The organism is Halobacillus sp. KGW1 (genome assembly GCF_001592845.1).
In the GTDB taxonomy this organism is placed as follows: Bacteria; Bacillota; Bacilli; order Bacillales; family Halobacillaceae; genus Halobacillus.
In genome coordinates this window covers 816920-931026 of the sequence record NZ_LSOC01000003.1, presented here as the reverse complement: position 1 = coordinate 931026, position 114107 = coordinate 816920, and the positions used below count along the sequence as shown (strand labels likewise).

The following is a 114107-nucleotide window of genomic DNA, read 5'->3' as shown; positions in this document are numbered from 1 at the left end:
TGTGCCAAGTATAAGGACAGCGAGTATGGTTTGGAGAACGTTCGTATTCATTTTCTGTCCTGACTTCGCTCCCAACGGCGCAGCGATCAAGCTTGCCAGGATAAGAATAAAAGCAGGCAGATAATCGAATTGTCCCGTTGTCACTTTCCCGATGGTTGCACCGATCGATGAGATCAAAGTGATCGCAAGAGAGGAGGCGATGGTCATCCTTGTCGGTATTTTCAAGACGACGAGCATTATCGGTACGAGCAGGAAAGCTCCTCCGGCTCCTACAATACCAGCTCCAATACCAACGAGGAAGGCAAGCAGGGAAGCGGCAGGCTTGTGGAACGTCACAAGATTCACGGGTGTTTCATCGGTCCTTTTCTTAGGGATGAACATCATGATGGTTGCAATAAGGGCAAGAATTCCGTAAACGATGTTGATGCCGTTCTCCGGCATGAATTGAGAGCCGTATCCGCCGATAAAACTACCAATTAATACACTGCCCCCCATGTATAAGATCAGTGGTTTATTAAGATGCCCGCCTTTTCGATAGGCCCACACACCACCGATCGTTGCGAAGAAGACCTGGATCGCACTGATTCCTGATACTTCGTATGCCGTAAACGAACCGACGCCGATGAAGGCCGGTATATAGAGCAGCATCGGGTAGTTGATAATCGCGCCGCCGATCCCGAGCATCCCGGAGATGTAGGAACCCACAAATCCGATAGCAAATATAGTAAGAATAAATCCAAATTCCATGTGTCTTGTACCTCCTTAAAAAAGGGAACCGAATGGACGGTTCCCTTTTGCTGTTGTTATGCTTTTTGAATCCAAAATTTGAAGGCACCGTCGTTTTCCTGATGGTCGAGAAGGGTGTGTCCTCCGGATTTAGCCCATGCAGTCAAATCGCTCTCTGCGCCTTTATCTGTTGCATGGATTTCCAGTATTTCTCCTGATTCTATATCGTTCATCGCTTTCTTCGTTTTGACAATCGGCATTGGGCATGCCAGGCCTTTAGCATCTAATACTTTGGTTACGTTCATGATTTCATACCTCCAGTAGTTTTATTGGGTCGTCTGATGGTTACCTTACTGCACAGCGGTTCGGTCCCACTTCCATTTCGCGCTGTTCCTCCTTATCCGGGCGGATTTTACCCATGTTCGTTTCCCGGATCTGCTGATAAGCATTCGGCTGTGGTGGAAGGTTCTCTGTGACAAGTTTACGGAATTCACTAACGTCTTCGATGTTTAAACCATGATTCTCCTGGAATAGTGCTCCCAGTTTTCGAGCAATCGTATGATCTTCATTCCACTCATCCATCGTCATGAAGTGGGCAGGCAGAACAAGCAGCTCGGCAGATAGTTCCTTATAGCGTGTATAAAGTGTCTCTCTAAGGTCCGCTACCCAGTCTTCTGCTTTTCCGGCAAGGTCCGGTCTTCCAATCGAATCGATGAATAAAATATCTCCCGTCATCAAGTAACGATCATCGACAACGAAGGACGTGGAGCCTTTCGTATGACCAGGGGAATAGAGCGCATGCACATCGATCTTTGCATTTCCGGCCTGAATCTTCGTTTGGTCCTGGAGCGCGTTGTATTCAAATGTTACTTCGGCAGCATCTTCGGGTGGAAGCCAGTAGGAAGCGCCTGTTTCTTCAGCAAGTTGTCTGCCGCCGGATATATGATCGGCATGCAGGTGAGTGTCCAGGATATGTGTGATCTTCCAATTGTTTTCTTCTGCAAAGTCTTTGTACACGTCGGTCATTCTTGTCGCGTCGATGACAACGGCTTCGCCTTTAGAAACGACCATATAAGACAGGCAGCCTTTACCGATGCGTATGAATTGATAGACAGATCCTCCATCACTCAATTCACCGACTTTTACCGGCTCCAGGTGCTCACTCCACTCTTTCATTCCACCCTCGACGGAATATACGTTTTCATATCCTGCCTCACTAATCAGTTCTGCCACCATTTCAGAGGAGCCGCCTTTGGCACAAACGACGGCAATCTCTTTATCATTCGGTAACTGATCGGTAATAGACTCGACGCCATCGAGCAGATCAAAGTAAGGCACGTTCATATAAGTGAAGCTGTCACTTTCGATTTTCCAATCATGGAATGCGTCCTCTGTCCGTACATCCAGTAGGAACAGCTCTTCATTATTCAGCACTTTCTTGACGATATCTGCAATCGGCATAGTTTTTACTGACATCCTATTTACCCCCTAAGGTATATTGGTTTGCAAAAAAATTTAATTATGAATGGAGGAAGTTTCTCCGTTCCATTCCCTCATCCCAGGTACGACATTGTACACGTTCTCCAAGCCTTTGTCTGCCAGCTTCTGTGCAGCCAAGTCACTGCGGCTTCCTGTGCGGCAGATGACGTAAACAGGTTTGGTGCTGTCGATCTCATTCATGCGTGCATCCAGCTCTCCTAGTGGAATGGATAACGCTCCCGGGATGTGCGTGAATGCAAATTCTGCCTGTTCACGAACATCCAGTATGGTTACTTCCTGTGAGCGTACTTCCTGAAGTGTTTCATTGTCCACGATGTGTGGATGTTTCTTCTCCTGGGCTTCTTCGCCGCTTGTTTTCCGGAGATAGTGTTTCAGGACATCCCCGTCTTCGATAATACCGAGATAGTCGTGTCCGGAGCTTTTCGCCCATGCCTGCAGGTCGGCTTTGGAACCTTTATCTGTTGCAAGCACTTCTAAGACATCGCCTGCAGCAAGGTCTTTGAATGCTTTCTTCGTCTTCACAATCGGCATTGGGCAGGCCAAGCCTTTGGCATCAAGCGTCTGATTCGTTTTAATTGTCATCTGTGATTCCTCCTTACCCATATAGGTATGTCATTTATTCTGTCGGGCCTTCCCAGGCGAGCATGCCGCCCTCCATGTTCGTTACGTCAAACCCTTTACTCATGAGTATTTCTGAAGCACGGCCGCTGCGTCCGCCGGAGCGACAAACCATGATATAAGGTTTATCTTTATCCAATTCAACCGCCCGCTTTTCAATAAATCCCAGAGGGATGTGTGCAGCACCGGGTATTTTACCTTCTGCCACTTCTTCGTCTTCTCTGACATCAATGATGTTCAGAGCCTCACTCAGCTGCTGTTCTACTTCTTTAGCTGTCATTGTTTTCATATGGTTTCAACCTCCTGATTAGATAAATAGGTTAACGTTTCCTTCTTCTGCATCTGCCAAATAAGCAGCTACACCAGCGTACTGGATGTCATCCAACAGTTCTTCCTTTTGGAGACCGAGGAGATCCATCGTCATTGTACAGGCAACAAGGTTGATTTCCTGTTCCTGAGCCATGTCAATCAAGTCCGGCAACGGCACAGCATTGTGCTTCTTCATAACGTCTTTGATCATTTTAGGGCCGAATCCTGCGAAATTCATTTTAGAAATGCCCATTTTATCCGCGCCCCGTGGCATCATTTTCCCGAACATTTTCTCCATGAAGCCTTTCTTCACTTTAATTGGTTCGTCTTTCCTCAGAGCATTCAGTCCCCAGAAAGTATGGAAGATGGTAACTTCATGATCATAGGCTGCTGCCCCGTTGGCGATGATATAAGCGGCCATCGCCTTATCGTAATCTCCGCTGAATAAAATGATGTTCGTTTTCTTCGTCTCTGACATTTTACTGCCTCCTTATTGGATTATACTAATACGTGTAGGGGTATATTGTAAAGTGAAAAAATTATCTGCTTTTGACTAGCAATTGAACAGCTTCGTTAATGGACGCTTCTGTTGTTTGGTCGTCATCGGACCCTTGAATGCACTCTGCAAGGTTGGAGCTGACGACAAGACCGATGGCACGATCGATCGCGCTTCTGGATGCAGAAAGCTGTGTGATGACATCTTTACAGTCTTTATTCTCCTCCATCATTTTGAGTACGCCTCTCAATTGCCCTTCTAATCGTTTCACTCTGTTTTTCATAGCTGTGTTATATTCCACTGCGTCGGCCTCCCTTAAGCAGTTATTTTTGTTCGCTTTGAACAGTACATGACTAATAATATACCCCTAGTGGTATTTTTGTCAACAAGAAAAGATTCGGATAAGAATACCGATAGAACACCAAGCTAAGGAAGAGGTGACATGATGGAACTTTGGATGGATACCTGGAAGGTACTGCTTAGAATCGTCACAATCCTGCCATTGCTTTTGGCCGTAGGTCTCTTTATGGGGAAGCGGTCGATCGGTGAACTACCTGTCTTTGACTTCGTTGTTGTCCTGGTTCTCGGCTCCGTGGTGGGAGCGGATATTGCTGACCCGAATATCAACCACATCCATACGGTGACAGCTATTATAGCGATCGCGCTCTTACAAAAAGTCATTGTATGGATGAAGCTGAGGAGTCCTTGGTTCGGTAAGTTATTGACCTTCGAACCAACTGTTGTCGTTTTCGAAGGGAAGATGATTGGTGAAAACGTTAAGCGAATTCGCTATTCCATTGATAATATAATACAAATGCTTCGGGAAAAAGATGTATTCCGGATTGAGGACGTATACACGGCAATCATAGAACCGGACGGGAGATTGACGGTGCAATTGAAGCAGGGAAAAGAGCCTGTTACTAGAGAAGACATAGGTATGTGGAATAGGGGTGGGGGTTATGACATCCCCTTGATTATGGACGGTATTTTACAAAAGGATATGATAGCGCGTATGGAAAAGACAGAAGCGTGGGTAGAGAAACAGATCACTCCCCATGCGGTTTCGGATATCTTCTACGGAGCGGTAACCAACCGGGGGTCTTTTCACTACTCGTTGAAAGGTACGGATCCGAAAATTCCGCCTATCGAGCATTAAATGGAGATCCCTGGTAGAGTGCGGATGGGTGAACCCTGACCAGGGATCTAATTTCACACGCTTTTGCTTATACAGTGAATCAACCGTTCCTCGATATCGGAGGCGAGTGATTGAACGGCAGCATCACCAATGGGACTTACGAGAGCAGTCGGCTTCGGCATTCCGATCTTTGTTGTGCCCTGCTCATCATATACGACCATTTTACAAGGGAGAAAATAACCGGCAAGGGTATTCTCGGATAGGATGCTTTCTGCTTCTTTCGGATTACACACTTCAAGAATACGAAATTCCTGATGGAATTCCAATCCTTTTTCCGTCAGCTTATCTTTGACATTGAACTTCCATAAGACCCCGAACTGCTCCAGACTCAGCTGTTGTTCCAGGCTTTCCACTGCATCCTTGACACTCTTCTTCGTTTCAACTGTATAATGAAACATAGAATCCTCCTTTTTAATTTCCTGATTTATGGGTATACATACCCTTTAAGGTATCTATGGAATCTGAATTTCTCCATTTTTCTGAGAAAAGTTACAAATGGAATTGACAAGGTGGATGAGGCTGTATTATCATTTTCACCAGTGACATAATTGAATAACGAATTGAATCGATCTTCTTATCTAGAGAGGTGGAGGGACTGGCCCTTTGAAACCTCGGCAGCGGATCTGAACGGATGTCTCCGTCAGAAACTGTGCCAACTCCAGCACGCCTGTGGGCGTGACAGATGAGGAGAGACGGATCTCATATACATATGTGTGAGCCTCTCTTCTTGTTTTATAAGAAGAGAGGCTCTTTTTGTTTAGGAAAGCATAGGAGGGATTCGATGATCCAGTTTGAAAACGTATCGAAAGTGTATCAGCACGAAGGGAAAGAACTGCGTGCCGTCGACCGTGTCGATTTGACGATACATAAAGGGGAAATCTTCGGAGTCATCGGTTTCAGCGGCGCTGGAAAAAGTACGCTCGTCCGTCTTGTTAATTTATTGGAACGGCCGACAGAAGGAAGGGTCGTCGTCAATGGAGAGGATTTGACGAAGCTGTCCAAACCGGATTTAAGGACAGTCCGGAAGCGCATCGGAATGATCTTTCAGCATTTTAATCTGCTGGAGTCCAAAACCGTCCACCATAACGTGGCATTTCCATTATCTCTTGTCGGTACGCCGAAGAAAGAGATAGATCAAAGGGTGAAGGAAATTCTAGCCTTCGTCGGTCTGTCTGAAAAGGCAAATCATTACCCGGACCAGCTGTCCGGCGGGCAGAAACAGCGGGTCGGTATCGCCCGAGCTTTGGCGACCTCCCCTGATATTCTATTATGTGACGAAGCAACGTCCGCTCTCGATCCGGAGACAACCAAGTCAATCCTGGAACTTCTGAAGAAGGTGAGAGACGAGTACGGCATTACGATTCTGATGATCACTCACGAAATGAATGTCGTCCGTGAGGTGTGTGACAGGATAGCAGTGATGGAAAACGGACGTGTCATGGAGAGTGGATCCATTTTCGACCTTTTCTCCAATCCGCAGCATCCGACAACCAAGAATTTCGTAAGGACGGTGATGGAGAATGATATACCCGCGTCTATTCTAGACGGCATCGAAAAGCGCCATGCCTCCGGGAATATCTACCGGATCACCTTTGTGGAGGAAAGCGCAGGACAGCCGGTCCTCTCACAGGTGGCGAAACGTTTTGATGTGGAAGTAAATGTACTGTTCGGACAGATTACGGAACTGCAGGGTATTCCATTCGGTCATTTAGTCGTGGAGTTCCAAGGGGATGCGAAAGAAATTCTTAAAGCGATCCACCATATCCAACAAACCGTAACGGTACAGGAGGTGACTGCACATGCAGGTTAATTTGATGGATTTTTGGCCGAAAATATGGGAAGCGACATACCAGACCCTTGTCATGGTCGGTATATCCCTCCTGGCAGCAGCGCTTATCGGCCTGCCGCTTGGAATACTTCTCGTTGTTACGAGACAGGGAGGGCTGCTTCAAAATAAACCGTTCTTTAACGGATTAAGTGCGGTTGTGAACTTCTTCCGTTCCATTCCGTTCATCATATTGCTCGTAGCGATCCTGCCGTTTACACGTCTGCTTGTCGGTTCATCGATCGGGACAGCAGCAGCTGTCGTTCCTCTCGTCATCTTCTCTGCTCCGTACATAGCGAGGCTTGTGGAAAGCAGCTTGCTTGAAGTGAAACCAGGAGTCATCGAAGCAGCAGAAGCGATGGGAGCGACACCCTGGCAGATCATACGTCGTGTTTATATACCAGAAGCATTGAGTTCTATTATTCTTAACTTGACGATTGCAACGATCGGTCTCGTCGGTGCTTCCGCCATGGCGGGCTTTGTTGGAGGCGGAGGTTTGGGAGATTTGGCCATCTCTTACGGCTATCAACGCTTTGAAACAGATATTATGATTGCAACGGTCCTATTGCTCGTACTGATTGTGCAGCTTACGCAGACGGTTGGAAACTTTATATCAAGAAAAATACGTAGACAATAACAGGGGGATATTATTATGAAAAAGTGGGGATTTATTTTAAGTTTCATCGCAATCATCAGTTTTGTATTAGCAGGGTGCTCCAGTGAAGGCGACGCAGCCTCTGGTGAGAAGACGAAAGTGAAGGTAGGCCTGAATGGTTCCGGCGTCCCGATTTGGGAGAAAGTCCAGGAGAAAGCAGAGAAAGAGAATATTGACATTGAACTGGTTGAATTCGCGGACTACGTGCGCCCGAACATGGCACTTGCTGATGGAGATATCGATTTGAACGCTTTCCAGACGGTGTCGTATTTTGATTCCTTCATAGAAGAGCACGATTTAGACTTGAAGCCGATCGGTACGACGATCATTGCTCCGATGGGTGTCTATTCCGAAAAATATAAAGATGTAAAGGACATTCCTGATGGAAGTTCCATCGCTGTCCCGAAAGAAGCAACGAACATGGGACGCGCTCTGCTTCTCCTTGAGCAGGCGGGTCTGATCGGTCTACCGGAAGATTTCGACGGAAATGGATCGCTCGATATCATTGAAGATAATCCGAAGAACTTGAAATTTGAACCGATTGTTGCTGCCCAGACACCACGTGTCCTTCCCGATGTCGCTGCATCCGTCATTAATAATGGAGTCGCGGTTGAAGCAGGATTTGTACCGGTGGAAGATGCTGTCTATATTGAGGATGAAACCGCTCAACCTTATATCAACATCATTGCGGCTCGTGCCGATGAAGCAGATAAAGAAGTCTACCAGAAAATCGTTGAGCTTTATCAAGAAGAGGACGTAGCGGATCACATTAAGAAAACATATAACGATTCCCTTATTCCGACATTTGTCCCATTGGAAGATATCGGCTGGTAAAGGAGTGGAGGAAATGACTGCAGACACAGCAACTTCTCTCTCCACCCTTCTTGAGCAAAAGATAGAAGGGAAGCGGGGGGAATACGTATCCATCAGTCACAGCATTCATGAACACCCGGAAATAGGCAACGAGGAGTATTTCGCTGCAGATACGCTGACCACTCTTTTAGAAAAGGAAGGGTTTGTCGTTGATCGGAATATCCCAGAACATGAAACGGCCTTCCGTGCGGTGAAAAGCTCTGGTGTTCCCGGGCCTAAAATCGGGTTTTTGGCAGAATATGATGCCCTGCCGGGTCTTGGTCATGCATGCGGACACAACATTATCGGCACAGCCTCTTGTGCGGCTGCCATTGCATTAGGGGAATTGATCAGTCAAACCGGAGGAGATGTCGTCGTACTCGGCACACCGGCAGAAGAAGGCGGACCGAACGGCAGTGCGAAAGGAACATTCGTCCGCCACGGACTCGTCCAGGATTTAGATGTCTGTATGATGGTTCATCCGATGGGGAGGACGTCGGGATCGGCGCCTACGCTGGCCGTCGATCCTGTCGATTTTGAATTCTTCGGAAAAAGTGCACATGCGGCAAGCAACCCGCACGACGGCATCAACGCCTTGGATGGAGTCATTCAACTGTACAACGGGATCAATGCCCTGCGTCAGCATGTTCCGGATGACGTGCGGATCCATGGAGTCATCTTGGATGGCGGTCAGGCACCTAATATCGTTCCGGATTATGCCCGGGCGAGGTTTTATTTACGAGCAGCAACGCGTGAAGCATGTGATGAAGTAACACGCAGGGTTGAAGAAATCGCTGCAGGTGCGGCGAGAATCACAGGCGCGGATTACAAAATGACGCGCATTCAAAACGGAGTAGATAATTTTAAAGTAACCCCAACGTTTGATGAAGTGTTCCGGCAGAAGATCGAGGCACTCGGCGAAGTGTATCATGCCGAGCGTAAAGGTCTCGGTTCATCCGATGCAGGCAATGTCAGCCAAGTCATTCCTACCCTTCATCCATATATCAAAATAGGCCCGGACTCGCTTGTTGCTCATACGGACGAGTTTCGGGAAGCTGCCCGCTCGAAAGCGGGAGACGAAGCGCTCATGAAAGGAGCCAAGGCGTTAAGTCAGACAGGATTGACCCTGCTGCTGGACCAAGTCCTGCTTCAGGAAATAAAGAAGGAGCACCAAGCTCTATAAAGGCACCCCGTGTAAAGATCCGTCTTTACATGGGGTCTCTCTATTGCCGGGCTTACGGATTTATTGTACCGGGGGCATGGATGTATTAGAATGGATACAGTAATAGAGAGGACGTGGGAGAAATGAAGGAAGATATCAAACTGATCGCCTTGGATTTGGACGGGACCCTCGTAAGTCATGAAGGCACCGTTTCTGAGGCTAACGAAAAAGCTGTAAAAGAAGCAAAAGAACAAGGAATTCATGTCGTACTAAGTACAGGCAGATCGCTGTCCCGGTGCAGGGATATTGCGGAATCTTTAGGACGCTCTTCCTACATCGTCACGATCAATGGCGGGGAAATCTATGATCACCAATTCGAACTGGTAGAGCAGAATAAGCTCCACCATACACATGTCGAGAGGCTGTGGGAACTGAAAAAAGAACACGGCCTGTATTTCTGGTCTACAACCGTACAAGGTCTCTATAATAGTCAAGATCCGTTTGAGAATGAGGTCCATCAGTACGACTGGTTGAAATTCGGATTCGACATAGAAGACGATGAGGTGCGTGAAGTCATCTTGGAAGAATTGAATAACAATGAAGAGCTGGAAGTGACTAATTCCAGTCCAACGAACATTGAAATCAACCCTGTTGGTGTGAATAAAGCAGCTGCTTTGAAAAAAGTCTGCAAGTGGTTGGATTTGGATATGAGTCAAGTGATGGCCGTAGGTGACAGTTTGAATGATATGGCGATGATCAAAGAAGCGGGACTTGGTGTCGCTATGGGGAATGCTCAGGAAGATGTTAAGAAAGCAGCGGCTTTCACGACTGCTACAAACGCAGAAGATGGAGTAGCGCGCGCTATTGAAAAAGTTCTGAAATAAAAGGATACAGATAACCTTGCAGGTTTTTGCTGCAAGGTTTTTTTTATTTCTGAGAACATAGGCGCGTGGGGGATCGTGAAGTTTTTCGTCATTCTGGTCTGTCGAAATCCTTCTAATTTCATATTTTTGTAATCAATTTAAATATCAGGAAGGAATATATTCAGCAAAGAGAGAAATACAGCAACGTAGTTAGAGAGCCATGGATTTGGAGCGCCGACGTTTCCTGCTCCCAGCACCCGCATCTGCGGGTGGCAGGAAGGGGTCTGGCGGGGAGGTTTTGGAATGAGAGAAGTAGTGATCGTTGACGCAGTAAGAACACCGGTCGGAAGGAGAGGAGGCATGTTCCGTGAAGTCAGGCCCGACCTTCTGTTAGCGGAATTGCTGAAAGAATTGATGCGAAGGTCGGGAGTGGATCCTTCTCAGGTGGAGGATGTGATTGCCGGGTGTGTAACGCAAGTTGGTGAGCAGGCAGGAGATATTGCCCGCATTGCTGCCCTTACCGCGGGTTTTCCTGTTCAAGTCCCTGGTGTTACATTGGATCGCCAGTGTGGATCGAGCCAGCAGGCGGTTCATTTTGCGGCACAGGCAATCGCAAGCGGGGATATGGACGCTGTCATTGCCTGCGGAGTCGAAAGTATGTCACGGGTTCCGATGTTTTCGAATCGGCAGGGAGTGAAGGATAACGAACGCCTGACGGATGCATATGAATTGATTCATCAAGGTCTCTCAGCTGAACGTATTGCAGATCGCTGGGACATATCGAAAGAAGCGCTTGATTTATATGCGGTCGAGAGCCACAGGCGGGCGATACAAGCGGTAAAAGAAGGGCGGTTTGATAAAGAGATTCATCCAATTACGACAGCAGACGGGGAAGTGTGCAGCCGGGATGAAGGACCAAGAACGGATACATCCATGGAAGCATTGGCACAATTAAAGCCGCCGTTTAAAGAAGGAGGGAAAATCACAGCGGGTAATGCCAGTCAAATCAGTGATGGAGCGGCCGCTCTACTGCTTATGTCAAAGGAGAAGGCGGAAGCAGAAGGAATCAAAGGAAGATGCCGTATCGCCTCCCGCTCCGTCATCGGCTCTGATCCGACACTCATGCTGACAGGACCGCTTCCTGCGACCTACAAAGCATTGGAAAAAGCCGGATTGGCTCTTGAGGATATCGATCTTTTTGAAGTGAACGAGGCTTTTGCCTCTGTGCCGCTATTTTGGATGAAAGAAACGGGGGTACCGCATGAGAAGGTGAATGTGAACGGAGGAGCGATTGCGCTTGGTCATCCACTTGGCGCGACAGGAGTGAAGCTGATGACAACATTAGTTCACGAACTGGAAAGGAGAAACGCGCGTTACGGATTGCAGGCTGTCTGTGAAGGGTTAGGAATGGCGAATGCGACTATTATTGAAAGAATCAAATGACTGCATGGAGAACGTCAGGTGAGGCAGGTCCGTTTTTAGACTAACCAAAAACAAAGGAGTCGATAAACGATGGCACAAACACTTAAAGGGATGTTCGAACAAACGGTAGCGAAGCATGGGGATAAGGAAGGCTTGGTGGATTTACGACTTGGAATCCGGTGGACTTATGCAGAGTGGGACATTGAAGTGAATAGAGCTGCCAATGCTTTACGGGCATCCGGAGTGGAGAAGGGAGACAGGGTATCGACTGTCCTCTTCAATACATCCGAATTTGCTACGACGCTGTTTGCCTGTATGAAGATCGGTGCCGTCTTCCAACCGGTCAACTTCCGACTGTCAGAACGGGAGATCCGCTATATTCTGACCGACGCCTCCCCTAAGGTCGTATTGTTTGAGAGGGCTACGGCGTCACAAGTCGCTCCGATAGCTGCAGATATGCCTGCCATCGAATTTTGGAGCATTGATGAAGTCGAGCAGGAGCACGCCGTAAACTATCACGATCGACTGGCGAGTGTTACAGCAGATCGACCGTTGTGTCAACTCGATGAAAACGATCCATATGCCATCATGTACACGTCAGGGACGACCGGGTCACCGAAAGGCGTCATCCACTCCCACCGTGACATGATCGATCAATCGCTGATTATGACAGCTTGTCTGCGTCTCACGAAAGAGGATCGCGGATTAACGGTTGCCCCGATCTTTCACTGTGCGGAACTGCACTGCGCCTTCTTCCCGCGCGTTATGATAGGGGCAGCAAATGTGATTATGCACCACTTCGAAGCGGAAGAACTGATTGAAACCGTCAAGCAGGAGCAGATCACCTGCTTGTTTGCAGCACCGACGATGTGGAACATGGTGCTGGAAGAAGAATTCAGTGCAGAGGATTTCCAGACGCTCCGACAGGGATTATACGGTGGAGCTCCCATGGCTCCATCCCTCACGAAGCGTCTGCACGACGCCCTTGGGGTAGAACTGCTCCAGGCTTATGGCATGACGGAGATGGGCCCTGCCATTACAGCATTGATGGACGAGGAGCAAATAAGAAAAGCAGGATCGGCAGGAAGACCGCTGCTTAATCATGACGTCAGGGTCGTGCGAACGAATGAGCATGGACCGGCGGAACCCAATGAAATCTGCAAACCGTTCGAACTGGGGGAAATTATCGTCCGCGGGCCGAGTATGATGACGGCCTATTACAACAGGCCGGAAGAAACGGAAGAAGTCTTATACAAAGGGTGGTATCACACCGGTGATATCGGCTCCTTTGATGAAGAAGGATATCTGTGGGTAAGGGACAGAGTGAAAGATATGATTCTATCCGGTGGAGAGAACATCTACTCGAGAGAAGTAGAGGATGTGCTCTTTGATCATCCTGGTGTGCTCGATGCGGCGGTTGTTGGGGAGCCGGATGAGATGTGGGGAGAGCGGGTGGTCGCCTTCATTGTCCGTAAGGGGGACCCGGTGTCCTCCGAAGAGTTGGATGCTTTCTGCACCTCAGGCGGAAGGCTGGCCCGCTTTAAGCGGCCGAGACGATATGTATTTATGGAAGAATTGCCGAGGAACGCCAGTGGTAAACTGCAGAAATTTAAATTAAGAGAAGAACGGACAGCTATGTTGGAATAAGGGAAAGCGGTGCTCTCATGCGCAGGGAGCACCGCTTTTTTGTTGTCATTTCCCGGGGAATGTTTCGACAAAATCATAAGAGTCGCTTCAACTGTTTGACCGGCTGCCGCTTCCGTGCCTCTTCATATTGGAGAAACGGACAGCCTTTCTCTTCGAGTCGGGCCAGGACGTTCTTAATCGTGAAGGATTCCGGTCGCAGTCCTTCTTTTACCTCTTCCCAAAATAACGGACAGGCAACCGTGGCTTCATCGGTACGGCGAGCGGAATAGGGGGCAACGATTGTTTTCCCTTCTGCATGCTGGACATAATCCAGATACAGCTTCTCTCCTCGTTTTTTCTTCAGGCGTTCGACTGTGAACAGGTCCGGGCATTTTTGTACGAGTGTTTCCGCCACAGCTTCGGTAAGGTTCCGCGTTTCCTCATAGCTGAAGTCGCCTGCTTGAATAGGAATATGAATCTGCATCCCTTTGTTACCAGACGTTTTGATGAAGCTGATGACTCCGATTTCATCCAGCATCTGCTTCATCCACTGTGCAGCGGTAATCGCAAGTGAAAAGTGTTCCCGGCTTGGGGGATCCAGGTCGAAGACAATTTCATCGGGTAAGGATGCATCTGTTTTGTCAAAAGGGATATGGAACTCCACTGCTCCTTGATTGGCAAGCCAAAGGAGCGAGGGGAGATTATTGCAAAGGATCCGGCTTCCGTCTTTTTCTTCCCATGTGTCTAAATAGTCCGGAGCATGATCCGGGGCTTGCTTTTGATAGAAGGACTCAGCAGTAATCCCGTCCGGACAGCGGATTACTGTCAATTTCTTCTCCGCTAAGAATGGCAGCATGTAAGGTGCGATATGACGGATATATTGAAAGTATTGTTTCTTACTGACGTTCTTCCACAGCTGTTTATCCGAGTTCGTGACAGGTACTTCTTCAGGATAGAGGGAAAGGTCCCACTCCATCTTCTCTTTTGTGCAGTTCTCCGGTGTCAGATCAAAGCGGAATCGGTGAAAAACAGGTTCGCGCATTTCCCCATCCGCTGCATCAAGGCAATGGATATCCGCGCAGACGCTTGGAGTTACATGCCATTTCCCGGCCTGATTTTCTCCGTTACTTTTAAAAAACATCTGAAGTGTTTCTGCTTCTTCGACAGACAGCCCATTTTTGAACTTTCCCAACGTCTCCTCCTTGAGAGTGACGTCATAGTAGCCGTTGGCCGGATCATAGGCTGTCAGACAGCCGGAAACGCTGCGGAAGTTCTTCCATTTCAACCATTGCTTGGACCGCTCCCCTTCGCTGTAAAAGCTCTTCTTGTGTTTTGCGACAATCCCTTCCGCCCTGTGAAGCAATACTAATGCTTTTATCTTTTCTAGGCTGGTGTGTACTTCTGAAAGCACGATGTGAGGATGCTGGATGGTTTGAACGAGAGCGTACAGGCTTCGCTTTCGTTCTTCCAATCTCTGTTTCCCCCCCGTCAAATGATCAAATGCGACAAATGTACACGGCCTTTCCCGGGCGGCCCTGGCTATTACAGCTTCCTTCTTTAACCGTCCTCTCGTCTGCAAGCGAGAGAAGTTTGTCTGCCACCGTGTGTTACGGATGACGAGTTCCCCGTCAATCGTGAAGGGGAGCGAGTCGGCTGGGGGAACAAGTCCGCATATCTCCGGGAAGCGGCCACTCAAGTCCTTGCCGTTTCTACTCCATAGCTTTATCCCGTCCTCCGAAGCATGGAGGAGACAGCGGAAGCCGTCATACTTCACTTCATAAATCCAATCCGGTCCGGTCGGCAAATCTTCTGCAGCAGTCAATAGCATCGGTTTCAAAGACACCCGCTCCTTTTTTATATGCTGCTTAGTTTACCCACAGCCGGCGAACATATTTTACCGACCTGTCGTGAATGCTAGGAGAAAAAGGAGTCGAGAACTATGCATACGATGTGGAAAGGAACCATCAGCTTCGGTCTCGTCAATATTCCGATCAAGCTTCATGCAGCGACGGAGAACAAGGATATTAAGCTAAGGCAGCTTCACAAAGAATGTAAGACACCGGTGGAATACAAAAAACGCTGTCCGGTATGTGAAGAGGAAATCAGCCAGGAAGAAATTGTGAAAGCCTATGAATATGCCAAGAACAAATTCGTGGTGTTGGATGAAGAGGATTTGGAACAGCTGAAGAAGGAGCAGGAGGATAAGGCGGTCGAAATCCTCGACTTCGTCAAGTTGGAGGAAATCGATCCGATTTATTTTGAACGAAGCTATTTTATATCGCCCAATGAAGGGGGATCGAAAGCTTACGGGTTGTTACGCCAAGCTCTGTCCGATACGGGGAAAATAGGTGTAGCAAAAATTATTATTCGATCCAAGGAACAGCTGGCGGTTGTTCGTGTTTATGAAAATACATTGCTCATGGAAACGATCCATTTCCCGGACGAAGTAAGAAACGTACAGGATGTCCCGAATGTGCCGGCAGAGGCGGATTTAGGAAAGAAAGAGCTTAGTACCGCAGTGACATTGATCGATCAATTGACCGAAACATTTGATCCGGGAAAATATACGGACGAATACCGAACCGCGTTGATGGACTTGATTGAGGCGAAGAAGAACAACGAAGAGGTTACGACGGCAGCAGACAAACAAAAACCGGACAATGTCACCGATTTGATGGAAGCTCTGGAGAAATCGTTGGAGCGGACCAAAGGCGCGAAGAAGAAAAAAACAACGAAACGAAAAACGACTGCCTCCACTAAGAAGAAGACGTCATAATCCCTTATGTGACAAGGGTTTGTCGAACGTTTTGACTGTATTATTAAGAGGCGTTGTAGTATAATATATAGTAGATACATGTGGTTCGGAGGGGAAAGAATGAGTGTTCGGACAGAAGAACAGGCAGAGCATTTGATGCGTTCTGCGAAAGCGTCTATGGCTATTGAAGGGTTCAGCTTGAATAAGAAGCAGGAATCATTAGTTAAGAAGTGTCTTACAGGAGCCATATCCCATAAAGAATTCGTCAAGCGGGCTTTGGAATTGTCCCGCCATGCCTAGTTCCAGGTATGGGGGTGAATCCTCCCGCTATTGTTATGCAGGGACTGATGTGCTGATTAATCACTATGACCTTATGGACGACAAGCAGCTGGAGTATATGGAGGCGATCCTTGCCACCCAGCGTTTGTCGGAACTGCAGGAAAAGCCTGTGGAAGGGGACTTCGACCTCAGACATTTGCAACGTATTCACGCCCGTTTATTTTCCGACCTTTATCCTTTTGCGGGCAATATCAGGACAGAGAATATCACGAAGGACGGGTTTTCTTTTGCGCAGGCCCGCTTCATTCAGGAAGCTTCTGTCCCGATCTTTGATTCTCTAATGAAGGAAGAGTGGGCAGGGATGGACAAAGAGGACTTAGCACGGAAACTGGCTCACTATATGGCGGAGTTGAACGTCCTTCATCCGTTTCGGGAAGGAAATGGTCGGAGCTTGCGTGAGTTCATCCGCACAATCGCCTTGGAAGCCGGCTACCATCTGGATTGGTCCTGTGTACCGAAAGAGGAGGTCTTTCAAGCGAGCATCGATTCAGTCAAGGATATCAGCAGTCTTTATTCGGTTATCCAAGCGTCGCTTGTTCCACTTGCCAAATGAGCAAAAGCCGGGGGAATCCCCGGCTTTTTATTCATCTTCTACAAGCACTTCCTTCTCCGGTCCTTCGTTTTCCTTAAGAACAATCTGCCACTGGTCATCGTCTTCATCAAATAGAATTTCCGCCACGGCGACAATTTTGTCATCTTCTACATCGGTTAGAGCGGAAGCCAAGGCTTCGGAGGTCGTCAATCGGGCCCCTTCTACTTCACTCATCTCCACTTCGGAAACCTTATCGGCAGGTGCCTGTTCTGGAAAACTTTCTTTAATGGGGCCGTCTGTCCAAACATCTACATATTTACCTGTCCATTCGTTGTCCGGAGCTTCAGACACCCACATCGCCCGCCCTTTTTCTTCTGACTCTGTAGTCGGAGTGACGACAAGGATACTGGATCCTTCCTGTTCCATCACATATCCGCTGATTTCTGCTTGCTCCGGAGGCGCCTCTGCTTCCGTTTCCTCATAATCCGAGCCGGCTGGTGCAGAACTGCACCCCGCCAAAAGAATCAAACAAGCGGCCCCCATCATTGTCCAGATGTTTCTCATTGTCATTCTCCTCTCGAATACAGATATTATTCAGAATATTGCACATGACAGAAGATACGAACTTTGTTATCATAAGACTCAACCAAGCAAATAGTACGATTCAACTACTAGGGGGGCCTTGTTACAGGCTGAGAGGAAAGCGTAAAGCTTTTCGACTCTTATGAACCTGATCTGGTTAATACCAGCGGAGGGAAGTAGTCAGACGAACGAATAGTTATTCATCGACTGTCTATGATCCAAGTCAGGTCCTCTCCAGGACCTGGCTTTTTTATTTTCTTATGGAAGGGGGGAATGTATTGAACCGTACACGTTTATTGACTATTATGGCACTGTTTGTTGCCATTGGAACATTCGGAGCACAGCTGCTCTGGTTCCCGGCAGGCATCGCGAAGGCATATCCTGTCCAACATGCGGTAAATGTCATGGCTGCTGTGATGCTTGGACCGCTGCCTGCTGCTGCCATTGCTTTCTGCATCGGCCTGCTGCGATTTCTTTTAGGGCTAGGAACACTGTTGGCTTTTCCTGGTGGAATGGTCGGAGCATTATTTGCTGGTTTGTTTTATCGGATATACAAACGGAAAGGGGCAGCTGTAGTCGGCGAGGTGATTGGAACTGGAATCATTGGAGCATTACTCGCCGTTCCGCTGGCTGGATTCATCATGGGCAGTGCGGCCGGAGCGTTTGCCTTTGTTCCTTCTTTCTTCATCAGCAGTCTGTCAGGAGCTGCCATCGGCTGGTTTGTGCTGTCACGTATCAAAGCAGAACAACTTCTATTACAACCATAATACACGGAAACTGCTAGGGGCGCGAATTATCGCTGAGATAAGGATTATCCTTTGTCCCTCAACACCTGATCTGGTTCGTACCAGCGTAGGGAAGTAGTCTGGACCTCTGCAATCCTCTAGTAGCTTCCGAATAACTCAGGGAGGCACCACTATGTCATTCTCCACTCAATTAAGAAAAGAAAATCAGGACGTGTTTGAAGCTATTTTTCACCATCCATTTGTTGAAGGTCTCGGAAAAGGAGAACTTCCGAAAGAAGCTGTCGCTCATTATGTGAAAGCGGACTTTGAATATTTGAATGCATTTATGCATGTGTACGGCATTGCTGTTTCCAAATCACCAAAAAGAGAAGATATTGAGCTCTTCAATGACCAGATCAACTTTGTGCTCCACAGTGAAGTGCATCCCCATAACAACCTGTGCCGATATATCGGTAAAGAATATGAGGAACTGCAGGGTTACCCGCTGCCACCGACAGCGGACCACTATATTAAACATATGCTCTACCATGCGCATATGGGCAGTATTGGAGAAATTATTGCCGCCTTACTTCCATGCCCCTGGACATATCTCGAAATCGGTAAAGAACTAACGAAAGCCTATCAACCGGACGAAAATCATCCGTTCTTTGATTGGATCGATTTCTATGCAGAGGAAGAAATAGGCGGATTGACAGGACAGCTTTGCGAGAAGCTTGATGCCTATGCAGAGCAAGCTTCAGACGAGGAGAAGAATAAGATGCGTGAAGCTTTCCGAAAGAGCTGCCAGCTGGAATTATCCTTCTGGGAAATGGCCTATACCGTCGAGGAATGGCCCGTAGCTGAGGGGGTTTACCGATGAACCGAGTGAAGTGTGCTCTTACCATTGCCGGAACGGATCCAAGCGGCGGTGCGGGTATCCAGGCGGATTTAAAGACGTTTCAAGAGCTTCAAAGTTATGGGATGAGCGTCGTCACTTCGGTAGTCGCTCAGAATACGACCGGCGTATCTGCGGTTCATCATCTTCCGGTCACGATGCTGAAGCAGCAGCTCTATGCAGTATCAGACGATATGCCGATCGATGCACTGAAAACAGGTATGGTGGCAACTATCGATATGATGGAGGTCCTTAAACAATGGCTGAAGGAAACAGAGGCTGCATACGTCATGGACCCTGTGATGGTAGCAACGAGCGGCGATCCTTTAATTGAGGAAAAGGCGAGGGATTATCTCAGGAAAGAGCTTGTTCCTTTAACAACGCTCGTAACACCGAACATACCGGAAGCGGAGTATTTGACCGGTAAGGTGATAGAGACGGAAGAAGCTATGAAAAAGGCAGCGGAAGAACTTGTCGAGGTTTATGGAGCTGGTGCAGCACTTGTCAAAGGAGGTCATCTGAGAGGTCATGCGGTCGATTATTTATATGATGGAAACGAGATGACCGTTTTGGAAGCAGAGCGAATCGATACGAATAACACCCATGGCACCGGTTGTACGTATTCGGCTGCGATCACGGCATACTTAAGCCGGGGCGATACGTTGAAAGAAGCCGTCCGTAAAAGTAAGTACTTTGTTACCGAAGCCATTCGTTACTCCTTTGACCTGGGAGCAGGAAGCGGACCCACCAATCATTTTGCCACCAGGAAGGAGACGATGAAAGGATGAACACCATCATAGAAAAAGTAAGAGAAAAGCGGCCGCTGATTCATCACATCACGAACCAAGTGGTCGTCCATTTCACAGCGAACGGTGCGCTTGCTTTCGGGTCTTCGCCAATCATGGCAGCCGCCCATCAGGAAGCGGCGGACGTAGCGATGTTGGCAGACGGGGTGTTGTTGAATATCGGAACATTGAATGATTACCAGGTGGAATCCATGATCTTGGCAGGAAGAGCCGCTAATGAGAAAGGTATTCCTGTCGTTCTCGATCCCGTCGGGGTAGGGGCGACCAAGTATCGTTATGAAGCATTTCAACGCATCGTAAAGGAGGTTCAACCGACGGTCATCAAAGGAAATGCAGGAGAGCTGGCTCGGCTGGTTGATATAGAAGTGGAGACGAAGGGAGTCGATTCTGTCGGGGAAGGGAATACCGGGGAAATTGTTCAAGCGGTTGCTGAAGCATTCCGAACAGCGGTCGTCTGCACAGGTGCCGTTGACCGCTTTTGTGCCGATGGAAAAAGCGGTCGGAACGAGAGCGGTCATCCGCTGCTTGGCCGCGTCACCGGTTCCGGCTGTCTCCTGGGTTCCATTCTCGCCGCTGTTCTTAGCGTCGATGGCGGAGTGTACGAGAAACTGGAAACGGCGTTGAAGCATTACGGTCGTGCAGCGGAGCAGGCCGCTTCTCTCCCATCTGTTCAGGGCCCTGGAACATTCCTGCCGCATTTCCTTGATGCACTCAGCCGGGATCTGGAGGAAGGCATATGACACTTTCTCATCGTCTGCGGAAGTATTTAGTCATGGGTAGCCAAGACTGTGTAAAAGATCCTTTGGAAACGCTGTCTGAAGCTGTTTCCGGCGGAATCACGGCTTTTCAATTCCGGGAAAAGGGGGATGGTTCTATGGAGTGGAAAGATAAAGTCGAACTCGGGCGTGCTTTGAAGCGGGTATGTGATGCAAACAACGTCTTATTTGTCGTCAATGATGACATCCGACTGTTCGAAGTTTTAGATGCCGAGGCCATTCATGTGGGGCAGGAAGATGTTCATGTAGAGAGTATCCGGGCGGCATACCCTGACGCTGCGATCGGCCTATCTTTGTCCGATAGGAATCACCTGGAACAAAGCCCTCTTCATCTAGTCGATTATGTTGGTGCCGGGCCGATTTTTCCTACTTCCACGAAGCGTGATGCTAATCCAGTTACGGGTCCGGAGTTTATTCGTGATATACGGATGACTCATCCCGAATTACCAGTCGTCGGTATCGGGGGTATTGATGAGCATAATGCGCATCTTGTCATGGAGGCAGGGGCGGCCGGCGTCGCTGTCGTATCGGCCGTGACGAAAGCCGCGGACATTGAACGAGCGGTTCAGTCATTATAAAAACAAAAGAAGTTCCGGCAAACATTGCCGGAACTCCTTTTTTAAAAAGTCTGTGTAACACTTAAAGCCGTTAACACATCCATTACGGGACGTCATGCCCCATTGAACTTTGCAGGATATCAAACCACTGATCGCGGTTTAATTGGTAATCGAGCGCGCGGACAGCTTGGAGAACCCGCTCCTTCTTGCCGGAACCGATAATCGGCATAATCGAGGCCGGGTGTGCCAGCAGCCAGGCATAAAGCACTTGATCGATACCATCCGCTCCGATTTCATCCTTCACCCTATGTAAGCTGTCGCGCAGGCGCACGGCTTTCTCGTCATTGGAGTGGAAAATATCTCCACCGCCCAAAGGAGACCACGCCATTGGTGCCGTACGTTTCTCCTGGCATGCATTCAGCGTACCATCTTCGAAATTTTCAAGCTGTATGGCGGAGAGTTCCAGTTGGTTGGTCACTAATGGGAAATCCAAATAGGATTGAAGCATAGTCCATTGGTGATTTTTAAAATTGGACACACCAAAATGCCGGACTTTGCCTTCCTTTTTCAATTGAGTGAAAGCGGCCGCCACTTCCTCCCCGTCCATGAAAGGATCCGGGCGGTGAATAAGCAAAGTGTCGATATAATCGGTTTGGAGGTTGGTCAACGAATGATCCACAGAGGTGAGTATATGCTCCCGGCTTGTATTGTAATGGTGTGATTTATGCTCAGGCCGGTTTTTGGAAGGAAGGACGATGCCGCATTTCGTCACGATCTCCATTTTTTCTCGTAAGGATGGTTTTAGAGCCAAAGCATCTCCGAATAAAGCCTCACACGTGTAACTTCCGTAAATATCTGCATGATCGAAAGTTGTGATGCCGAGATCAAGGTTATATTCCATTAACTCCAATGTTTCTTCCTTCGTCTGCTTCCAGTCTGCCAGCCTCCAAAGGCCGTGGATGAGTCTTGAGTAAGACATGTCTTCCGTAATAGATACGCGTTGCATAGTTGTTCCGCCTTTCGTTATGGTTTTGGTTCTATGCTATATCCTACCATGAAGCATTTAAAACAGTGTGGATAACGCTTCCTTTCCGGTTTCAATTCATCTTGTCCGGGTACAAAGAGGCTAAGGAGGAGATATTAGTGGCTCAATATTTTGCGAATCAGAATCAGCAGGCAGACGGCGGACATGAGGTGCATGTCGAAGGTTGTAATTTCATGCCTTTCGAGAAGAACCTGCTTGCTTTAGGCGGACATAGCGAGTGCAGCAGTGCACTCGAGGAAGCGCGAAATACATTTGATAAGGTCAATGGCTGTCAACATTGTTGTCCGGATTGTCATATGTAAGGGAAAAGGGAGCGGAATTCCGCTCTTTTTTTATTTGGGATGGAACATCTTCTCATGGATAAGTTTTGATTGGGCGTACATAGTAAAACTGATGAAATTCCTGAGGAGGATAAAGAAACATGCCTAAACATTTATGGTACACAGCATTTGCCGTCATGATGCTCATCATGCTTGCGGCTTGTAATACAACAGACCAATCTGCACGGGAAAGACAGCAGAATAATTTAAATGAGGTCAGTTTTGATCCTGCAGACCGTGGGACGCAGGATCGCGGAAATTATGGGCAGTATGGGAACGGACAGAATCGTTTTGACGCGAACATTCCTTTCGAAGGGATGAACCCGAATGGTACAGCGCAGGATCCATACTTATTTGAGCAAAAAGACGGTCAGGATCAGTCTGCCGCACCAGAAGGGGATTTTCAACAGAAGGTCTTGGATCTTACAAATGAAGCTAGAGAAAAACAAGGACTTCAGCCTTTGAAGAATAGTAATGAGGTGGAAGAGGTAGCCCAGGATAAATCCGAAGATATGGCAGAAAACAATTACTTCTCTCATACATCACCGAAGTATGGAAGTCCGTTTGAAATGTTGAAAGAGTATGGGGTCGATTATAGAAAGGCCTCTGAAAACATAGCGGCAGGACAAAGCACACCGGATGAGGTTGTCAAAGGATGGTTGAACAGTCCCGGACACCGCAAGAACATAATGGATAAGAACATGACCCATGTAGGAGTCGGATTTTCCGAAGACGGAAACCAATGGGTACAGATGTTTATTCGGAAATAGTCAGACGGGTGCCTTAGCGGGCGCCCTGTCTTACATAATTCAAGAACAGGGGATGTATAAGGTGAAAGTTATATCGATATTGACTGCTCTGTTTCTCGTCTTGTCCTTTCCGCTTACCGCCGGAGCTTTTCAAGATAAAAGAATGGTCGCGATAGGAGACTCCATTCCGTTTGGATACAACCTGGTAGAAGGGAACTTAAATCCTCCTAAGCAATCGTTCCCATCCCTTATTGGTACGGAGCGTGATATGGAGGTCATCAACTTAAGCATCCCTGGTCTTACATCGGAAGAACTGCTTCAGGCCGTCCGTTCTAATGATATATTTCGTGAAGCGCTTCATGACGCCGACTATGTCGTCCTCTATATTGGAGGGAATGACCTGCTGAATATTCTTAAGAAAAATGGTGGCTTGAAGGGTTTGAAGATGGAGGAAGCGGCGCCGATTATCAGAGACCTTATCTACAATGTTTATTCAACTATATTAGAAATCGATCAACTGACTGACGGGAAGGTTCTCGTCTACAATATCTATAACCCTTATCCGGCAGCAGGGGAGAAACTTTCGACACCATTATCCTATATCAATCAGCAGTATGCATCTGTCATTAAACTGCTCCAGCATTTCGCTTCTGTGAAGTTGATCGATGCCCATAAGGCTTTTGAGGGAAAGCCGAAGCTGATCATCGAAGGAGACGTCCACCCGACGACAGAAGGCCAGGAAATCCTTGCTGAAATTGGTCTGAAGCACATCGACTGAAATTTCCATCAGGTAGGTCTTTTCATTGGTGTGTTGTATAATAGTGCTACATTAACGAATGGGGTGTTAGGAATGATCAGGTTCGCAGTGATCGGAACAAATACGATTACAGAGAAGTGGATAGAGGCGGCCCGTCAGCATAAAGAGGTAGAACTGACAGCAGTCTATTCCAGGACGGAAAGCCGTGCCAAAGCATTTGCGGAGAATTATGGAGTTTCCCAAACGTACACAAACATCCATGCACTGGCTGAAAGTGATAAAGTGGATGCTGTATATATTGCCAGTCCAAACGCCTTTCATGCCCGACAGGCTGTTGAGCTTATGAAGGCTGGGAAGCATGTTCTGTGTGAGAAGCCGATGGCGTCCAATCAACAGGAGATCGCATCGATGATTCAAGTGGCAAAGGAGAATGGTGTCGTCCTTATGGAAGCTGTCAAATCCACGGTGATGCCCGGTTTTCTTGCTGTTCAGGAGAATTTACATAAGATTGGAAAGGTCAGAAGGTACGTAGGTGTTTTCTGCAAATATTCTTCCCGTTATGATGCTTACAGAGAAGGGGAAGTATTAAATGCTTTCCAACCTTCTCTATCCAACGGGTCTCTGATGGATCTCGGTATTTATGGGATTTATCCGATGGTCACCCTGTTCGGGGCTCCGGAGGAAGTAAAGGCAAACGGGGTGATGCTTGAATCCGGCGTGGATGGAGAAGGTACCGTCTTAGCCCGATATAAGGATATGGAAGGTGTCGTCATGCATTCGAAAATCATCAATGCGTATGCACCGTCGGAAATTCAGGGAGAAGAAGGTACCATAGTCATTCCTAATATTTCAGAACCGAAGGACATACAGATTAGATACAGAGATGGAAGCGTGGAGGAGTTGGAAGTGGAAGAAAAGGAGTTTCTTCCTATGTACTATGAGACCGAAGCATTCGTTTCTCTTGTTAAAGGTGAGAAAAATCATGCTGGAAATAATTCATTGACACATACTTTGATCGCAGCGAAGGTAATGGAAGAAGCCCGTAGACAAATCGGCCTTACTTATCCGGCAGATCGTTCGTTTTGATCCATTCCGAAGAGGCCTCTTCACTCGTTCAAGGGCCTCTTCTTCTTTCAGCAGCTGTTATCCTTCTTATGTTGTATTTCACCGGTAATGTCCTTATCTGACAGACTTATTTGATTATGTATAAGTCCCCAGCGGTTCATACTTTCCAAAAACGTGGATGTCGTTTTCCCATAAGGAGTGATGCGGTATTCCACTTTGGGAGGGACGGTTCCATAATCGATTCGCTCGATTAAACCGTCATCAATCAGCATCTTTAATTCCCTGGTAAGGATTCGGGAGGAGATGTTCCCCTCTATAGAGCGGCGTAACTCGTTGAATCGGATTGAATCAATATGCAGCAGCTGCCAAAGGATCAGTCCTTTCCATTTGCCGCAGACAATATCAAGGGTGACATCGATCCCGGTGGTTTTCCCTGTCACTCCATCCACCTCGTTCTTTTATTTTTTTGTTTTTTGTTTCTCCATCGCTTTTTCATAACCTTCCATGATGCCTTGAGCATAAACCTTGTTCAGAACAGCCATGGTTTGAGGAATGACCTGGTCTTCGTTGTCCGTAGAGACCTGATTGAGCAAATCGACGAGTTCGAGGAGCTCTTCCGTCACTGGAAAAATCGGTTTTATATTGTCCATCAAGCATCACCTTCCTCCGTCGTACTTAAAGCATTATTAATATAATTCTATTTTGTTTGTGCAATTCCCACAAGTACTTACATATATGTTAGCGATACATTCCCATTATGCCGGATTTTTGCTTATTAAACAACGACTAAGTCCGGGTTTTTGGATAGGGGTAAGGCCCCGTATACTGTCGTAAGGGTTGTACAAAAGTTATACTGAAATATTTAAAAAAGAGAATGTCTGTATAACCCTGGCTGAAGTAGGTTTCAAGAAACCTGTAAGGAGAGGGGGAGGTTCCTTCATGCGTTACGTGTTGGCTTATACAAAGACTTATAAAAGCTCGGCATCCATAGCGTTAATCTTGATGCTGTTGGAACTGGTTGTGGAGTTAGTCCAGCCTCTTTTAATGGCTAAGATCATTGATGATGGAATTCTTCAGGAACAATATTCTGTTGTAGCTCTTTGGGGAGGGATCTTGTTGTTGTTGTCTTTAACCGCGTTTGCAGCCGGAATTACGAACTCTTTTTATGCATCCCGTTTTAGTCAGGGGGTAGGGTATGATCTCCGCAGGGACCTCTTCCGGCAGGTACAGGCGTTCACGGATGAAAACTTCCAGCGTATTCCTACGCCGAGTCTGGTAACAAGGGTCACAAACGATGTCATCCAGATTCAGAACTTTTTGTTCATGTTTGTTCGTATCGGTCTCCGGGCGCCATTATTCATAGTTTTCGCATTAATAATGGCCTTTACAATTGATGTCCGTCTGGCTGTAATCATGCTCGGCAGTGTTCCGTTTCTGCTCGTTTTTTTGTATTTTGTTCTGACTAAAGGAGTCCGGCTTTTTAGAAACGTCCAAACTAAGCTGGATGCCCTGAATACCGTCATCCGTGAGAATTTAACAGGCATCCGTCTCATTAAGGGATTCCATAGACAAGCACATGAGAAGGACCGGTTCAGCAAAAGAAACGATGACCTTGTAAAGCAGAATAAGCGCGCACTATGGCTCGTGGAAACGGCGATGCCGGTCGTTATGCTCGGTATGAACGTCGTGATTCTTTTCCTGCTCTTCTTCGGCGGGGAGTGGCTGCGTGCTGGAGATTTGCAGGCAGGAGAAGTGGTCGCAATCATCAATTACGCAACAAGGATTTTGTTTACTTTTTCTGTTTTTACGTTTCTTATCATGGTGTTCTCAAGAGCTTACGCATCAGCGGTCCGCCTGGAAGAAGTCGGACGGGAGGATACGGACATCGCAGAACCGTCTTCTCCTGTAACGAAAGAGCTGCAAGGATCTGTAACCTTTCAGGATGTTTCTTTTGAGCGATCCGGCGAATGTGTACTTCAGGAAATTTCCTTTCAGATCGAAGCTGGTCAAACCGTAGGAATTCTTGGAGAAACAGGTTCAGGAAAAACGTCCTTGTTACATTTAATACCCCGCCTGTATGAAAAAAACTCCGGGCAATTGGCTTTGGATGGGGAAGAATTGGAGAACTTCGCCCTCCTGCCATTACGGAAACAAATAAGCCTGGTTCCACAGGACGTCCATCTCTTCTCGGGTTCCGTACGAGAGAACATCGCTTGGGGGAAAGAGGATGCGACGGAAGAGGAAGTAAAGGAAGCCGCTGATAAGGCTCAAATTCACTCCTTCATTTCAAGCCTTCCTGACGGCTATGATACGGAAATCGGTCAAAAGGGTGTCGTCTTTTCCGGTGGCCAGAAACAAAGACTCTCCATAGCGAGAGCGCTCGTCCGAAAGCCTAAAATCCTTTTGCTTGATGACAGTACAAGTGCGCTCGATGCACATACGGAACAACGGTTGTTTCAAGCATTAAATGAACTGCGCTGCACTGTCTTCATCGTTGCACAGAAAATCAGCTCCGTGGAAAATGCGGACACCATTCTGCTGCTTCAGAACGGCAGGCTGATCGCGAACGGAACCCATGAAGAATTACTGGACTCAAACGATTTTTATCGGGAAGTTCATGCAACCCAGCAGGAAGGGGTGATTTCATGAGCAGGCGTCATCAAGGATTAGGCACAAGTCCGCCGAAGGTTGACCGTGTGTGGGAGACGCTGCAGAGGATATGGGGATATATGGCGAGCCAAAAGCAGCGGTTTATTATGGTGATAACGGCTATTCTGGTCAGTTCTTCCTTGTCACTATTAGGTCCGTATTTACTTGGCAAAACCGTGGACTTAGTGATCGAAGTTCCTTCCCGTGACACACTTGTCGGTATGCTTGTCCTGCTGCTCATACTCTATGTATGTCAATCTGTCTTCCTGTGGCTGCAAAACTACTGGATGATCGATATCGCGCAAGGATCGGTTCGCAGAATGCGGGATCACTTATTCTCCCATGTACAAAAACTTCCGGTTCTGTATTTTCAACGGATGCAGCAAGGAGAGCTGATGAGCCGGTTGACCAATGATATCGAGAATGTGAGCCGAACCATGAACACAGCGGTCGTCCAGTTCATTACCAGTGTTCTTACTTTGACCGGCACTATTGTGCTTATGTTATGGCTGAGTCCTTTGCTGACATTGCTGACTTTGACTATCGTTCCTGTCATGTATTTCGGAATGAAATGGATTACGAAACGGACAGGACCTTTCTTTAAGCAGCAGCAGACAGATCTGGGGGAAGTGAACGGGTATGTGGAAGAGATGTTTACCGGCCAGCCGGTCGTCCGTATGTTTTCCAAGGAGCAGCGGGTAATAGAGCGTTTTGAAAAGAAGAATGAAGCACTCAGGGAATCCGGTTATTATGCACAGGTTTACACAGGATTCATCCCGAAATTAATGAACATGCTGAATAATGTAAGCTTTGCCATTATTATCGGTGCCGGTGGTATCCTTGCGTTGAATGGCAGTATTTCCATTGGTGTGATCGTTGCTTTCACCACTTATTCCCGTCAATTTACCCGTCCACTCAATGACCTTGCTAATCAGTTCAATATGATTTTATCGGCAGTAGCTGGAGCGCAGCGTGTATTTCAAGTGTTGGATGAGGAAGTAGAGGGTGAGGTCAAAGAAGAGCCGCTTGAAAGTATATCTGGTGACATCCGTTTTGATTCTGTGTCCTTCGCTTATGAGGAGGGGCAGCCGACGCTTGTGGATATCAACTTTGTTGCAGAACCTGGAGAGACAATTGCACTTGTCGGTCCGACGGGTGCAGGGAAGACAACGATTCTTTCGCTTCTTTCCAGGTTTTACGACCCGGATGCAGGCGCGATTTATTTGGACGGGGTGGATCTTCAGAGAGTACCCAGAAGTTGGCTGAGGAGCAGAATGGGAGTGGTTCTTCAAGATGCGACCATGTTTCATTTGTCTATCAGGGAAAACATCCGCTACGGCCGTTTGGAGGCTACGGATGAAGAAGTCGAGGCTGCAGCAAAGGCCGCGCGTGCCCATGAGTTCATCGTAAACCTTCCTGAAGGATATGAGACGGTTCTGGATTCCGATGGAAAAGGGGTGAGTCACGGTCAACGTCAGCTTCTTTCCATCGCGAGGGCGATGATTGCTGATCCCTCCCTGCTCATTTTGGATGAAGCGACAAGTAGTATCGACAGCTTGACCGAAAGTAAAATTAATACGGCGCTACAGCGGCTGATGGCGGGTCGCACAAGCTTTGTCATAGCTCACAGACTTCATACCATCCGTTCGGCCGACAAAATACTCGTTATGCAGCACGGAAAAATTATAGAGCAGGGTAGTCACCGCCGGCTGATGAATCAGGGTGGGTTCTACGCGGATTTGATCAAAGCGCAATCTCCTGTAACGGAAGGTCATCACCAGTGACATATTAATGGAACACTCCTTTTGTCTCTACATATGGTAAGGATAAAAGGAGGGGAATGCCATGTCTCGTCACTATCCGAGCTGGACCGAAATACCTTATGCAGGGACGAAGGTGCCGCCTGTTGTAGAACGGGGAGTGGAGTTTGAAGCAGGCGAGTGGAAAACATATTTCATTCAGCATAGTCGAAGGCACGGTTTTAAGAAAATGGATGGGCGTCCCATTCGTCTTGCCATTAAAGATCCGGATACGATCGATTGGTATGAGGAATTAGAAATCGTTAAAGGAACCCTTGCAAACTTGACGCAAGAACAAATTACCATTGCCAAGTACTGGGGAGCTGGTCCGCCTTCCAAACAGTGGATTCCGATCATTGATCGACTCATTGATACGTATGGAGTGGAAGCCCCTCGGGCAGCAAGAATCCTTGGAGCTTTGTTCAGCGGCATGAATGATGCCTTCGTGGTGTGCTGGTCTCTGAAATATAAATGGCTCGTACCCCGGCCGAACCAGTTGGACCGCCATTTAGCTACGGTCGTCTGTACGCCGAAGCATCCGTCGTATCCATCCGGTCACGCTACTGTTTCCGGAGCGGCAGAGATAATTCTCGGCTATTTTTTCCCTGCTGAAAGAAGGAAGCTTAATCAGGTTGCTGAAGAAGATGCACGCTCGCGCCTTTATGCGGGTGTACATTACCAGGCAGACAATGACCAGGGGCTCCGGTTGGGCAGACAAATTGGTCGGATCGTTGTCGATGAGTTGAAGAAGGACAGAGTAAATGGGCGTCCCCTCGATCGGCCGTTTACGGAATATAAGGATGCAGATTTTCTCCCGCACGATTATGTGCAGGCTATTCCTTTTGAATACTCCCAATCCTGTGACTCGCTTTTGATGAATGGGGACGATGAATCTTCGTCCGGCTACACGGAGTGGATCGATCCGAAATTATTTATGTAGGAGCTGCCTTTGGCAGTTCTTTTTTTGTTATCTGGACAAGTTATCCACATTCTTGCATATATATGTACTATCAAGAGGGAGAGGGGGATGTGGATGAATGCGTGGATCGTAAATGCGCGGAAGATCGGCTGGATTGCGGGTGCTGTTGTCATTGCCTTCGCTGCATATTTTTTGGGGAGCTATTTCTGGAAAGGAGCCGTAGCTACTTCCACTGCACCGACCAATGAAGAACCCAGGGTCATTCAATTAGTTACCGGTGAATTTAAAACGACGACCGCAGACGGCAGAGAGGTGGAGGCTTACCGTTGGGATCCCGGCACAATTGTCGTCGAGAAGGATGAACCCTTCCAATTGAGTATGTACGGGGTGAATGGGGAGGAACATCCATTCTATATAGAAGGTACGGATATTAAAGGGGTTGTAGAGAAAGGGAAGGAAACAGTCGTCGATTTAAAGTTCAAGAAAGAAGGCGTGTATCGTTTGATCTGCACGACACATGCAGACAAGGCAGCCAGCGGTCCGATGATCGCTTATATTGTTGTGGATTAATTGGACAAGACGAACGCTCCTCTCTTAATGAGCAGGAGCGTTTTTATTGTTATTTTAATCAAGCAGCGATTTTCGGAATACCACCATATCGATGCCGCGGATGCCGTTCTCATAAAACGGCTGAGGGTAACGAAGGAAGTAATCGGGAAGGATATGATCGAAACGGAAGCCCGCCTTTTGATAAAAGGACAAGTTCTCGATGCTGGAGTTTGATGTGCCCACTATCATACTTGTGTACCCTTTTTCCTTATATTGTTGAGCGGCTTTTGTAATCACGCGTTTTCCAATGCCTTTTCCTCTGTAAGCTTCTGATATGGCGATATTTTTAATTTCGACCGATTCTTCATCTGGAAAAACGAACAGGCATACACCGACTACAGCGGAGTCCAATCGGATGGCTGTCAGCTCTCCTTCATGAAGATAAGCGTCAACCATATCCACTTCTTCATCTGCCAGTAAGAGAAGCGGCTTATATTCTTCCCGGTTATCCACAGGCAGCAATTCTATGTCCATATTCTTTTCCCCTTTAATCATCAGTTATCGTTTGTTTATGGTTATGATAACATAGAAGCAATACATCGATTTCTGAAATGAAGGTATTTTCAGATAAAAAAGGGGTAGTGACTATGGAACAACAAGAACCTATATATGATTTGATCGGAATCGGAACAGGACCTTTCAACTTGAGCCTTGCCGCTCTTTTGGATGATATAGAGGAAGTGGATGCATTATTCTTTGAACAGAAATCTGCCTTCGAATGGCATCCGGGTATGTTGATCGAGGGAACGAAGATGCAGGTTCCGTTTCTTGCGGATCTGGTTACAATGGCCGACCCGACGAACCCGTACAGCTTCCTGAACTATATCAGCAAGCACGATCGGATGTATCAGTTCTATTTCCTGCAGCGTCTGGACATTCCGCGCAGAGAATATAATGATTACTGCCGATGGGTCGCCGATCAGTTGTCATCCTGCCGGTTTGGTAAGCGCGTCACGGGGATCCGTCATGTCAAAGATAACGGGGACACCTTCGAAGTCGATGTTCTCGATATCGAAACAGGTAATTCTACGCTGTATCGAACCAGGAATCTCGTTATGGGAACAGGCAGCGTTCCATCCATGCCGCAATCTTTCCAAGGACTACCGGAAACGGATGTTTTTCATACGGCAGACTTCCTTATAAACAAAGATGCATGCCTGAATAAGAAATCGATCACAGTGGTCGGATCCGGACAGAGTGCTGCCGAAACGTTCCGCGATCTCCTGCAGGAACAGCGCCGGTACGGCTTCCAGCTGGACTGGATTACGAGATCGCCCGGCTTCTCTTCCATGGAAGAGTCGAAATTGAGTCTGGAACACTTTTCTCCGGACTATGTAAACTACTTTTACAGCCTTCCCCAGGAGCAGAAAGATGAAATTTTTGCTACGCAGGGGTTATACTACAAGGGGATCAGTAATCATACAGTGAATGATATCTATAATTTGCTTTACGAATACTCCGTTGGTGGAGAAGAGCTTCCAGTCGGCCTTCAGGTACTTACCGAAGTCCGGGATGTCCATGCAAAAGCAGACGGCGGCTATGAACTAGACTGCTACCATTATCAAAAAAGGAAGAAGTACACGCATGAAACAGATGTCATTATCGCCGCGACCGGGTATAAGCCTTATGTTCCGGATTTCGTTCATTACATGGAGGACTTCCTTGTTTGGGATGATCAAGGCCGTTATGAAGTGACAGAAGATTACAGATTGAAGAAAAATGCAGACACGCCGAATGAAATATTCGTCCACAGCGGTATTTCCCATACGCATGGTGTCGGTTCGACAAACTTGGGGCTGTCCATTTACCGCAATAAGTTAATTATTAATCAGCTGACCGGCCGCGAAGTCTTTCCGCTCAGTGAGAAGAACATTTTCCAATCCTTTTCTGTTCAATAAATGTGAAGCACATGAAAGGTGACAACTCTTTCATGTGCGTTTTTTGGTTCTGTTGATAATGTGTATAAAATTGTGTATATGTGAATGGAAATCAAAGAGGTGGCACAGTCTTTCTGGGTTATCCACATGTGTATAAATCTACCCATCCTTTCCTAAGGATGCGATTGGGGATAATGTTGATAAAACAAGGGTTCAGCGAATCTGGGAAAATATTAATATGTAAAAAAATCAATTAGTCTCATCTGGCTATTGACATATTAGGGCTAAGGGTTAATAATATTGTAAATATACAGAGGAAATTATAAATATACATAGAGGTGGTTTTAGTTTGAAAGCAGGAATTGTCGGAGCTACAGGATACGGCGGCATCGAGCTGTTCCGGATTTTACAGGCTCATCCAAATATACAAACAATCACATTGTATTCCTCCTCACAGGCAGGGGAGTATTTTGAAGATATATATCCACAAATGAACAGTGGTACGAAGCACGAATTGAAAGATGTCGAGCCGGAGAAGATGAAGCAAGAACAGGATGTCATCTTTTTAGCGACGCCCGCCGGGGTTTCCAGTAAACTCACTCCCCAGCTTGCCGGCAGCCGTGCGAAAATTATCGATTTATCGGGAGACCTGCGGCTGAAGGATGCGGAAAGCTACTCCCGGTGGTATAAAAAAGAACCTGCTGCCTCAAACGTGCTGCAAACCGCTGTCTATGGCCTGCCGGAATGGAATAAAGAGGCGATTCGCGGGGCGGATGTCATCGCAAACCCTGGATGTTATCCGACAGCCACACTTCTTGGTCTTGGGCCGCTGGTCAAAGAAGGCCTTGCCGTTCCTTCTTCCATCATTATTGATGCGAAGTCCGGCGTATCAGGGGCAGGGAAGAACCCGAACCCTGTGGCTCATTTTGCACATGCACAGGAAAACTTTCAAATATATAAAGTGAATCAGCACCAACACATTCCCGAAATTGAACAGCAGCTTGCTGAGTGGGAAGAAGATACGGAGCCTGTTACGTTCTCTACACATCTCGTTCCAATGACGAAGGGGATTATGTCGACGATCTATATGACTCTCAAACAAGAGGTTACGGAAGAACAACTGCGCTCCATCTACCGTTCCTATTACGCACAGGAGCCGTTCGTGCGTGTCAGGGAAGATGGTACGTTCCCTTGTACGAAGGACGTGTACGGAACGAATTATTGTGATATCGGTATGACGATCGATCCGAGGACGAAGCGGGTAACCATCGTCAGCGTCATCGATAATTTGATGAAAGGCGCAGCAAGCCAGGCGGTACAAAATATGAATCTAATATTCAATAAGGACGAAAGTGCAGGATTACCAGAATTTCCTGTCTATCCTTAAGAAGAGGAGGAGAAACGTTGATAGAAGCGAAGAACGTACATCAAATTGAAAAACTAGAAAAAGGGTCAATCGTGACGCCGAAAGGCTTTACAGCGGGAGGGGTGCATTGCGGCCTCCGATATCGCAGGAAGGATTTCGGTTTGCTGATGAGTGAGACTCCAGCCTCCATCGCGGCTGTTTATACGCAGAGTCACTTTCAGGCTCCACCTCTGAAGGTCACACAGGAGAGTATCGCTAAGGGCGGAAAGATTCAAGCCATTGCAATCAACAGTGCTATTGCCAACGCTTGTACTGGAGAAGAGGGTATGGCCAACGCCTACGAGATGCGTGACCTCATCGCTTCTAGATTCGAGATCCCTAATGAATACGTGGCGGTCGCTTCTACGGGTGTCATCGGGGAACAGCTTCCGATGGATAAGATTGCGGAAGGTAGCCGGACTGTAGAACTCAGCGAGCAAGGCAGCGGGGATTTCCAGGAGGCTATCCTCACTACAGATACATGTCAAAAGCATACATGTTATCAAGTGCAGATCGACGGAGTCACAGTCACGATCGCCGGTGCAGCAAAAGGTTCCGGTATGATCCATCCGAATATGGCTACTATGCTGGGCTTCATAACAACAGACGCTGTCATTGATACGGCCGATATGCAGGCTGCCCTGAGCCATACGATTGATAAGTCATTCAACCAGATCACCGTAGACGGCGAGACGTCTACGAATGACATGGTGCTTGCGCTTGCAAACGGAAAGGCAGGCCACGAACCGTTAAATACAGATCATCCGGACTGGGAAGCATTTCAAGCAGCCCTTCAGCTCGTCTGTGAAGACTTGGCTAAGCAGATCGCCCGGGACGGAGAGGGTGCCACGAAGCTGATTGAAGTAAATGTTACCGGTGCTAAATCCGACCATGAAGCTCGAATTATCGCCAAGAAAGTCGTCGGTTCCAGTCTTGTCAAAACGGCTGTTTACGGTAGGGATGCCAACTGGGGCCGTATTGTAAGTGCAATTGGTCACAGTGAAGCAACGCTTGATCCGAATGAATGCGATATTCATATGGAAGACCAACTCGTATTCAGTAAAGGTACGGCATGTGCCTTCTCTGAAGAGAAAGCAGCAGAAGACCTGGAGAATGAAAAGGTGACAATCGGCATCAAGCTTGGCGTAGGGGAAGGTACCGGCACAGCTTGGGGGTGTGACTTGACTTATGACTACATCAAAATCAATGCAAGCTACAGAACATAAACCGGTGATTGTCGTCAAGCTTGGCGGCAGTATGACAGACCAGCTTACGGACGAATTCTATCAAAGCTTCCGGTCAGTGCTAGCACACTATCACTGCATTATCGTCCACGGCGGCGGCCCGGCTATCAACAGAATGTTGGAACAGTTGAAAATAGAAGGTGAATTCTACAATGGTCTGCGTAAAACGACCGCTCCGACGATGGCTGTCGTCGAGATGGTGCTGGGTGGTCAGGTGAGTGCACAGATTACAGGAAGCTTAGCCGCACAGGGTATATCTGCAATCGGAGTCAAAGGATCAGAAGCGGATTTATTAACCTGCAGCTTCGTAGATGAAAAAAACCTCGGCTACGTTGGTCAGGTAGAAGCAGTAGAACCAGGAGTACTGAACCATATTCTCGAAGGAGGGTATCTTCCTGTTGTAGCCCCATTCGGTAAAACATCGGATGGAGTGACGGTAAATGTCAATGCTGACATGGCGGCAGGAGCAATTGCACGTGCAGTCGGAGCGAAGAAGCTGCTGTATGTGACGGATGTTCCCGGTATTCTTATTAATGGCTCTCTATTGGACGCAACGACGCCGGAAGAGATAGAAAGTATGATCGAAGACGGTTCCATTTATGGTGGTATGATTCCTAAAGTGAAATCCGCTGTCGAAGCACTGTCCGACGATTTGGAAGAGGTTTTGATCGTTAGTGGAGAGACAGCACTGATGGAACATGGAACGATAAAAGGGACGTCGATTTCAGAGAAACGAAAGGAGAAAGTCAAATGAGCTTATTTCCTACCTACAATCGGTTTCCGTTGACGATCGTCTCCGGAAAGGGAACGAAAGTAATGGATGATCAAGGGAAGGAATACCTCGATTTCGTTTCCGGAATCGCCGTATGTAATCTTGGTCACCGGCCGGACAAAGTGGAATCTGCAGTGAAAGAACAAATGGAGCAGGTTTGGCATGTCTCAAACCTTTATCAGATCCCTGTGCAGGAGCGGGCAGCGGAGCTTTTAGTTTCAAAGACCGATCTGGATCATGTCTTCTTTTGTAATAGTGGAGCAGAAGCGAATGAAGCGGCCATTAAGTTGGCACGTAAACACACTGGAAGAGAAAAGATCATTACATTTAAGCAGTCCTTCCACGGAAGGACATTTGCAACGATGAGTGCAACGGGGCAGGCGAAAATCCACGACGGGTTTGGTTCCTTGCTGCCTACCTTTAACTACTATCCATACAATGATGTGGAGGCTATTGAAGAGGTTCATGACGGCCATGTTGCTGCGATCATGGTCGAAGTCATCCAAGGGGAAGGCGGCGTCGTCCCGGGTACGAAGGAGTTCCTGAAAGCTGTCGAAGAGAAGTGTGACGAGCTCGGTGCTTTGCTGATCATTGATGAAGTGCAGACGGGAATCGGCAGGACAGGTCGACCGTTCGCGTATCAGCATTATGATCTGAATCCCGATATCGTTACTTCTGCAAAAGGTCTCGGCAGTGGTTTTCCTGTAGGAGCCATGCTTGGAAAGGCAGAGCTCGTGGAAACATTCACAGCTGGTGTCCATGGTTCGACTTTTGGTGGGAACCCGTTGGCTTCTGCCGCAGTGAAAGCGACGCTCGAAACGATTTTCAATGATTCCTTCCTCGAAGATGTGACAGAGAAAGGGCGCTTATTCAAGCAAAAGCTTGTGTCTGAGCTATCTTCTGTCGATTACGTGAAGGAAGTGAGGGGCGAAGGATTGATGCTTGGGATTGCACTGGATACGGAAGCAATCCAGCTCGTACATGCTTTAAGGGAGAGTGGATTATTGACAGTCCTTGCTGGTCCTAATGTTCTTCGGCTTTTACCGCCTCTGACAGTTTCGGAAGAGGAGATCGATCAGGCGGTTGCGCTTTTGGGCGAAGTATTAAAGAAACATGAGCAGGAACTTCAAAAAGCTTAATATAAGCATTGGTGGACCTCGCATTTCGGGGCCACCTTTTCTGGAAATTAAATGTATAAAAATTCATTAAAAATAATATTTATTCAATTTATGAGGTGAACGTATGAAAGGTTACTTAAGCTTACAAGATGGAAAAACGTTCGAAGGAAAAGTCTCGGGATATTATCAACAACCTGTTCAGGGAGAGGTCGTTTTCTTTACCGGTATGACAGGTTATCAGGAAGTTTTGACGGATCCGTCCTATAAAGGGCAGATTGTTGTTTTCACGTATCCACTAATCGGCAATTACGGCATCAACGCCGATGATGGGGAGAGTAAGGAGATACAGGTAAGCGGCGTCGTCATGTTTCAGTGCGCAGACATGGTGACCCATTACAAAGCGACACATTCTCTTGGTGAGTACTTGGAGGAGAATAACGTCCCGTATCTGACTGGTGTCGATACAAGAGAGTTGACTAAGGCCATTCGGTCTGGAGGAACGAGACAAGCGATTTTGGCAGATGAACCTGTCCGTGACTTCGAACCATTGGAAACAAACCAAATGTATGAGGTGCATGGGGAGGAAATAGAAACGCACGGCGATGGACCGCTGCATATAGGAATGATCGACTTCGGATGGAAAAAGTCCATTTTGAAATCCCTGCTTAAATGGAACGTCCGTGTGAGCGTTATTCCTTTTACTCAGGTGGAGAAAGTGAACGATCTTCACCTTGATGGACTTGTCCTATCTAATGGTCCGGGGGATCCGAAAGACGTTCTGCCTCATCTTCCGGCTTTAAAAGAGGCGTTGGATACCCACCCAAGTTTCGGAATTTGTATGGGACACCAAGTCATCGCTCTCGCCTATGGAGCCAATACCAAGAAACTGCCTTTCGGGCACCGTGGGGCCAATCACCCGGTTAAAGACCAGCTGACAGGAAAGGTGTTCCTGTCTTCTCAAAACCACAGTTATGTGGTGGACGAAGCCAGTCTAGATGTTACACCACTTACAAAACGATTCTATAACGTAAACGATGGGTCTGTCGAAGGATTAATGCATAAAGAAAAACCGGTAATGTCTGTGCAGTTCCACCCGGAAGCGAATCCGGGACCTGCGGATGCACAATGGTTATTTAATGACTTTGTAAAGGTAGTGGAAAAAGGAGTGAACGTTCATGTCTAAGAAAGTATTAGTCATCGGTTCTGGTCCGATCGTGATCGGCCAGGCGGCGGAATTCGATTATTCAGGCACACAAGGGTGTCTTGCACTTAAAGAGGAGGGGCATGAAGTCGTATTGGTCAACAATAACCCGGCGACGATTATGACCGATCATGAAATAGCGGACGTCGTCTACTGTGAACCGCTGACGGTCGAGAGCATTGCTGCCATCATCGAGAAAGAGAAGCCGGATTCCGTTCTTGCGGGACTTGGCGGGCAGACGGCACTAAACCTTGCTGTTGAGATGGAAAAAGAAGGAGTGCTGGAAAAATACGGAGTAGAACTTCTTGGAACAAGCGTGGATTCTATCAAACAAGGGGAGGACCGGGAGTTGTTCCGTGCTTTGATGAACGAGCTGGATCAGCCGGTTCCTGAGAGTGAAGTAATTACGACGCTGGAACAGGCGAAAGCATTTGCCGAGCGTGTCGGATACCCGATTATCAGCCGCCCTGCCTACACACTTGGCGGCCGAGGCGGTGGAATCGTAGACGAAGAATCAGGATTGGAAGAGTTGATCCTGACTGGTCTGAAAGCGAGTCCGATTCATCAGGTCATTGTTGAAAAGAGCATTGCCGGTTTTAAAGAAGTCGAATACGAAATTATGCGGGACCATAATGGAACATGTATTTCGGTCTGTAACATGGAGAACTTCGATCCGGTTGGCGTTCATACAGGTGATTCCATTGTTGTAGCACCTTCCCAGACATTAACGGATGAAGAATACCAAATGTTGAGAAGTGCTTCCCTTAAAATCGTGTCGGCTTTGGAGGTTATCGGAGGCTGCAATGTTCAACTCGCCCTCGATCCACACAGCAAAAACTATTATGTCATCGAAGTTAATCCGCGTGTAAGCCGTTCTTCTGCATTAGCATCAAAAGCGACCGGTTATCCAATCGCCAAGATGGCGACAAAAGTGGCTCTCGGTTATTCGTTGGATGAATTGTTGAACCCATTGACAGGCCATACGTATGCAAGCTTCGAACCTGCTTTGGATTATGTCGTTGTGAAATTCCCGCGCTGGCCGTTTGATAAGTTTCCCGAAGCGGAAAGAAGCCTTGGCACGAAAATGAGAGCAACGGGAGAGGTCATGTCGATCGATCGAACGCTCGAAGGGGCTTTTCAGAAGGCCGTCCAATCGCTCGATACAAGCATTCCTGTCATTACAGATAAGTGGACACAATTGACGAAACCGACGGACCTCCGCTACTTCGCCATTTTAGAGCTTCTGAGAGAAGGCGTGACGATCGAGAAGATTCATGAAGTGACTAAAATTGACCTGTTCTTCCTGAACGTCCTTAAGAACATCGTCCATACAGAAAAGCAGCTGGAATCCAGTCCTGTCACCGAAGAGCTTCTTCAGCAGGCGAAGGTCTATGGATTCTCTGACCCGACCATTGCCGTGCACACAGGTGCGTCGGTACAGGAAGTTAAGAGTTGGAGAAAGGATTTCGATTTACAGCCGAAGTTCAAAGTCGTCGATACATGTGCGGCTGAGTTTGAAGCAGCTACCAACTATGTGTACAGCACGTATGCCGGCAACAATGAAATAGCACCGTTGGCGGGGGAGAAGAAAGCATTGATCCTCGGATCCGGACCTATTCGGATCGGTCAGGGTGTCGAATTCGATTATAGTGCCGTTAAAGCGATCGAAAGTCTCCAAAAGCTGGGCTGGACGACGGTCATGATCAACAATAACCCGGAAACGGTAAGTACCGATTACGCAACTGCTGATCGTTTGTATTTCGAACCGATTCATACAGAAATTGTGGAAGCCATTGTCGAACAGGAAGGAATCGATCTCGTATTCACACAATTCGGTGGTCAGACAGCCATCAACCTGGCCGAGGAGCTTTCAAAAGCAGGTCTCCCGCTGGCTGGTGTATCAACAGACGTTCTGGATGAGCTGGAGGACCGTGACAAATTCTATGAAGCATTGAAGAAATTAGATATTCCGCATGTTTCCGGAACGACATGTCATACGAAGGAGGAAGCTTGGTCTGCGGCGGCAACTTATAATTTCCCGATTCTCTGTCGTCCTTCCTACGTTATCGGCGGACAGGGAATGGTGAAGATCGAGAACGAAACAGAATTGAAGCAGGCGCTCGACGAAACGGAAGACCGTCACTATCCGATCGTTCTTGACTCCTTCATGCAGGGCATGGAAGTGGAAGTCGACCTGGTCGGGGATGGTGAAACCATCTTCCTTCCGGATGTCATGGAGCACATTGAACCGGCAGGCGTTCATTCCGGTGACAGTATGGCGATCTTCCCTTCGGCTCTGTCGGAAGAAATCAAATCCACAGTACGCCGCTATAGTGAGCAGATCGTCCAGCACTTCCAATACAAAGGTATCATGAATATTCAATTCCTCTGTGTCGATGGACGCGTGTACGTACTGGAAGTGAATCCGCGCGCAAGTCGTACGGTGCCGATCATCAGTAAAGTTGCTGCCGTTCCTTTGGTCGATTACGCGGTACAAGTGCTCGTCGATGCTCCTGGGTTCGCACTCGCTGAGAAGCAGGTTCCGAACATCACCGTAACAGCTGTTAAATATCCGGTCTTTTCTTCTTATGCCATGACGGAACTGGACCACAAGCTTGGACCGAACATGAAGTCCACTGGAGAAGGGATGTGTCTCGGTAATACGGTAGAGGAAGCCTTGCAGAAAGTATTCGCTCATCTTCCTGATATCCGGGAGGACAAGGACATTTGTTACGTCGATGTGGAGGGATATTCTCACATTCCGTCATCTGAACTCGACTTTGAAGAGTGGCTGACGACCGCATCTGCCGTCCTTTATGTCAATGACCAGGAAACGGAGCTGGCGCGAAGCAGAAGAATTCAGGCAACGAAGAACGGTGTGCAGGTGTTTAGCGAAACAACAACGTTTGAAGCGTTTTGGCAGGGGCTTCAAGTAGAGAAGAACGAACCTACCCCATTGCCGGAGATGATCCTGGAAGGAGTGCATACGTAATGAATTTAATGGAGCAGATGTATTCAACGAACAGTTCTATGCAGGGCAAACATATTCTGACTTGGCTGGATTACAGCCAGTCGGAAGTCTGCCAACTGCTGGCACAAGCGCAATATATTAAGGAAAATCCCTACAATCAGTCATTAAAAGGAAAAAATCTAGCGATGATTTTTGAGAAATCATCCACCAGAACCCGTGTTTCTTTTGAAGTCGGGATGGGGCATATGGGAGGGCACGCTCTTTATCTCAACACGAAAGACATTCAGGTCGGGCGTGGAGAAACGATTGCCGATACCGCCCGCGTCCTATCCGGCTATGTAGACGCCATCATGTTCCGTACGACTTCCAACGAGCGCTTAACGGAGCTCGCCGAGCATGCGACAGTCCCGGTTATCAATGGATTGTGTGATATCTATCACCCGTGTCAGGCGCTTGCGGATGTGTTTACCATCCTTGAACTGAAAGGCCAATTGTGCGGCATCAAGCTGGTTTACATCGGAGACGGTAACAACGTCGCTCATTCTCTAATGATCCTTGCAGCGATGATGGGGATGGAAGTGGTGGTATCTGCTCCGGAAGGATATGAGCCGGATGAAGAGATTACCGCTAAATCAAAAGCTCTGGCGGAAGAATATAACGGTTCTGTCACCATCGAACCGGACCCTGTCCAAGCGGTGAAAGATGCAGACGTTGTCTATACGGATGTGTGGACCAGCATGGGACAGGAGGAGGAAGCGGAGCAGCGCTTAAAAGACTTCCAAGGCTATCAGGTAAATAAAGAGCTTCTTTCTCATGCCAAACCGGACGCCTCTTTCCTGCATTGTCTTCCAGCTCACAGAGAAGAAGAGGTGACAGCAGAGATCATCGACGGTCCGCAATCCGCCGTTTTCCAACAGGCGGAAAACCGTATGCACGTACAGAAGGCAATTTTACAGGCGATTATCGGCTGGCGGTAAAAAAACAAGCATATTTTTATAGAACCGAACCGTATGATATGGAATGAGGAACTTCATTAATGGACGATTCACTAATATGGTCGAATTACTACGAATAACATCGAACAACCTTTTTTATAAAGGGAATTTTGATTGAATGTGGAAGTAGTTAGGGAAAGCGATCAAATCTTAAAGGAGTGGCCATTGAATGAGTGAACAAATGACAACGGCTGTGGAACCTAAAGTCATGAAGAAGTCCCATTTCAAAGTGGTCGGTGTCTCTTGCCAAACGATGATGGATGAAAGGGAAGTGAAGGTTCCGCAACTAATGGAACAATTCCATACGATGAAGCTTCCGAAGGTAAAAAATCGTATTAATGCTCCCTGTTCTCTCGGTATGTTCGTCGATCCTCCCAATTGGAATGAGATGACGGATGCCTTTTACTGGATCGCCGGTGTCGAGGTAGACAGTTTCGAGAAGATTCCACAAGATATGATTACAAAAACAATTCCTGCTTATACGTATGCGGTGTTGGAGTATGATCCGTCCCTTCATGAGTTCAATCCTTACCTTTATCTCCACGATTGGATCAAGGAAAAGGGTTATGAACAGGTGGAAGGATTCGGTTTCGAAGAATACCAGCCTTACACGGGATCCCAAACCAGCTATCGGCTATATCTTCCCATCAAATAAGTGCAATAAAAAATCCGAACGCTCCTGGAATGCTCTGATCAGCATTCCGGGAATCGTTCGGATTTTTTTAGAGGAGAAAAGATAAACCAAAGTACAAAACAGCTGCAATGGCAGCGGCGATCAAGGCTGGCTTTAACTTGAATTTGGCATATTTAATTGGATTCAAGTTGAGGATTCCGGCTGTCGTATTCGTATCATCACTTAAAGGTGAAGCGAATGCACCGAAGGTCCCGCTCGCGAAGACAGCGCCGATCACCATCGGGAGAGAACTGCCGGCGACTGTGGCAATGGATATTCCGACGGGCATCAGTATTCCCCACGTGCCCCAGGAAGATCCGATGAAATAGGACAGCCCGCAGCCGACGATGAACAGCACAACAGCTACGAATCCGGAGGGAATCCAGCCGAAGGAGGAAGATATCGTGCCGGCGAAATCCAGTGTTTCGGAGCCGCGACTCAGGCCCCAGACGAGAGCGAGCAGCATAATAACGCCCATCATTTCATTGCCGCCTTCTGTAATAACTGTCATCATCTTTTTCAGTGATTCCGAACGAACCTTCAGGAACAGGACGAGTGCAATTAACGTGATGAGAACGGCGAGTACCATTGCATCCAGCACGTTATCGTTGATCAATGCATCAAATCCGCTTTTGCCATCACGGACTCCCGACATATACATAAGCAGGAAGGTGAGCCCGATTACGGCGAAAAGTGGGATAATCAAACGCCAGGGTTTTGCGGGCAGCTCCTTCGTCACGGCAGGGTGACAGTCTTCCCACTGGTCATCATCTTCCCGCGGCTCCTGATCCATATTCTCCGCATCTGTGGCAGCTTTTTTATTCCTGTGGAAGAAACTTAAATAAAGGCCTACAAGGAGCATAGAGAAGGCGAAGAAGTTGAATGGAATGCTCTGGATGTATAAGCTGTAAGCATCTCCTGTCGTATTCGCCTGCTCCAGAGAAAGGGCGATGACCGAGGTCATATAGCCGACGAAAGCAGTTGCTACCGGAATCAGCACGACGAGTGGGGAAGCGGTTGTTTCAATGACGAAGCCCAGCTCCTGTTTGGACATAGGAATGTTCTTCCTCATTGCTTTCATCACCGGCCCGATCGTCACAATACGAAAACTGGGTGCGGAGAAGGTGCCAAGGGATGACAGCCACGTCAGCAGGAAGGCTCCTCGTTTGGTTTCGATTCTTTCGGTAGCTTCTTTTACGAAGCCTTTGATGCCTCCGGCCATTTTTATCAGACCGATTAAGGCAGCGAACACATAAAGAAAAAGGATGATTTTCAAATTGCTGTCATCAGAAAGCCCTTCGATAATGAACCCAAGGGCTGCCATCATGCCACCCAGCAGATGGAAGTCGGATATGTATCCTGCGACGACGACGGCGAAAAGCAGGCTTGGAATGACTTGTTTAGTCCAGACGGCAGCGATGATGACCACAATGAAAGGGACGACGGATAACCAGTCCATGACAATGTACCTCTCTTCCTTGCTATATCTTCTTCTAGCATGCGTGAGTTGACGCTTGGATATTCTTTTTATTGAAAAAGGACTTTTATCACTATCACACGAATAGGTGGAAGAACTGACTTTTGACAGGAGGGCTTTCCTATGACATTTATGAAGCAGTCTGTAATAATACAAAAACCGTTGGAAGAAGTATTTGCTGCCGCCATCGATTTCTCTAATAGTCTGGAAGTGATGGACGCCGTTGTTGATGTGGAGCTGTTGAGTGAGGGGCCTGTGCGTGAGGGGTATCGTTTCAAGGAGACGAGGTTGATCAGAGGAAGGAAAATCCCGGCGGTTATAGAAGTAACGGACTTCGTAAGGAATGAAAGTTATTCTGTCCGAAGTGTCCAGAACGGTCTTGATTTGCGTTATCACTATGTGTTCACGGAGCGGGAAGCGGGGAGTACGGAAGTGACATTCCGAGGAGAAATGAAGACGGAGGGAATCCGTAACACCATGATGAAGCCCTTGATCCAGCGGATTATCAAAAAGGAAGATGAGGACCATCTGCCTCGTTTGAAGAAGTTTATCGAAAACAGGCCGTAATGGTGGTATAATGGAATTAAGCTATGGATCATGTATGAAAGGTCTCTCCGCCATCCAATATGGGAAGAGGCCTATTTTTTTATAGACAGCTCCCGGAAGCATTGACGGAGCCTTATGGAATGAGGAAAGGAAAGATATAGATTATGACTCAACAAGAACAGCCTTGGTTTGCTGAACTATCCCCTTCGCTTAAGGAGGCGTGGAAGAATTCTGGTTTCCACACTTTCACGAATGTACAGGAGCAGGCCATCCCATTTATTTTAAATAAAGAAGACGTCCTTGCGGAGGCGCCGACCGGAAGTGGTAAAACCCTTGCTTATTTACTGCCTTTAATCCAGCAGGTGGACGCGGAGAAGAAGCAGACGCAGGTTTTGGTCATGGCTTCGTCTCATGAACTGGTGATGCAGATTCATCAGGAAATACAGGTATGGACAAAAGACAGCGGTATGACAAGCACTACTTTGATCGGCGGAGCGAACGTGAAGCGTCAGATCGATAAGCTGAAGAAGAAACCTCATATTGTGGTCGGGACACCGGGAAGGGTGTACGAGCTTATTCAGAAGAAGAAGCTGAAAGCACATGAAATGCATGCGGTCGTGATGGATGAAGCGGACCAATTGCTTGTCCCTGAGCATATTCAGACGGTTGAGAATGTGTTGAAAAGCACAAGGAAGGATACGCAGATCCTGCTATTTTCTGCTACTTTGCCGGATACGGTCATTGATGTAGCTCAAAGCTTTATGAAGGAAGACGCTGAGGTAATCCGGGTGCAGGAAGAGGCTCAGAAGCCGGCAGTCACCCACACCTATATTGCTTGCTCCGACCGTGATAAAGTGGAGCTCGTTCGTAAACTGTCCTACACAGATGGTTTCTTCGGCCTGGCCTTCCTTCAAGACATCGCCAAGCTGAATATTATGGCAGAGAAGCTGACTTACCATAAGCTGGACATTGGTCTCCTGCATAGTGATGCAAAAAAAGAACATCGGGCGAAGGCGATCCGGGAATTCCGCCAGGGTCAGTACCCATTGTTGTTAGCGACAGATGTAGCGGCCAGGGGGTTGGATATCCAGGAAATCAACTGCATCATTAACTTGGACATGCCTAAGGACAGAACTTCCTACATTCATAGAGCAGGTCGTACAGGAAGGATTGGATCGGAGGAGGGCACGGTTGTGTCACTCGTCAATCCGGTCGAAGAGAAGCGGTTGAAGAAGTATGCCCGTGACTTGGACATTGACTTGAAGAAAGTAGAAATATATAAGGGACGTCTGCAGGAAGCGCGTCGCTAGCTAGCAGACGCCGTGACACGGAAGTTGACTATACTATTTAAACGAGGAGACAACCACCATGAGAAAGTTACTATTGTTTCTGATTGCTTTACTTGTCATCATCGTCGTTGCAACCCCTGTCTCTGCTCAAGATATATGGAAATGGAAAGATAACCCGAAAGAATCGTATGAGAAGGTGACCCGTCATATTCAGGGCCTGGTCGAAGGTACGGATGTGAAACAGGAAGTTCAAACATTCGGGGAGGATCTACGCTCTTTCTTTGACGGAATCGAATGGAAATACGTAGAGGACTCTGAATTGGAGCAGCCGCAGGCGGAAAATAATGGTGTGGAAACACAGGCAGAGCCGGCAGCTGAGGAAGGGTCCATCGACGATTATCAACCGAATGAGTTCGAGAAGGAAGTTGTAGCGCTTGTCAATGAAGAACGGGAGCAGCGCGGCCTTGCCCCGTTAAAAATAGATAATCGGTTAAGCGGTATGGCCAAGGTTAAATCGCAGGATTTATCGGATAAAGACTACTTCAGCCACGAATCGCCGACTTACGGTTCGCCTTTTGATATGATGAACCAGTTTGATTTCGACTATAGGGCAGCTGGTGAGAATATTGCTGCAGGTCAAAGGACGCCTGAACAGGTAGTGGAAGGTTGGATGAACAGTGACGGCCACCGTGCCAACATTCTTCACGAAGATTTTACGCATATCGGTGTCGGTTATGTGAAGGGTGATGGAAGGTACACAACGTATTGGACGCAGCTTTTCATGACACCAAAATAAACAGAGAGCAGGGCACGAAATCGAGGTGCTCTGCTTTTTTTGTTATATATATCTGATTGTTTAGAAAATTGGGTAAAATATGCAGGTCACAATAGTTTTTATTCGTTATAAAGTGCTATAATTCTATAGCGACTATTTATTATTACTAATTGAAGATAAAGAAAGAAGGGTAACTGCATGGACAACCTCCCCGGTCTGTTTAAAAACGAGAGATGGATGAAAAGCCTTTTTCAACAATTGGAAGACGGTATAGCGATTGTGAAGAAGGAGGAGGACTGTTTTCTGTTCCTTTATGTGAACCCCAGTTTGCTGGAGAGCTACCCCGGGATGGAAGGGAACATCCTGAAGAAAACGGACCACGCAGCAATGTATAATCATCTGTGTCGTGTGTGTGAAGCGGCAGATCGAAAGAACGGACAGGTGGTACCTATAGCCGAAGAACCTTCTTCCCCATTTCAGGAGCCTTATCAATTATATTGCATGAAACCGGAGGCCGTCTATTGCATTTCCATAGATGGGAAAGCGAGGAGAGGTGCCGGCAGAATAGAGATGTGGATGGAGGATGCGTACCGCTATCGTTCTCTCGTAGAGACGTCGCCGGATGCAGTGTTCGTTCACGATCAGGATGATAGAATTGTCTATATTAATCAGACGGCCGTTCATATGATCGGGGTGAATAAACCGGAAGACGTGTATGGACAGGATATAAAAAGATATTTCTCAGGGGAAAACGAGGAGAAAATAAGGGACCGTCTCAGGCGTCTGTTTGCCGGTTTGGAGGTTAAGGGACCGATTGAACGTCAACTAGTCAAAGTGGACGGCACATGCATGGAAGTGGAAGTACACGGGGGACTTGTACACTATTCCGGAGAAAAGGCGGTACAAACCGTGTGCCGGGATATTTCCGAGCGAAGGATGCAGCAGGAAAAACTGAAGACGATGGCCTATTATGACCAACTTACCAATGTAGCAAATAGAAGGTACTTTTTTGATAAGTTGAACAGCGAACTCGAACAGGCGGAAGAAGATCAGTCTATGCTTGCTCTCCTTTTCATTGATTTAGATAACTTTAAACAAATCAATGATAGGTATGGACATCAGATCGGAGATGAAATACTTGTCATCTTCACCAAACGTGTGAAACAGAAGCTGCGTGATTCTGATACACTTTCAAGGCTCGGCGGTGATGAGTTCGTCATCCTGCTTACCAGTATAACATCGGGTGATCAGCCGAATAAAGTGGCCGATCGGATCATGAACAGTATCACGAAACCTATCTTCAAAGAGGGCCGCGCTATCCATATCAGTGCTTCTATAGGGATTTCTATTTACCCAGATCACGGACGGGACAGGAATGATTTGATGACGAGGGCGGACAGAGCCCTTTATGACGCTAAAGAACGAGGAAGAAGCAGAATTTCTGTCTCTACGGAAGAAGACAGGTGATAACTGGAAGGCGTGAACCAGCAAGGAGGAATACATATGGATTACATCCGTTATTTACGCTCTATGGTCGGACAGCAGCGGGTAATTATGACAGTGAGCGGGGTCTTCGTTCTTGACGAACAGGATAGAATCCTGCTGCAGCTCCGTTCGGATACAAACAGTTGGGGGATCCCGGGGGGCTTTATGGAAATGGACGAAACTGTGGAAGATGCAGCGAGGAGGGAAACGAGAGAAGAAACGGGACTGGATCTCGGGAAAATGGAATTGTTCGGTGTTTACTCAGGAACCTCCTTACATAAGACATTCCCAAATGGAGACAAGGCTGCCCTCGTACAAATTCTTTTTACCTGCAGAGATTTTGAAGGGGAATTGAATGAAGGGGACAGCGAGACGGTGGATGTAGGATTCTTTCCTCTGCACGATCTGCCTGAGAAAATGTTTGAAAAGCATAGGTTGTTCATTGAGGATTTTTTACAAAAACAGCCTCCGGTGATCGGATAAAAAATCATTCCTATTCTTTTAAAAAGAACCCTTAAGGGTTCTTTTTTTAGTTGTCTGTTCACTATAATGAAAGGGTTTTGTCGATAAATTAAGAAAAAAGTAGATATATTGAGAAAATAAGGCATAAACACGCATTTTATGTTCGTTATAGAGGATTTATGGGAGAATTTTAGCTTTGACACTTTCATAAAATATCTTATAATCAAAGTAACATTCGTTAAAACGAACAGAGGAGGCGGTCTTCCACCCATCGTTTTGGACGTGTCATTGTTGGACTCCGTCATGAAAAATCAGGAGGTTAAGATATGGAAAATGTAGTGACTATTCCTAATGTAAACGAACAATCCCCCTCATTGAATATTTCTGGTGTAAGACATACGTACATGAAGCCTCGTATCACTGCCTTCATTCCTGCACATAACGAAGAAAAGTCGATTCGTGACTGCCTCGAAGGACTCGGGGACCAGACCCTGCCGAAAGATGTGGAATTGGACGTCATCGTCATTGCTGATAACTGTACTGACAGAACAGAAGAAATCGCACTCCTTGCCGGTGAAGAGTTCAACCTCAACTTGAAAGTGTTGACAACGGAGAATAATAAACAACGCAAAGTTGGAGCATTGAATTCTGCCTGGAAGAGTATTTATGGCGATCCGCTGGACTTGTATAACAAAAAACCGACGATCTATGAAGAATATTATAAGAGTTCGGTAAAAGCCATCCTCGGTATGGATGCGGACAGTCGTCTTGCTCCGGATGCTCTTGCAGAACTCTGGGAAGGATTGATGAGTGCTCGTAATATCGGTGGAGTTATGGCCAAGTACACGATGAGAATGCCTAAGAAGAAGAGCCTGCTTTCGAAAGATGACGTTCGTTATGAAGAACTTCTGGCGAGCGGTCAGTATGGAGGTCCTGTGACCAGATGGTGGACGCACCAGCAGAAGCAGGACATGGCGAGCTGGCTGCTCGATCTACAATACAGGGGAGGAAGCACATACGTTCTTGGAGGTCAGGCGACCCTGTTCCGTCCGGAAGCGCTGCAGGATATCGTAGACGAGAACAAACTCGACGGTCCATGGCAGGATGAAAGTGATGTAGAGGATATGCTGCTTACATGGCAGATACAGAAACGCTGGAAGACATTGATCAGTCCCAAAGCCCGCTGCTTCGTTGATGCTATGAGGTCCTATCATACGTTTCGTCAGCAGCGTAATAAGTGGCAGGGAGGAACGGTCGAATTACTTACGAATAACGATATCGGGGTGAAATCAAAGCACAGGGCGAAAATCTGGCGGTCACAAATCAAGACGATGATTGATCTATCCATCCGTCTTATCTTCTTTACCCTTCTGCTCGTATCTATTACGACCGATCAATTTTACTGGGCGTGGATATGGTTGACGCCTGTTGCGCTTGCTTCGATCCTTAATACGATTCTTGCTCTGAAGACGCCGATGCACAGGCCGGTTGATGTGATTCTGGCGGCGCTGCTTATCAGCCCCGAGATTTATTTATGGGTAAACTTCATCACCTTCTCCAACGTTTGGCTTGGTAAGTTGTCTGCCCATAAGAAGGATGGATGGGCAGTCCAGTATAATGCAGAGCGCGGGCAGACGAAGAGTAAGATTGTAGAAGGGATGCTCGCAGTCATTGTCTTGATCGGTGCACTCGTTTATGTAGCCGTTACACACAGGGATTTCTTTACCAGTGAGAAGGTTCAAACGGCTGTTTATCCATACTTGGATGCAGGCTGGACAATTTTGACCTTCCTTACCGTGTACACGTCATTACTGATGCTTTATCAGATTTGGACATTAAGAGGAAGACATACGGCTTGATCCCATAAACCAGGAGGTAGAACGATGAACATTAAAAAAGCGATCATTCCTGCTGCTGGATTCGGAACAAGGTTCCTTCCTGCTACAAAAGCCCAGCCGAAAGAAATGCTGCCGATTGTCGATAAGCCGACCATTCAGTATATCGTAGAAGAAGCAATAGCTGCCGGCATTGAGGAAATCATCATCGTGACCGGGAAAGGAAAACGCTCGATTGAAGACCACTTCGATCACGCCTTCGAGCTGGAAGCCAATTTAAAGAAGAAAGGCAAGTGGGAGCTCCTGGAGGAAGTGCAATACTGCTCAGGGCTTGCTGATATTCACTACATCCGTCAGAAAGAGCCGAAAGGACTGGGGCACGCCATCTGGTGTGCAAGGAAGTTCATTGGTGAAGAGCCGTTTGCGGTTTTGTTGGGAGACGATATTGTGAGGTCCGATTACCCGGGTATCCGGCAGTTGATGGACGTTTACGATGAAACGGGAGCATCTGTAATCGCTGTCCAGGAGGTTGCCCCCGAAGAAACCCACCGATATGGGGTAATTGCCCCGACAGCCAACACGGGCAGGAAGTTTGAGGTCGGTGGTTTTGTAGAAAAACCGGTGCAGGGGACGGCTCCATCCAATTTCGCAATCATCGGCCGTTATGTACTTACTCCGGAAATATTTGCTTATTTGGATAAACAAGAGATTGGGGCAGGGGGAGAGGTGCAGCTGACGGATGCGATTGATCGGTTAAACCGTAACAATCCCGTGTATGCCTGGAATATGGAAGGTCGCCGGTATGACGTTGGGGAGAAGGTCGGTTTCGTCCAAACGACCATCGATTTCGCTCTGGAGCGCGAAGAGCTGAAGGATGAACTGCTTGCCTACCTGCGGGACGTCGTCGCCCTTCATGAAGAACAGAAGCTGCGCGTCTTATAAATTATAGAGAAGCTGCGGATAATGGATCGCCTCTTGGAAAGCGTTCCATTATCCGCAGCCCTATCCTATAAAAATTGCTGGAAGCAGCCCCGGTATGGGGCTGCTTCTTTATTAGTAATCATCGTCTTATTTTTTGAAGGAGTCTTAGAATTTCAATGTAGAGCCATACGAGCGTTACGATCAAACCGAAGGCTCCGTACCATTCCATGTGCTTCGGCGCACCACGGTTGACTCCCTGCTCTATGAAATCGAAGTCGAGAACAAGGTTCAGTGCGGCAATCGCTACGATGAACAAACTGATTCCGATACCTACAGGTCCGCTGGAATGAAGATAGGGGACCGAGGCACCGAAGAAATTCATGATGAAATTGATCAAATAAACAATTAGGATTCCGAACGTCGCGGAAACGACCATCAGTCGGAAGTTGCGTGTCACTTTGATTATTCTTGTGGCATAAAGGAACAACAGAGCTGCCATAACGGCGAAGGTGAGACTAACGGCTTGGATGACAATCCCCGAGTATGCTCCCTCGGCAAAGGCTGAAATACCGCCGATGAAGAAACCTTCCAATGCCGCATAGATCGGCCCTGTTACGGGTGCCGCTTTAGGAAAGAATGCTGTTATGATGGCGAACACCAATCCGCCGATCACTCCGATCATCATCATCATCGTTACGTCGACGCCTTGAGTATATTGGTACCATGTATAGAAAGCTGTTCCTAATAAGAAAAGGAATAAGAGTGCGATTTTCGCTACTGTACCCCCTAGGGTCATCGTCGCGCCCATCTCACCCCGGCGTTGAAACGTATCGTTCTTTAAAATGGGATTTCCACTGCGCATGTTCTTCCTCCTTTATACGATATATGAGATCGTTCCCTGCATCAATGAGCGTACCACTGATACAATTTCTTTGGTCTGCCGATCTTTTGATGACTGACGACCTGCTTGACCTTTCCTTCTTCCAGAAGGTGCATGAGATAACGATAAACCGTCGGATAGGCCAATCCGATCTCTTTGGAAATATAGTCGACCGGATACGGTTCTTTGTTTTTCTTGAGAAAATCGGAAATCGACTGCAGCGTACCGCGGCTGATACCTTTCGCGGTAAAGACATCCTCTTCGTCCTCTTGTACGAGCTTCATGTTGGCAATCTGGGCATGAAGCTTGATTCGTGAAATCAAATCAGGTGCTTTTACCGGTTTTAAGGCAAAATCCGTCGCTCCCTCTTCCAGGAATTTGTCTGCGATCTCCTGCCGTTCATCCACCGTCAATACAAGAATGGGTACCACCGAATTGTGTTTGCGGATCTCCCGTACGGTTTGAAGTCCGTCCATCTCCGGCATATGATAGTCTACCAGAATGACGTCATAGGAATTTTCCAGGAATTTAGCCACTCCCTGACGGCCGTTCTCTGCAGTATCCGATTCCCACTGGGCATGCCTGCAAAACTCTGTCAGCATATACCGCAGTGATTCATCATTATCCATGATCAATATTTTCATCTCGTACTCTCTCCTTCGGTAAATGAATCCAAAATGCTGTTCCTTCCCCTTGCTGGCTTTCAATAGAAAGGTCAGCGCCATGTTCCTGAACGACATTCTTCACAAAGGTCAGTCCGACGCCTGGGTGTGATTTGGTGCTGTATCCGGCATTCCATATTTTATTAATATTTGCCTGGCTGATCCCGTGCCCATTGTCTTTGACACCGATCTGGATGTTACTACCGGATACCTTAGTGGCGATAATGACTTTGGCGTCCTGCTTCCCGGCGACGGCATCGCTTGCGTTATCTATCAAGTTCACCAGCGCTCGCGTCATTCGTATCTTGTTAATGTAAATTTCAATCGTTTCTTTCGCTTCTAATTCAAATTGATAGATCGGTTCATCCGATAATTTATTGGCTCGGACGTATTCGATGAACGTCTTCAAAGAGCACCAATTCTTCTTCTCATGATAGAGGATTTCCGAGACCATATCACTGGTAGATTGAATGGAGGCGGAAATCTTCTGTGTGTACTGCCGAATGTCCTCATCCTGCGTTTTCATCTGGATGAGAGAATTTAAGCCTTCCATTAAGGATAAAGGTGTTTTCAAGTCATGCACTAGGTGCAGAGCTTCCCGTCCTGATCTTGATTCCACCATGTCGAGGCGGGCGATATCGAGATCCTGCCTCATTTTTGTCCGCTGTTCTGAGACGATCAAATAAACGCCCAGAACCGTCGCATTGGTAACAAAAACAAGGAAGAAAACGAGGCTGTAGAAATTAAGTGTCGTTCCGAACCCGAGTGCTTCCGCTGCTGCCTTCACCTGAAGGGAAATCTCCCCGCCGCCGAATCCGAAAGCGGTCAGGAACAGAACCATATCAAGCCACTGGGCTCCGAACAGCAGTTGAATGAACAAAATCGATTTGAACAGCGGCCGCAGCCTTCCTTTTCCAAGAAAGTGGAGTATGGAAATGGAGACAAGTAGAAAAAGAGCCGGTCCGCCAAAATAATAGTTTATGGAATTATACCCGTTGATGACAGCATAGACAAGAGGAATGATAAGAAGCGGGATGACTACTTTCAGCCACGGGCGCTGTAACTTATCCCCGAGCTCATCTCCAAGCAGTAAGGCTCCAAGGTAATGAGGAAGAGCCCTGATGGTATTTAATAAGACGAGTCCGAAGGCGGCGAGCATTAAGGTACTTCCGGAAGGCGTCTCATCCAAATCCTCAAGGACGGATGCGAGCCCGGATCGTTCGACCGTGAGCCAGAGCGGCATCGTTGCACCGATGAGGATGAGAGCGACCTGCAGCCAGATGCTCTTCGAGTGTATGACTTCTTTGAACATGATATCCCCCTAATCATCGTATATCTTTCTCTACATTTTAATACAGGTTACTGCTTTTTACGATCTTTTTTCCAATAAAGGGCAGAAGGGAAGAGATTTTGAAGATCGGTCCTACCAATCTTCTGCAGGCATAGTATAATGGATTCAAAAAAAGAGGATGAAAGGTGAACGACACTTATGATTGTGATCATCGACAACTATGATTCTTTTACTTATAATTTAGCCCAATATTTTCAAACAATGGAGGAGGATGTCCGCGTCTTCCGCAATGATGAAGTGACAGCGGAAGAGGTACAGCAACTGGACCCTACACTAATTGTGCTGGCGCCAGGTCCTGGAAATCCGGGAGAAACAGGTGTAGCCAAGGAAGTTCTTACCCTTTGCAGCAGAACCATTCCCATTCTCGGCATCTGCCTTGGGCATCAGCTGATTGTGGAGCATTTTGGAGGGGTGATTGAAAAGGGAGAGCAGCCCGTACACGGGAAAGTGACGGAAATGACACATGACGGGCGCACGATTTTCCGTGATCTTCCGGAGCGGATCAAGGTGACCCGCTACCACTCCCTGAAAGCATCCACGAGCAGGCTGCCGCAAGTCTTTGAAATTAGTGCGGTCTCAGAGGATGAAGTAGTTATGGCTGTCCGGCACTGTGAACTGCCTGTTGAAGGGATCCAGTTCCATCCGGAATCGATTCTGACGGAGTTTGGGATGGAGATGCTTGAGCGTGCGTATCGTCAGGCGGTTGTTTTTAAACGTGCGTCCTTGGAAGTGGCCGGCATATGATCGAAGAAGGCTCCCTGTTGTTTGAGTTTGCGGACAAGGAAGGAAAGGTCACACCTCAATGGTTCCGGCATCCTCTTGAAGTTTTGACCGCAGCGAGTGTGGAAGAAGTCCAGCAGATCTTTGCACGAGTAGACGAGCTGCTTAATCAGGGGTACTACGTCGCTGGGTATGTTGCTTATGAGGCAGCTCCGGCCTTTGACGAGTCCTTTACTGTTCACACGGAGACAGATTGGCCCTTAGTCTGGTTCGGCGTCTATGATGGTCCTGTGGAAGACAGTGGCGATCAAGACAGGTGCGGTTCTTTCTCTGTCTCTGATTGGCAGCCGATCGGTGATTATGAGACATATAAAGAAGGGATAGGGAAGATCAAGGAAGGAATTGAGCGTGGAGATACCTATCAGGTGAACTATACGACCAGATTAAGAGCGGCGATTAAAGGGGAGGACTATGCTTTTTACCGTCAGCTAGTTGAAAATCAGCGCGCTAAATACAGTGCTTATCTGCATATGGGAGAACGACGCGTCCTGTCTGCGTCTCCGGAACTGTTCTTCCGGATTGACGGTTCGACTATCACGACAAAACCGATGAAGGGTACGGCTCCGAGGGGGAGAACTTATGAAGAGGATGAACAGAGGAAGAGGCAGTTGGTGGAATCAGAAAAGGAACGGTCGGAAAACTTGATGATCGTTGACCTGCTCCGGAACGACGTCGGCCGTATTGCCCGTCCTGGTTCGGTACGAGTGCCAAGATTGTTTGATGTGGAGACATATCCCACCGTTCATCAGATGACATCAACGATAGAAGCGGAGCTTCCTGACATCTGCCGCATGGGTGACATCTTTCAAGCGTTGTTCCCATGCGGGTCGATCACTGGTGCTCCTAAGGTTCGTACGATGGAGTATATTTCCCGGCTGGAATTGTCCCCGCGAGGCGTTTATTGTGGTGCGATCGGATATATGACACCAAAGAAAGAGGCTGTCTTTAACGTACCGATCCGAACGGTCATGTTGGAAGGGGATAAGGCCGTGTATGGTACAGGCGGCGGAGTGACGTGGGATTCAACGTCGGAGGGAGAGTATGAAGAACTTCATACGAAAGCGAGACTGCTGAAGGAAAATCGTCCTGAATTCCGGCTTTTGGAAACGATGCGCCTGGAGGATGGAAGGATGGATCTGCTTTCTTACCACCTTCAAAGATTGAGCCACTCAGCAGATTATTTTGATTTTCGTCTGGATGAATCTTCGGTGAAGAGCAAGCTGGAAGAGCAGATGCGCCTTCATCCGCATGGAGCATTTAAAGTCCGTTTACTAGTGGATAGAAACGGGGAGAGTACTGTAGAAGTACATTCTATTGACCCGCCTCATGGGCCTGTCGTCTGCGGTGTTGCCGATCAGGCGGTGGATGAGGATGATCCGTTTCTTTATCATAAGACGACTCACAGGACTGTTTACGAACAGCATCAGAAACCGGGGATGTTCGCCACTTTACTATGGAATTCCAGAGAGGAATTGACGGAATTTACGTTCGCTAATCTCGTTGTCAAGGATAAGGGGAAGTATTATACGCCTCCAGTCTCCAGTGGATTGCTTGCCGGGACATTCAGAGCAAAGCTGCTACATGAAGGAGTGATCAAGGAGAAAGTGCTGGAGAAACCATCCCTCTCCGGTTTTGAAGAAGTTTGGATGGTCAACAGCGTGCGTGGGTGGATTCGGGTGGATTTTGAATAGGATGATCATAGGTTAACAAAGGAGTTTGGGGTCATGAAACATATTGTTTTTTATGATGCACAGTGTCCATTCTGTTTCTATGTGAAGAAGACTTTCCGAGCATTCGATTGGCAGAATCGTATTAAATGGGTATCTGTTCAGGAAACGGAGAAAACAGACAGGTATCCTTATCTGGAAGGAAGACCTGTTCTGGAAGAGATTCATATGTTGACGAAAGAAGGAGAAATCGTTCAGGGGTTCCATACAATCCGCAAACTGCTGCTGGCCCTTCCGCTGTTCTCTGTTTTCGGTATACTGTTATCTCTACCCGGGATGAGCACCATCGGTTCCCCGCTCTACCGGTTCGTTTCCGATCATCGCCACCAATGGTTCGGACGCTATGATATCCCTAGATATGAATAAGCAGGTAAGGGAGCATCTTTCAAGGAGAATTCCATTCTTGAAAGATGCTTTTTTTTGTTCATAAAGTTTATTTTTCTTCTCTTAAAGGGATTAAAAGGGAGGTAATCTATGTTACATTTGTTATATCAAAATAATAACCGCGCGAGGAGTATGCATGATGAATACGGAGTACATGTATATCGGTGAGAAATTAATAAACGACCATGTCATGCTCTCAGACAAGGTGGAAGAGATTGGGAGATCGGAATTTCCGAGAGGGTATAACAAAACAGCTGCCTGGGAGAAACTGTTCGTTTATCTCGGAGAAGCGCTTCTGAATGGGAGCGGACAAGTAGACGACAAAGTGTTTCGTTGGGCGGAAGAGGCGGCGGAGAGGAAAGTGGAAGCCGGTATCTCGCTGGATCAATCACTTCAGACGATCGGATTTGTCCGCCGGGCCCTTTGGGAAGTTTTCGAAACCCAGATCGAAGGCAATCGGTTCTCCCCGAGTTCGATTCTTCAAGTATGTAAAGTTGTCAATCCGTTGATCGACAAGGTCGCCTTATACTTCAGTCAGGTATATTTAGAGAATATCCGGATAGAGACAGAAAAGAAAGAGACGCGTCTGGAAGAGTTATCTGTGCCGGTCGTACCGATTACAGAAGGAGTGGCTGTACTGCCATTAATCGGGGAAGTCGATACGATACGAGCGCAGTGGATGATGGAACACACACTTGATAAAAGTACCGTACTGGATTTGGATTTTCTTTTTATCGATGTGTCAGGAGTGCCGGTCATCGATACAGTGGTTGCTCATTATATCTATCAGGTCGTACATGCTCTCGAGCTTGTCGGCGTCCACGCAACATTGACAGGTCTGCGTCCGGAAACGGCAAAAGCGCTGGTGGATATGGGGATTGACTTTGCTCACGTCCATACTAAGGCTGGGCTGCACCAGGCTTTGGAGGAAATCGGAATGTACAGACATGTCTAGCAGTCTGCAACACCCTTAAATTGGAAAAGGGTGAAAGTTGTTTTATAATGAAAGGGCCGTTGGAACTGTTCCAACGGCCCTTGTCTTATCTTTTATTTAGAAGATGGTTCAGAAACTTTCACCAGTTGTTTACCAAGGTTTTTCCCTTCGAACAATCCGAAGAATGCATCAGGAAGATTCTCGAAACCGTCCACAATCGTCTCCTCATAGGTGAGCTTTCCTTCTTTCACCCATTTGGACAAGTATTCGAATCCTTCAGAGAAACGATCTGCATAGTCGCCTACAGTAAAGCCTTTAAGAAGCGCGCTGGATTTGATCAGGTGCATCTGGATGCGCGGACCTTGGTCGTTCGGTACGTTATAAGAAGCGATGGCACCACATTGAGAAATGCGGGCAAACTTATTAAGCAACGGATAAACCGCATCAGAAATGTCGGCACCTACGTTATCAAAGTAGATGTCTACACCGTTCGGGCATGCTTTCTCTAATGCTTCCGCAACGTTTTCTTTCTTATAATTGATAACTTCATCTGCGCCGAGCGTGTCTTTCACGTAGGCGAGTTTCTCATCAGATCCGGCGATTCCGACAACGTGGAGTCCTTGGATCTTACCAATTTGGACGACTGCGGAACCAACGGCACCGGCAGCTCCGGATACGACAAGTGTTTCGCCTTGTTTCGGCTGGCCGATATCCATGAGTCCGAAGTAAGCCGTCAATCCAGGCATACCTAGAATTCCAAGAGATGTTGTCACAGGCCCCAGGCTTGTATCTACTTTACGTACTTGATCGGCCTTGGCAATCACGTATTCCTTCCATGGAAGCATTCCAGTGATGACGTCGCCTTCTTTCAAAGCATCGCTTTCTGATTTTACGACTTCCGCAACCACGCCGCCTTCTAGTGGCTCGTTTAGTTGGAACGGCGCAACATAGGATTTCGTATCATTCATTCTGCCTCGCATGTATGGGTCTACAGATGCGTAGAGCAGCTTGACGAGTACTTCTCCATTCTGCGGGTCCGGTGTTTGTGTTTCGACCATTTTGAAATGTTCATGTGTTGGCACAGCTTCAGGTCTTTGAACTAATTGAATTTCACGATTCATCTTAACACTTCCTTTCATATTTTTAATGGTAACTCGTAATTTACCGAGAGGGAAATCATCCGCTCATATCAAAGGAAGTTGAACTATTAATTCTATTTTTACTTTTCACTGATCAAGGAGTGGGTCTATGAACTGGAGGGAAAAGGTGTCCTACATACAGGGGGAATCCTTCATCGTTATTGAATCCATTGTAAAGGAGGATCCGGAGGAATGGTTGGAGGTGTTGGAAGCTTTGTCCAAGGACGCTTCCATCTGGAGGTGTTCCTCCGTCCGTGTCCTCCTTTCTGCAATGAATGATACGGTAGAAACCCGGTTGAAGAACCTCGGATTTACCTTCTTGGAAGAAAAAATCTTCGTGCGTTTCGATTTGGATAAGCTGGGAAAGGAAATCTCTCTCTTTATCTTGAGGTCCATCCATGATGTCCCGCCGCACGTGTTTCAAAAGACATGGCAGAGAACGATGGCCGGCTCCCCCAATGCCCCTTCCACCATGTCGATGGAGGAACAGATGCGCAATGTCGCAAATGAACTCGGCCCAACTTACAGGGACAGCTGCCTGATCGCTTATGAGGAAGAGGAACCGATCGGTGTCCTCATGCCTCACCTTGAGCCGGGAAAAGAAGGGGAAGGCAGGTTCTTTTATTTCGGTCTCGTACCGGAGGAAAGAGGTAGGGAGAAAAGTCTGCCTTTGTATGTACAAGGGCTGCATCTATTAAAAGAACAGTTTGGAGCGTCTTATAGTGTGGGTTCGACAAGTGCTGGGAACATACCGATGAGAAAAGTGTTCCGTAAAGCAGGTGGAATCCAGACGGGAAGGAAATACGTTTATGAATGGAGAAAAAGGGGAGACGGTAAATGAAGCTGTACACCAATATTCAAGGAGAAGGCGATCCGCTTGTATTTCTGCACAGCGGTCTTCAGACAGGCAGTAGTGACTTCCAAAAGCATGCGGAGCACTTCAGTAAGTCCTTTAAGGTAATTAGACCTGATCTGCGGGGACACGGGAATTCATTCAGCGGTGATTTTACCAATTACTTCGAAGACGCAGGCGAGGATTTAAAGGAAACACTGGACGGACTCAAATTAGATTCGGTACATATAGCTGCCAGTTCGTTAGGATCTCTCGCAGCTCTCAGTTTTGCCTGCAAGTATCCGGAATGCGTAAAGAGCCTTACTATTTCCGGAATTCAAGCAGTAAAACCAAAGAAGTGGAGCGACATGCACCGTCAGGAGGTCGACCATCAACGGAAGCTCCTGCGGGAAGAAGCGTTTGTTCAATACTTTAATCAGCTCCATAATACGAATTGGCGGGAGCTGATCTATTTATCCAGGGAAGAGAACTGGTATCCCTTTTACTTAACGAAGGCTTTGCCGGGAATTGGAGTTCCGACGCTTTACCTTGCCGGAGAACAGAATGGACCGGAAGTGAAAGCAGCTCACCTCTTTTCCGGCTATGATCACATCCATACAGCTGTCCTCCCTTTTGCCGGGCACCTGGTCCATAACGACCAGCCGGAGTGGTATATAAATCTACTGGAACGTTTTCTCTCAGAATTCGAAGAGTACTAGAAGCATAAAAAAAGAGGAAGGTTGAATTCCTTCCTCTTTTTAGACTGCCTCGATATCCATTTCGTGGAATTGATCTAGACGGACTCGGATTCCTTCAGTTCTTCCAGCTCTTCTTTTGTAAAGGCCCGGGACCGCGTCAGGAAACGCTTGCCTTCTACACCCTCTAAGGAAAACATTCCGCCCCGGCCATCCACGACATCAATGATCAGCTGCGTATGCTTCCAATAATCGAACTGCTTCTTGTTCATGTAGAAGGGCGTATCATCAATGCTGCCGAGCAGCACATCCTGACTACCGATCAAAAGATCCCCTTCTTCATAACACATAGGAGAACTGCCGTCGCAGCATCCCCCGGATTGATGGAACATGACTGGTCCGTGCTTCGCTTTCAGCTTATTCAGCAGTTCATACGTCTCCGCTGTCGCTTTCACACGTTCCACCATGGTCATTCCTCCTTTGCTTCAGATTAAAAGAATCCAAGTTTCTTAGGGCTGTAGCTTACGAGCATATTCTTCGTCTGTTGGTAATGGCTCAGCATCATCTTATGGTTTTCCCGGCCGACTCCGGACATCTTATATCCACCGAATGCTGCGTGGGCAGGGTAGGAGTGATAGCAGTTCGTCCACACGCGTCCTGCTTCAATGCCACGACCGAAACGATAGGCGGTGTTCATATCACGGGTCCATACACCGGCTCCAAGGCCGTAAAGGGTGTCATTGGCAATGGCCATTGCTTCTTCTTTGTCTTTGAAGGTCGTTACGGATAACACAGGACCAAAAATCTCTTCCTGGAAGATGCGCATATTGTTGTTTCCTTTGAATATGGTCGGTTGGACATAATATCCTTCTTTGAAGTCGCCGCCGATGTCATTACGGGCTCCTCCGACAAGGCATTCTGCACCTTCATCTTTACCAATCTCCAGATAAGAGAGGATCTTTTCCAATTGTTCAGAAGATGCCTGGGCTCCCATCATTACTTCCGGATCGAGCGGGTTGCCTGTCTTGATCTCTTTCACCCGTTTGACAGCACGATCCATGAACTCGTCATAGATAGACTCCTGAATCAAGGCGCGGGAAGGACATGTACAGACTTCCCCCTGGTTTAATGCAAATAGCACCATTCCTTCTATTGTCTTATCAAGGAAGTCATCATCTTCCCTCATGACGTCCTCGAAGAAAATGTTCGGTGATTTTCCGCCAAGCTCGAGGGTTACCGGGATAATGTTTTGGGATGCATACTGCATGATCATCCGCCCGGTCGTCGTTTCACCAGTAAAGGCGACTTTGTTGACACGCGGACTCTGGGCGAGCGGCTTGCCTGCCTCCAGTCCGAAGCCGTTTACGACATTCAATACACCAGCCGGCAGCAGGTCTTCAATCATTTCCAGCAGGTAAAGGATAGAAGAAGGCGTCTGCTCCGCCGGCTTCAGAACGATAGCATTCCCGGCAGCAAGTGCAGGTGCAATTTTCCAAACCGCCATTAGAATCGGGAAGTTCCAAGGAATGATCTGCCCGACGACTCCAAGCGGCTCTTGGAAATGGTAAGCGATCGTATCTTCATCAATTTCGCCGATGGTTCCTTCTTGAGAGCGGATAACAGAAGCGAAGTAGCGGAAGTGATCTACAGCAAGAGGAATATCAGCATTCAGCGTTTCCCGAACCGCCTTCCCATTTTCCCATGTTTCTGCGACGGCGAGCTTTTCAAGGTTCTCTTCCATACGATCGGCAATCCTGTTCAGGATGAGCGACCGTTCGGTCACAGATGTCCGCCCCCAGGCATCTTTCGCCTTATGAGCGGCATCCAGTGCAAGTTCTATGTCCTCTTCTGTCGACCTAGCTACTTGGCAGAAGGATTTGCCGGTCACCGGTGTGACGTTTTCGAAGTATTGCCCTTTAACGGGTGCCGTCCATTCTCCTCCGATAAAGTTATCATAGCGTTCTTTGAATTGTACCGGAGAGCCTTCTGTGTTCGGAAATGCATAGACCATTTTCATTCATCCTCCCGATTCTAATTTAATGCAAACGCTTGCAAATTAAGTTATGTAATTACTCAGGTGCTTTCCTTGAACGTATCATTTTATCAGAAAATTGTCAATTTTAAGCAGATGGGGGAGAATATTTTGATACGAACGACTGCTTATCCCTGTTATAATGAGAATAGGTTTATAAAGGAGAGGGTAAGATGACGACTACAAACAGAATTTTACTCGTCGACGGAATGGCACTCTTATTCCGGGCTTTCTATGCGACAGCGATGAGTAATTACTATATGATCAACAGCAAAGGTACCCCTACGAATGCTGTATATGGGATGATGAAGCATTTGTTCCGTGCGATCGACACGTATCAGCCGACACACGTCGTGTGCTGTTGGGACATGGGCAGTAAAACGTTCCGTAACGATTTGTATCCAGAATATAAAGCGAACCGCGGAGGACCACCGGAAGAGTTGATTCCACAATTCGACCTTGCGAAGGAAGTAGTGGCTTCGCTGGATATTCCGAACATTGGACAGGTCGGTTATGAAGCGGATGATTGCATGGGGACGCTCAGCCGTGTGTACAGCGAGCATTCCCAAGTTTTCCTGCTCACAGGGGACCAGGATCTTCTTCAATTGCTTCGACCGAATGTAAGTGTCGTGCTGCTTCAGAAGGGGTACGGCAATTATGCGGAATATCATGAAGACTCCTTCTTAGAGGAGAAGGGGATTACCCCCGCACAGATGATCGATTTGAAAGCGTTGATGGGAGATACGAGCGATAATTATCCAGGCGTTAAGGGAATAGGGGAGAAGACGGCTTTGAAGCTGCTGCTCCAATATGAAACCATCGAGGGAATCCTTGAGAATATCGAGGCTCTTACAAAAGGACAAAAGACGAAAATTGAACAGAATCTCGATATGCTTCATCTGTCGCGGAAGCTCGCAGCCATCCATTGTGAAGCGGACGTGGATTGTTCGTTAGATGATGCTTTGTTCTACATTGATGATGGTAAGATGAAAGCGAAGTTTGAGGAGCTGGAGTTTAAAAACTGGGAGAAGAACATCGTCGGTGTATAAAAAAACGGAAGCTTTTGCTTCCGTTTTTTTTTATACAAGGTCAGCTTTTTGCGTAAGTTTGTAGTTGTTGGCTTCTTTATAGTACGTTGCCGCTTTTTTGTACATTCGTTTTTGATAATACAGGTTCGCCAGCATTTCCACTGCTTCCTTGTAGTCCTTGTATTCGTTCAGCCTGCGAAAATCAGGGATGATTTCGTTTTCTAATTTATCGATGAAAGCATCGTCACGGGTCTTTCCGTGGATGCGGTTCTTCAATATATAAAACTTATGTTGGAATTTAAGAAGTCCATCTTTCTCGGATTCTATTTCCCCATCTCTGATGTATTGCTTACACAAGTCCATATCTCCGGATTGGTAGCTGGTAAGCGCAAGGAGATAGATGGTACCTGATATGAAGTCCCTTTCTTCTGTAGGGATTTCATAAGCTTTGTTTAAATATTCAAAGGCCAGGTCATATTTCTCTTGGTAGATGTAGTTGGTACCGAGGTTGTGATAGATGCGCCTTCGTTCCACGGGGGGAAGATGATATTTTGCCACTTTTAAAACTTTGTGTAGAAATTCTTCTGCAATTTCCAATACTCCCAGGGAATTGTAGTTGATGGCGATGATGATGTAATTATCCACCATTCGTGAATAATGGAGACTGGACTTGTATTCTTCCAAGGCTAGAAAAGCATAGTAAGTGGATTCTACATAGGACCTTGTTTTAGAGTAGGTTAGCGCAAGATGGTAATAAACTTCTCCTTCTTTCCAAGGAAGGGTAGACATTAACCGCTTTGATTCACGGAAATGCCGAAGTGCTTCACGTAATTCTCCTTGAAGGAGGTAATGAATACCGACAGTTTTGTAGAAGAAAAATCTGTATTCACTGGAAGCATCCTGCACGATATCTTTCAATTCTTTAAGCGTTTGTTCAGGAATCGGGTTTCCAGTCATCGTCATTTCATGCCTTACCAGAATGACGTTGAAAAGGTTGACCAGCAGAATGTTCTTATTGTCCTCAAGGGAGATTCTGCACTTCTCCTTCATCTTCTTCATTAGTGGAAAGTCCCTCATCTGTGCTGCTTCGTGCCATTCAAGAAGATCCTGATATATACGTTCATCGAAGTCTTGGTTAATATCGGTCAGTTTGATGTTCAAACGTTGTCCTAATAAACGATAGATCTCGTCACTGGCGTTTATTGTGTTGTGTTCAATTTTACTTAAGTAGGATACTGAGCAAATTCCAGAAGCTAATTCTTCCAATGTCATATTCTTAAATTTGCGATGTTGTTTAATCAACGTACCTTTCATGTTCACAACTCCCTTTTGGCCGCCAAGTATACACATTATAACAAAAAAAACCTCTATGCAAATCATTTCCGAGTGTGTAGGTTGGTTTTTGGATTTGGGAGCACGAGAAAAACCCAGCCGGAAGAAGGCTGGGTTGTCCTTTTTTTATAGAGATTTTAATGCATCTTCAATCTGGGTGTCTCCCTCGATCATTTCAAAAGTTTTGTGATAGGCCTGTGGCTCTTGCAGGGCTGCAATCATTGTTTTCGCGACATCTTCACGGGATATCGTGCCGCTCTCTAATTTATCTCCTACCTTAATCTTACTTGTACCGGACTCATGAGTTAAGCCGCCTGGACGGACAATGGTGTAATCGAGTTCCGTCGTCTTCAGGTATTCGTCTGCTTCGCCCTTCATTTTCATATAGAATTCCAATTCTTTCGGACCGCGTTCCGGCTCACCGGCCGCCATTCCTGAAAGCATAATGAATTTTTTAATGCCGAGTTTTTCCGTCGCTTTCGCCAGGTTGACGGCACCATCCCGGTCGACTGCTTCCGTCTGATCATCGCCTGTTTTGGAACCGGAACCGGCTGCGAACATGACGGCATCCATTCCTTTAACGGCATGCCCGACATCAGAACGCGTCACATCGCCAAGGACAGGGATACCGCCCAGCTCTTCCACTATCGCTTTCTGCTCTTCTTTACGAATCAGTCCGTAAGGTTCGTGGCCGGCTTCTTTTAAATATTGGATGAGAAGACGACCTGTATGACCGTTTGCTCCTGCAACTAGTACTTTCATGTGAAAATCACGACTCCTTTTATGGTTATTCAAGACTACTCTTTATGTAGCCGGAACGGAAAAGGGTTAAACATGGGAGTCGGGGAAGCATAATTCCTGGTAATTACAATGGGCGCAGATACGCGGATTATCCTGCATTGGAAACTGCTGCAGAGGAAGGGGAGCATTCTTTTCCGGATCCTCCAAATAACGCTGCATCTCTTTCATGCTTACTTGATAGAGGTTTTGGACATTGATTAAATCCTGTTCGGTCAGTTGGTGCTCCACATACGTACCCTCCACAAGGTATTCATTTCGTATGATGATGTCATCAAGGGATTCGATGTCATACTTCTGCTTCAGGTAGAGTGCATACAGGGCGAGCTGATTCCGGTCTTCTTCTGACGATTTACCTGTTTTCCAATCGACGATAATCCATTTGTTTTCGGATGTATCCTTATAGACCAGGTCCATGACGACGAATATTTTGACGCCGTCGCTCTTCATGAACCGGAACGTTTCTGCATCAATGAACTCCATACGATCTTTCTTCAGCACGTCGGCGAATGTCTGGCTTGCGTAGAAATTCTTCACTGTATTTTGAAGACGGCCGGTAATTTTCTTCACTTTTTGTTCCGGGAGCTTTTGCTGTTGGCTGTAATAGATTTCATGAAGCATGGTAAAGTGCTTCGGACGATTCATCCATAAATGCTCTTTCTTAATGGATTCGATAAAACCTCTATTCAAGTGATGACGCACTTCTTCTGTAAAAGCTTCCTCGGATTGGAATGTTCCTTCTTTACGGACTTGTTGGATAGTCTGGTAGATCAGATCGTGGACAACGCTTCCGAAATGCATTTCCAAGTTCGTTATTTTCTTTAACCGATAAGCTTGTTTCGCCAAACTGTCAGACTGGCTTAACCAGCCGTTGTGGGAAGCGTAATAGTCATAGGCGTACTTTCTTAAACATTGAAGCATCGTTTTATGTCTGGATATGGACCAGGATAATTCCGGGTAAGGCTTCACTTCAAACATCGTCTAACCATCCTTCTTCATCTGATAAGGAGCTCAGAACAACTTCATCCTGGATCTGGTAGGTGTTAAGTGAAACCTTGCCATGGATGACCGTCATTCCTTCTGCTTCAAGTTTGAGCTGCTGAAGGTGAGCGCGCTCTTCTCCTGAGAGCACAATTTCTCCGTTTCTATTTACGACTCGATGCCAAGGCAGGCTGTATTTATCACTCATCGCATGGAGAATGCGCGATACTTGTCTGGCTGCTCTCCGGTTTCCTGCAAGGCGCGCCACCTGTCCGTAAGTCGAGACCGACCCTTCTGGTATCTTTTGAATAATTGCCAGGACTTTCTCGGTAAAAGGTTTCAATGAAGAATCTCCTTTTCTAGCTTTTTCACCTTCTATCCTAACAAAAAGGCGGGGGAGGGGGAATCCATTCCGTTAGCAGAGCGTTCTTACAATTTGATACAATTAGGAAATAGGAAAAGAAGAGAGGGGTAGGCACGTCTATGAGTGTACCGAAAGTGTTAAGTATCGCCGGCTCAGCAGCTCAAGGGAGCGCGGGCATACAAGCTGATTTAAAAACCTTTGAGGAGTTCGATGTCTATGGCATGAGCGCTGTAACGGCCATAGTCGCAAATAATAGTACAACAAAGCAGGGGATTTTCACACAGCCTTTAGAAGCAGTGGAGGCTCAGATCCATGCTTCTTTGGAACATGTTGGCGTCGATGCTCTTAAGACAGGGATGTTATTCACGGAAGACATTATTGATCTGACAGCAAGACTTATAAAAGAAGCGAATGTGTCGAACGTCGTCGTCGACCCTGTCATGATCGGAAAGATGGGTTCCCAGCTGCTAAAGGATGAAGCTATCGCAGCGCTTGTGGAGAAGTTGATTCCGCAGGCTGCCATTATCACTCCGAACCTTCAGGAGGGCGCCCGTTTGGTGAATAGCCCTGTCCCTGAGAACCCAGACGATATGAAGATGATGGCGAGGGACCTCTATCAATTAGGCGCTTCTTACGTCCTTCTTAAAGGCGGTGCTTTGGAAGGACATCCAGCTGTCGATATCTTATATGATGGTACGAGCATCACGGAGCTTGAGTCGGAACGAGTCCAGACCATCCATACGAGTGGAGCCGGCTGTACCTATTCCGCAGCGATTGCAGCTGAATTAGCGAAAGGCAGTTCTGTAGAGGATGCGGTCCGCCGTGCGAAATCGTTTGTGACAACAGCGATTCGTTATGCATTATCCTTCGACCGCGGCATCGGTTCGACCTTTCACGCTGCCCATCGATTAAAAAAAGATTAAAAAAATCCCCGCCCTGTGTTTGATGACAGGGCGGGGATTTTCATTATCCGTTAATACGATCGTACTTATCAATCTGCTTCTTACGTTCAACATCCCAACGATTTTCCGGATGCTCCTTGCATTCTGCTGTACATGCGGCATGGTGTTTCTCTTCACAGTCTTGACAGCAGACGTACTGACGGTTACATACCGGATTACTGCAGTTGATCATGCGGTCTTCTGCTTTTCCGCAATGCTCGCAAGTTGCAATGACTTTTTCTTCAACCTGGTTGATCGGAACAGAGATGCGCTCATCAAAGACATACATCTTACCGTCGAACAATTCACCTTTGACTTCCGGATCTTTTCCGTAAGTCGTGATTCCGCCTTCCAGTTGATAGACGTCCTCTACACCATTCTTCTTAAGGATTCCTGTCAATTTCTCACAGCGGATTCCTCCGGTGCAATACGTAAGGACTTTCTTATCCTTCCATTGATCTGCATTCTCAGCAATCCATTCCGGAAATTCGCGTGATGTCTCTACATCCGGGCGGATGGCGTTACGAAAGTGTCCAATTCGGTATTCGTACTCGTTTCGACCATCGATGACGATGGTGTTCTCGTCCTTCAAATATTCGTTGAATTCTTTCGGCTTCAAGTGTTTGCCGCCGAAAGTCTTCGGATCGATATCGTCATCATCGATGCTCCAGTTGACGAGCTCCGGTTTGACGCGGCAGTGCATTTTCTTGAATGCATGTCCGTCGTGCTCATCGATTTTGAAGTGAATATCAGCAAAACGCTCATCGGAGCGCACATAGTCCATATATTCTTCCACTTGTTCGACTGTTCCGGAAACCGTACCGTTTATTCCCTCGTGGGATACGATAATACGTCCTTTCAGCCCAAGATCCTTACAGAATTTCAAGTGGTTTTTGCAATATTCTTCATAGTCAGGAAGGTCGACATACTTATAATACAGCAGAACTCGATAATCTTTTGAGCTCATATATGATTCCTCCTAAATGTAAATCTATAAACTAAAACTCATTAATAACAGAAATGTCCATACTCCATCATATTAAATTACGTTTAAAAAATCAAATGTCACTTGTTTGAACTTTTTCCATCGCTTTCTTTTTCTTTGCGTAAAGAAGGAAGGTGGAGAAAGACAAGGTCATTAGAAAGACAAGCATGCCGAAGGGCAGGTCGAAGTCTTCTTTTCCATAAGGGGCATGACGCATCTCGAGCAGAATTCCGGCAAGGACTGATCCTGTAGCACTTCCAATGAAATGAACCTGCTGTTTTAAGCCGATTCCTGCACCGATCTGTTCTTTAGGAAGAATCTGCGATACTTCGTTCGTAGAACTGGACGATAGGCTGGAGAAACCGAAACTTGTGAACATGTAGGCGATCATGATCATAGAAGGGTGGAGGCCGGCGAGTAAGAAATAGGCCAATGCTGCTATGGAAAGCAGTAACTGGGATAAAATCAGCACACGGATATTCCCATAAGCATCAATCATCCTCCCGATGAATATGGCAGCAACTGCAGAGAGAATCGCACCGGGGAAAATAAAGAAACCAATAGCCGCAGCGCTTTGACCGTACACTTGCTCCAACATGACAGGCATAAGAAACAGAACTGCGAAATGTAAGGTGAACCCAAGAAAGCTCAATATCAATATTTTTCTGTACTGTGCATCAGCCAACAGCTCAGGTTGGATAAACGGTGTATCTGTTTTGTTGATACGAAGCCACAGGAGTGCTGCTGTGAGCAGTCCTCCCAGTAAATATCCTGTGCTGAAGCTCGATATATACAAGAGAAAGAACGTAGCACTGCTCCCGGATAAGAAGGCACCGATCCCGTCAAACCGCCCCTTGCCTGTCGTTTCCTTCGGCATGAGTCGGAAGAGCGCAGGCAGGACGCCCACAGCTAGAATAGTGACGATGAACAAATAGTTCCAATCCAGGTAATCCGTGACCACCCCCCCTATAACCGGCCCAAGGCCGAAGCCTAACGAAGTGGAGGAAGCAATTAAAGCATAGGCACTTCCGCGTCGGGATGCAGGAATATAGCGGCCGGCAAAGACCATGGATAAACCAGGAACTGCCGCAGCTCCGACTGCCTGACAAAGACGTGCAATCATCAGCCATAAGTAACTTTCAGCGAAGAAACCTAGAATGGAAGCGAAGCTGAAGATAGTAATTCCGATAGTCAGCAGCTTACGAATCGGCAGGTAATCGGACAGTCTCGTGAAGGTAATAGTGAAGATAGACAGAACAATTGAATATCCTGAGACGATCCAAGCTCCCTCGGATGGCAGCAAAGTAAATTCACGCAATATATTTGGTAAGGCGATGTTGAACATCGTTGTATTCATAACCACAATCAGCACGGCTGCACTAAGGACAAAAACCGTACGGAAATGAGATTGGGAGGGACGAGATAGAGTTTCCATGTTGATGACCTCCCTCATCGTTTATTAATGAAAGAAAAGTCCCTGTAATACCCGACATACTATACCACACGGGTGGATCAGGAGAGAAATAAGACGCTCGCGCTATTTTCGTCTTCTCTTCAAAGCCTATTGTGCTATAAGATGTGTGGACCCTGAACAGCCAAAAACAACGCCCGTCCTTTATAAGGATGGGCGTTGTTTTTAATGAAGAACTGCTCCAAGCGTCTGTTCAAAATGTTTCAGAGCAAAGTTGTGTCCGACGTTGTTAAAGCTTGCGACTCCTTGTTGATGAATGTGGATGTCATATCCGTAGTTGTAAGCATCCATTGCTGTATGAAGTACACAGATATCGGTGCAGACTCCGACCAGATGGAGTTCTTGTATTCCACGTGCCCTCAGCTGCATGTCTAAGTCCGTTCCGGCAAAAGCACTGTACCTCGTTTTGTCCATCCAATAGGTAAATGGAGAAGCTTTGGCCGATTCGTATACCTCGGCTAAGCGCCCGTAAAGTTCCCGGCCTTTCGTTCCGCGGATATTATGCGGCGGGAAAAGCTTTGTTTCCGGGTGATAGATGTCATCCTTTTCATGCAGATCGACACCGAAGATGACGAACTCTTTCTTCTCCAGAAAGGACGTGGTCAAATCCGTGACATATCCCTCTATCTCCTGCCCGGGCTTTCCACATGTAAGGGCGCCGTTATCTGCTACAAAGTCGTTTGTATAATCGATGATAAGTAATGCACGATCCATACAATCCCTCCATATATCGTTTGACTCTATCATAGCAGAACAGGAGGGTTAATAGGTCGGCGCTTCCTTCATGGCATGTGATTTCTTCTTAACGACAACGGACATTACCGTACCACAGGCGATCAGGAGAGCGCTCGTCACAAAGAATACCATGGAGAATCCATAAGCTCCTGCGATCATACCACCCATTGCAGGGCCGATGATGTTTCCTAAAAAGCGCAGGCTGGTGTTGTAGCCTAACACTTCTCCCTGCATGGCGACAGGGGCTTCCTGACGGATGTACGCTGTGCGCACTGGTATGATGCCGCCGATGGATACTCCTAATAGGAAGCGAAGTACAACCAGCTGCCAGATATTCGTTACGAAAGCGGCGGGAAAATAAACAATACCCGCCATGAATAGGAGAGCAATCATAATTTTGATATACCCGACCCGATCGGCAATTCTTCCCCAGCGCTTAGCCATCAACAAGTTACCAAGACCTGCAGCGGAGAAGGCGATTCCTGAGAACAGAGCCAAATTCTCCGGTCCATGTAAATCACCTACAAATAAGGAAAGGATTGGCTGGATGCTGAAGTGAGCTACTTGAACAAATAAAGAGATAATCATGACCATCAGCAGGATCGGGTGCCTGACAATGTGCAGAATGACCTCTTTTGAGTTGTAGCTGGACTTCTCATCCTCGCTTTCCTGGACAACCCGCTGCTCCTTTATACCGAATAAGACGAGGAAAGCAGAGATCCCTACTGTAATCGATACGAACTGAAATGTTGTCGCGTACCCGATTGAATCGGCGATCCATCCCCCGAGCATCGGGCCAAGCAGACTGCCTGTTATGCTTCCTGTCTGCAGAGTACCGAGAACTTGGCCGGCAATATCCTTCGGTGTCTGCGTGGAAATCAGCGCCTGGGACATCGGGATGAACCCGGTGAATATACCCATAAACATCCGCAGCAGGAACAGCTGCCAGACGCTTGTGACGAAGCCCATCAGAAAAACCGAAACGGCCAGCCCGGAAGCTGATAGAATTAGGATTTTCTTTCTGCCGTATCTGTCCCCGATTTTCCCCCAGACAGGGGAGAAGAGGAAGGCGGTGACGAACGTGACACCGAAGACCCAGCCGGACCACGTCTGGACATAAGCATCCGTGAAATTTCCGAGTTCTTCTATATATAAAGAAAGGAAAGGTAATACCATTGTGATACTACCAGCAATGAAAAAGTTAGCAAACCACATAATCCATAGGTTTCTCTTCGCTTGCGTTTCATTAGTCAGGATAAATATCCCTTCTTCCTATTTATTTCGTTACCCTAAACATATATAGCACAGTTCCATTTCTACTTAAAGTCTTCTGCTTATCGTTTGTAAATGAAAATGATGTTAGCGGTTGCATAACCTGTATATACAAGTTATACTTGCAATAGAACATGTATATACAAGTTGTTTTTGGAAGCGTTTAATATTTGCGATTTTTGGAAACCGAAGTAGGGTACTAGTATGAATACGGTTATAAATACATCGCCTTCGGTTACCGACATTCTGTTTCGTAAGCGGTTTCTCGGTTTTTGGCATTGGTATTCCAAACTAGGGAGGTAACGGTATGAATTACAAAAAACAGGCAGAGCAGATTTTAGAGGCGATCGGTGGAAAGGAAAATCTCTCTGCAGCTACTCACTGTGTCACGCGTCTTCGGTTGGCCCTTCATGATGAGGGCATTGTCGATCATGAAAAATTGAACAATATTGACGCAGTCAAAGGGTCCTTTTCGACGAACGGTCAATTTCAAATTGTCGTTGGTCAAGGAACAGTGGAGAAAGTTTACAAAGAATTCATTGCTTTAGCAGGGGTGGGAGAAGCATCGAAGGAGGAAGTGAAGGAAGCGTCCAGTAAAAAGATGAATCCGCTGCAACGTGCCATCAAGACGCTGGCGGATATCTTCATTCCAATCCTACCGGCAATTGTAACAGCGGGTTTACTGCTCGGAATCAATAACATTCTGACAGCGACAGGAATCTTCTGGGATGACCAGTCCATCATCGATGTGTACCCGCAGTGGTCCGGCCTTGCAAACATGATCTTTATCATTGCGAATACGGCTTTCGCCTTTCTGCCGGGTCTCATTGGTTGGTCAGCTGTCAAGAAGTTCGGTGGGAGTCCCATCCTTGGTATTGTTATCGGTCTCGTGCTTGTTCACCCCGACCTCTTAAGTGCTTGGGCATACGGGGACGCTGTAACGGAAGGAAATGTCCCGACGTGGAACTTATTCGGGTGGGAAATCGACAAAATCGGTTATCAGGGACAAGTACTGCCGGTTTTGGCTGCCTCCTATCTATTGACGAAAATTGAATTATTCCTTAGAAAGCGGGTGGCAGACAGTATTCAGCTGCTTGTTGTCGGCCCTGTAGCACTATTAGTAACAGGTATCCTTACATTCATTATTATCGGGCCGGTAACGTTCGCCGTAGGGAATGCGATTACAGATGGTCTTGTTTCCATCTTTAACTCCTTTGCTTGGCTTGGCGGATTGATTTATGGTGGTTTATACGGAGTGCTCGTCATCACGGGGATGCACCATACATTCCTGGCTGTTGATATTCAGCTGGTAGGAAGTACAGAAGGGACATTCCTCTGGCCGATGCTCGCTCTATCTAATATTGCACAAGGGTCAGCTGCTTTTGCCATCTGGCTCGCTGCGAAAGATGATAAACTGAAGGGTCTTGGTGTGTCTTCCGGTATATCTGCTTGGCTTGGCGTTACAGAACCAGCTTTATTCGGAGTGAACTTACGATTTAAATATCCATTCGTTATCGCTATAGCATCCTCGGCAATTGCAGGTTTATATATTTCATCTCAAGGTGTATTGGCAAGCTCGATTGGTGTCGGAGGAGTGCCGGGTATCTTCTCCATCATCCCGGAGTATTGGGGAGACTTCCTCATTGGTATGGCAATCGTCATCGTGCTGCCGCTTGTCGGAACTTACTTGTATGCAAAACGGAAGCAAGACGTTTAAAAATGAAAAAGAATCGGTGGTGTTATCATGAATGAACAACCATGGTGGAAGAAAGCAGTCGTCTATCAGATTTATCCAAAGAGTTTTCGTGATACGACTGGAAACGGAGTCGGTGATATTCAAGGAATTATTGAAAAGCTCGATTACTTGAAAGAGCTTGGAGTCGATGTCCTGTGGCTGACACCTATGTACAAATCCCCTCAGAACGACAACGGTTATGACATCAGTGATTACTATGATATTCACGAAGAGTACGGGACGATGGAAGATTTCGATCAACTTCTGCGGGAAACGCATGACCGCGGCATGAAGCTTATTATGGACATCGTCGTGAACCATACGTCCACGGAGCATGAGTGGTTCCAGGCATCCCGGATGTCCAAGGACAGTCCTTATCGGGATTATTATATTTGGAAGGACCCTGTGGACGGCGGGGCACCTACGAATTGGAAGTCCAAGTTCGGAGGCAGTGCATGGAAATATGAAGAGGAGACAGGCCAATATTACCTGCACTTGTTTGATGTTACCCAGGCAGATCTCAATTGGGAAAAGGAAGCTGTTCGAAAAGATGTTTATGATATGATGAGCTACTGGGCGGAGAAAGGTATCGACGGATTCCGATTGGACGTTATCAACCTCATATCCAAAGATCAGGAGTTTCCGAATGACGATGGTACCATTGCGCCAGGAGACGGTCGTAAATTTTACACGGACGGGCCGAAGGTGCATGAATATATGCAGGAAATGAATAAAGAAGTGTTTCGTCCTTATGACCTTATGACGGTCGGTGAGATGTCTTCGACGACGATTGACCACTGCATCAACTATACAGCCCCGGAGCGGAATGAATTGAGTATGACCTTCAACTTTCATCATCTGAAGGTGGATTATCCAAACGGGGAGAAATGGACCGTGGCGGACTTTGATTTTCATGAGCTCAAGAGCATCCTCTCCACATGGCAGGAAGAGATGCACAGAGGGAATGGATGGAATGCATTATTCTGGTGTAACCATGACCAGCCCCGTGTGTTGTCCCGGTTTGGAGACGAGCAGAATTATCCGTTGGAATCCGGGAAAATGCTGGCAACGACAATTCACATGATGCAGGGTACTCCTTACATTTATCAAGGGGAAGAATTCGGAATGACGAACCCCGGCTTCTCTTCTATCGATCGCTACAGAGACGTGGAATCCTTGAATATGTACGAAGCGTTCCAAGCGGAAGGGTACAAAGAGGAAGATATCCTTGCGATTCTTAAGCAGAAGTCGCGTGACAATTCCCGTACGCCGGTACAATGGACGGCAGAAAAGAATGCAGGTTTCACGAACGGGACACCGTGGATTGACGTAGCGGACAACTATGAAACGATCAATGCAGAAAAAGCCATGAAAGAGGAAGGATCTATTTTCCAACACTATCAAGAGCTGATTCGTCTGCGGAAAGAATATGATATTATTACTCATGGAGACTACCGCCTGATTTCTCCGGAACATGATCGTGTGTTTGCGTACCTGCGGGAGTGGAACGGAGAACGGTTATTGGTCGTTAACAACTTTTACGGGGAATCCGTTGATTTTGTTCTTCCGGATGATATAGAAACTTCAGGACAATCCGAAGTGTTGGTAAACAATTATGAGAATGCTCCGGCACTTGATGAAAAACTGGAACTTCGTCCATATGAGTCGGTAGTTTACTATTGGAAAGATATATAATTAAGTAAAGAACGGTGAAGACCGATGAAAAACAAGTATTTTGTTATCTACAGTGAATTGGCGGAGAGAATTCAAAGTGGAGTGTTGACTCCAGGGGATACCCTTCCTTCCGAGCACGAGCTGACAGATGAATTCCAGACATCTAGAGAGACAATCCGAAAAGCTTTGCACCTGCTTGCTCAAAACGGCTATATTCAAAAAGTGCGGGGGAAGGGATCTGTGGTACTCGATCACGGGAAATTCGAATTTCCTGTTTCCGGATTGACGAGCTTCAAGGAGCTTGCCGATCAGATGGGGCAGACCTTCCATACGTCTGTTCACGAATTGGCGCGTATCAGTGGACAGGGGGAGTTGGGGGAGCGGTTGAACTGTCCTCAGCAAACCAACCTGTGGAAGGTTGTCCGATCGCGGGAAGTAGGAGGAGAGAGGATTATTCTCGATAAAGACTTCCTTCGTGAAGACATCGTTCCGGATTTGACGAAGGAAGCAGCCGAACGTTCCCTATACGAGTATTTGGAAAACGAATTAGGTCTTGTCATCAGTTTCGCTAAAAAGGAGATTGTTGTCGAGCCGGTTACGAAAGAAGACGAAAGCTATCTGGATCTAGCCGGACATCCGCAAGTTGTCGTGATCCGCAGTTACGTCTATCTGGCGGATGCAACGGTGTTTCAGTACACAGAGTCCAGACACCGTCCGGATAAGTTTCAATTCGTTGACTTTGCCAGACGTACCAAATTATAAATAAAACATGATGCAAAGAAGGACCGCAACGGTTCTTCTTTGTTTTTCTTACAGAAAGCGTTAGAATAGAGGCACACGAGAGAAAGGGGTGGAGAAAGTGTTCGTTATCGGAGCGACAAAGAAATTACAGAATGAGATAGATAAGCCGATCCAGGACGTAGAAGCATATAAAGAAGTACCTGAAATCCATCAATGGCATGCGAACCTGGTTACTTTCAACCGCAGGAAATGTTTAATCCTTGTCAACAATGCGACAGGCCTTAACCTGACCTTATTCGGATTGAGAAAGCCGCAATTCGACCACCTCGACACCGTCATTAAAGGTTCGCTCAAGCAGCTATTTCAACTGCTTGAAATTGACGAGTCTGTTGGGGAAGAAATGCTTAGGGCGGCAGATGAAATCGTATATACGAAAACAAAAAACAGGCGGGTCATAGGCATCATGAATGATCTTAAATCTACGATGGAACATCAGATCCAAGGCCAAGCCTATGAAGACATTGATGCCCAGAAAATAAATGAAGAAAATAATAAGATGCCTTTCCGTCCGCTGGAGCATACTTATCCTTATAAAACTTTCATTAAATATTTCCAAAATCAGTAGTGCTGTCCCGGCGCTGCTGATTTTTTTCATGAAAAAAAGACCTCTACCGGGTCAGGGTAGAGGTAAATGTTTATATAGGTATAGGATTAGGGGAGGTGCTTAAAAACTGTTACATACTACTAAAAAAGAAGTTAAACTACGTCTTCAACTAATGGTCTTGGATAGGTACGTACTGCCTCATCCTGTGTCAAAGGAGCTAAGACAGAAACAACAATGCCAACTGCAGCGATGAAAGCGATGGCTTTCTTCATAAGATCATGCCTCCTAAATGAGAATGTTTATTTAACAATTGCATTGCTAACCTTAAATATTCAGAAGAACGCTTATACATCCTTTGCTTCTCAAATAAGTCGGCTAGGAATTTAGCGTATCTGATGACATACTCCGGATCCTTCATTTCTTTGAAATATGGAAGTACTTCATCTTCAAGAAATTCAAGGGTATCTGGAGCGTTCGTTAGTATCTTTTGAAAAACATCAAAATGATACGTGTGCTCTTTTGAAGGGAAATCTACAAGCCTTTGTTTACCTTCATTTACCCAATAGAGGCATCCTTCCTTGTTACCTATGAGGTAGTGCTCGAGGATTAATCCGTGAATAATATTCATGTATTCATAGATATCATAGGTGGAAGATGATGCTTCTGTGTACTCCAGGCTCTTTTTGTAATGCTCGATGGATAACGTATGATTATCTAGATTAGAGTCTAAAACAGCCATGTTAATATAAACCAGTTTCAACTGCTGGTGGTCCTTAGTCTGAGAAGCGATCTTGAGAGCAGACTCGTAATTCTCCCTCGCTTTTTCATGATTCTGGAGCCTGCTGAAACTTATTCCTAAAATGAGATGGCAATCAGCACTCTTTCCTAGGTCGTAATGATCTTTATAAATGCGGAGTGCCTGTTCTGTATAAAAAATAGAAGCTGACACATGGTGCGCCTGACTTGAACTTAGTGCCAAGTGGTAGAAAAGGTCGCTCACTTCCCAGCTTTCCATATTCATGGAGCGCGATAAGACTTCCGCCTTCATCAACTGCTGGAATGATTCCTCGAAATCACTTCGGTAATACTGGAGCAGTCCATTGCTCAAATGATAGTAGTACTTCATCTCATCATCAAATGTATCCAGGTGCTGCTTTATTTCACTCCATGCTTCATAAGCCTCCTCCACTTCGTTTTCTAACAAAAAGTGGCGGATGCTGTACAGCTTGTAGTAAATATAAAGGTGATGATTGTTCCGCATATCCTGCTGACTGAGCAGCTCCTCCTTCAACCTTCGTGCTTCTTCCTTCCGCTTGAACATGATAGCTTCATACCACTTTTTCAGCTTTTCTTTGGAAGGGTGGCTGTAGGAAGCGTCATGGAATTCCAATCCCAGACGTTCATATAGCATTTCCAGCACTTCGGAGGCAGGCACGGTCTGATTGTTCTCAATCTTAGACAGATATGCCGGCGAGATGATTCCATCTGCTAACTGGTTTTGCGTCAAACCCTGTTTCACCCGATGGAACCGGAGCACTTTACCATATTCCATTTTCAACACACCTAGTTGATCAACTGTCGACTCTTAAGAGATGTTGCTCTTTCGAATCTATTTTTAGAATACATCCTCAATTAGTAATAATCAACTATATTTACCAGTTTCCCAAGTCTCCCTTTAAACGGCCCTTTAAGAGGTTTTTTGACTGGTGACTTTCCTGATATAAAGGGAAACCTGATTTTCCAGGGTGAGAAAACTATCGTAATTTGTCATTATAAGGAAACCTTGCATAGGGACGATGTCTTACGGGTATGGGGTTTATAGGAAAAAAACGCCAAATTACCAGGCGGTAAACCATGTGAAGGAGGAATCGGTGTGGGTTATAACGTCACACAAAAGCTGATTAACAGCCATCTTATTCAAGGAGAAATGACACCAGGTTCGGAAATAGGATTAAAAATTGATCAAACCCTTACCCAGGATGCAACAGGGACAATGGTGATGCTTGAGCTTGAAGCGATGGGGGTGGAGCGGGCACAGACGGAAGCGTCCGCTCAATATGTCGACCATAACTTAATACAGGAAGACAATAAGAACCCGGATGACCACCTGTTCCTGGAAAGTGCAGCCAAGCGTTTCGGTTTGCATTTCAGCAGGCCGGGAAACGGAGTGAGTCATCCCGTCCATATGCAGAGGCTCGCTGCTCCCGGGAAGACGCTGCTTGGATCGGACAGTCATACGTGTGCGAATGGATGTATGGGCATGCTTGCCATGGGGGCTGGTGGAATCGATGTTGCTATGGCTATCGCAGGAGAGCCTTTTTATGTGAAAATGCCGAAAGTGTGGGGAGTGAAGGTGACCGGTGAGCTTCCTGATTGGGTAAGCGCAAAGGATGTCATTCTTGAAATGCTGCGTAGACATGGAGTAAAAGGGGGCGTCCATCATGTTTTTGAATATTACGGCCCGGGTTTGAAAAACCTTACGGCGATGGACCGCCATGTCATTGCAAATATGGGAGCGGAACTAGGCGCTACGGGAACGGTTTTTCCAGCGGACGAAGTTACGCGTCGTTTCATGGCACGGCAGGGGAGGGAAAAAGAGTGGTTTGAGCTCTTGCCTGATGAGGGAGCGGGGTACGATGTGCATGACGAATTGCATCTCTCTGACCTGGCCCCTCTCATTGCAAAGCCTTCCAGTCCGGGGAATGTGGTGCCGGTCGAAGAGGTGGAAGGGGAGGCGATCTATCAAAGCTATGTAGGTTCTTCCGCTAACCCTGGGTACCGGGATTTTGCAGTAGCATCAGAAATCGTCGCTGGTAAACAAGTTGCGGACGGTGTTTCGTTTGATATCAACCCGACATCCAGGCAGATGCTCGTCGATCTATCTCAGAATGGTCATATAGCTAATTTCCTCCAGGCAGGAGCAAGGCTTCACCAAGCGGGATGCAACGGATGTATCGGCATGGGACAAGCACCGGCGACAGGAAGAAACAGCTTGCGGACGACTCCCAGGAATTTTCCAGGGCGTTCCGGAACGAAAGAGGACAGCGTGTATCTATGCAGTCCGGAGACTGCTGCAGTAAGTGCGTTGGAAGGGAAGATTACAGACCCTAGAAAATCGGGTCTCGCTTATCCTTCGATCGTTGAACTTGAAAAGCCGACGGTAGATACGCGGCTGCTTGACGATCCGCTTCCGCTTTCGGAAGCAAAAAAGGTTAACCTCGTGAAAGGTCCTAATGTGGCTTCCATTCCGGAAATGGGTGAGCTTCCAGACGAAATGGAGCTCCCTGTATTATTGAAAATGGGGGATGACATTTCGACGGATGAAATATTAGCAGGCGGGGCGAGAGTCCTTCCTTACCGAAGCAACCTTCCGGAAATCAGTAAGTTTGCCTTCGAAATTGTAGATGACACCTATTACGACAGGGCGATGGATGTGAAAGAATCCGGCGGCCATGCGGTTGTTGCCGGTGCGAATTACGGGCAGGGATCGAGCAGGGAGCATGCGGCTTTAGCTCCGAAGTATCTTGGATTGCAAGTGGCTATTGTCGAAGACTTTGCCCGTATTCACTGGCAGAACCTTGCTAACTTCGGTGTACTACCACTAACCTTTACCAATGCTGATGATCTAGAGAAGCTGGAAGAGGGAGATGTTCTTCAATTTAAGGATCTGCGGAACAAACTCTCTAAATCCTCTACCTTTCATGTCGAAGTAAAGGGGAAAGACCTACAGATTGAAGTGGAGCATGCTCTTTCGGAGCGTCAAATTGAAATCATGAAGGCGGGCGGTCTGATCAATTGGGTGAAGGAGCGCCTGGATAAGGACTGATTTAATACAAATAGAAAAGCCGGACCTGAAAAGGTGCCGGCTTTCTTTATTAGTCTTGTTGAGCTGTTGTGTGAATCGGTTTAAGGTTTCTTTCGATTTCTTCCCGTTTTTGTTCAAGAAACGGCGGAAGTGCCAACGCTTCCCCCAGACGATCTTCCGGTTCATCCGTGGCGAAACCAGGACCATCTGTCGCCAGTTCAAATAAAATGTGGTTCGCTTCCCTGAAATAAAGGGATTGGAAGTAGTAGCGATCGACAAGCCCGGAATTCGGGTACCCGGCAGCATCAATGATTTCTTTCCATTTGGTGAGTTCTTCCTTGTTCTCCACCCGGAAGGCGACGTGGTGGACGCTTCCTCTTCCAGGTCGTTCCCGTCTGTCTGCATCCGTCTCTTCCACGTGGACCTCTGCACCTGTGCCACCTTCGCCTGTGCTGAAGACAGTCCAATTATCGTACTCACCTGTTTTTCGGAATCGCAGAATTTCTGTAAGGACATGCTCCGTTTTACTCTTATCAGAGACAGTAAGTCTTACAGGTCCCAGCCCTGTAATACCAAAATCAGCTGGTACCTCGGATCCTTTCCATGGGATTCCGGCTGCTACACCCTTGTTATGTTGATCGGATACAAGCATTAACCGTTGGTCTTCCGGATCACGGAAAGACAGAGTGAGGCGTCCGAAGCGCTCCTCCATTGGATCATGGGCTACTTGATGCTGTTGGAATCTCTCGAGCCAATAATTTAGTGCTTCGTCGTTTGGGACGCGCAGCGTGGTCGTCGATATGCTCTGAGAGCCCGGATAGGTGTGTCCGGCGCGATGAATTTCAAAAAAAGTTAAATCGGTTCCGGGACGTCCTTTTTCATCGGCATAAAACAAGTGATACATGGAAGGGTCGTCTTGGTTAACAGTTTTTTTTACTAAACGCATTCCTAATATGCGGGTATAAAAGTCAAAGTTTTTCTCTGCATTTGCTGTGATGGCTGATACGTGATGGATGCCTTTAAGTTCCATAAAGGTTCCTCCTCTGATTATCTCGAATTCAAGATAATTATAATACGCAGAGGATACATTGTCAAAAGAAGCTACTTTACTCGTTCAAATGGAAAAATCCTCGTTTGTAAAGTTTTAGAATAATAGGCGGTTGGATCTTGTTCTGTTACGAAGGAGGGGAGGAAATCGAGCAATTGATTGACAGGAAGGTCGACTTTGACTTTCTGCAACCGCCAGTGCTTATGCTGGATTGGTCCCTTGTACACCTTTTGGCCTCGGACTGTCCAGAGGGCATATCGTTCGGTAAGCCAGTAAAGAAGGGATCCTGGTGCAGGATGAACGGCAGGGGAAAAATGAGATGCCTCCATATGGAAATGAGCGTTCGGATAGCCTTTATGAATTCTTCTGCTGGAGAAATGAATCCTCTCCGGTGTCGTGTCCATCCGCATGGATGCATGCACGTAAGGAAGAGAAAATCCTGTTCGGGCTAAAAAAACGCCGAGGGGGTGATCGGCATCCAAAGTGAGGAAATAAACTCCTGGTTCTCCTTTATAAGTGACATAGGTACGGACATTCAATTCCAATAATTGATTGCCGAAAGGAAGAGAAGGAAGGTTCTTGAACCGGATGTGGTTCATACGAAACGGGACGACGGCTATCCAAGCCGAACCGTCAAATTCGTCCAACTCAAACACACTTGGTATATACCTGGCCAAAATCTCAGCGGGTACGGGCCAATGGAGGAAGATAAGATCTTCCCATTCCTGATGCATAATCCATTTTTTTGAAGACATTCTCATCACCTCCCCAATGGTTTACCCGCAGGGAGGGAGAATCATACATGAATGTGAAGATCGTCACTTCATTCGGAGCGGAACGTTTTTCCGCTCTTCTCGCTTGTGCAGTTCTTTCTTCAGCAAGAGGATGAATTCTTCTTCCAGGTTCAAATCCACTGCTCTTTTTAGAGAGTCCTGCAACACCTTGTAGGAGAGCCTTTCGACAATCATGCGGTTGCCCCCTTTACTTTGCTATGACGGAAGTGCGGTCGATGCCGTAGCTGCTCCTATAATTCGTCCATGTGAATCAAAGATAGGTTGGCAGAATACGTCGTAACGAATCAATCCCTCGGATAACGGGAAAGGAATTGTTTTTCTGATGCTCTGTCCTTCCTCTATGACCTTGCTTTTTAATTGCATTAATTCAGTAGTACCGACGTTATCATCCAATTCATCATCCCTTTTCCCGATCACGGAGTTCATTTTGAAATCAGGGTGCGGGTTATACATCCAGGTATAGCGTAGATCCAAGTCGCAGTGTGCGACGGTAATTGGAGAATGGACCAATGCTGTTTCAAATGGTTCGCTCAGGTGTTCGGTATAAAAGAGTGAAGGATTTATGTGAAGAAACGAAGCAATTTGAGAAGCGACCGCCATGCTGGGATTGCGCGTTCCATTTTCGATTTGAGCATAATAGGCCCGGTCGATATGTGCGCCTGCTGCGATTTGTTGTTGTGTCAGTCGTTGTTCTTTTCTAAGTTTGATAAGCCATCTTCTCATGGTTAAAATCACACCCTACTTTCTTTTTTCATATAAATATTTCTTCCTATATATATAAAATCCTTGTGGCAGTTTGCAACGTAGTGGAATTTCTTTGCTTAGAAGAAAACTTTCGTATAAATAGTAATTATAACGATTTATTTCGAGTATGTTCGACGAAATTTTTAGCAGCTGTGTAAAAAAATACATAGCTTCGCCTACAGGTCTGATATAATCAAATCGGCTTGCATTTTTCAAGGGGAAGAGGAGGAAAAGGATGACTTGGGAAATCCTGAATATATTAGCTGTCAGCGCTTTTGCTTTCAGTGGGGCCATTGTCGCTCTCAACGAAAGGTACGACATATTCGGTACGTTTATTCTCGGGATTGCGACACCGTTCGCAGGTGGGATTATTCGTAATATCGCATTAGGGATCCCGGTCGTCCATGTTTGGCAGCAGGGATATCTGTTTTATGTCGCGCTTGGAACAATCGCTGTTGTCTATTTCTTTCCGAAGACATGGGTGATGGCATGGGACAGATGGAATTTCTATCCGGATGCCGTTGGTTTATCCGCTTTTGCTCTTCAAGGGGCCTCCTTTGCGGTCGCCAACCAATTTCCGCTTGGAGGCATCATTTTTTCGGCAATCCTGACAGGAGTCGGGGGCGGCGTTGCCAGAGATGTGCTTGCACAGCGCCGTCCGATGGTTCTTCATCAGGAAATATACGCAGTATGGGCAATGCTTGTGGGGCTGGCAGTCGGCATCGGGCTTGTAGATGTAGGGAGTGCGTGGCAGACTTATGCATTATTTATTCTGATTATCTTGTGCAGGGTGTTCTCTTATCGATTAGGATGGCATCTAAGGTTTCGGGATTTGTATAGAATTTGATCATAAAAAGGCCGCCCCGCTTTGGGACGGCCTTTTCTACGATTAGCTGCAGTAAGACAAGTTTGGACAGGAGAAAGAAAACTTTCTCATTTTTTCTTTGTGATACGGAGTTCTTCTGTAGTTAATAACGGAAAAGGTCTCCGGAAAGGTAGCGCTCACCGGTATCTGGTGCGATACATACGACTACTTCGCCGGGATTTTTTTGTTTAGCTGCTTCGATGGCAGCCCAACAGGCGGCACCGCAGGAGGTTCCAAGGAGCAGCCCTTCCTCACGGGCGAGACGTCTCGTAATTTCGTAGGCATCTTCATCGGTCACTTGTAAGATTTCATCATAAACATCCTGATTCAGGATGGAAGGAATGAAACCAGGGCTTGTCCCGACCAATTTATGCTTCCCTGGCTTGCCGCCTGATAAAACCGGGGATCCTGCAGGCTCTGCTACATGGATAGTCATATCCTTGTAGCGTTTTTTCAACTCTTCTCCCGTACCTGTAATCGTCCCGCCGGTCCCGGCTGTAGAAACGAAGGCAGATAGAGGTTTGCCCAATTCATCCATAGCTTCGATGATCTCTGCAGCTGTCGTATGGCGGTGTGCATCCGGGTTTGCCGCATTTTCGAACTGCATCGGCATGAAGCTGCCTTCGATTTCTTCCACGAGTTCTTTGGCTTTCGCGATGGCTCCGGGCATTTTCGCATCTCCAGGCGTCAGGACGATTTCTGCACCGTATGCTTTCAGTAGATTGATTCGTTCCTGTGTCATCGTATCCGGCATAACGAGGATAGCGCGATATCCTTTTGCAGCTGCATTCATAGCAATCCCTATGCCGGTATTGCCGCTTGTCGGCTCGATAATGGTCGCGCCTTCCTTAAGCAGCCCTTCTTTTTCTGCTTGTTCCATCATATTGAAAGCGGCGCGGTCTTTTACGCTTCCGCTTGGATTGTATTTCTCCAGTTTCAGGTAAATATCGGCTCCACCTTCAGGAGCCACACGGTTCAGTTTGACTAACGGAGTATCACCGATCAAATCTGCTATGTTGTTAACGACGCGCATGTTGTCACTTCCTTTTAGTAGTGGGGATAATACTATTAGTTTATCACAGTCGGAAACCGGTTATCACATCCACTGCTTTCTGTCAGAACTTGTCTTCTACCACTTTCTGCGCTAACTGAAAGGAGTTTCTTGGTACGGAGATCTTGAACGCCAGCTGATTGGAGTTCAGGTTGAAACGATCTACCTGGACGTTGAAATTACTTGCTGTGTCCATCTGAGTGACGGCTACATAAATGTTCTCTTCGTTGGGATTTACGGTTACCCACTCAGGAAAGTCATAGTTATCTTTAACAAATTCCAGTACTTTTTTGTTCGGGAGAGGAAGCTTTCCGAGGGAAATGCGTTCCTGCTCCAGGATAAGATCTCCGTTTTCCTGAACAACCGGACTTAATTCCACTTTAATCGGAATGACCTGATCGAAGGCTTTAATATTCCCTGCCAACGTTACGTTACGGTCAAGAGATATGGAATAGTCAAAGCCGGTTTTTTCCGAGAACTCTCCGAGGTAGTCGTTTGCCAGCTGCTCCAGATTCTCCTTCGTCGATACAATAGTGAATTCCGCATCCTGTGTTTCCTTCTGCTGATCGACATTGACGATGGTATAAGAGCTGGGAAGGAAAATAAGACCGACTACTGAAGCCACCACAAGAAAATTAATGATTGCCAGTATCCAAAAAGAGGTTCGCCATTTGTTGCTGAATAATAATTGTTTCATCTCTACATTCCACCTGTGTTATTGTTCGACGTCATCTTTGATATATTCCAACACACGTTTTGCCATTTGCTTGTAACCACGTTCATTCGGGTGGAAATTATCTTCCTCCCATAGAAGTTCATCCTCGGATCCTTCAAACAAGTCCCTCACCGGGATGAAAGTAACGTTCTCCTCTTCTGCAACGACCTCTTTGCTGATTTCGTTCCAATCTTCCATAATCTTCCCTAATTCGGGGATATTATCAAAGTAAAGATTAAAAGGATTGTAAAGACCGATCAGGTAAATAGGGGCATCCGGGTTCTCTTCGCGAATCATGGAAAAAATCGTTTCCAGTTGTGCTTGATAGGAATCCTGTGCGTCCACAAAGTCCTGGTAATTTAAGTTTGTAAAATTATCCTTCACAACTTTCATTACATCATTGGCTCCAATGGTTATTAAAATAAGGTCAGCTTCCTCTAAAGCGGTGGAAATTTCCTCCTGCTCCTCCAGGCGTCTGATCAGTTGATCGGTTCGGTTTCCCCGTTTCCCGAAGTTATCAATGTGAATCAAATCTCTTTCCTTATTACTGTTGAATGTGTCCTCTAAAATTCCTACGTAACCGCCATTGTCCGTATCATCTCCAACCCCTTGAGTCAGAGAATCACCGAGGGCTACAATTTCCATGTCATCTTTCACGAACAACCCTTTCGCACTGTCGATGACGCCGGTGAATACATCTTTCAGTCCCTCGCTGATAGCTCTGTCTGAATCTTCTTCGTCGGGTGAGAATTCCTGTTCCTTCGGTTCCGAGGAAGCCGGCTTGGACTCCGAGCGCTCCTTTTTAACTGTTGAATGATCCGAATCTGTCGAATGCTCTTCAGGAGTATAGATAAATGCGGCTGTTATGAAGAAGGCCAGGAATAAGGAGAGTGAAATGGAAGCGATCCATCTCCATTTTTTCAACGTGCATCCCTCCTGGAAAGTATTGGCTTTATTATATGCTGGTGACATATGTTTGGGAAATGGAAAAGTTTTATCTACAATTATATCACGAAGACTATACAATAAACATACGGGAGCCCTTGTCAGAACATGAGGGTGGAGCGGTCGATTTATTCAAAGGAGAGAGAAGCGATGGAAGATCAAATGACGATATCGGTACGAGATCTTGTATCTTATGTTTACCGGACAGGAAGTATCGATGAACGTTTTCAATCGAATACCGCTTTAGTGGAAGGAACGGCAATTCATCAGGAAGTCCAGAAGACATATAGAGATGGGGATGAGAAGGAATTATTTCTTCAGCATGAGTTTCAGCAGGAAGGAATAGTTCTACTCGTTCAAGGAAGGTGTGACGGTCTGCTCCAGACGGAGGACGGCCCTGTTGTCGACGAAATAAAGTCGACAGCGAGAGAGTTGGAAGAATTGGATGAAGACACCCACCCTGTCTATTGGGCTCAGGCAAAAGGGTATGCCTTCATGTATATGCATGACCACCATTTAAATCACATCGTTGTGCAGCTTACTTATGTTCAAAAAAAGACGAAAGATAAAAAGCGGATGCGAAGGACGTTCCGGTATGAAGAGCTGAAAGCATTCATGGAAACGACCGTGAAGGCTTACTCCTCTTATGCTGGAATTCTTCTGCACATAAGAGAGCAGAAAAAACGTACCGTTCCGGATCTGGAGTTTCCCTTCAGCGGCTACCGTAAAGGACAACGGAAGCTGGCTGGAAGTGTGTATCGGACCATCAAAGAAAAACGGCATTTATTTGCACAGGCTCCTACTGGAATCGGAAAAACGATTTCTACTTTATTTCCTGCTGTGAAAGCTTTCGCTGAGGGAGGGCTGGATAGAATCTATTACCTGACAGCGAAGACGATCACACGTTCCACAGCCGAGGAGGCGCTGCAGTTGATGGAAAAGGAAGGTCTGGAAATCAGGTCTGTCACTTTGACGGCTAAAGATAAGATCTGTTTTCAGGAAGAAACCATCTGCCAGCCGGAGTATTGTGAATTTGCGGACGGGTATTATGACCGAATCAATGGTGCGATTGTTGATATATTGAGAAAGGAAACAACCATGACGAGGCACACAGTGGAAGAGTATGCGCGCAAACATCGCGTCTGTCCATTTGAATTTTCCCTGGACTTGTCGGATGTCGCTGATGTGGTCATCGGAGATTACAATTATATATTTGACCCCCGTGTAGCTTTAAAGCGGCTGCTTCCGGAGAAAAAGAAGAAGACCACACTGCTTGTCGACGAAGCCCATAATCTTGTCGAGCGTGCCCGAGAGATGTATTCTTCTAAATTGGGGAAAAGGGATCTTGAAACGGTGGCTGAAGACTGGCGTGGAGAGCAGGAGGAGGTGGCACGCGCTGCCGACTCTGTCGTGAAAGACTTAGCCCGGCTGGAGGATCCGAAGACGCCCCATAAACAATTGGATGAAATTCCAGGGGCGTTGGAAGAAGGTGTGGAACGGTTTATTAATCAGGCAGAGCCGGTTCTCCAGGAAAGGGGAGAAGATGTACGTAAAGAACACCTGCAGGATGTGTACTTTCAATCACAGAATTTCCTTCGGATACTGGAGCTGGTCGATGACCACTATCGTTTCATAGGAGATAGCAGCGCAGGCGATTTTCAATTGACTTTGTTTTGTCTGGACCCGTCTCTGGTCCTGAGGAAAGTATCCGGCGGCTTCCGGTCCAGTACTTTCTTCTCGGCGACGCTGTCGCCGTTTGCTTATTACAAGGAGATGCTCGGAGGTTCGAAAGAAGATTATATTCTCCAGCTTCCATCTCCGTACGATTCTGATCAAATTGATGTGCAAATAACTCCGCTTTCGACACGGTACAAAAACCGACAGGAAACGTCACGTGCCATTGCGGAACGGCTTGATGAGCAAGCGGGACACCTTCAAGGAAACCATTTGTTTTTCTTTCCTTCCTACCAGTACATGGAGTTGGTATATGATGCTTTCCGGAACGTATCGGACTATAAGGCTGTCATGCAGGAGCGGGGAATGGATGAAGACAGGCGGGAAGATTTTCTCTCTCAATTCGTTCCCGGCGGAAACCTGATTGGATTTGCCGTCCTTGGCGGGATCTTCTCAGAAGGTGTCGACCTCAGAGGAGATCGGCTGAATGGCGTAGCGGTTGTGGGAATCGGTCTTGCACCCAGAAGCTTCGAAAGAGAACTGATCATGGACTATTTTAAGAGCAAGGGTCGGAATGGTTATGATTATGCCTATGTTTATCCAGGTATGAACAAGGTGCTTCAAGCAGGTGGACGTCTCATCCGATCAGAGAAAGATCATGGCATTATCCAATTGATCGATGACCGCTTCTTGACAAGGAAATACTTGCAGCTGCTTCCCGAGGAGTGGGGAAATTATCGAATGATGAAATAATAAGATTTCCCGGGGAATAAAATGTAAGTATTCCATGAAACCCAGGATATTTTAGATTTTCTCTAGGATATCCTGGCAGAAGGATTCGACATGGGTACGGTTTTCTCCGGATATTCCGTATATGTCATAAATCGCACCATCAACGATCGAGTGTAATAGGGCTGTATCCATCTGTGGATCGGCCTTTTTGCCTTCCACCAGCTGTTTTGTTGTTTGGATGACGAGGTGCTTCTTATCTTCCGCCGGCAGCACATACGGAATTTTCTTGATATACCCGGAAGTAATCATATTCGTTCGGTTGAGTACTTTTCTTACCATATATTTAATGAGCTGGCTGTTTAACAAACCCAAATAGTAGAATAAATCCTCCTCATTTTCCGGGAATAGATTGGCATTCACTCCGAAAAGGCTGTTTTCCGGCAGGTAGGCTGCGGAGAAGTCTACGCCCATGGAGGAACAAGTAATTCCCCGTCTATAGAAATAAGCCCTGTTCCTAACGGTGAAAGATGGATAAATCGCCTCATTATCTTCCCAATCTTTATGAATATAAAATTTCGGTTCATAATACCATGCATCCTTTACCCCGCCATTTTTATAGAACGGAAGCCATTCCTGATCATCTTTCACATCCTCACGCCTGCGCAGGAAAAGGGTGTCATTCCCTGTTGAGATTCCTGTACCGCCTTTTAAGACATTTCCTAACTCTTCATGGGGACGCAGAAAGTGAGCAAGAATCTCCTCGGGAACGTTGACTGCGAAGTTGTTGTTGGGAAGATCGTGGAAGTGCGCTTGCTTTAAGTATTGGATCTTATCCTCTGTGATATTTTGGTATTCCTGCGTTTCCAGACGGTCTACCAGCTTCATGACCATATCTTCCGGGCGTTCATTTCCCTCTTTCTTTTTTAATGTCAGGATGGCTGTTCGAACATCTGCCTTTCCTTTGTGAAACAGTCTGCGTGGTGCAAGGACAATCTCTTTTATGATGGTTTTTTCCAATAAGTAGGCTCTGAATTTTCGATAATACACGTTCGTAAGGAAAGAGTCCTGCACGATCATTGTCAAGACTCCGCCGGGCTTAAGCAGCTTGATCCCGTTGTGGATAAATAAAGAATAAAGATTATGCACACCGATGCCGCCGTAGCGTGCTGTAATGGCTTTTTTGTTTTCGGTGAAGTAGTCGCTCTGACGTTTTGATTTGTAAGGAGGGTTGCCGACAATGGCATCAAACTTTTCTTCCAGTTCGACCTTAAGAAAATCGACGTGACGGAAAGTGATACCCTCATGCGGGGAAGGAGTAGCTGTATCGATATCGTAAGCGTGAATTTGGGAAGGGGAGAAGCCCTCTTTCAATAAGGAATAAACAAAGACACCGTCACCGGTGGCAGGGTCCAATATCTCCGGGTTCCTTCTATTATCTGGCAAGTGATTGGATAAAGTCTGGACCATGTATTCTACTGTTTCCGGCGGTGTACCGTACTGGCCCATGGACCTTTGTCTTGAGAACATACTACCCCTCCTGGTACTTTTTAGGTATACATTACTATAATTATAGGTAAATGTCACCAATTAATAGTCTTATAGTCATTTATTATTCCAATAAAATAACAAAGGGAGGGAGTATATAGTCTTGTTTTGGGCTTTTTTTAGAAGGAGTGTGATTCTGTGGAAAGGAAAATACCCGAATCTGAATAAGGGGAATTCACTACAAATGTTTTTGTTAACCTATAAAAAATAAAGTTGACAATAGGTTTTCCTTTCCCTTATGTTTATAGCAGACAAGTTCTAGGAGGAGTGACCATGGGGAAATCGAGGATGACAGCATACGACATTACATTAGGTGCATTATTCGTCGCTTTGATGGCAGTGGGAGCAAACATAACGGCTTTCCTGCCTTTCCTGCAGGTTCTTGGTGTTCCATTGACCTTGCAGACATTTATCGCAGTTTTGGCAGGATTGATTCTTGGTAGTAGATTAGGCTTCTTTTCCATTCTTGTGTATGCCGTCCTGGGGTTGATCGGGGCGCCTATCTTTGCCGGCTTCGGCGGTGGGTTATCCACGGTCTTCTCACCGACATTCGGATTTATCATCTCTTATTTTATCCTTGCATACTTTGCCGGAAAGGTTGCAGAAACGAATCGGCGGCTGCCGGTATATATTGCCGGAGCGCTCGTCGGTATCGCGGTCAATTACTTGATCGGAGTGAATTGGTTCTATGGGGCAATGAATTTCTGGGTCGAAGGAGATCCAGTGAGTTATGTAGTATCATGGACGAGCATGGTCCCATTTTTGATTAAGGATATTGTCCTGGCTGTCTTTGGCGGGTTATTTGCCTATCGTATGGAGAAATCTTTTCTGTACAAAACGCCGCTGCGCCAATCGGCGTGAAGGACACAAAAAAGCAGAGGGAGCTCCCTCTGCTTTTTTGTGTTTATTCTGTTATGGATCTCCCATGAATCCAAGTCATTAGTGCAAAGAGGAAAAACGCAAGAAGAAGGATCGTGCCGCCGACGATGAAAAATACGGTATTGAGAGTTCCTAATCCGGGGAGAGGCTGCGTATAGTAAAGCCACATGCCGACAGTCAGTCCGAATACACCGAAAAAAGACGTCCATACGTGTGCTGCGGCCAGCTTGGACTCTTTCGGAATAGGAAATACTTTATAGAAGACGCCGAACGCAAACAAAGACAGCCATCCGACAACGAGAATATGAGCATGGATAGCGCTGAGCTGCAGTCCGCCACCGCCGGCCATGTGCGAGCCGATGAATGCCCCGACCAAAGCATAAATGGCTGAAGTTCTTATGAAAAATCGAGTACGATCCATAGATAAAGAGAGCCTCCGTTTCTTTCGGTTTACGTTATTATATCTAAGTTTCCTCTTAATGGAAACTATGACGGTAAGGATCAAACGATGATAAAAACAAATGGCCTGTATTTGGAAAGGTGCGGGCCTTAAGATATGATAGTGGTAGATATACATAGGAAATGAGGGAATGAAGATGGAACAAAGAAGAGCGACATTCATGAATGATATGAAGGAAAAGAATATCGATGCAGCATTTATCAACTCTGCAGAAAACTTTTATTACTTGACGGGTTTCTCCACAGATCCTCATGAAAGACTGCTGGGTCTCCTGATCTTCCCGGAAGCTGATCCAATAGCTATTCTCCCTGGGATGGAAGAGGGACAGCTGCGGGATGCCGGTTGGGCGTATGACGTAATCGGCTATGCCGATCATGAGAACCCTTGGACGCTGATGAAAGAAAAGCTTGGAGAAAAAGCGCTTCTCCGCGCTGGTGTAATAGGGATTGAGAAGGAAGTGTTATCTTACGGACGGAGTGAAGCTTTCTTCGATATATTTAGAGAAGCGGCGGTCGTAGATGTAGAAGGAATGCTTAATGATATGCGTCTTGTTAAAGATAAAACCGAAACAGCCATCATGCGGGAAGCCGCAGAACTCGCAGATTACGGAGTGAAGGTAGGGAAAGAAGCGCTTAACGAAGGCGTTACGGAAATGGAAGTGCTTGCCACCATTGAGTATGAGCTGAAGAAAAAAGGAGTAGCGGAGATGTCCTTTTCCACCATGGTTCTCTTCGGTGAGAAATCCGGGCATGCTCATGGTAATCCAGGAAACCGCCGTTTGAAGGCTGGGGACCTCGTGCTGTTTGACTTGGGTGTCGTTTGGAAAGGCTATACTTCGGATATTACAAGAACCTTCGCATACCGATCTGTCAATGATTCTCAGAAAGAGATTTATAATACGGTTAAACAGGCGCTGGAGGCCTCACTTGCCATCAGTAAACCGGGAACGAGGATCGGAGACTTGGATACAGCTGCCCGTGATGTAATTACAAAAGCCGGTTATGGAGATAAATTCCCTCACCGCATCGGCCACGGACTCGGTATCAATGTCCATGAATTTCCTTCTATGAGTCATTTAAATGACGGTGTGTTAAAGCCGGGGATGACGTACACCATTGAACCCGGAATTTATGATCCGGCCGTTGGAGGGGTTCGTTTGGAAGAAGACGTATTAATTACGGAAGATGGCTTTGAAACGTTGACAAAAACACCGATAGAATTGGAAATTGTGGAATGAGTGGGGAGGGCGGACTCCAGGAAAAGGGAGTCTGACCATTTATCCACTTAAGTTTCATGACAGACTGGAAAAAGCCGCCTGAATAGGCGGCTTTTCTTATTAGGAGGCAGCTGGTTGATCTGTGTCGGGTATTTCAGTAGTGGCCATATCCTTGGTGCTCGTTTGCTGGAGTGCTTCTGCTTTATGGACAAGCGCAGCCATCGTGGCAAGTTCATCGTCGCTGATTTCTTTGAGTTCATCAAACATTTCGACAGACTCCTGGGTGATGAAGGTAACTTGCTCTACCGCTGCTACGATCTGCTGTACACCGGCAGACATTTCGTGTGTAGATACGGAAGTTGCTTCGTTGTTTTCCGCAATTACTTGTGTTGCTGCAAGTATTTCTCCGAATAACCTGCCTACTTCCTCCATAGATTTTGAGGTTTCATCGGACTCTTTCAAGCCTTTTTCCATGGAGGAAACGGCGGCTTCCGTCTCCTGTTTGGTACCATCGACAATTCTGGTCACTTGATCAGATGAATTCTTCGTCTGTTCTGCAAGCTTGCGTACTTCATCAGCAACGACGGCGAACCCTTTGCCGTGTTCACCGGCTCTTGCTGCTTCAATGGCAGCATTCAGGGAAAGTAAGTTGATCTGTTCGGATATGTCCGTAATCACTTTGGCGATGGAACCGATCTCTCTTGACTTCGTCCCCAGATTTTTAACTACTTCATAGCTGTCTGTAACTGTATCATTTAAGCTGCGCATCTGTTCGATGGATCCTTGAATGGTTCCATTCCCTTCCTGCGTCCGTTCCAGGGCCATGGAAGACTGTTCGGATATGTCGGACGATCGATTTGATAAATCAAGAATCGCTGAATTCATTTCCTCAAGCGCGGCAGAGCTTTCTTCCGTTGCAGCCAGCTGTTTATTAAGTCCGACACCCACTTCGTCCATGGCAGCACGGACGATTTCTGCTTTCTCAACAGCTTCGTACCCTTTGTCTATGAGCCCGGCTGTATCATATTCCTTTTGGGGGATATCGGTGGTTTCCGGAATCTCTGTCACCAACTCCGGCTCAAAAGGAGTATGGTACTCTTCGTCCAAAACCTTTTTTCTTAAATCATTGTAACGGTAGGCGAAAAATATGGTAGTACCCAATAAGACGATACTGACGGAAGCTAACAGGTATAGGGTCATGCTTCATTCCTCTCCTTGTGTGCAGATGAAAGGTCTTTGATCACAATAATGGTTCCCTCTGATACAGAAGAAGGGATTCCTTTCAAGCGTTCGTTTTGCTTATACTCATGCATGATCGGCTTCCCGGCGAGGGTCTCATATTTTTGGAATCCATGGTATTTTTCCATAACACGGAAGGACTTCGGATTTGTCGCTTCTCCATAGACAGCTGAGAGGCCTTCTTCAACGGCTCTGTCCATAAGGGTGTTCGTCATGGATTGGATAATATCATGACGCTGCTCTTCAGCGGTGACCCCGATCATGAACAGATGGAGCATTTCTCCATCTTCTATGTCTTTCCCGTTACGGATTCTGTAGTCTTCTTTAAATTGGAGATCGACATCTTCCAATACGTGCAGAATGACATTCATGTCTTTGAAGGAGCCTTCAAAGACATCTTCTCCAATAATCTCTGGAGCATTCGTATCACCTGCAAGCACTCCTCCAACCTCCCCATTTTCGTCGACAGCTGCGATGCAGTAGCCTTGATCGACCGTCGCCTCCACATACTCTTTTGTGAATTGATAGAAGTCGTCATAGGTAATATCCAGGAGTCCGACCATCGGCTCCTGAACCCATTTGCCTGCTACGTCTACTCCGATGAAAGACGTAGCTAAGCATGCGCTGGCTTTATGAATGAAGAGATCGTCTTTGGAGGTCAGGATCTGATAGGTGTAAGTTTTTTGCTTTTGAATCATTGTTCATGCCTCCTTGTTTGTTTAATGCTGAATCACTTTTCCTTTAAATTGGATGCGTTCAAGGGCATTACGGAGCTGGACCTGTGCAATTTTCGAAGTAGGATAAATCATATGGATATCTTTGAAACCCAGACTGGAATAATAGTTGAGTGTGTCATCAAGCTGTCGGACGACAGAAGATGGAACGGTTGTCTGATGGGTGCCGTCGATCACCAGATTATAGCGCCGCTTATCGACTTTTTCGATCGTACTCTGCAAATCGACCATATACTCTGCGGCATCCTCCTGTTTAATCAATCCGAATACTTGAATCCTTACCTCTTTCTCCTGTTCCTGAATGACCATCTTATATTTTCTCTTATCAACAACAGTTCCTATCATTTTACATAATCTCCTCGCTTATAGAGTGGTCGTGTCTATTCATAAGGATTATCGACAAGATTCGATTGTTATTTAACTGCCAGGTGCAAAAGTTTATCATTCTATCTCGAAATAATATTTTTAACCTTTTCCACCTTTTGGACGATGTTCTATGTGGGAAGACCTAATACAAATGAGGTGGTTTGAAATGAAAGAAATACAAGCAATGTATCCTAGTGAAGATGGAAATGCAGAGAAGCGGGATCAAATAATCCACTATATAAGACAGCTGCTGGAGGGTGTTGATGAAAAGAAAAATCCAGAAAAGTTAACACTCGGACAGGGGGCGGAACAAGACGACAGATTCTATGAGAACCTCTCCGAGCGTGCAGAGATTCCCCTGAACAGGCAGTCTATTGAAAAAGTAATAGAGGAGTTAACGGAGCTTGCGGAGGGGCACCGGTTTGTAAACAGCCGATATGTCGCCAATGCTGCTCCACTCCCTAATATCCCGAGTATCCTCGGTAATCTGACTATGGTGCTTCTGAATGGCAATAATCTGTGGGATGTGGAGGGATCTGCTGCCGCGGCTGCGGAAGTTAAAATTACCAGTATGCTTTCCAAATTGGTGGGGTATGATCCGTCCGAAAGCGGAGGATATACGACGTGGGGAGGGCAGGGAGCGGTCTTTCAGTCGTTAAGGCTTGCCATAGCCAGACGCTTCCCTGATTCAAATAAAACGGGTCTCCCGGGTAAACTCTACTGTTTCTGTTCAGAGTTATCCCACTATAGTTTATACAAGGCGGTCGAAGCGACAGGAATCGGTACGGACCACTTAATTCGTGTAGAGACGAAAGAAGATCACTCGATGGACATAGAGGATTTGAAACATAAGATGAATGCAGTGATCAAGCAGGGGGGCATTCCTGTCTATGTTTTGGCTAGTACCGGAACGACAGACACTTTCGGGATTGATTCCGTGGCATCTATCAAAAACGCGACGGAGGAGATGGAGCGTCTGTATGGGTTGGATCCTGTCTACATTCATGCAGACAGTGCGATGGGAGGAATGTACACCTTCTTTAATGCGTACGACTTTGACGCCAATCCTTTATGCTTCGATAAAGATAGCGCTGTCGTCCTCCGTGATTATCAGACGAAATTCAGGCAGCTTTCGCTGGCCGATAGTATGGTGTTTGATTTTCATAAGCTGGGACAGACGCCATACACATCCAGCCTCTTTCTCATTAAAGATAAACGTCTGCTTGGTGCTGTGGATCTGGAGCATGACGAGACGCCTTATGTCGGAAACAGAAGCTATGGGAGCTACCATACCGGTTATACGCTGGAGTGTTCCAGAATGGGAAGTTCTCTCGCTATTTATGCTTCTTTGACAGGGATGGGAATCGAGGGATACCAAAAGGTCCTTGGTAACTACATTACTGTAAACCTTGCTTTCCGAAAGGAGTTATCGGAGAAAGTCCCGTGTGCGGTTATGACAAATGCCCCTTCTCCTGTGACGACATTCCGTATCTACCCGGAGCGGGTAAGCTGGGGTGACGAGAGGTGTGGCAAGATGACTGCAGCGGAACTGGATGAAGTGAATGGGTTTAACGCGGAGTTCGCGGACTATATCGGGCATAGGAGAGAGGAATTTTATTTCGGTAGTACGTCTAAGCAACGACTCGTTCCTGCCTGCGATTCGGATGAAAGGACGGCGGTGTACGCCCATAAATTCTTTGCCATTTCGCCTTATACCACCCTTGAAAAAGTGGAGGAATATGTCGACTTCCTTGCTGGGAGTGTGGAAATGTTCAAGAAAGAATACATGCATACTGTATAAGGTTTTGCTCTCCTTTTTCCGATGGTTCTAGATGTGCCTAAGTCTCCAGGCGTAGGTGAAAATATATCTCCGGCTCATTACGACATTTTTCTTTCCTCGGTATGATAGAAACAAGAAATGAGCGAGGAGGGAAAAGGATGAAGAAATTTTTACTGTTTATCGCCGGGCTGGTCGCTCTCGGGGTTCTGCTGGCTAACCTGGGTCCGATGGTTCTGCTTGGTGTCAGCGTCTGGCTGTTGTATGTCGTTTTTAAACGGTTTGTGAAGAGTGATTCCACAGCCGGCAAGATCGGCTGGACAGTCGTCGGGCTGCTATTGGTCAGTATTGCATTATCCAATATTTATGCAGTGATCGGTTTGGCTGCCGCTTACGTTCTTTACTTGATTGTTAAGAATTGGACGAGCAGAGAAGAAGAACCGGTCGAATCCAATGACCCGTTTACAAATTTCGAAAGACAATGGGCAGAGATGAACAAATAAAAAGGAGAGATTTGAAATGGCAAACGTATTTAAACGATTGAAAGATTCCATTACGGCAGATCTTCATGAAGCTTTGGATCAGAAGGAACAGAAAAATCCAGTGGCTATGCTTAACCAATACTTGCGGGAGAGTGAGAAGGAGACGGAAAAAGTCCGGAAGCTGTTAGAGCGTCAATATCGTTTGAAAGATGAATTCACAAGGGAATACCAGCAGGCGCAGGATATGGCAGACAAGCGTCGTCGTCAATCTGAAATTGCGGAGAAAGCCGGCGAAACAGATATGTATGAGTTCGCTTTAAAAGAAAAGCAGGAGTATGAAGCACGTGCGGAACGTCTCCAGACAGCGAGAAGAGACAGTATCGAACAGTTGGAAGCTCTTGAACGCAAATATGAAGAGATGAAGCACAAGCTGAAAGATATGCACTTGAAACGGATGGAATTAATGGGCAGGGAGAATACAGCGAGAGCCCATCATCGTATGAACCGGGTGATGGAAGATACCTCGGACAAGCCGTATTCCCGTTTCGCGGAAATCGACCGTTACATTGATAACCTGGAATATAAAGTGAACTCCGCTTACTATCACAATACGTTTGACAGTAAAATGGCCAAGATTGAGAAGGAATGGGAAACATCCGGGGATGTGTCTGCAAAATAGAAATCGTGGTATGATAAGGACGCAGTTTTCTGCGTCTTTTTATTACCTTTAGAAGCAAGGAGGATGACTCATATGATTAAAAAATGGAAAACAGATACGATCAACTTGATTTTATTCATAGGGGTGATCCTCCTTATTGTAGAAATTGCGTTCTTTAATGGAGGCCTTGTCTTTACTCTCTTTTTTGCAGGGATTCTGACATATGTAGGGAAGAAGAAATATCGACGAATGTGGGGAAGGGTTTGCTTTTGGCTTGGCATTATTATTCTTGTTTTCACTGTGTTAAGTATGATAGCTGTTCGTTTTCTCATCGTTGCTGTTCTGTTTTTGTTTGTTCGCGATTATTGGAAATCCCGTAAGGAGCCGGAGCGGATCGAGCCTGAAATTATCGATAATTATCAAGAGTTTCCGTATCAGGAGCCGTTGTTAAAGCAGAAATTCTTTGGAGATCAGGAGACGCCTGACCGCTCCTATGGATGGAGAGATGTCAATATTCAAGGTGGGTTCGGAGACAGAATCATCGACTTGAGTCAAACCGTCCTCCCGGGTGATGAGGCAGTCATTTCTATTCGCCATTTCATAGGAAACTTAATTGTCTACGTACCGTATGAAGTGGAAGTGAGTATTCACCATAGTGCTTTGGTCGGTCGTGCGACAGTCTTTCAATATAAGAATACAAAAGTCCTGAACCAGGTTCTATCTTATGAAACAGAAAACTATCGAAGCACCAGACCGCGAGTGAAAATTATCACGTCCAACGTTTCAGGAGATCTTGAGGTGAAGCGAGTATGAATATATGGAAAAGGCAAGTGATGACAGGTCTGTTAACGTTTCTTGCGTTTTCGCTGATCCTCCTTGGTATTACCTTTGTTACGTTCCCGGTGGGGTCATTGGCGGAGTTATGGAGCCGGGAAGTCATGGATCTTCCATATGTATTACTCGTTTTGTTTCTTGCCGCAATGGGCGGAATAGTATCAGGGGTTCTCCAGGGGTGGTACTGGAGAAGAAGGTGGAACGGTGTGCAGTACCAGCTTGAAGAACTTGTAAAAGGTAATGAATTGTTTTACGAAGGAACTGATTTGAAGGAAATCAGTCAGATAGACGAAGCGATACGTAAATTAGAGAGGAAAATAGCTCAGCAGACAATTGCCAATCAACGGCTGGCCACGGAGCGCGCGGAAGAAAGAGAGCGCAGCCTCCAGGAAGTTGTTGTCCAGGAAAGGAACCGCCTTGCACGGGAGCTGCACGACTCGGTGAGTCAGCAGCTGTTTGCAGCCTCTATGATGATGTCAGCCATTAATGAAACGGCTGATGACGGTCGGGGAAGTCGTCAGCTCCAGATGGTGGAACGGATGATACACCAATCTCAGCTGGAAATGAGGGCTCTGCTCCTCCACCTCCGTCCTGTGGCTTTGAAAGATAAGACATTGAAAGAGGGTGTGGGAGAGCTGCTTGGTGAATTGACACAGAAAGTGCCAATGGAAATCAGTTGGACCATGGAGGATCTTCATTTAGAGAAAGGACTGGAAGATCAATTGTTCCGAATTCTTCAGGAATCTGTTTCCAACACGCTGCGTCATGCGAAAGCAGAAGCGCTTGAGGTGATGCTGATTGAGAGGGATCACAATGTCATTCTCCGCATCGTGGACGATGGTATCGGATTCGATGTAGAGCAGGGGAAGGCAAGCTCCTACGGATTGCAGAATATGCAGGAAAGGGCGCTGGAAGTAGGTGGAACGTTGAAAATTGTCAGCGTCGAAGGACAGGGAACGAGGCTTGAGGTGAAAGTGCCGCACCGTGAAGAAGGGAGAGAAGTGCATGATTAGAGTACTGTTTGCTGATGATCATGAAATGGTCCGTATTGGTGTGTCGGCATATTTGTCTGCACAGCCCGACATTGAAGTCATTGCAGAAGCGGACGACGGGCAGGCGGCGGTCGATTTAGCGTTACGTCACCATCCTGACATCATTCTCATGGATTTGGTAATGGAAAATATGGATGGGATTGAAGCGACAAAGCAGATAACGGAACAATGGCCGGAGGCGAAGATCATCATTGTCACCAGTTTTCTTGATGATGAGAAGGTATATCCAGCTCTGGAAGCCGGCGCCACCAGCTACATGCTGAAAACGTCGAAAGCGGAAGAGATTGCGAAGGCCATACGATCTACATTCGATGGCCAGTCTGTGCTGGAACCGGAAGTGACAGGGAAAATCATGACAAAAATGCGTAAGCCCGATGCGGCTGATCTGCACGATCAACTGACCGCGCGGGAGAAAGAAGTTCTATTACTGATGGCGGAAGGCCGGACGAATCAGGAAATCTCGGAGCAGCTGTTCATCGCTTTGAAAACCGTTAAGGTTCACGTCAGCAATATCCTTGGCAAGCTTCAAGTATCTGATCGCACCCAGGCGGTTATCTATGCATTTAAGAACGATCTGATCGAATGAGAACTCCGACCCGTGTCGGAGTTCTTTAATGATTTAAGGAGACATATACGAAGGTTGTCAGGATGATCAAGTAGAAGATGATCAATTTGATATAGTACTTTCTCATATCCATCCCTTCTTTCAGAAAATAATTTCTTTTCTCATCTTATGTGTTCAGAACAATGGAGATTCCTGTATGGTGGATGATGCTTGTTTTCTGTCGTTTTTGGGAATACCAAAGAGGAAGAGGTGATACACGTGCGATGGAACAATCAACTGGCAGATGCGCCGGTATGGCAAGGGGAAATCTCCAACCGATCAGGTAAAGAAAAAATCGCTCAAGAAGTGAGCAGGTTGGTGCGTGAAGGAGATGTGATAGGAGTAGGATCGGGGTCGACCGCCTACTTAGCCCTGGAGCAGATTGCTGACAGGGTGAAGGAGGAGGGGTTGACCATCACAGGGATTCCAACTTCGAAAGAAGCCGAGATGAATTGTGCCTATTTCGGCATTCCTACAGCTTCCCTCATTCAGGCGAGACCTGACTGGGGATTCGACGGAGCAGATGAGGCGGATGATCGTAAGAGGCTTATTAAAGGAAGAGGAGGAGCACTGCTTGCTGAAAAGCTTGTAATGGCGAGTTCTCCGAAAACGTATATTTTAGTAGATGACAGCAAATACGTTACCGAGCTTGGTGCAAAGCTACCGGTTCCGATTGAAGTCGATCCGAGAGCGATCCACCTTGTGGAGACGAAGCTTGAGGAGTTTCCGATCCGCTCCGTTACGCTCCGTATGGCAGCGGGGAAGGACGGACCTGTTATTACGGAAGCAGGAAATGTTCTGCTCGATGTGGAATTCATAACTATTGAAGATGATTTGGAAAAAGCTCTGGGAGCTATCCCCGGAGTGATGGAGACAGGCCTGTTTATTGGGTATTCCGTGGAATTTCTTACGATATAACGCCCATTTTCAGGATAATCATTGGTACATCTTAATACTTTTTCTATAATAGAAGTAAATCCTTATTTCAAAGGGGAATCATTATGGGACTGCCACAAAGGATTGCTTACCAGGATCAGCGTTACCCGTATATTGTACTTGCACCGATCGGGAAGAAGAATAAGTATATTCGTTCGATCGGTCACAAGTTTGAACGGGGGTTGCTTTCCAGGCTGAATGACGCCATCATGGACCAAATTGATGCAAAAGGACTCGATGTTACACCGATCCGCCGTTATTTGGGATTGGAGGAAAATGCGGTCCTTCCCGTTTCGTTCCGCAAAGACGAAATCCATGACCATTTACTGCGCCCAGAATTATTTCTATGGAAGTCCCTGCCTGAAGAACATGGACTACCTTTAAAAGACGAATATCAATACGGTACAGATTACACGCAGCTTTCCTCAGAGCAGCTTAATGATCATATTGGGGAAGTGCTGGAGGATTATCTGTTCTTATCCCATATAAGCTCGGAAGAAAGGGAGCATTGGCTGAAGAAGATAGCTGCTGCTTTCCAGCAGCATCCGCTCGTCCGGCTGTACCATCAAAAACAGCAGGTGATCGATGCTGTGGAAACGATGAATCAGTCTTCGCTGCTGTCTGTTTTAAATTATCCCGAAGATGTTGCTTATTGGCGGCACCGCGTCGAAATAGTCATGCGTCCGTTCCGTTCCCTTCCTGACTCATGGGTGCGAGGGAAGGAAGACAGCTGTTCCCATGATAAAGTCCTGACCTTCCATTCAAGCAGCCGCACAATCCGGTGCGAGTGTGAAACGTGCGATTTCAGGCTTTACTATGATGTAGATGTCGACATTGTGCGTTTATCAGAAGAGTACGACGTAGAGCGGGCGGCAAAACGAACGGCGACTATAGAAAGACAGTTCAACGAAGTTGCCCAACAGAATCCGCGTCTCCTGGATCAGCTGGCTCAACTCAGAGCTTTGAAAAAACAGCTGGCTACTGCGAGAAAGACATTGGATGAAAGCCTGCAGGTTTTCAAACAGATAGAGCGATATCAACGGAAGCAGGAACATCTTACCTCGTATCCGCTGCTGGATATGTACGACAAGCTGAGCAGGACTTACATTCCTGATTGCCTGGAATCGTCAGAGCTGCTTTGGATGTCGGAAGTGGAGCTTCATGACATTCGTATATTAAAGCAATTGAAGGAATGGAAGAAGCTTGTTCCTGAACATGTGTATCCATTCACAAGTCATGTGCTGGAAGAATTAAAGGTGAAGCTTGAAGAAGTGCGCTATGCGGATGACGATATCATTCTGACAGTTAAAGGACGCCCGCTCACTTTTGCAGATACGCAGCAGATATTGGATTTAATCTATTACTATGGAACGGATCATCCTGCCCATACCCTTGTTCAAGTACTGGCAGGGAAGGCTACGAATAAGTTGAGGACGCTGCAGCTGCATGAAACACGTTGGTTCGGTCAGTTATCTCATTGGCCGGAAAAGCACATCCAGAAGATTTTTAATCAGCTGGAGAAGCAGGGGTGGCTTATGAAACAGCAAAAGGGATATTCTGTGAGCGATTACGCAGAAGAGGTCATGTAATCGTGTTATGGAATCCATTACAAAGAGACGGCCCGCGCTTATGCGGGTCTTTTTTTTCCTAATTATCATTGGTTTGGTAAGCGTTTTCTTGTGATATAATTTGGACAAGTACATGGTAGGTTTCCATAACTGATCCAGGTGAAATATGCTGGTCGGCTCTGGGGATATTCGGAAAGGAGTATAACGATGAAATCAATATATCAGCAGGCATTGGGAGAGGAATTTGAGAGGCTTCACCCGGAATTAAAGAAAAAGTTCGGTTTGACGAGTGATCAGCATTTGATGATTCTTGGTCAGGGGAGAATGCAGGAGATAAGAGGTACGCACCCTGTCCTTCGACCTCTTCTGCAATTCGGTGTCCGCGATCATTTGGTATTCGGTGAAAGAGGGAAAGACGTTCCTTTCACGATAGAGAATTATGCATATCAGGATGAACAGGGGCGGGAAACAGTCAGTTGGATCCGGCGTTTCTTCTTTCCTTATGCTATTCGCGGTTTTGACGCTGCTATGCATTTTAATGAAGAGAAGCAGACAATCGTCGATGAACTCGGTAAAAGCGGAAACGTTCAGACGAGTTTGTCCATGCATGTTACCCCGGAAGGCGGCCTTTATATGGAATCTGCCGGTCTCCAGTTAAAAGAAAAGACGGTTTTAAATGCTGTCACCTCTGTTTATGAACACTTTGATGAGAGGGAGAATGCCATCCGTGTTCACGTGCATGTGGAACATCCGGCACTGGGGACACTTCTCATGTATGAAGGAACGGTCCATGTCGAATATTTACCGATGACAGTCCGTAACATTCCTGAGCGGGGACTGTTGGAATAGAGGAGGGATGAAGTGGGAAAGGAAAAAGATGAACAAGTGTACACGGATTTTTCTACGAGTATGACTTACGGGGAATACCTTGGATTAGACGAACTCCTCTCTGCCCAGAAGCGGCTTTCTGAACACCACGACGAAATGCTGTTCATCATCATCCATCAGGTGAGTGAGCTGTGGATGAAGTTGATTCTTCATGAACTTCAAGCTTCTATTCAGTCAATACGAAATAAGAACATACAGCCAGCATTCAAGATGCTCGCACGAGTGTCAAGCATTCAGAAACAGATCATTCAGGCCTGGGATGTGCTTTCCACGTTGACGCCGGCAGAGTACATGGAGTTTCGTCATACTTTGGGCAAAGCATCCGGATTCCAATCGTTTCAGTATCGCATGATAGAATTCTCCCTTGGATATAAGACACCCCATGTATTAAGGATATATGAGAAAAATCCGGAGTTACATAAGCAGTTGCAGTCCGCCTACGAAGCACCGGGTATATATGACGTGGCAATTGCGGAGCTTGCAAGAGCCGGCTTTTCCATTGACTCCCGCAGCGATTATACACAGACATATAGGCGAAATGAAAAAGTAGAGGCAGCCTGGGCCGCGGTTTATCAGGATGTCGAACGTTATTGGGAACTGTATCAACTTGCGGAAAAGTTGGTTGATATCGAAGACAGCCTGCAGCAATGGCGATTCAGGCACATGAAGACGGTTGAGCGTATTATTGGTCACAAACAGGGGACCGGTGGTTCTTCAGGCGTAGGTTATTTGAAGAAAGTATTGGATCATCGTTTCTTCCCGGAGCTTTGGGACGTCCGGACCCGTATTTAATCGACAGAAAAGACTGAATATGACTGCGTGATTAAAATATTATTACATTTGTGTTACAATAGGTTGTGCAATCATTATTAAACAAAGAGGTAATTTCTATGAATCAACCTATTATATATATATTTGGTATCGCAGTCTTGTTCTTGTCCGCCTGTTCCTTCATAGCCAATGCCAACGAGGATAAAGACGGGAAGCAATCGACTAAAATGCCTATCTATGATGTAGATATTGAATCGGATGTAGAAGATTATCAGGATTACCACATCTCCATCCAATATCCTGATACCCCCAACAATCAAATTGACCAAAAAATTACGGATTATGTGAATCAGCGTAAAGCCATGTTTAAGCAGAAAAGCTATTTGAGTACACAAGAGCAGGAAGTGGATCAGCCTACGGAATTGCAAATAAACTTTGAAGTCATCCATCAGGACCATCGTTATTTTAATGTGCGCTTTCTTGAAACGATGAGGATAGGATCAGAAGAGCCCATCGAAATGCAGACCGTTTTGAATTTTGATAAGAAAACGGGCTCTGCCATTGATATGGAGAAAATATTTAAAGCAGACAAGGATTATTTAGGTATGGCGGAAGAGCTTGCACGCGAGGAGCTGGACGACGAATCTGTTCAGATCGATCCTCGAAACCTGGCCTTGTCAGACAAAGGAATCCTCTTGTACTTGGATCAATCGAAGGAAGACTGGCCGGATCATCTGCTTCTGAAGAGGAAAGAAGTAAAGGACTGGATGAAGGAAGAGTATCTGGAAAACCTCGGACAGAATCAAACAGCTGAAGGGAAGCAGTAAGCGAAAGAGTCTTTTCCCTTAATGGCGAGGAGCTTTAAAAAACTGTCAAGGAACTCAGTAAAATAACAAGCGGAAGAGGCCGGATGTGAAAACATCCGGCCTCTTTCTTATGTGTCTAATTTTTCTTTAATCCATTGCCCCCATCGTTCGAACTCGACTAAAAACCCATCATGGCCGAAATCAGTCGTCACATGATAATGCTCCGCTTGGGGTGCGAGAGCAGAGAAGCGGGCGATTAAACTTTCCGGATAAAGGAGGTCATGTTCGAAACTGATGGTATAAATAGGTGCTTTATAAAGGGCGGCTGCTGCTTCCCATCCTCCTCGTTTTTTTCCAATATCATGGTTATTCATAGCTTCAAGCAAGTATAAATAGCTGTTGGCATCGAAACGTTCTTTGATCTTGGCTCCCTGATGATCGAGGTAGGACTGGATATCATAACGATCTTCTTTGGCCTGTGATCGGTCGAACCGCTGCTGAAAAAGTGTACCACTGCGGTATGTGACCATTCCGGTCATGCGCGCTATTTCAAAACCCTGCAGAGCTGTATTGGATACGTAATTTCCTCCATTGAATGCGGGATCGGAGCATATGGCTTTTGATCCTATGTGGTTGAAGGCAATCCCGTAATCGCTCAAATAAGGAGTGGCTGCGAGAATAAACAGCTTCTTCATAAAGGTCGGGTACAGCAGACCCCATTCATATGCCTGCATACCGCCCAGTGATCCCCCGACGACTGCCTCTAACTGCTGAATACCCAGTCTTCTAAGCGCTTCAAATTGGGCGTTAACCATGTCCCGGATGGTAACAGGTGGGAATGTTTGTTTGTATTCCTTACCGGTGTCGGGGTTTATGCTCGCGGGTCCTGTAGAACCGTGACAGCCGCCGAGCACGTTGAAGGTAATGACTTGATAGTGTTTCGTATCGATGGGACAGTCGTCTCCGATCAAGCCAGCCCACCAGCCAGGTTCTTCCTTTGATCCGACTGCCAATTGGTTTCCCGTCAACGCATGGCAGACTAAAATGACAGGAGCATCCGCTTTACCATAACGCTCGTAAGCGAGTTCTACATCAGTCAGCCTATCTCCTGACTCTAATTCCAAAGGACCAATGGAAAGGACTGGACTTTCTGTTTCCTGGCTGACTGGGTTTTTCAATGACATGAACGAATTCTCCTTTCCGTAATGCTTTCGATTAGACCGATTGTAGAGAGGAGGAGATGCTTTTTCCTGTACGAACCGCTACGACAGCGTCATATATTCGTATACCGGAAATCGTGGTTTCCTCATCCTCCGCTATTGCCTCATTAATCCACAAAATTCCGTGCGGCTGCTGCTCGATAATCGGTTCATCTGTGTTCAACCGGTCAAAATGAAGGATATCCACATAAGTAGGTGCCTCTTCTTCTGAGGATAGATCCACAATCGTATAGCCGAGTTGAGCAAGTCTGTTTACATCCTCCGGAGAAGGACTTGTGGTAAACCCGATCGTCCTTTTCCTCAGTTGGCCTTCTGAACGATCCAAGGATGATTGTAGAATCGGCAGTGCTGGATGGTTCCTGTTTTTACTTGCCGACCCAGCACCTGTAGCTTGGCGGATGGCAGCATCCAATTCATCAATCAAGTCATCAACCGACTCCAGGCCTACAGACAGACGCACGAGCTCCTCGGTGACGCCCGATTTCTTCAGGTCATGCTCGTTCAACTGTTGGTGTGTGGTGGATGCGGGATGAATAATTAACGATTTTGCATCGCCGACGTTAGCTACATGGGACCACAATCCGATGTTGTCTATCAGTGTACGACCAGCTTCCCTGCCGCCTGAAATACCAAAAACGACGATGGAGCCGTGGCCGTAATGGAAGTACTTCTCAGCAAGGGGATGGGTAGGATGATCGGGTAATCCCGGATAACGCACCCACTCGACTCCTTCATGTTTTTCTAAATACCTGGCAATCTCGAGCGCCTGATCCGCATGCTTTTTAATTCGGAGATGCAGCGTCTCCAACCCTTGCAGCAACAGGAAAGCATTTTGCGGGCTTAGGCATGCCCCGATATCCCGGAGAAGTTGGACGCGGAGTTTAACCGCGTAGGCTGCGGGACCGAGATCGGCGTAGCGGATTCCATTGTAGCTCTCATCCGGAGTTGTAAATCCAGGGAACTTCTCGTGGTCCCAGTTAAAACGGCCGCTGTCAATGACGACACCGCCAATCGTCGTGCCGTGTCCCCCGATCCATTTCGTAGCGGAGTGGACGACGATATCCGCGCCCCATGCGAAAGGTTGGCATACATAAGGGGTGGCAAAGGTGTTATCGATAATAAGTGGGATGTGATGACTGTGGGCTACAGCTGCCACTTTCTCGATATCGAGAACATCCAGACTCGGATTTCCAATCGTTTCCGCGAAAATAGCCTTTGTATTTGAGGTAATGGCTGCTTGGAAGTCGTCATGGCTGCTGCCTTCAATGAAACGAACATGGATTCCATACCTCGGAAGGGTATGGACGAAGAGGTTGTATGTGCCGCCGTAAAGGTTGGAGGAAGCCACGATTTCATCTCCGGCCCCTGCAATATTCAAAATGGCGAGTGTGATCGCTGACATTCCGGAAGAAGTAGCTACAGCTGCGGCTCCGTCTTCCAATAAAGCCATCCGCTGCTCGAAAGCATCCACGGTCGGGTTCATGATCCGCGTATAAATGTTTCCCGGTTCTGCAAGGGCGAACAGGTTCTGAGCGTGGTCTGTGTCTCGGAAGACATAAGAGGTCGTTTGATAAATCGGCACTGCGCGGGAACCGGTAGCCGGGTCTGGCTCCTGTCCGCCGTGTAACAACAAAGTCTCTGGACCGTACGGGTGGTTAGGGAAAGTCATCAATCATTCTCCTCCTTGGATTGTTGTTCCTAGGAACCTCTACCTTGGTGGCGGAAGGCAAACGAAAAGCCCTCTTCTGTAAGAAAGAAGAGGGCTGTATGTACGGATTACCTCCCCTTATCTTTCAGATCACCGGATCTGTAGGATTTAGCACCTTTTCAAGTCTTTGCTTGATGGTTGCCGGGCGTCGTAGGGCCTAGTCCCTCTGCCGCTCTCGATAAGAGTGTATTCGATTAGTCTGACTTGTTTGAAATTATATACGTGTGCCTGTGCAATGTCAAACCCTTTCTCCGAGGCCTTTGATGTTTGAGTATGCATCCAGCTGGGAATGCTCTTACTACATTCAAAAATAGTAGAGGAGTGAAGATAGAATGAAAGAATATAGTGTAGTCCCAAATAAAGACGTAACAGGCTGGTTTGTTAAAATCGAAGACGTGGCTCCGACAGATCTTTACGATAAACGTGATACTGCCATCGAAAAGGCTGAAGAAATGGCGAAAGGAAACTCACCAAGCAAGCTTTCCATTATGAATCAGAATCACGAAGTAGAAGAAGAGCGCACGTACTAATACATGACTCCCGGAAACGGGAGTTTTTTTATGTTATGAATCTGGTAGAGTGGAAGCAGGATTAGTAGAAAAGAAGAGGGGATCTTTATGGACAATCGCTATGATGTGGTCATTACAGGTGCACGGGTGGCAGGCGCGAGTTTAGCAGTTCTGCTTGGAAAACTCGGAAAAAAAGTACTTCTTATAGATAAAGCTCCTTTCCCGAGTGATACGTTATCAACTCATTATATGTCGCATACCGGTTACTTAGAAGAACTCGGCATTTTAGACAAATTGCTGGCTGGCGGCCTGCGGAAGGTGGATCGGATGAGGACACATATCGGTTCCAGTTACATAGATGGCCCGAGGTCTGCCTACACGGTCATACCAAAGCGTGACCGCCTGGATATGCTTCTTATAGAACGCACCTTCCTGTACGAGGGAGTAACCTTTCTTTCAGAGACAGCTGTGCGGGAGGTTTTGTGGGATCAAGACCGCATGGTAGGGGTGAGGATAAAAGGGAAAGGGAGAGAGAAAGAGGTGTATGGTGATTTAATTGTCGGAGCAGATGGTAAACATTCGACGATCGCCCGCCAGGCAGGTGCGGAAGTGTATCACGATACACCGCCTCTCAGACCAGTGCTGTACGGATATTTTGAGGGAATTCCCCCTTTGGAAACGCCTACTACGGAAATATTTCTTCATGAAGGAAGAATCGGCTTTTTGTTCCCAATGGAACAAGGAAGAGATTGTATCGGTCTTGAGGTTCATCCGGATGAGTTTAAAACTATGATGAAAGATTCCCCCGAAGCGTTTGTCCGTATGTACAAGCAGCTGTATGGAATGGAAAAGCGGTTGGAGAATGCCCGTTTGCAAGGAAGTATCATCGGGACCTCAGGGGTGCCTAACTTTTTCCGTAAACCTTATGGAAACGGATGGGCCCTGATCGGCGATGCAGGTCACAGTAAAGACCCAAGTACAGGACTTGGTATTAATGATGCTTTCATGCAGGCGTTTCTGCTCGCAGATGCGTGCATGCGGATCGATGCAGGTGATGACAGGGAAGTGGTCATGGAAGCTTTCCAGAAAAAGCGGGATGAACACCTCTTCCCGGGCTTTCAGTTGACGCTGGATTATATCCACTCGTTAAAAAGGTTCTCGAAGAATGAACTTGCCCTGTTTCAAGCGATGGCTGCCAACCCGATGGTATGGAACAAAGTGGCGCCGAAATTGGGGGATTATTTGAGAGAAGGGACCAGAGACTTTCCTCTGCTTTACCAATCTGTCGAAATGGAAGCGGAAGCATTCGGATATGACAAGGATTCCTCTCCCTGACGGCGAACTATATAAAGAGAGGTGATGGGGATGGAATGGACGAAAGAAACCGCATATGCAAAGCTGCAAGAGGTTTATACAGATAAGGTCATGCAGGAGGAGAAGCGGAGAGTGTTCCAACAAGTTTACCGGCACCTTCGTGAACATTTGGATGATCTATGTGTCAGTCATGGTTTAAAGGAGCAGGCGGAGAAACAGCTTGGATTCTTTAAGGAATATACGTTCATGCCGGGAGATAATCTGTTTCAATCCATGCGTCACGTTTTTCTGTTGGCAAGAGGCGAAAGAAAAGAGGAAGAGGCAGTGACCAGGCAGCACTTGGAACGGATCTATCGCGCTCTTTATCAGCCGGCAGGTTTGAAGAATCCATATATCCCGGATTCGTTTTGGGATACACCGGTCGGGGTAGCTTGTCTTGTTGCGGAAGAAGGAATTGAAGCGGCTTATCCTGTGCTCGATCAAATCATGGAAGCGGAGAAATAAAACCAAAGCCAGTCAAATTTGTGACTGGCTTTGGTTTGCTTCCGCAGTGGTTTTGGAGTCGGTGTGCTCCGGGCTTTCCACGGGGCGTCCGGTGCTCCTCGTAGCTTTTCTCTACCAGGGACCTGTCTGTTTCCGCTGATCCAGTTGCCCATTTTCATGTCCCAAGATTGTCCTACTATAAGTCAAGGAACGAGAGAGTGTTTGAACAAGAAACGTTTTTACATATGCGGAGAGGATTATTGTTCTATCTTTATCCTCTCCAGTTTCCACACAGGTTTGTAGTCTTAGATTCTGTAGAAAAGGCGGAGCTCCTGCAGGAATCCTTTATAATCCTCGAGGGGTTCTAAATTGGCAGCGAGAGCTTTCAAAATGGCGGGACGTGGCTCCTCCCGTTTGATCTCTTCCATCAATACAGTTAACGTATCCGCTGTATCGCGGTCTGCCTCTTTTTTTCTGGTCTTTAATTCTTCGAGGAAGAACTTTTTACGATTGTCTGTAAAAGCATCCGGCAAAATGTTCTTAATAAAGGATTCGTTGATGACTGGTTGGTCATTGTGCTTCTCGAACCCTTCCACTATATAATCCGCGTATCTTAACATGGAACGCGAAATTGCTTCATAGTCTACGTCAGCTGCTTCAATAATAATTAAATCCATATAACCCTTCAGTATTCCCTGCATTAACAGGCTGACTTCCCAGAGGATATCCTCTTTGTCTTCTCCGTAGATTTTCCTTAGATGGTAATGGTAGAAGAGGTAGGATTGAAGTCGTGTTTTATTGATGAACTCCTCAATATTGTCATTGAACGGAATGGCCTGCTCGCGGATCTGCATTATTATGAAATCTCTGTGCGCTGCTAACTCTTCATAGGTGACCTGCATCTGTTTCAGGAAGGTTTGGCGGGCATCTAAATTTAATTCATTAATGCTGTCGATCTTCCCTTGAATCTGATTATAGTAATAGTGGAAAATGTCCATCAGCAAGGCGTCTTTTGACTTGAAGTGAAGGTAGAATGCCCCTTTCGATATTCCGCATTGTGTAGCAATTTCCTGTACTGATGTCGAGCTGAACCCTTTTTTGGCAAACAACTTGATTGACTGTTCAATGATATAGGTGGACTTCGGTTCCATATATGTTTCGCTCCTTTGACGTTGAAAAAAGGTGGACTTCCCACTTGACCATGACTGTTCGGTCATATATATTATATTGGTGAGTGACTGAACGGTCAAATGGAAGGGGAGAGTTCTTTTATGAAAAAAATCATCGATTTTTCGATGAATAACAAATTCGCTGTTTGGCTCATGACAATTCTGATTACAGCCGCCGGACTGTATGCGGGATTGAATATGAAGTTGGAAACCATTCCAAACATAGAGCCGCCGATTATAACAGTGACTACTACTTACCCGGGTG

The 114107-nt window shown here is 46.7% G+C and carries 117 protein-coding genes and 4 riboswitches (2 of these 121 running past the window's edge); of the genes, 72 read left to right on the top strand and 45 right to left on the bottom strand.

What is annotated here, in order from left to right:
- The 7 genes from AXG56_RS13640 to AXG56_RS13610 form a co-directional block, all read right to left on the bottom strand.
- Positions 1-747 carry the 5' portion of a sulfite exporter TauE/SafE family protein gene (locus AXG56_RS13640; RefSeq protein WP_008637837.1) on the bottom strand. Its footprint begins 30 nt before the window's first position, so only the first 747 of its 777 coding nucleotides appear in the window; its start codon is at positions 745-747; its stop codon lies off the left edge, out of view.
- A gap of 56 nt (positions 748-803) precedes the next feature.
- A complete protein-coding gene (locus AXG56_RS13635; protein WP_062515017.1) occupies positions 804-1031 on the bottom strand; it encodes a sulfurtransferase TusA family protein in 228 nt (75 codons plus the stop codon).
- A 40-nt stretch (positions 1032-1071) separates the two neighbouring features.
- Positions 1072-2202: an MBL fold metallo-hydrolase gene (locus tag AXG56_RS13630; protein ID WP_062515015.1), complete on the bottom strand. Its 1131-nt coding sequence runs from the start codon at positions 2200-2202 to the stop codon at positions 1072-1074.
- A 39-nt stretch (positions 2203-2241) separates the two neighbouring features.
- On the bottom strand, positions 2242-2808 hold the full coding sequence (locus AXG56_RS13625) for a sulfurtransferase TusA family protein (RefSeq protein WP_062515013.1): 567 nt from the start codon (positions 2806-2808) through the stop codon (positions 2242-2244).
- A gap of 34 nt (positions 2809-2842) precedes the next feature.
- Positions 2843-3133 carry a rhodanese-like domain-containing protein gene (locus tag AXG56_RS13620; RefSeq protein WP_062515011.1) on the bottom strand — a complete coding sequence of 97 codons (291 nt, stop codon included), beginning with the start codon at positions 3131-3133 and terminating at the stop codon, positions 2843-2845.
- Positions 3134-3151: 18 nt separating this feature from the next.
- The gene (locus tag AXG56_RS13615) at positions 3152-3631 is read right to left on the bottom strand and encodes a DsrE/DsrF/DrsH-like family protein (RefSeq protein ID WP_008637832.1); all 480 of its coding nucleotides are present in this window, start codon (positions 3629-3631) and stop codon (positions 3152-3154) included.
- Positions 3632-3692: 61 nt separating this feature from the next.
- A complete protein-coding gene (locus tag AXG56_RS13610; protein ID WP_026577742.1) occupies positions 3693-3950 on the bottom strand; it encodes a metal-sensitive transcriptional regulator in 258 nt (85 codons plus the stop codon).
- Between the two features lie 141 nt (positions 3951-4091).
- Here AXG56_RS13610 and AXG56_RS13605 point away from each other — a divergent pair, with 141 nt between their 5' ends.
- On the top strand, positions 4092-4805 hold the full coding sequence (locus AXG56_RS13605) for a DUF421 domain-containing protein (RefSeq protein WP_062515009.1): 714 nt from the start codon (positions 4092-4094) through the stop codon (positions 4803-4805).
- A gap of 53 nt (positions 4806-4858) precedes the next feature.
- Here AXG56_RS13605 and AXG56_RS13600 read toward each other — a convergent pair whose 3' ends face one another.
- Positions 4859-5242, bottom strand: coding sequence for a DUF302 domain-containing protein (locus tag AXG56_RS13600; RefSeq protein WP_062515007.1), 384 nt, complete (start codon positions 5240-5242; stop codon positions 4859-4861).
- Positions 5243-5415: 173 nt separating this feature from the next.
- A riboswitch (SAM riboswitch) is annotated at positions 5416-5533 on the top strand.
- 92 nt (positions 5534-5625) lie between these two features.
- Here AXG56_RS13600 and AXG56_RS13595 point away from each other — a divergent pair.
- The 7 genes from AXG56_RS13595 to AXG56_RS13565 all read left to right on the top strand — a co-directional run bounded on the left by AXG56_RS13595 (position 5626) and on the right by AXG56_RS13565 (position 13270).
- Positions 5626-6654 (top strand): methionine ABC transporter ATP-binding protein, encoded by a 1029-nt coding sequence (locus AXG56_RS13595; protein WP_008638905.1) that lies wholly within the window; start codon positions 5626-5628, stop codon positions 6652-6654.
- Positions 6644-7306 (top strand): methionine ABC transporter permease, encoded by a 663-nt coding sequence (locus AXG56_RS13590; RefSeq protein WP_008638903.1) that lies wholly within the window; start codon positions 6644-6646, stop codon positions 7304-7306. Before AXG56_RS13595 ends, AXG56_RS13590 begins: the two co-directional genes overlap by 11 nt.
- A gap of 15 nt (positions 7307-7321) precedes the next feature.
- Entirely contained in the window at positions 7322-8158 is an 837-nt protein-coding gene (locus AXG56_RS13585) for a MetQ/NlpA family ABC transporter substrate-binding protein (RefSeq protein WP_008638900.1), read from the top strand.
- A 13-nt stretch (positions 8159-8171) separates the two neighbouring features.
- A complete protein-coding gene (locus tag AXG56_RS13580) occupies positions 8172-9359 on the top strand; it encodes a M20 family metallopeptidase (protein WP_062515005.1) in 1188 nt (395 codons plus the stop codon).
- A gap of 122 nt (positions 9360-9481) precedes the next feature.
- Positions 9482-10222 carry a Cof-type HAD-IIB family hydrolase gene (locus AXG56_RS13575; protein WP_008638896.1) on the top strand — a complete coding sequence of 247 codons (741 nt, stop codon included), beginning with the start codon at positions 9482-9484 and terminating at the stop codon, positions 10220-10222.
- Positions 10223-10504: 282 nt separating this feature from the next.
- The gene (locus AXG56_RS13570) at positions 10505-11644 is read left to right on the top strand and encodes a thiolase family protein (RefSeq protein ID WP_062515003.1); all 1140 of its coding nucleotides are present in this window, start codon (positions 10505-10507) and stop codon (positions 11642-11644) included.
- A 69-nt stretch (positions 11645-11713) separates the two neighbouring features.
- Positions 11714-13270: a fatty acid--CoA ligase gene (locus AXG56_RS13565; RefSeq protein WP_062515001.1), complete on the top strand. Its 1557-nt coding sequence runs from the start codon at positions 11714-11716 to the stop codon at positions 13268-13270.
- 73 nt (positions 13271-13343) lie between these two features.
- Here AXG56_RS13565 and ligD read toward each other — a convergent pair whose 3' ends face one another.
- Positions 13344-15077 (bottom strand): DNA ligase D, encoded by a 1734-nt coding sequence (ligD, locus tag AXG56_RS13560; RefSeq protein WP_062515268.1) that lies wholly within the window; start codon positions 15075-15077, stop codon positions 13344-13346.
- A 111-nt stretch (positions 15078-15188) separates the two neighbouring features.
- On the opposite strand from ligD, the gene AXG56_RS13555 reads away from it, so the two are divergent.
- The 3 genes from AXG56_RS13555 (at position 15189) to AXG56_RS13545 (ending at position 16896) form a co-directional block, all read left to right on the top strand.
- Positions 15189-16025 carry a Ku protein gene (locus tag AXG56_RS13555; protein WP_026577748.1) on the top strand — a complete coding sequence of 279 codons (837 nt, stop codon included), beginning with the start codon at positions 15189-15191 and terminating at the stop codon, positions 16023-16025.
- 99 nt (positions 16026-16124) lie between these two features.
- Positions 16125-16304 carry a hypothetical protein gene (locus AXG56_RS13550; RefSeq protein WP_008636785.1) on the top strand — a complete coding sequence of 60 codons (180 nt, stop codon included), beginning with the start codon at positions 16125-16127 and terminating at the stop codon, positions 16302-16304.
- Positions 16305-16353: 49 nt separating this feature from the next.
- Positions 16354-16896: a Fic family protein gene (locus AXG56_RS13545; RefSeq protein WP_235601504.1), complete on the top strand. Its 543-nt coding sequence runs from the start codon at positions 16354-16356 to the stop codon at positions 16894-16896.
- 27 nt (positions 16897-16923) lie between these two features.
- On the opposite strand, the gene AXG56_RS13540 is transcribed toward AXG56_RS13545, so the two are convergent.
- Positions 16924-17439: a DUF3221 domain-containing protein gene (locus AXG56_RS13540; protein ID WP_062514999.1), complete on the bottom strand. Its 516-nt coding sequence runs from the start codon at positions 17437-17439 to the stop codon at positions 16924-16926.
- Positions 17440-17538: 99 nt separating this feature from the next.
- Positions 17539-17649: riboswitch (TPP riboswitch) on the top strand.
- A gap of 86 nt (positions 17650-17735) precedes the next feature.
- Here AXG56_RS13540 and thiW point away from each other — a divergent pair.
- From thiW to thiE, 5 genes are all read left to right on the top strand, one after another.
- Entirely contained in the window at positions 17736-18224 is a 489-nt protein-coding gene (thiW, locus tag AXG56_RS13535) for an energy coupling factor transporter S component ThiW (RefSeq protein WP_026577751.1), read from the top strand.
- A gap of 5 nt (positions 18225-18229) precedes the next feature.
- Positions 18230-18333: riboswitch (TPP riboswitch) on the top strand.
- Positions 18334-18375: 42 nt separating this feature from the next.
- Positions 18376-19062 carry a thiaminase II gene (tenA, locus tag AXG56_RS13530; protein ID WP_008636790.1) on the top strand — a complete coding sequence of 229 codons (687 nt, stop codon included), beginning with the start codon at positions 18376-18378 and terminating at the stop codon, positions 19060-19062.
- Positions 19059-19865 carry a bifunctional hydroxymethylpyrimidine kinase/phosphomethylpyrimidine kinase gene (thiD, locus tag AXG56_RS13525; protein WP_062514997.1) on the top strand — a complete coding sequence of 269 codons (807 nt, stop codon included), beginning with the start codon at positions 19059-19061 and terminating at the stop codon, positions 19863-19865. The genes tenA and thiD (AXG56_RS13525) overlap by 4 nt, the downstream gene beginning before the upstream one ends.
- On the top strand, positions 19862-20623 hold the full coding sequence (gene thiM / locus AXG56_RS13520) for a hydroxyethylthiazole kinase (RefSeq protein WP_008636792.1): 762 nt from the start codon (positions 19862-19864) through the stop codon (positions 20621-20623). Before thiD (AXG56_RS13525) ends, thiM begins: the two co-directional genes overlap by 4 nt.
- Entirely contained in the window at positions 20620-21237 is a 618-nt protein-coding gene (thiE, locus tag AXG56_RS13515; protein ID WP_062514995.1) for a thiamine phosphate synthase, read from the top strand. Before thiM ends, thiE begins: the two co-directional genes overlap by 4 nt.
- Positions 21238-21319: 82 nt before the next feature.
- Here thiE and AXG56_RS13510 read toward each other — a convergent pair whose 3' ends face one another.
- Positions 21320-22222 (bottom strand): aldo/keto reductase family oxidoreductase, encoded by a 903-nt coding sequence (locus AXG56_RS13510; protein ID WP_062514993.1) that lies wholly within the window; start codon positions 22220-22222, stop codon positions 21320-21322.
- Between the two features lie 137 nt (positions 22223-22359).
- Between AXG56_RS13510 and AXG56_RS13505 the strand changes: the two genes are divergently transcribed.
- The 4 genes from AXG56_RS13505 (at position 22360) to AXG56_RS13490 (ending at position 25173) form a co-directional block, all read left to right on the top strand.
- Positions 22360-22563 carry a hypothetical protein gene (locus AXG56_RS13505; RefSeq protein ID WP_008636796.1) on the top strand — a complete coding sequence of 68 codons (204 nt, stop codon included), beginning with the start codon at positions 22360-22362 and terminating at the stop codon, positions 22561-22563.
- Positions 22564-22682: 119 nt separating this feature from the next.
- A complete protein-coding gene (locus AXG56_RS13500) occupies positions 22683-23351 on the top strand; it encodes a CAP domain-containing protein (protein WP_026577755.1) in 669 nt (222 codons plus the stop codon).
- A 61-nt stretch (positions 23352-23412) separates the two neighbouring features.
- Complete coding sequence (locus AXG56_RS13495) at positions 23413-24108, top strand: SGNH/GDSL hydrolase family protein (protein WP_062514991.1); 696 nt, start codon at positions 23413-23415, stop codon at positions 24106-24108.
- A 72-nt stretch (positions 24109-24180) separates the two neighbouring features.
- A complete protein-coding gene (locus AXG56_RS13490; protein WP_026577757.1) occupies positions 24181-25173 on the top strand; it encodes a Gfo/Idh/MocA family protein in 993 nt (330 codons plus the stop codon).
- Positions 25174-25220: 47 nt separating this feature from the next.
- Here the strand turns inward: AXG56_RS13490 and AXG56_RS13485 are convergent, their stop codons facing one another.
- Both AXG56_RS13485 and AXG56_RS13480 read right to left on the bottom strand, forming a co-directional pair.
- Positions 25221-25592: a helix-turn-helix domain-containing protein gene (locus AXG56_RS13485; protein ID WP_008636807.1), complete on the bottom strand. Its 372-nt coding sequence runs from the start codon at positions 25590-25592 to the stop codon at positions 25221-25223.
- 18 nt (positions 25593-25610) lie between these two features.
- On the bottom strand, positions 25611-25802 hold the full coding sequence (locus AXG56_RS13480) for a hypothetical protein (RefSeq protein ID WP_008636808.1): 192 nt from the start codon (positions 25800-25802) through the stop codon (positions 25611-25613).
- 289 nt (positions 25803-26091) lie between these two features.
- Here AXG56_RS13480 and AXG56_RS13475 point away from each other — a divergent pair, with 289 nt between their 5' ends.
- From AXG56_RS13475 to AXG56_RS13460, 4 genes are all read left to right on the top strand, one after another.
- Entirely contained in the window at positions 26092-27801 is a 1710-nt protein-coding gene (locus tag AXG56_RS13475; protein ID WP_062514989.1) for an ABC transporter ATP-binding protein, read from the top strand.
- The gene (locus tag AXG56_RS13470; protein ID WP_062514987.1) at positions 27798-29585 is read left to right on the top strand and encodes an ABC transporter ATP-binding protein; all 1788 of its coding nucleotides are present in this window, start codon (positions 27798-27800) and stop codon (positions 29583-29585) included. The genes AXG56_RS13475 and AXG56_RS13470 overlap by 4 nt, the downstream gene beginning before the upstream one ends.
- Positions 29586-29646: 61 nt before the next feature.
- A complete protein-coding gene (locus AXG56_RS13465) occupies positions 29647-30540 on the top strand; it encodes a vanadium-dependent haloperoxidase (RefSeq protein WP_062514985.1) in 894 nt (297 codons plus the stop codon).
- Positions 30541-30627: 87 nt separating this feature from the next.
- The gene (locus AXG56_RS13460; RefSeq protein WP_008636814.1) at positions 30628-31089 is read left to right on the top strand and encodes a cupredoxin domain-containing protein; all 462 of its coding nucleotides are present in this window, start codon (positions 30628-30630) and stop codon (positions 31087-31089) included.
- A gap of 54 nt (positions 31090-31143) precedes the next feature.
- On the opposite strand, the gene AXG56_RS13455 is transcribed toward AXG56_RS13460, so the two are convergent.
- Entirely contained in the window at positions 31144-31602 is a 459-nt protein-coding gene (locus AXG56_RS13455) for an N-acetyltransferase (RefSeq protein ID WP_008636815.1), read from the bottom strand.
- 113 nt (positions 31603-31715) lie between these two features.
- Between AXG56_RS13455 and AXG56_RS13450 the strand changes: the two genes are divergently transcribed.
- The 9 genes from AXG56_RS13450 (at position 31716) to AXG56_RS13410 (ending at position 43366) form a co-directional block, all read left to right on the top strand.
- A complete protein-coding gene (locus tag AXG56_RS13450; protein WP_062514981.1) occupies positions 31716-33026 on the top strand; it encodes a lysine N(6)-hydroxylase/L-ornithine N(5)-oxygenase family protein in 1311 nt (436 codons plus the stop codon).
- A 328-nt stretch (positions 33027-33354) separates the two neighbouring features.
- Positions 33355-34392, top strand: coding sequence for an N-acetyl-gamma-glutamyl-phosphate reductase (gene argC, locus AXG56_RS13445; protein ID WP_026577765.1), 1038 nt, complete (start codon positions 33355-33357; stop codon positions 34390-34392).
- A 17-nt stretch (positions 34393-34409) separates the two neighbouring features.
- Positions 34410-35636, top strand: a complete 1227-nt coding sequence (argJ, locus tag AXG56_RS13440) for a bifunctional ornithine acetyltransferase/N-acetylglutamate synthase (protein WP_026577766.1) — start codon at positions 34410-34412, stop codon at positions 35634-35636.
- On the top strand, positions 35599-36408 hold the full coding sequence (gene argB / locus AXG56_RS13435) for an acetylglutamate kinase (RefSeq protein WP_008636829.1): 810 nt from the start codon (positions 35599-35601) through the stop codon (positions 36406-36408). Before argJ ends, argB begins: the two co-directional genes overlap by 38 nt.
- Complete coding sequence (locus AXG56_RS13430) at positions 36405-37565, top strand: acetylornithine transaminase (protein WP_062514978.1); 1161 nt, start codon at positions 36405-36407, stop codon at positions 37563-37565. Before argB ends, AXG56_RS13430 begins: the two co-directional genes overlap by 4 nt.
- Before the next feature lie 103 nt (positions 37566-37668).
- Positions 37669-38727 carry a carbamoyl phosphate synthase small subunit gene (locus AXG56_RS13425; protein ID WP_008636831.1) on the top strand — a complete coding sequence of 353 codons (1059 nt, stop codon included), beginning with the start codon at positions 37669-37671 and terminating at the stop codon, positions 38725-38727.
- Entirely contained in the window at positions 38720-41737 is a 3018-nt protein-coding gene (locus AXG56_RS13420) for a carbamoyl phosphate synthase large subunit (protein ID WP_062514976.1), read from the top strand. The genes AXG56_RS13425 and AXG56_RS13420 overlap by 8 nt, the downstream gene beginning before the upstream one ends.
- Positions 41737-42693, top strand: a complete 957-nt coding sequence (gene argF / locus AXG56_RS13415; protein ID WP_035388135.1) for an ornithine carbamoyltransferase — start codon at positions 41737-41739, stop codon at positions 42691-42693. Before AXG56_RS13420 ends, argF begins: the two co-directional genes overlap by 1 nt.
- A 187-nt stretch (positions 42694-42880) precedes the next feature.
- Positions 42881-43366 (top strand): GyrI-like domain-containing protein, encoded by a 486-nt coding sequence (locus AXG56_RS13410; protein ID WP_008636835.1) that lies wholly within the window; start codon positions 42881-42883, stop codon positions 43364-43366.
- Between the two features lie 67 nt (positions 43367-43433).
- On the opposite strand, the gene AXG56_RS13405 is transcribed toward AXG56_RS13410, so the two are convergent.
- On the bottom strand, positions 43434-44843 hold the full coding sequence (locus tag AXG56_RS13405) for a Na+/H+ antiporter NhaC family protein (RefSeq protein ID WP_008636837.1): 1410 nt from the start codon (positions 44841-44843) through the stop codon (positions 43434-43436).
- A 141-nt stretch (positions 44844-44984) separates the two neighbouring features.
- On the opposite strand from AXG56_RS13405, the gene AXG56_RS13400 reads away from it, so the two are divergent.
- The 7 genes from AXG56_RS13400 to galU all read left to right on the top strand — a co-directional run bounded on the left by AXG56_RS13400 (position 44985) and on the right by galU (position 52195).
- A complete protein-coding gene (locus AXG56_RS13400) occupies positions 44985-45428 on the top strand; it encodes an SRPBCC family protein (RefSeq protein WP_062514974.1) in 444 nt (147 codons plus the stop codon).
- 143 nt (positions 45429-45571) lie between these two features.
- Positions 45572-46717, top strand: coding sequence for a DEAD/DEAH box helicase (locus AXG56_RS13395; RefSeq protein WP_008636839.1), 1146 nt, complete (start codon positions 45572-45574; stop codon positions 46715-46717).
- Positions 46718-46775: 58 nt separating this feature from the next.
- Positions 46776-47492, top strand: a complete 717-nt coding sequence (locus AXG56_RS13390) for a CAP domain-containing protein (RefSeq protein WP_062514972.1) — start codon at positions 46776-46778, stop codon at positions 47490-47492.
- A 177-nt stretch (positions 47493-47669) separates the two neighbouring features.
- Positions 47670-48938 carry a sensor domain-containing diguanylate cyclase gene (locus tag AXG56_RS13385; RefSeq protein WP_062514970.1) on the top strand — a complete coding sequence of 423 codons (1269 nt, stop codon included), beginning with the start codon at positions 47670-47672 and terminating at the stop codon, positions 48936-48938.
- Between the two features lie 36 nt (positions 48939-48974).
- Complete coding sequence (locus AXG56_RS13380) at positions 48975-49439, top strand: NUDIX hydrolase (RefSeq protein ID WP_062514968.1); 465 nt, start codon at positions 48975-48977, stop codon at positions 49437-49439.
- A 305-nt stretch (positions 49440-49744) separates the two neighbouring features.
- The gene (locus AXG56_RS13375; protein ID WP_008636850.1) at positions 49745-51277 is read left to right on the top strand and encodes a glycosyltransferase family 2 protein; all 1533 of its coding nucleotides are present in this window, start codon (positions 49745-49747) and stop codon (positions 51275-51277) included.
- A gap of 24 nt (positions 51278-51301) precedes the next feature.
- Positions 51302-52195, top strand: a complete 894-nt coding sequence (galU, locus tag AXG56_RS13370) for a UTP--glucose-1-phosphate uridylyltransferase GalU (RefSeq protein WP_062514966.1) — start codon at positions 51302-51304, stop codon at positions 52193-52195.
- A 118-nt stretch (positions 52196-52313) separates the two neighbouring features.
- Here galU and AXG56_RS13365 read toward each other — a convergent pair whose 3' ends face one another.
- Genes AXG56_RS13365 through AXG56_RS13355 form a run of 3 tightly spaced genes read right to left on the bottom strand, consistent with a single transcriptional unit; the run spans position 52314 to position 55028 of the window.
- Complete coding sequence (locus tag AXG56_RS13365) at positions 52314-53036, bottom strand: Bax inhibitor-1/YccA family protein (RefSeq protein WP_008636852.1); 723 nt, start codon at positions 53034-53036, stop codon at positions 52314-52316.
- A 41-nt stretch (positions 53037-53077) separates the two neighbouring features.
- Positions 53078-53698 carry a response regulator gene (locus tag AXG56_RS13360; protein WP_008636853.1) on the bottom strand — a complete coding sequence of 207 codons (621 nt, stop codon included), beginning with the start codon at positions 53696-53698 and terminating at the stop codon, positions 53078-53080.
- A complete protein-coding gene (locus AXG56_RS13355) occupies positions 53676-55028 on the bottom strand; it encodes a HAMP domain-containing sensor histidine kinase (protein ID WP_026577777.1) in 1353 nt (450 codons plus the stop codon). Before AXG56_RS13355 ends, AXG56_RS13360 begins: the two co-directional genes overlap by 23 nt.
- 177 nt (positions 55029-55205) lie before the next feature.
- On the opposite strand from AXG56_RS13355, the gene AXG56_RS13350 reads away from it, so the two are divergent.
- The 4 genes from AXG56_RS13350 to AXG56_RS13335 all read left to right on the top strand — a co-directional run bounded on the left by AXG56_RS13350 (position 55206) and on the right by AXG56_RS13335 (position 58913).
- Complete coding sequence (locus AXG56_RS13350; protein WP_008636857.1) at positions 55206-55811, top strand: aminodeoxychorismate/anthranilate synthase component II; 606 nt, start codon at positions 55206-55208, stop codon at positions 55809-55811.
- A complete protein-coding gene (gene pabB, locus AXG56_RS13345; RefSeq protein WP_062514965.1) occupies positions 55808-57538 on the top strand; it encodes an aminodeoxychorismate synthase component I in 1731 nt (576 codons plus the stop codon). The genes AXG56_RS13350 and pabB overlap by 4 nt, the downstream gene beginning before the upstream one ends.
- Positions 57539-57571: 33 nt before the next feature.
- A complete protein-coding gene (locus AXG56_RS13340) occupies positions 57572-57940 on the top strand; it encodes a thiol-disulfide oxidoreductase DCC family protein (protein WP_008636859.1) in 369 nt (122 codons plus the stop codon).
- A 157-nt stretch (positions 57941-58097) separates the two neighbouring features.
- The gene (locus AXG56_RS13335; protein ID WP_008636860.1) at positions 58098-58913 is read left to right on the top strand and encodes an STAS domain-containing protein; all 816 of its coding nucleotides are present in this window, start codon (positions 58098-58100) and stop codon (positions 58911-58913) included.
- A gap of 92 nt (positions 58914-59005) precedes the next feature.
- Here AXG56_RS13335 and AXG56_RS13330 read toward each other — a convergent pair whose 3' ends face one another.
- Positions 59006-60013, bottom strand: coding sequence for an NADP-dependent oxidoreductase (locus AXG56_RS13330; protein WP_008636861.1), 1008 nt, complete (start codon positions 60011-60013; stop codon positions 59006-59008).
- Positions 60014-60140: 127 nt separating this feature from the next.
- Here AXG56_RS13330 and AXG56_RS13325 point away from each other — a divergent pair, with 127 nt between their 5' ends.
- Both AXG56_RS13325 and AXG56_RS13320 read left to right on the top strand, forming a co-directional pair.
- Positions 60141-60872 carry a hypothetical protein gene (locus AXG56_RS13325; protein WP_062514964.1) on the top strand — a complete coding sequence of 244 codons (732 nt, stop codon included), beginning with the start codon at positions 60141-60143 and terminating at the stop codon, positions 60870-60872.
- Entirely contained in the window at positions 60869-61582 is a 714-nt protein-coding gene (locus AXG56_RS13320; protein WP_008636864.1) for an alpha/beta fold hydrolase, read from the top strand. Before AXG56_RS13325 ends, AXG56_RS13320 begins: the two co-directional genes overlap by 4 nt.
- A gap of 74 nt (positions 61583-61656) precedes the next feature.
- On the opposite strand, the gene AXG56_RS13315 is transcribed toward AXG56_RS13320, so the two are convergent.
- Positions 61657-62025, bottom strand: coding sequence for a DUF779 domain-containing protein (locus tag AXG56_RS13315; protein WP_008636865.1), 369 nt, complete (start codon positions 62023-62025; stop codon positions 61657-61659).
- 23 nt (positions 62026-62048) lie between these two features.
- Complete coding sequence (locus AXG56_RS13310; protein ID WP_062514963.1) at positions 62049-63569, bottom strand: aldehyde dehydrogenase family protein; 1521 nt, start codon at positions 63567-63569, stop codon at positions 62049-62051.
- A 194-nt stretch (positions 63570-63763) separates the two neighbouring features.
- Here AXG56_RS13310 and AXG56_RS13305 point away from each other — a divergent pair, with 194 nt between their 5' ends.
- The gene (locus tag AXG56_RS13305; protein WP_008639961.1) at positions 63764-64639 is read left to right on the top strand and encodes a 5'-3' exonuclease H3TH domain-containing protein; all 876 of its coding nucleotides are present in this window, start codon (positions 63764-63766) and stop codon (positions 64637-64639) included.
- 30 nt (positions 64640-64669) lie between these two features.
- On the opposite strand, the gene AXG56_RS13300 is transcribed toward AXG56_RS13305, so the two are convergent.
- The 4 genes from AXG56_RS13300 to AXG56_RS13285 all read right to left on the bottom strand — a co-directional run bounded on the left by AXG56_RS13300 (position 64670) and on the right by AXG56_RS13285 (position 68072).
- Positions 64670-65932: a tetratricopeptide repeat protein gene (locus AXG56_RS13300; protein WP_008639959.1), complete on the bottom strand. Its 1263-nt coding sequence runs from the start codon at positions 65930-65932 to the stop codon at positions 64670-64672.
- A gap of 144 nt (positions 65933-66076) precedes the next feature.
- Positions 66077-66712 (bottom strand): SDR family oxidoreductase, encoded by a 636-nt coding sequence (locus AXG56_RS13295; RefSeq protein ID WP_008639956.1) that lies wholly within the window; start codon positions 66710-66712, stop codon positions 66077-66079.
- Between the two features lie 66 nt (positions 66713-66778).
- Positions 66779-67726 (bottom strand): PD-(D/E)XK nuclease family protein, encoded by a 948-nt coding sequence (locus AXG56_RS13290; RefSeq protein ID WP_008639953.1) that lies wholly within the window; start codon positions 67724-67726, stop codon positions 66779-66781.
- The gene (locus AXG56_RS13285) at positions 67719-68072 is read right to left on the bottom strand and encodes an MGMT family protein (RefSeq protein ID WP_008639952.1); all 354 of its coding nucleotides are present in this window, start codon (positions 68070-68072) and stop codon (positions 67719-67721) included. Before AXG56_RS13285 ends, AXG56_RS13290 begins: the two co-directional genes overlap by 8 nt.
- Before the next feature lie 140 nt (positions 68073-68212).
- On the opposite strand from AXG56_RS13285, the gene thiD (AXG56_RS13280) reads away from it, so the two are divergent.
- Positions 68213-69016 (top strand): bifunctional hydroxymethylpyrimidine kinase/phosphomethylpyrimidine kinase, encoded by an 804-nt coding sequence (gene thiD / locus AXG56_RS13280; protein WP_062514961.1) that lies wholly within the window; start codon positions 68213-68215, stop codon positions 69014-69016.
- A gap of 43 nt (positions 69017-69059) precedes the next feature.
- Here thiD (AXG56_RS13280) and AXG56_RS13275 read toward each other — a convergent pair whose 3' ends face one another.
- The 4 genes from AXG56_RS13275 to AXG56_RS13260 all read right to left on the bottom strand — a co-directional run bounded on the left by AXG56_RS13275 (position 69060) and on the right by AXG56_RS13260 (position 73440).
- On the bottom strand, positions 69060-70001 hold the full coding sequence (locus AXG56_RS13275; protein ID WP_008639949.1) for a rhodanese-related sulfurtransferase: 942 nt from the start codon (positions 69999-70001) through the stop codon (positions 69060-69062).
- 91 nt (positions 70002-70092) lie between these two features.
- On the bottom strand, positions 70093-71454 hold the full coding sequence (locus AXG56_RS13270) for an MFS transporter (RefSeq protein WP_008639948.1): 1362 nt from the start codon (positions 71452-71454) through the stop codon (positions 70093-70095).
- 201 nt (positions 71455-71655) lie between these two features.
- Entirely contained in the window at positions 71656-72204 is a 549-nt protein-coding gene (locus AXG56_RS13265; RefSeq protein WP_062514960.1) for a cysteine hydrolase family protein, read from the bottom strand.
- Between the two features lie 48 nt (positions 72205-72252).
- The gene (locus AXG56_RS13260) at positions 72253-73440 is read right to left on the bottom strand and encodes an MFS transporter (protein ID WP_008639946.1); all 1188 of its coding nucleotides are present in this window, start codon (positions 73438-73440) and stop codon (positions 72253-72255) included.
- Positions 73441-73804: 364 nt separating this feature from the next.
- Between AXG56_RS13260 and treP the strand changes: the two genes are divergently transcribed.
- The 4 genes from treP (at position 73805) to AXG56_RS13240 (ending at position 78272) form a co-directional block, all read left to right on the top strand.
- Positions 73805-75214, top strand: coding sequence for a PTS system trehalose-specific EIIBC component (gene treP / locus AXG56_RS13255; RefSeq protein WP_026577790.1), 1410 nt, complete (start codon positions 73805-73807; stop codon positions 75212-75214).
- 27 nt (positions 75215-75241) lie between these two features.
- Positions 75242-76927, top strand: a complete 1686-nt coding sequence (treC, locus tag AXG56_RS13250) for an alpha,alpha-phosphotrehalase (RefSeq protein WP_062514958.1) — start codon at positions 75242-75244, stop codon at positions 76925-76927.
- A 24-nt stretch (positions 76928-76951) separates the two neighbouring features.
- Positions 76952-77668 (top strand): trehalose operon repressor, encoded by a 717-nt coding sequence (gene treR / locus AXG56_RS13245; protein ID WP_008639660.1) that lies wholly within the window; start codon positions 76952-76954, stop codon positions 77666-77668.
- Positions 77669-77765: 97 nt separating this feature from the next.
- Positions 77766-78272 (top strand): hypothetical protein, encoded by a 507-nt coding sequence (locus tag AXG56_RS13240; protein WP_008639659.1) that lies wholly within the window; start codon positions 77766-77768, stop codon positions 78270-78272.
- Positions 78273-78519: 247 nt separating this feature from the next.
- On the opposite strand, the gene AXG56_RS13235 is transcribed toward AXG56_RS13240, so the two are convergent.
- Positions 78520-79803 carry a helix-turn-helix transcriptional regulator gene (locus AXG56_RS13235; RefSeq protein ID WP_008633772.1) on the bottom strand — a complete coding sequence of 428 codons (1284 nt, stop codon included), beginning with the start codon at positions 79801-79803 and terminating at the stop codon, positions 78520-78522.
- A gap of 321 nt (positions 79804-80124) precedes the next feature.
- Between AXG56_RS13235 and AXG56_RS13230 the strand changes: the two genes are divergently transcribed.
- Positions 80125-82077, top strand: coding sequence for an aconitate hydratase (locus AXG56_RS13230; RefSeq protein WP_062514955.1), 1953 nt, complete (start codon positions 80125-80127; stop codon positions 82075-82077).
- A 49-nt stretch (positions 82078-82126) separates the two neighbouring features.
- On the opposite strand, the gene AXG56_RS13225 is transcribed toward AXG56_RS13230, so the two are convergent.
- The 4 genes from AXG56_RS13225 to AXG56_RS13215 form a co-directional block, all read right to left on the bottom strand.
- Positions 82127-83086 carry a ring-cleaving dioxygenase gene (locus tag AXG56_RS13225; protein WP_062514954.1) on the bottom strand — a complete coding sequence of 320 codons (960 nt, stop codon included), beginning with the start codon at positions 83084-83086 and terminating at the stop codon, positions 82127-82129.
- 71 nt (positions 83087-83157) lie between these two features.
- On the bottom strand, positions 83158-83859 hold the full coding sequence (locus tag AXG56_RS13220; protein WP_026577794.1) for a YqjF family protein: 702 nt from the start codon (positions 83857-83859) through the stop codon (positions 83158-83160).
- A gap of 63 nt (positions 83860-83922) precedes the next feature.
- Positions 83923-84072 (bottom strand): sporulation histidine kinase inhibitor Sda, encoded by a 150-nt coding sequence (gene sda / locus AXG56_RS19175; RefSeq protein WP_081594774.1) that lies wholly within the window; start codon positions 84070-84072, stop codon positions 83923-83925.
- Between the two features lie 21 nt (positions 84073-84093).
- Positions 84094-84621: a helix-turn-helix domain-containing protein gene (locus AXG56_RS13215; protein WP_008633756.1), complete on the bottom strand. Its 528-nt coding sequence runs from the start codon at positions 84619-84621 to the stop codon at positions 84094-84096.
- A gap of 256 nt (positions 84622-84877) precedes the next feature.
- On the opposite strand from AXG56_RS13215, the gene AXG56_RS13210 reads away from it, so the two are divergent.
- The gene (locus tag AXG56_RS13210) at positions 84878-85489 is read left to right on the top strand and encodes a trimeric intracellular cation channel family protein (protein WP_008633753.1); all 612 of its coding nucleotides are present in this window, start codon (positions 84878-84880) and stop codon (positions 85487-85489) included.
- A 121-nt stretch (positions 85490-85610) separates the two neighbouring features.
- Here AXG56_RS13210 and cysK read toward each other — a convergent pair whose 3' ends face one another.
- The 3 genes from cysK to AXG56_RS13195 all read right to left on the bottom strand — a co-directional run bounded on the left by cysK (position 85611) and on the right by AXG56_RS13195 (position 88197).
- Positions 85611-86540: a cysteine synthase A gene (gene cysK, locus AXG56_RS13205; protein ID WP_008633750.1), complete on the bottom strand. Its 930-nt coding sequence runs from the start codon at positions 86538-86540 to the stop codon at positions 85611-85613.
- A gap of 82 nt (positions 86541-86622) precedes the next feature.
- Positions 86623-87255: a YpmS family protein gene (locus tag AXG56_RS13200; protein ID WP_008633747.1), complete on the bottom strand. Its 633-nt coding sequence runs from the start codon at positions 87253-87255 to the stop codon at positions 86623-86625.
- 18 nt (positions 87256-87273) lie between these two features.
- Entirely contained in the window at positions 87274-88197 is a 924-nt protein-coding gene (locus tag AXG56_RS13195; RefSeq protein WP_062514952.1) for an SGNH/GDSL hydrolase family protein, read from the bottom strand.
- 171 nt (positions 88198-88368) lie between these two features.
- Here AXG56_RS13195 and AXG56_RS13190 point away from each other — a divergent pair, with 171 nt between their 5' ends.
- On the top strand, positions 88369-90645 hold the full coding sequence (locus AXG56_RS13190; protein ID WP_062514950.1) for an ATP-dependent DNA helicase: 2277 nt from the start codon (positions 88369-88371) through the stop codon (positions 90643-90645).
- A gap of 51 nt (positions 90646-90696) precedes the next feature.
- Here the strand turns inward: AXG56_RS13190 and AXG56_RS13185 are convergent, their stop codons facing one another.
- A complete protein-coding gene (locus AXG56_RS13185) occupies positions 90697-92151 on the bottom strand; it encodes an N-6 DNA methylase (RefSeq protein WP_062514949.1) in 1455 nt (484 codons plus the stop codon).
- Between the two features lie 291 nt (positions 92152-92442).
- On the opposite strand from AXG56_RS13185, the gene AXG56_RS13180 reads away from it, so the two are divergent.
- On the top strand, positions 92443-93030 hold the full coding sequence (locus AXG56_RS13180) for a biotin transporter BioY (RefSeq protein ID WP_008633739.1): 588 nt from the start codon (positions 92443-92445) through the stop codon (positions 93028-93030).
- 43 nt (positions 93031-93073) lie between these two features.
- Here AXG56_RS13180 and AXG56_RS13175 read toward each other — a convergent pair whose 3' ends face one another.
- Positions 93074-93469 carry a hypothetical protein gene (locus AXG56_RS13175; RefSeq protein ID WP_008633737.1) on the bottom strand — a complete coding sequence of 132 codons (396 nt, stop codon included), beginning with the start codon at positions 93467-93469 and terminating at the stop codon, positions 93074-93076.
- Between the two features lie 175 nt (positions 93470-93644).
- Between AXG56_RS13175 and AXG56_RS13170 the strand changes: the two genes are divergently transcribed.
- On the top strand, positions 93645-94745 hold the full coding sequence (locus AXG56_RS13170) for a Xaa-Pro peptidase family protein (protein WP_062515266.1): 1101 nt from the start codon (positions 93645-93647) through the stop codon (positions 94743-94745).
- A gap of 99 nt (positions 94746-94844) precedes the next feature.
- Here the strand turns inward: AXG56_RS13170 and AXG56_RS13165 are convergent, their stop codons facing one another.
- From AXG56_RS13165 to AXG56_RS13155, 3 genes are read right to left on the bottom strand one after another with little or no spacing between them, the layout of a single operon-like run.
- Entirely contained in the window at positions 94845-95924 is a 1080-nt protein-coding gene (locus tag AXG56_RS13165; RefSeq protein ID WP_062514946.1) for a methyl-accepting chemotaxis protein, read from the bottom strand.
- Complete coding sequence (locus AXG56_RS13160; protein WP_008633731.1) at positions 95921-96661, bottom strand: hypothetical protein; 741 nt, start codon at positions 96659-96661, stop codon at positions 95921-95923. Before AXG56_RS13160 ends, AXG56_RS13165 begins: the two co-directional genes overlap by 4 nt.
- A gap of 21 nt (positions 96662-96682) precedes the next feature.
- Entirely contained in the window at positions 96683-97042 is a 360-nt protein-coding gene (locus AXG56_RS13155; protein WP_062514944.1) for a hypothetical protein, read from the bottom strand.
- Positions 97043-97229: 187 nt separating this feature from the next.
- Here AXG56_RS13155 and AXG56_RS13150 point away from each other — a divergent pair, with 187 nt between their 5' ends.
- The 11 genes from AXG56_RS13150 (at position 97230) to AXG56_RS13100 (ending at position 107460) form a co-directional block, all read left to right on the top strand.
- On the top strand, positions 97230-98864 hold the full coding sequence (locus AXG56_RS13150) for a pyridoxal-dependent decarboxylase (RefSeq protein ID WP_062514942.1): 1635 nt from the start codon (positions 97230-97232) through the stop codon (positions 98862-98864).
- Positions 98865-99001: 137 nt separating this feature from the next.
- Positions 99002-99343 (top strand): hypothetical protein, encoded by a 342-nt coding sequence (locus AXG56_RS13145; RefSeq protein WP_008633726.1) that lies wholly within the window; start codon positions 99002-99004, stop codon positions 99341-99343.
- A 16-nt stretch (positions 99344-99359) separates the two neighbouring features.
- The gene (locus tag AXG56_RS13140) at positions 99360-100001 is read left to right on the top strand and encodes a PspA/IM30 family protein (RefSeq protein WP_062514941.1); all 642 of its coding nucleotides are present in this window, start codon (positions 99360-99362) and stop codon (positions 99999-100001) included.
- A 72-nt stretch (positions 100002-100073) separates the two neighbouring features.
- Entirely contained in the window at positions 100074-100793 is a 720-nt protein-coding gene (gene liaF, locus AXG56_RS13135; protein WP_008633723.1) for a cell wall-active antibiotics response protein LiaF, read from the top strand.
- Positions 100790-101827, top strand: coding sequence for a sensor histidine kinase (locus AXG56_RS13130; protein ID WP_062514940.1), 1038 nt, complete (start codon positions 100790-100792; stop codon positions 101825-101827). Before liaF ends, AXG56_RS13130 begins: the two co-directional genes overlap by 4 nt.
- Positions 101820-102452 carry a response regulator transcription factor gene (locus AXG56_RS13125; RefSeq protein WP_008633720.1) on the top strand — a complete coding sequence of 211 codons (633 nt, stop codon included), beginning with the start codon at positions 101820-101822 and terminating at the stop codon, positions 102450-102452. Before AXG56_RS13130 ends, AXG56_RS13125 begins: the two co-directional genes overlap by 8 nt.
- Positions 102453-102680: 228 nt before the next feature.
- A complete protein-coding gene (gene rpiA, locus AXG56_RS13120) occupies positions 102681-103388 on the top strand; it encodes a ribose 5-phosphate isomerase A (protein WP_235601503.1) in 708 nt (235 codons plus the stop codon).
- A gap of 83 nt (positions 103389-103471) precedes the next feature.
- The gene (locus AXG56_RS13115; RefSeq protein ID WP_062514938.1) at positions 103472-104995 is read left to right on the top strand and encodes an RQC-minor-2 family DNA-binding protein; all 1524 of its coding nucleotides are present in this window, start codon (positions 103472-103474) and stop codon (positions 104993-104995) included.
- A 186-nt stretch (positions 104996-105181) separates the two neighbouring features.
- A complete protein-coding gene (locus AXG56_RS13110; protein ID WP_008633713.1) occupies positions 105182-105823 on the top strand; it encodes a DUF4166 domain-containing protein in 642 nt (213 codons plus the stop codon).
- Positions 105824-105835: 12 nt separating this feature from the next.
- On the top strand, positions 105836-106654 hold the full coding sequence (kynA, locus tag AXG56_RS13105) for a tryptophan 2,3-dioxygenase (protein ID WP_008633712.1): 819 nt from the start codon (positions 105836-105838) through the stop codon (positions 106652-106654).
- Positions 106655-106752: 98 nt separating this feature from the next.
- Complete coding sequence (locus AXG56_RS13100) at positions 106753-107460, top strand: hypothetical protein (RefSeq protein WP_062514937.1); 708 nt, start codon at positions 106753-106755, stop codon at positions 107458-107460.
- A gap of 107 nt (positions 107461-107567) precedes the next feature.
- On the opposite strand, the gene AXG56_RS13095 is transcribed toward AXG56_RS13100, so the two are convergent.
- Both AXG56_RS13095 and AXG56_RS13090 read right to left on the bottom strand, forming a co-directional pair.
- A complete protein-coding gene (locus tag AXG56_RS13095) occupies positions 107568-108623 on the bottom strand; it encodes a homoserine O-acetyltransferase (protein WP_062514934.1) in 1056 nt (351 codons plus the stop codon).
- 31 nt (positions 108624-108654) lie between these two features.
- Positions 108655-110328, bottom strand: a complete 1674-nt coding sequence (locus tag AXG56_RS13090; protein WP_008633709.1) for an O-acetylhomoserine aminocarboxypropyltransferase/cysteine synthase family protein — start codon at positions 110326-110328, stop codon at positions 108655-108657.
- A 114-nt stretch (positions 110329-110442) separates the two neighbouring features.
- A riboswitch (SAM riboswitch) is annotated at positions 110443-110552 on the bottom strand.
- Positions 110553-110699: 147 nt separating this feature from the next.
- On the opposite strand from AXG56_RS13090, the gene AXG56_RS13085 reads away from it, so the two are divergent.
- The 3 genes from AXG56_RS13085 (at position 110700) to AXG56_RS13075 (ending at position 112694) form a co-directional block, all read left to right on the top strand.
- Positions 110700-110897, top strand: a complete 198-nt coding sequence (locus AXG56_RS13085) for a DUF2188 domain-containing protein (protein WP_062514933.1) — start codon at positions 110700-110702, stop codon at positions 110895-110897.
- 87 nt (positions 110898-110984) lie between these two features.
- Positions 110985-112211: an NAD(P)/FAD-dependent oxidoreductase gene (locus tag AXG56_RS13080; RefSeq protein WP_008633706.1), complete on the top strand. Its 1227-nt coding sequence runs from the start codon at positions 110985-110987 to the stop codon at positions 112209-112211.
- 30 nt (positions 112212-112241) lie between these two features.
- On the top strand, positions 112242-112694 hold the full coding sequence (locus AXG56_RS13075; RefSeq protein ID WP_008633705.1) for a hypothetical protein: 453 nt from the start codon (positions 112242-112244) through the stop codon (positions 112692-112694).
- A gap of 284 nt (positions 112695-112978) precedes the next feature.
- Here AXG56_RS13075 and AXG56_RS13070 read toward each other — a convergent pair whose 3' ends face one another.
- Positions 112979-113824: a TetR/AcrR family transcriptional regulator gene (locus AXG56_RS13070; RefSeq protein WP_062514931.1), complete on the bottom strand. Its 846-nt coding sequence runs from the start codon at positions 113822-113824 to the stop codon at positions 112979-112981.
- A gap of 120 nt (positions 113825-113944) precedes the next feature.
- On the opposite strand from AXG56_RS13070, the gene AXG56_RS13065 reads away from it, so the two are divergent.
- Positions 113945-114107 carry the beginning of an efflux RND transporter permease subunit gene (locus AXG56_RS13065; protein ID WP_062514928.1) on the top strand. The gene runs 2963 nt beyond the window's last position, so 163 of the gene's 3126 nt are visible here — the first part of the coding sequence; its start codon is at positions 113945-113947; its stop codon lies beyond the right edge, outside the window.

Bases quoted from the DNA above. Each gene is read 5' to 3' on its own strand.
- AXG56_RS13635 (WP_062515017.1), bottom strand. From the start codon at position 1,031: ATGAACGTAACCAAAGTATTAGATGCTAAAGGCCTGGCATGCCCAATG.
- AXG56_RS13630 (WP_062515015.1), bottom strand. From the start codon at position 2,202: ATGTCAGTAAAAACTATGCCGATTGCAGATATCGTCAAGAAAGTGCTG.
- AXG56_RS13625 (WP_062515013.1), bottom strand. From the start codon at position 2,808: ATGACAATTAAAACGAATCAGACGCTTGATGCCAAAGGCTTGGCCTGC.
- AXG56_RS13620 (WP_062515011.1), bottom strand. From the start codon at position 3,133: ATGAAAACAATGACAGCTAAAGAAGTAGAACAGCAGCTGAGTGAGGCT.
- AXG56_RS13615 (WP_008637832.1), bottom strand. From the start codon at position 3,631: ATGTCAGAGACGAAGAAAACGAACATCATTTTATTCAGCGGAGATTAC.
- AXG56_RS13605 (WP_062515009.1), top strand. From the start codon at position 4,092: ATGATGGAACTTTGGATGGATACCTGGAAGGTACTGCTTAGAATCGTC.
- AXG56_RS13600 (WP_062515007.1), bottom strand. From the start codon at position 5,242: ATGTTTCATTATACAGTTGAAACGAAGAAGAGTGTCAAGGATGCAGTG.
- AXG56_RS13595 (WP_008638905.1), top strand. From the start codon at position 5,626: ATGATCCAGTTTGAAAACGTATCGAAAGTGTATCAGCACGAAGGGAAA.
- AXG56_RS13590 (WP_008638903.1), top strand. From the start codon at position 6,644: ATGCAGGTTAATTTGATGGATTTTTGGCCGAAAATATGGGAAGCGACA.
- AXG56_RS13585 (WP_008638900.1), top strand. From the start codon at position 7,322: ATGAAAAAGTGGGGATTTATTTTAAGTTTCATCGCAATCATCAGTTTT.
- AXG56_RS13580 (WP_062515005.1), top strand. From the start codon at position 8,172: ATGACTGCAGACACAGCAACTTCTCTCTCCACCCTTCTTGAGCAAAAG.
- AXG56_RS13575 (WP_008638896.1), top strand. From the start codon at position 9,482: ATGAAGGAAGATATCAAACTGATCGCCTTGGATTTGGACGGGACCCTC.
- AXG56_RS13570 (WP_062515003.1), top strand. From the start codon at position 10,505: ATGAGAGAAGTAGTGATCGTTGACGCAGTAAGAACACCGGTCGGAAGG.
- AXG56_RS13565 (WP_062515001.1), top strand. From the start codon at position 11,714: ATGGCACAAACACTTAAAGGGATGTTCGAACAAACGGTAGCGAAGCAT.
- ligD (WP_062515268.1), bottom strand. From the start codon at position 15,077: ATGCTATTGACTGCTGCAGAAGATTTGCCGACCGGACCGGATTGGATT.
- AXG56_RS13555 (WP_026577748.1), top strand. From the start codon at position 15,189: ATGCATACGATGTGGAAAGGAACCATCAGCTTCGGTCTCGTCAATATT.
- AXG56_RS13550 (WP_008636785.1), top strand. From the start codon at position 16,125: ATGAGTGTTCGGACAGAAGAACAGGCAGAGCATTTGATGCGTTCTGCG.
- AXG56_RS13540 (WP_062514999.1), bottom strand. From the start codon at position 17,439: ATGAGAAACATCTGGACAATGATGGGGGCCGCTTGTTTGATTCTTTTG.
- tenA (WP_008636790.1), top strand. From the start codon at position 18,376: ATGTCATTCTCCACTCAATTAAGAAAAGAAAATCAGGACGTGTTTGAA.
- thiD (WP_062514997.1), top strand. From the start codon at position 19,059: ATGAACCGAGTGAAGTGTGCTCTTACCATTGCCGGAACGGATCCAAGC.
- thiM (WP_008636792.1), top strand. From the start codon at position 19,862: ATGAACACCATCATAGAAAAAGTAAGAGAAAAGCGGCCGCTGATTCAT.
- thiE (WP_062514995.1), top strand. From the start codon at position 20,620: ATGACACTTTCTCATCGTCTGCGGAAGTATTTAGTCATGGGTAGCCAA.
- AXG56_RS13510 (WP_062514993.1), bottom strand. From the start codon at position 22,222: ATGCAACGCGTATCTATTACGGAAGACATGTCTTACTCAAGACTCATC.
- AXG56_RS13500 (WP_026577755.1), top strand. From the start codon at position 22,683: ATGCCTAAACATTTATGGTACACAGCATTTGCCGTCATGATGCTCATC.
- AXG56_RS13490 (WP_026577757.1), top strand. From the start codon at position 24,181: ATGATCAGGTTCGCAGTGATCGGAACAAATACGATTACAGAGAAGTGG.
- AXG56_RS13480 (WP_008636808.1), bottom strand. From the start codon at position 25,802: ATGGACAATATAAAACCGATTTTTCCAGTGACGGAAGAGCTCCTCGAA.
- AXG56_RS13475 (WP_062514989.1), top strand. From the start codon at position 26,092: ATGCGTTACGTGTTGGCTTATACAAAGACTTATAAAAGCTCGGCATCC.
- AXG56_RS13470 (WP_062514987.1), top strand. From the start codon at position 27,798: ATGAGCAGGCGTCATCAAGGATTAGGCACAAGTCCGCCGAAGGTTGAC.
- AXG56_RS13465 (WP_062514985.1), top strand. From the start codon at position 29,647: ATGTCTCGTCACTATCCGAGCTGGACCGAAATACCTTATGCAGGGACG.
- AXG56_RS13460 (WP_008636814.1), top strand. From the start codon at position 30,628: ATGTGGATGAATGCGTGGATCGTAAATGCGCGGAAGATCGGCTGGATT.
- AXG56_RS13455 (WP_008636815.1), bottom strand. From the start codon at position 31,602: ATGGACATAGAATTGCTGCCTGTGGATAACCGGGAAGAATATAAGCCG.
- AXG56_RS13450 (WP_062514981.1), top strand. From the start codon at position 31,716: ATGGAACAACAAGAACCTATATATGATTTGATCGGAATCGGAACAGGA.
- argB (WP_008636829.1), top strand. From the start codon at position 35,599: ATGACTACATCAAAATCAATGCAAGCTACAGAACATAAACCGGTGATT.
- AXG56_RS13430 (WP_062514978.1), top strand. From the start codon at position 36,405: ATGAGCTTATTTCCTACCTACAATCGGTTTCCGTTGACGATCGTCTCC.
- AXG56_RS13425 (WP_008636831.1), top strand. From the start codon at position 37,669: ATGAAAGGTTACTTAAGCTTACAAGATGGAAAAACGTTCGAAGGAAAA.
- AXG56_RS13420 (WP_062514976.1), top strand. From the start codon at position 38,720: ATGTCTAAGAAAGTATTAGTCATCGGTTCTGGTCCGATCGTGATCGGC.
- argF (WP_035388135.1), top strand. From the start codon at position 41,737: ATGAATTTAATGGAGCAGATGTATTCAACGAACAGTTCTATGCAGGGC.
- AXG56_RS13410 (WP_008636835.1), top strand. From the start codon at position 42,881: ATGAGTGAACAAATGACAACGGCTGTGGAACCTAAAGTCATGAAGAAG.
- AXG56_RS13405 (WP_008636837.1), bottom strand. From the start codon at position 44,843: ATGGACTGGTTATCCGTCGTCCCTTTCATTGTGGTCATCATCGCTGCC.
- AXG56_RS13400 (WP_062514974.1), top strand. From the start codon at position 44,985: ATGACATTTATGAAGCAGTCTGTAATAATACAAAAACCGTTGGAAGAA.
- AXG56_RS13395 (WP_008636839.1), top strand. From the start codon at position 45,572: ATGACTCAACAAGAACAGCCTTGGTTTGCTGAACTATCCCCTTCGCTT.
- AXG56_RS13390 (WP_062514972.1), top strand. From the start codon at position 46,776: ATGAGAAAGTTACTATTGTTTCTGATTGCTTTACTTGTCATCATCGTC.
- AXG56_RS13385 (WP_062514970.1), top strand. From the start codon at position 47,670: ATGGACAACCTCCCCGGTCTGTTTAAAAACGAGAGATGGATGAAAAGC.
- AXG56_RS13380 (WP_062514968.1), top strand. From the start codon at position 48,975: ATGGATTACATCCGTTATTTACGCTCTATGGTCGGACAGCAGCGGGTA.
- AXG56_RS13375 (WP_008636850.1), top strand. From the start codon at position 49,745: ATGGAAAATGTAGTGACTATTCCTAATGTAAACGAACAATCCCCCTCA.
- galU (WP_062514966.1), top strand. From the start codon at position 51,302: ATGAACATTAAAAAAGCGATCATTCCTGCTGCTGGATTCGGAACAAGG.
- AXG56_RS13365 (WP_008636852.1), bottom strand. From the start codon at position 53,036: ATGCGCAGTGGAAATCCCATTTTAAAGAACGATACGTTTCAACGCCGG.
- AXG56_RS13360 (WP_008636853.1), bottom strand. From the start codon at position 53,698: ATGAAAATATTGATCATGGATAATGATGAATCACTGCGGTATATGCTG.
- AXG56_RS13355 (WP_026577777.1), bottom strand. From the start codon at position 55,028: ATGTTCAAAGAAGTCATACACTCGAAGAGCATCTGGCTGCAGGTCGCT.
- AXG56_RS13350 (WP_008636857.1), top strand. From the start codon at position 55,206: ATGATTGTGATCATCGACAACTATGATTCTTTTACTTATAATTTAGCC.
- pabB (WP_062514965.1), top strand. From the start codon at position 55,808: ATGATCGAAGAAGGCTCCCTGTTGTTTGAGTTTGCGGACAAGGAAGGA.
- AXG56_RS13340 (WP_008636859.1), top strand. From the start codon at position 57,572: ATGAAACATATTGTTTTTTATGATGCACAGTGTCCATTCTGTTTCTAT.
- AXG56_RS13335 (WP_008636860.1), top strand. From the start codon at position 58,098: ATGAATACGGAGTACATGTATATCGGTGAGAAATTAATAAACGACCAT.
- AXG56_RS13330 (WP_008636861.1), bottom strand. From the start codon at position 60,013: ATGAATCGTGAAATTCAATTAGTTCAAAGACCTGAAGCTGTGCCAACA.
- AXG56_RS13325 (WP_062514964.1), top strand. From the start codon at position 60,141: ATGAACTGGAGGGAAAAGGTGTCCTACATACAGGGGGAATCCTTCATC.
- AXG56_RS13320 (WP_008636864.1), top strand. From the start codon at position 60,869: ATGAAGCTGTACACCAATATTCAAGGAGAAGGCGATCCGCTTGTATTT.
- AXG56_RS13315 (WP_008636865.1), bottom strand. From the start codon at position 62,025: ATGGTGGAACGTGTGAAAGCGACAGCGGAGACGTATGAACTGCTGAAT.
- AXG56_RS13310 (WP_062514963.1), bottom strand. From the start codon at position 63,569: ATGGTCTATGCATTTCCGAACACAGAAGGCTCTCCGGTACAATTCAAA.
- AXG56_RS13305 (WP_008639961.1), top strand. From the start codon at position 63,764: ATGACGACTACAAACAGAATTTTACTCGTCGACGGAATGGCACTCTTA.
- AXG56_RS13300 (WP_008639959.1), bottom strand. From the start codon at position 65,932: ATGAAAGGTACGTTGATTAAACAACATCGCAAATTTAAGAATATGACA.
- AXG56_RS13295 (WP_008639956.1), bottom strand. From the start codon at position 66,712: ATGAAAGTACTAGTTGCAGGAGCAAACGGTCATACAGGTCGTCTTCTC.
- AXG56_RS13290 (WP_008639953.1), bottom strand. From the start codon at position 67,726: ATGTTTGAAGTGAAGCCTTACCCGGAATTATCCTGGTCCATATCCAGA.
- thiD (WP_062514961.1), top strand. From the start codon at position 68,213: ATGAGTGTACCGAAAGTGTTAAGTATCGCCGGCTCAGCAGCTCAAGGG.
- AXG56_RS13275 (WP_008639949.1), bottom strand. From the start codon at position 70,001: ATGAGCTCAAAAGATTATCGAGTTCTGCTGTATTATAAGTATGTCGAC.
- AXG56_RS13270 (WP_008639948.1), bottom strand. From the start codon at position 71,454: ATGGAAACTCTATCTCGTCCCTCCCAATCTCATTTCCGTACGGTTTTT.
- AXG56_RS13265 (WP_062514960.1), bottom strand. From the start codon at position 72,204: ATGGATCGTGCATTACTTATCATCGATTATACAAACGACTTTGTAGCA.
- AXG56_RS13260 (WP_008639946.1), bottom strand. From the start codon at position 73,440: ATGTGGTTTGCTAACTTTTTCATTGCTGGTAGTATCACAATGGTATTA.
- treP (WP_026577790.1), top strand. From the start codon at position 73,805: ATGAATTACAAAAAACAGGCAGAGCAGATTTTAGAGGCGATCGGTGGA.
- treC (WP_062514958.1), top strand. From the start codon at position 75,242: ATGAATGAACAACCATGGTGGAAGAAAGCAGTCGTCTATCAGATTTAT.
- treR (WP_008639660.1), top strand. From the start codon at position 76,952: ATGAAAAACAAGTATTTTGTTATCTACAGTGAATTGGCGGAGAGAATT.
- AXG56_RS13235 (WP_008633772.1), bottom strand. From the start codon at position 79,803: ATGGAATATGGTAAAGTGCTCCGGTTCCATCGGGTGAAACAGGGTTTG.
- AXG56_RS13225 (WP_062514954.1), bottom strand. From the start codon at position 83,086: ATGGAACTTAAAGGCATCCATCACGTATCAGCCATCACAGCAAATGCA.
- AXG56_RS13220 (WP_026577794.1), bottom strand. From the start codon at position 83,859: ATGTCTTCAAAAAAATGGATTATGCATCAGGAATGGGAAGATCTTATC.
- sda (WP_081594774.1), bottom strand. From the start codon at position 84,072: ATGATTGTCGAAAGGCTCTCCTACAAGGTGTTGCAGGACTCTCTAAAA.
- AXG56_RS13215 (WP_008633756.1), bottom strand. From the start codon at position 84,621: ATGAGAAGATGGCTTATCAAACTTAGAAAAGAACAACGACTGACACAA.
- AXG56_RS13210 (WP_008633753.1), top strand. From the start codon at position 84,878: ATGACTTGGGAAATCCTGAATATATTAGCTGTCAGCGCTTTTGCTTTC.
- cysK (WP_008633750.1), bottom strand. From the start codon at position 86,540: ATGCGCGTCGTTAACAACATAGCAGATTTGATCGGTGATACTCCGTTA.
- AXG56_RS13200 (WP_008633747.1), bottom strand. From the start codon at position 87,255: ATGAAACAATTATTATTCAGCAACAAATGGCGAACCTCTTTTTGGATA.
- AXG56_RS13190 (WP_062514950.1), top strand. From the start codon at position 88,369: ATGGAAGATCAAATGACGATATCGGTACGAGATCTTGTATCTTATGTT.
- AXG56_RS13185 (WP_062514949.1), bottom strand. From the start codon at position 92,151: ATGTTCTCAAGACAAAGGTCCATGGGCCAGTACGGTACACCGCCGGAA.
- AXG56_RS13180 (WP_008633739.1), top strand. From the start codon at position 92,443: ATGGGGAAATCGAGGATGACAGCATACGACATTACATTAGGTGCATTA.
- AXG56_RS13175 (WP_008633737.1), bottom strand. From the start codon at position 93,469: ATGGATCGTACTCGATTTTTCATAAGAACTTCAGCCATTTATGCTTTG.
- AXG56_RS13170 (WP_062515266.1), top strand. From the start codon at position 93,645: ATGGAACAAAGAAGAGCGACATTCATGAATGATATGAAGGAAAAGAAT.
- AXG56_RS13165 (WP_062514946.1), bottom strand. From the start codon at position 95,924: ATGACCCTATACCTGTTAGCTTCCGTCAGTATCGTCTTATTGGGTACT.
- AXG56_RS13160 (WP_008633731.1), bottom strand. From the start codon at position 96,661: ATGATTCAAAAGCAAAAAACTTACACCTATCAGATCCTGACCTCCAAA.
- AXG56_RS13155 (WP_062514944.1), bottom strand. From the start codon at position 97,042: ATGATAGGAACTGTTGTTGATAAGAGAAAATATAAGATGGTCATTCAG.
- AXG56_RS13150 (WP_062514942.1), top strand. From the start codon at position 97,230: ATGAAAGAAATACAAGCAATGTATCCTAGTGAAGATGGAAATGCAGAG.
- AXG56_RS13145 (WP_008633726.1), top strand. From the start codon at position 99,002: ATGAAGAAATTTTTACTGTTTATCGCCGGGCTGGTCGCTCTCGGGGTT.
- AXG56_RS13140 (WP_062514941.1), top strand. From the start codon at position 99,360: ATGGCAAACGTATTTAAACGATTGAAAGATTCCATTACGGCAGATCTT.
- liaF (WP_008633723.1), top strand. From the start codon at position 100,074: ATGATTAAAAAATGGAAAACAGATACGATCAACTTGATTTTATTCATA.
- AXG56_RS13130 (WP_062514940.1), top strand. From the start codon at position 100,790: ATGAATATATGGAAAAGGCAAGTGATGACAGGTCTGTTAACGTTTCTT.
- AXG56_RS13125 (WP_008633720.1), top strand. From the start codon at position 101,820: ATGATTAGAGTACTGTTTGCTGATGATCATGAAATGGTCCGTATTGGT.
- AXG56_RS13115 (WP_062514938.1), top strand. From the start codon at position 103,472: ATGGGACTGCCACAAAGGATTGCTTACCAGGATCAGCGTTACCCGTAT.
- AXG56_RS13110 (WP_008633713.1), top strand. From the start codon at position 105,182: ATGAAATCAATATATCAGCAGGCATTGGGAGAGGAATTTGAGAGGCTT.
- AXG56_RS13100 (WP_062514937.1), top strand. From the start codon at position 106,753: ATGAATCAACCTATTATATATATATTTGGTATCGCAGTCTTGTTCTTG.
- AXG56_RS13095 (WP_062514934.1), bottom strand. From the start codon at position 108,623: ATGTCATTGAAAAACCCAGTCAGCCAGGAAACAGAAAGTCCAGTCCTT.
- AXG56_RS13090 (WP_008633709.1), bottom strand. From the start codon at position 110,328: ATGACTTTCCCTAACCACCCGTACGGTCCAGAGACTTTGTTGTTACAC.
- AXG56_RS13085 (WP_062514933.1), top strand. From the start codon at position 110,700: ATGAAAGAATATAGTGTAGTCCCAAATAAAGACGTAACAGGCTGGTTT.
- AXG56_RS13080 (WP_008633706.1), top strand. From the start codon at position 110,985: ATGGACAATCGCTATGATGTGGTCATTACAGGTGCACGGGTGGCAGGC.
- AXG56_RS13075 (WP_008633705.1), top strand. From the start codon at position 112,242: ATGGAATGGACGAAAGAAACCGCATATGCAAAGCTGCAAGAGGTTTAT.
- AXG56_RS13070 (WP_062514931.1), bottom strand. From the start codon at position 113,824: ATGGAACCGAAGTCCACCTATATCATTGAACAGTCAATCAAGTTGTTT.